The 115,343-nt window shown below is 70.7% G+C and carries 100 protein-coding genes, 5 tRNA genes and 2 pseudogenes (2 of these 107 only partly in view); 31 read left to right on the top strand and 76 right to left on the bottom strand.

Annotated features, from left to right (window positions below; all coding sequences use genetic code 11):
- The 5 genes from E4N62_RS34525 to rpsB all read right to left on the bottom strand — a co-directional run.
- Positions 1–981: the 5' portion of a phosphatidate cytidylyltransferase gene (locus tag E4N62_RS34525; protein ID WP_230220775.1), read on the bottom strand. Its footprint begins 138 nt before the window's first position; the window shows 981 of its 1,119 coding nt (coding positions 1–981); the start codon lies at positions 979–981; its stop codon lies beyond the left edge, outside the window.
- Positions 981–1,538, bottom strand: a complete 558-nt coding sequence (gene frr / locus E4N62_RS34520) for a ribosome recycling factor (protein WP_230220773.1) — start codon at positions 1,536–1,538, stop codon at positions 981–983. The genes E4N62_RS34525 and frr overlap by 1 nt, the downstream gene beginning before the upstream one ends.
- A 155-nt stretch (positions 1,539–1,693) precedes the next feature.
- Positions 1,694–2,452 carry a UMP kinase gene (gene pyrH, locus E4N62_RS34515; RefSeq protein WP_230220771.1) on the bottom strand — a complete coding sequence of 253 codons (759 nt, stop codon included), beginning with the start codon at positions 2,450–2,452 and terminating at the stop codon, positions 1,694–1,696.
- Between the two features lie 195 nt (positions 2,453–2,647).
- Positions 2,648–3,484: a translation elongation factor Ts gene (tsf, locus tag E4N62_RS34510; protein ID WP_184899862.1), complete on the bottom strand. Its 837-nt coding sequence runs from the start codon at positions 3,482–3,484 to the stop codon at positions 2,648–2,650.
- A 159-nt stretch (positions 3,485–3,643) separates the two neighbouring features.
- Entirely contained in the window at positions 3,644–4,579 is a 936-nt protein-coding gene (rpsB, locus tag E4N62_RS34505) for a 30S ribosomal protein S2 (protein ID WP_230220769.1), read from the bottom strand.
- Positions 4,580–5,220: 641 nt separating this feature from the next.
- Between rpsB and E4N62_RS49770 the strand changes: the two genes are divergently transcribed.
- On the top strand, positions 5,221–5,526 hold the full coding sequence (locus tag E4N62_RS49770) for a peptidoglycan DD-metalloendopeptidase family protein (protein ID WP_374117130.1): 306 nt from the start codon (positions 5,221–5,223) through the stop codon (positions 5,524–5,526).
- A gap of 49 nt (positions 5,527–5,575) precedes the next feature.
- Here the strand turns inward: E4N62_RS49770 and E4N62_RS34495 are convergent, their stop codons facing one another.
- From E4N62_RS34495 to proS, 18 genes are all read right to left on the bottom strand, one after another.
- Positions 5,576–6,133 (bottom strand): TetR/AcrR family transcriptional regulator, encoded by a 558-nt coding sequence (locus E4N62_RS34495; RefSeq protein ID WP_230220972.1) that lies wholly within the window; start codon positions 6,131–6,133, stop codon positions 5,576–5,578.
- Between the two features lie 268 nt (positions 6,134–6,401).
- Positions 6,402–7,238 (bottom strand): RNA polymerase sigma factor WhiG, encoded by an 837-nt coding sequence (gene whiG, locus E4N62_RS34490; protein WP_230220767.1) that lies wholly within the window; start codon positions 7,236–7,238, stop codon positions 6,402–6,404.
- A gap of 272 nt (positions 7,239–7,510) precedes the next feature.
- The gene (locus E4N62_RS34485; RefSeq protein WP_230220970.1) at positions 7,511–8,317 is read right to left on the bottom strand and encodes a DNA-processing protein DprA; all 807 of its coding nucleotides are present in this window, start codon (positions 8,315–8,317) and stop codon (positions 7,511–7,513) included.
- A 387-nt stretch (positions 8,318–8,704) separates the two neighbouring features.
- Complete coding sequence (locus E4N62_RS34480; RefSeq protein WP_230220765.1) at positions 8,705–10,327, bottom strand: YifB family Mg chelatase-like AAA ATPase; 1,623 nt, start codon at positions 10,325–10,327, stop codon at positions 8,705–8,707.
- The gene (locus E4N62_RS34475; protein ID WP_230220763.1) at positions 10,327–10,752 is read right to left on the bottom strand and encodes a YraN family protein; all 426 of its coding nucleotides are present in this window, start codon (positions 10,750–10,752) and stop codon (positions 10,327–10,329) included. Before E4N62_RS34475 ends, E4N62_RS34480 begins: the two co-directional genes overlap by 1 nt.
- A 128-nt stretch (positions 10,753–10,880) precedes the next feature.
- Complete coding sequence (locus tag E4N62_RS34470) at positions 10,881–11,189, bottom strand: DUF2469 domain-containing protein (protein ID WP_005311352.1); 309 nt, start codon at positions 11,187–11,189, stop codon at positions 10,881–10,883.
- 56 nt (positions 11,190–11,245) lie between these two features.
- Complete coding sequence (locus E4N62_RS34465; RefSeq protein ID WP_230220761.1) at positions 11,246–11,785, bottom strand: NUDIX hydrolase; 540 nt, start codon at positions 11,783–11,785, stop codon at positions 11,246–11,248.
- A complete protein-coding gene (lepB, locus tag E4N62_RS34460; protein WP_230220759.1) occupies positions 11,775–12,521 on the bottom strand; it encodes a signal peptidase I in 747 nt (248 codons plus the stop codon). Before lepB (E4N62_RS34460) ends, E4N62_RS34465 begins: the two co-directional genes overlap by 11 nt.
- A gap of 80 nt (positions 12,522–12,601) precedes the next feature.
- A complete protein-coding gene (lepB, locus tag E4N62_RS34455) occupies positions 12,602–13,510 on the bottom strand; it encodes a signal peptidase I (RefSeq protein ID WP_374117129.1) in 909 nt (302 codons plus the stop codon).
- On the bottom strand, positions 13,464–14,603 hold the full coding sequence (lepB, locus tag E4N62_RS34450) for a signal peptidase I (RefSeq protein ID WP_230220757.1): 1,140 nt from the start codon (positions 14,601–14,603) through the stop codon (positions 13,464–13,466). The genes lepB (E4N62_RS34455) and lepB (E4N62_RS34450) overlap by 47 nt, the downstream gene beginning before the upstream one ends.
- On the bottom strand, positions 14,596–15,324 hold the full coding sequence (gene lepB / locus E4N62_RS34445; RefSeq protein WP_230220755.1) for a signal peptidase I: 729 nt from the start codon (positions 15,322–15,324) through the stop codon (positions 14,596–14,598). The genes lepB (E4N62_RS34450) and lepB (E4N62_RS34445) overlap by 8 nt, the downstream gene beginning before the upstream one ends.
- Positions 15,325–15,381: 57 nt before the next feature.
- Positions 15,382–15,732: a 50S ribosomal protein L19 gene (rplS, locus tag E4N62_RS34440; RefSeq protein WP_033526928.1), complete on the bottom strand. Its 351-nt coding sequence runs from the start codon at positions 15,730–15,732 to the stop codon at positions 15,382–15,384.
- Between the two features lie 134 nt (positions 15,733–15,866).
- Complete coding sequence (gene trmD / locus E4N62_RS34435; protein ID WP_230220753.1) at positions 15,867–16,700, bottom strand: tRNA (guanosine(37)-N1)-methyltransferase TrmD; 834 nt, start codon at positions 16,698–16,700, stop codon at positions 15,867–15,869.
- The gene (gene rimM, locus E4N62_RS34430; protein WP_215449200.1) at positions 16,700–17,242 is read right to left on the bottom strand and encodes a ribosome maturation factor RimM; all 543 of its coding nucleotides are present in this window, start codon (positions 17,240–17,242) and stop codon (positions 16,700–16,702) included. The genes trmD and rimM overlap by 1 nt, the downstream gene beginning before the upstream one ends.
- Before the next feature lie 128 nt (positions 17,243–17,370).
- A complete protein-coding gene (locus E4N62_RS34425; protein WP_033526925.1) occupies positions 17,371–17,610 on the bottom strand; it encodes an RNA-binding protein in 240 nt (79 codons plus the stop codon).
- Between the two features lie 2 nt (positions 17,611–17,612).
- Positions 17,613–18,041, bottom strand: coding sequence for a 30S ribosomal protein S16 (rpsP, locus tag E4N62_RS34420; protein ID WP_230220751.1), 429 nt, complete (start codon positions 18,039–18,041; stop codon positions 17,613–17,615).
- A gap of 364 nt (positions 18,042–18,405) precedes the next feature.
- Positions 18,406–19,002, bottom strand: coding sequence for a hypothetical protein (locus tag E4N62_RS34415; protein WP_033526923.1), 597 nt, complete (start codon positions 19,000–19,002; stop codon positions 18,406–18,408).
- A 425-nt stretch (positions 19,003–19,427) separates the two neighbouring features.
- Complete coding sequence (gene proS / locus E4N62_RS34410; protein ID WP_230220749.1) at positions 19,428–20,843, bottom strand: proline--tRNA ligase; 1,416 nt, start codon at positions 20,841–20,843, stop codon at positions 19,428–19,430.
- A gap of 304 nt (positions 20,844–21,147) precedes the next feature.
- Here proS and E4N62_RS34405 point away from each other — a divergent pair, with 304 nt between their 5' ends.
- The gene (locus E4N62_RS34405) at positions 21,148–21,906 is read left to right on the top strand and encodes an SAM-dependent methyltransferase (RefSeq protein WP_230220747.1); all 759 of its coding nucleotides are present in this window, start codon (positions 21,148–21,150) and stop codon (positions 21,904–21,906) included.
- Positions 21,907–22,198: 292 nt separating this feature from the next.
- On the opposite strand, the gene ffh is transcribed toward E4N62_RS34405, so the two are convergent.
- From ffh to E4N62_RS34375, 6 genes are all read right to left on the bottom strand, one after another.
- On the bottom strand, positions 22,199–23,749 hold the full coding sequence (ffh, locus tag E4N62_RS34400) for a signal recognition particle protein (protein ID WP_230220745.1): 1,551 nt from the start codon (positions 23,747–23,749) through the stop codon (positions 22,199–22,201).
- A 148-nt stretch (positions 23,750–23,897) separates the two neighbouring features.
- Positions 23,898–26,348, bottom strand: coding sequence for a [protein-PII] uridylyltransferase (locus E4N62_RS34395; RefSeq protein WP_230220743.1), 2,451 nt, complete (start codon positions 26,346–26,348; stop codon positions 23,898–23,900).
- A gap of 26 nt (positions 26,349–26,374) precedes the next feature.
- Positions 26,375–26,713, bottom strand: a complete 339-nt coding sequence (locus E4N62_RS34390) for a P-II family nitrogen regulator (RefSeq protein ID WP_003997576.1) — start codon at positions 26,711–26,713, stop codon at positions 26,375–26,377.
- A complete protein-coding gene (locus E4N62_RS34385; protein ID WP_230220741.1) occupies positions 26,710–28,005 on the bottom strand; it encodes an ammonium transporter in 1,296 nt (431 codons plus the stop codon). Before E4N62_RS34385 ends, E4N62_RS34390 begins: the two co-directional genes overlap by 4 nt.
- Before the next feature lie 321 nt (positions 28,006–28,326).
- Positions 28,327–28,989: a hypothetical protein gene (locus tag E4N62_RS34380; protein ID WP_230220739.1), complete on the bottom strand. Its 663-nt coding sequence runs from the start codon at positions 28,987–28,989 to the stop codon at positions 28,327–28,329.
- 420 nt (positions 28,990–29,409) lie between these two features.
- Positions 29,410–30,885: a hypothetical protein gene (locus E4N62_RS34375; protein WP_230220737.1), complete on the bottom strand. Its 1,476-nt coding sequence runs from the start codon at positions 30,883–30,885 to the stop codon at positions 29,410–29,412.
- Between the two features lie 427 nt (positions 30,886–31,312).
- Here E4N62_RS34375 and E4N62_RS34370 point away from each other — a divergent pair, with 427 nt between their 5' ends.
- Positions 31,313–31,969, top strand: coding sequence for a bifunctional DNA primase/polymerase (locus E4N62_RS34370; protein WP_230220735.1), 657 nt, complete (start codon positions 31,313–31,315; stop codon positions 31,967–31,969).
- Positions 31,970–32,083: 114 nt separating this feature from the next.
- Here E4N62_RS34370 and ftsY read toward each other — a convergent pair whose 3' ends face one another.
- Positions 32,084–33,280 (bottom strand): signal recognition particle-docking protein FtsY, encoded by a 1,197-nt coding sequence (gene ftsY, locus E4N62_RS34365; RefSeq protein ID WP_230220733.1) that lies wholly within the window; start codon positions 33,278–33,280, stop codon positions 32,084–32,086.
- A gap of 282 nt (positions 33,281–33,562) precedes the next feature.
- On the opposite strand from ftsY, the gene E4N62_RS34360 reads away from it, so the two are divergent.
- Complete coding sequence (locus E4N62_RS34360) at positions 33,563–34,534, top strand: LLM class flavin-dependent oxidoreductase (RefSeq protein WP_230220731.1); 972 nt, start codon at positions 33,563–33,565, stop codon at positions 34,532–34,534.
- A gap of 81 nt (positions 34,535–34,615) precedes the next feature.
- Here the strand turns inward: E4N62_RS34360 and E4N62_RS34355 are convergent, their stop codons facing one another.
- From E4N62_RS34355 to E4N62_RS34340, 4 genes are all read right to left on the bottom strand, one after another.
- Positions 34,616–36,031 (bottom strand): sugar porter family MFS transporter, encoded by a 1,416-nt coding sequence (locus tag E4N62_RS34355; RefSeq protein ID WP_230220729.1) that lies wholly within the window; start codon positions 36,029–36,031, stop codon positions 34,616–34,618.
- A 92-nt stretch (positions 36,032–36,123) separates the two neighbouring features.
- Entirely contained in the window at positions 36,124–39,756 is a 3,633-nt protein-coding gene (gene smc / locus E4N62_RS34350; protein WP_230220727.1) for a chromosome segregation protein SMC, read from the bottom strand.
- Between the two features lie 258 nt (positions 39,757–40,014).
- Positions 40,015–40,215: a hypothetical protein gene (locus tag E4N62_RS34345; protein ID WP_005479841.1), complete on the bottom strand. Its 201-nt coding sequence runs from the start codon at positions 40,213–40,215 to the stop codon at positions 40,015–40,017.
- A 401-nt stretch (positions 40,216–40,616) separates the two neighbouring features.
- The gene (locus E4N62_RS34340; protein WP_184899816.1) at positions 40,617–40,898 is read right to left on the bottom strand and encodes an acylphosphatase; all 282 of its coding nucleotides are present in this window, start codon (positions 40,896–40,898) and stop codon (positions 40,617–40,619) included.
- A 190-nt stretch (positions 40,899–41,088) separates the two neighbouring features.
- Between E4N62_RS34340 and E4N62_RS34335 the strand changes: the two genes are divergently transcribed.
- Both E4N62_RS34335 and E4N62_RS34330 read left to right on the top strand, forming a co-directional pair.
- The gene (locus E4N62_RS34335; protein ID WP_230220725.1) at positions 41,089–42,075 is read left to right on the top strand and encodes a CAP domain-containing protein; all 987 of its coding nucleotides are present in this window, start codon (positions 41,089–41,091) and stop codon (positions 42,073–42,075) included.
- A gap of 153 nt (positions 42,076–42,228) precedes the next feature.
- On the top strand, positions 42,229–42,669 hold the full coding sequence (locus tag E4N62_RS34330; protein WP_230220723.1) for a helix-turn-helix domain-containing protein: 441 nt from the start codon (positions 42,229–42,231) through the stop codon (positions 42,667–42,669).
- Here the strand turns inward: E4N62_RS34330 and mutM are convergent.
- The 8 genes from mutM to recG form a co-directional block, all read right to left on the bottom strand.
- A complete protein-coding gene (mutM, locus tag E4N62_RS34325) occupies positions 42,642–43,502 on the bottom strand; it encodes a bifunctional DNA-formamidopyrimidine glycosylase/DNA-(apurinic or apyrimidinic site) lyase (protein WP_230220721.1) in 861 nt (286 codons plus the stop codon). The two genes, E4N62_RS34330 and mutM, sit on opposite strands and share 28 nt — an antisense overlap.
- 209 nt (positions 43,503–43,711) lie before the next feature.
- Positions 43,712–44,557, bottom strand: a complete 846-nt coding sequence (rnc, locus tag E4N62_RS34320; protein ID WP_230220719.1) for a ribonuclease III — start codon at positions 44,555–44,557, stop codon at positions 43,712–43,714.
- 7 nt (positions 44,558–44,564) lie between these two features.
- The gene (rpmF, locus tag E4N62_RS34315; protein WP_007493396.1) at positions 44,565–44,738 is read right to left on the bottom strand and encodes a 50S ribosomal protein L32; all 174 of its coding nucleotides are present in this window, start codon (positions 44,736–44,738) and stop codon (positions 44,565–44,567) included.
- Positions 44,739–44,740: 2 nt separating this feature from the next.
- Positions 44,741–45,385, bottom strand: coding sequence for a DUF177 domain-containing protein (locus E4N62_RS34310; RefSeq protein ID WP_184899806.1), 645 nt, complete (start codon positions 45,383–45,385; stop codon positions 44,741–44,743).
- 151 nt (positions 45,386–45,536) lie between these two features.
- On the bottom strand, positions 45,537–46,628 hold the full coding sequence (locus E4N62_RS34305) for a cell division initiation protein (protein ID WP_230220966.1): 1,092 nt from the start codon (positions 46,626–46,628) through the stop codon (positions 45,537–45,539).
- Positions 46,629–46,717: 89 nt separating this feature from the next.
- Positions 46,718–47,197, bottom strand: coding sequence for a pantetheine-phosphate adenylyltransferase (gene coaD / locus E4N62_RS34300; RefSeq protein ID WP_184903734.1), 480 nt, complete (start codon positions 47,195–47,197; stop codon positions 46,718–46,720).
- A 26-nt stretch (positions 47,198–47,223) separates the two neighbouring features.
- Positions 47,224–47,850: a 16S rRNA (guanine(966)-N(2))-methyltransferase RsmD gene (rsmD, locus tag E4N62_RS34295; protein ID WP_268270170.1), complete on the bottom strand. Its 627-nt coding sequence runs from the start codon at positions 47,848–47,850 to the stop codon at positions 47,224–47,226.
- Between the two features lie 154 nt (positions 47,851–48,004).
- The gene (gene recG / locus E4N62_RS34290; protein WP_230220715.1) at positions 48,005–50,218 is read right to left on the bottom strand and encodes an ATP-dependent DNA helicase RecG; all 2,214 of its coding nucleotides are present in this window, start codon (positions 50,216–50,218) and stop codon (positions 48,005–48,007) included.
- A gap of 192 nt (positions 50,219–50,410) precedes the next feature.
- On the opposite strand from recG, the gene E4N62_RS34285 reads away from it, so the two are divergent.
- Positions 50,411–52,306, top strand: a complete 1,896-nt coding sequence (locus E4N62_RS34285; RefSeq protein ID WP_230220713.1) for an HSP90 family protein — start codon at positions 50,411–50,413, stop codon at positions 52,304–52,306.
- A gap of 17 nt (positions 52,307–52,323) precedes the next feature.
- Positions 52,324–55,251: pseudogene (locus tag E4N62_RS34280) on the top strand (tetratricopeptide repeat protein); the annotation flags it as partial.
- Positions 55,252–55,357: 106 nt separating this feature from the next.
- Here E4N62_RS34280 and E4N62_RS34275 read toward each other — a convergent pair.
- Entirely contained in the window at positions 55,358–57,085 is a 1,728-nt protein-coding gene (locus tag E4N62_RS34275) for a DAK2 domain-containing protein (RefSeq protein ID WP_308186023.1), read from the bottom strand.
- 247 nt (positions 57,086–57,332) lie between these two features.
- Between E4N62_RS34275 and rpmB the strand changes: the two genes are divergently transcribed.
- Positions 57,333–57,518, top strand: coding sequence for a 50S ribosomal protein L28 (gene rpmB / locus E4N62_RS34270; RefSeq protein ID WP_003993230.1), 186 nt, complete (start codon positions 57,333–57,335; stop codon positions 57,516–57,518).
- Positions 57,519–57,612: 94 nt separating this feature from the next.
- Here rpmB and thiD read toward each other — a convergent pair whose 3' ends face one another.
- Positions 57,613–58,422 (bottom strand): bifunctional hydroxymethylpyrimidine kinase/phosphomethylpyrimidine kinase, encoded by an 810-nt coding sequence (gene thiD, locus E4N62_RS34265; RefSeq protein WP_230220711.1) that lies wholly within the window; start codon positions 58,420–58,422, stop codon positions 57,613–57,615.
- Positions 58,419–59,384, bottom strand: a complete 966-nt coding sequence (locus E4N62_RS34260) for a thiamine-phosphate kinase (protein WP_230220709.1) — start codon at positions 59,382–59,384, stop codon at positions 58,419–58,421. Before E4N62_RS34260 ends, thiD begins: the two co-directional genes overlap by 4 nt.
- A gap of 227 nt (positions 59,385–59,611) precedes the next feature.
- On the opposite strand from E4N62_RS34260, the gene E4N62_RS34255 reads away from it, so the two are divergent.
- The gene (locus E4N62_RS34255) at positions 59,612–59,845 is read left to right on the top strand and encodes an Lrp/AsnC family transcriptional regulator (protein ID WP_033526900.1); all 234 of its coding nucleotides are present in this window, start codon (positions 59,612–59,614) and stop codon (positions 59,843–59,845) included.
- Between the two features lie 20 nt (positions 59,846–59,865).
- Positions 59,866–60,387, top strand: a complete 522-nt coding sequence (locus tag E4N62_RS34250) for a DUF3515 domain-containing protein (protein ID WP_230220707.1) — start codon at positions 59,866–59,868, stop codon at positions 60,385–60,387.
- 84 nt (positions 60,388–60,471) lie between these two features.
- On the opposite strand, the gene E4N62_RS34245 is transcribed toward E4N62_RS34250, so the two are convergent.
- The 3 genes from E4N62_RS34245 to E4N62_RS34235 are packed head-to-tail and all read right to left on the bottom strand — an operon-like array spanning position 60,472 to position 63,511.
- A complete protein-coding gene (locus tag E4N62_RS34245; RefSeq protein WP_230220705.1) occupies positions 60,472–61,629 on the bottom strand; it encodes a D-alanine--D-alanine ligase family protein in 1,158 nt (385 codons plus the stop codon).
- 59 nt (positions 61,630–61,688) lie between these two features.
- Positions 61,689–62,699, bottom strand: a complete 1,011-nt coding sequence (locus E4N62_RS34240) for an NAD(P)H-dependent glycerol-3-phosphate dehydrogenase (RefSeq protein WP_184899790.1) — start codon at positions 62,697–62,699, stop codon at positions 61,689–61,691.
- Positions 62,696–63,511, bottom strand: a complete 816-nt coding sequence (locus E4N62_RS34235) for a 1-acyl-sn-glycerol-3-phosphate acyltransferase (RefSeq protein WP_230220703.1) — start codon at positions 63,509–63,511, stop codon at positions 62,696–62,698. Before E4N62_RS34235 ends, E4N62_RS34240 begins: the two co-directional genes overlap by 4 nt.
- A gap of 165 nt (positions 63,512–63,676) precedes the next feature.
- Between E4N62_RS34235 and cofC the strand changes: the two genes are divergently transcribed.
- Together cofC and E4N62_RS34225 are read left to right on the top strand one after the other, a co-directional pair.
- Positions 63,677–64,327, top strand: coding sequence for a 2-phospho-L-lactate guanylyltransferase (gene cofC, locus E4N62_RS34230; protein ID WP_230220701.1), 651 nt, complete (start codon positions 63,677–63,679; stop codon positions 64,325–64,327).
- A 9-nt stretch (positions 64,328–64,336) separates the two neighbouring features.
- The gene (locus E4N62_RS34225; protein ID WP_184899785.1) at positions 64,337–64,540 is read left to right on the top strand and encodes a hypothetical protein; all 204 of its coding nucleotides are present in this window, start codon (positions 64,337–64,339) and stop codon (positions 64,538–64,540) included.
- A 205-nt stretch (positions 64,541–64,745) separates the two neighbouring features.
- Here the strand turns inward: E4N62_RS34225 and E4N62_RS34220 are convergent, their stop codons facing one another.
- The 4 genes from E4N62_RS34220 to leuC form a co-directional block, all read right to left on the bottom strand.
- Entirely contained in the window at positions 64,746–65,396 is a 651-nt protein-coding gene (locus E4N62_RS34220; protein WP_215449172.1) for an HU family DNA-binding protein, read from the bottom strand.
- 139 nt (positions 65,397–65,535) lie between these two features.
- A complete protein-coding gene (locus tag E4N62_RS34215) occupies positions 65,536–65,766 on the bottom strand; it encodes a hypothetical protein (protein WP_184899781.1) in 231 nt (76 codons plus the stop codon).
- A 287-nt stretch (positions 65,767–66,053) separates the two neighbouring features.
- On the bottom strand, positions 66,054–66,647 hold the full coding sequence (gene leuD, locus E4N62_RS34210; protein WP_230220699.1) for a 3-isopropylmalate dehydratase small subunit: 594 nt from the start codon (positions 66,645–66,647) through the stop codon (positions 66,054–66,056).
- Positions 66,648–66,653: 6 nt separating this feature from the next.
- Positions 66,654–68,078 carry a 3-isopropylmalate dehydratase large subunit gene (leuC, locus tag E4N62_RS34205; RefSeq protein WP_230220697.1) on the bottom strand — a complete coding sequence of 475 codons (1,425 nt, stop codon included), beginning with the start codon at positions 68,076–68,078 and terminating at the stop codon, positions 66,654–66,656.
- A 198-nt stretch (positions 68,079–68,276) separates the two neighbouring features.
- Between leuC and ndgR the strand changes: the two genes are divergently transcribed.
- On the top strand, positions 68,277–68,993 hold the full coding sequence (gene ndgR, locus E4N62_RS34200) for an IclR family transcriptional regulator NdgR (RefSeq protein WP_020270051.1): 717 nt from the start codon (positions 68,277–68,279) through the stop codon (positions 68,991–68,993).
- Positions 68,994–69,160: 167 nt separating this feature from the next.
- Here ndgR and E4N62_RS34195 read toward each other — a convergent pair.
- The 9 genes from E4N62_RS34195 to E4N62_RS34155 all read right to left on the bottom strand — a co-directional run bounded on the left by E4N62_RS34195 (position 69,161) and on the right by E4N62_RS34155 (position 73,285).
- Positions 69,161–69,233: transfer RNA gene (locus E4N62_RS34195), tRNA-Glu, on the bottom strand.
- A gap of 44 nt (positions 69,234–69,277) precedes the next feature.
- A tRNA-Gln gene (locus E4N62_RS34190) sits at positions 69,278–69,349 on the bottom strand.
- Positions 69,350–69,369: 20 nt separating this feature from the next.
- A tRNA-Glu gene (locus E4N62_RS34185) sits at positions 69,370–69,442 on the bottom strand.
- Between the two features lie 62 nt (positions 69,443–69,504).
- Positions 69,505–69,577, bottom strand: a tRNA-Glu gene (locus E4N62_RS34180).
- 40 nt (positions 69,578–69,617) lie between these two features.
- A tRNA-Gln gene (locus E4N62_RS34175) sits at positions 69,618–69,689 on the bottom strand.
- A gap of 90 nt (positions 69,690–69,779) precedes the next feature.
- Positions 69,780–70,511, bottom strand: coding sequence for an HAD family hydrolase (locus E4N62_RS34170; protein WP_230220695.1), 732 nt, complete (start codon positions 70,509–70,511; stop codon positions 69,780–69,782).
- Between the two features lie 133 nt (positions 70,512–70,644).
- Entirely contained in the window at positions 70,645–72,120 is a 1,476-nt protein-coding gene (gltX, locus tag E4N62_RS34165; RefSeq protein WP_230220693.1) for a glutamate--tRNA ligase, read from the bottom strand.
- Complete coding sequence (locus E4N62_RS34160; RefSeq protein ID WP_230220691.1) at positions 72,113–72,889, bottom strand: fumarylacetoacetate hydrolase family protein; 777 nt, start codon at positions 72,887–72,889, stop codon at positions 72,113–72,115. Before E4N62_RS34160 ends, gltX begins: the two co-directional genes overlap by 8 nt.
- A gap of 216 nt (positions 72,890–73,105) precedes the next feature.
- Positions 73,106–73,285 (bottom strand): hypothetical protein, encoded by a 180-nt coding sequence (locus tag E4N62_RS34155; RefSeq protein WP_230220689.1) that lies wholly within the window; start codon positions 73,283–73,285, stop codon positions 73,106–73,108.
- 605 nt (positions 73,286–73,890) lie between these two features.
- On the opposite strand from E4N62_RS34155, the gene E4N62_RS34150 reads away from it, so the two are divergent.
- From E4N62_RS34150 to E4N62_RS34115, 8 genes are all read left to right on the top strand, one after another.
- Positions 73,891–77,766: a nitrate- and nitrite sensing domain-containing protein gene (locus tag E4N62_RS34150; protein ID WP_230220687.1), complete on the top strand. Its 3,876-nt coding sequence runs from the start codon at positions 73,891–73,893 to the stop codon at positions 77,764–77,766.
- 9 nt (positions 77,767–77,775) lie between these two features.
- Entirely contained in the window at positions 77,776–78,189 is a 414-nt protein-coding gene (locus E4N62_RS34145; protein ID WP_005479910.1) for a roadblock/LC7 domain-containing protein, read from the top strand.
- Between the two features lie 111 nt (positions 78,190–78,300).
- The gene (locus E4N62_RS34140) at positions 78,301–78,699 is read left to right on the top strand and encodes a DUF742 domain-containing protein (RefSeq protein WP_009314205.1); all 399 of its coding nucleotides are present in this window, start codon (positions 78,301–78,303) and stop codon (positions 78,697–78,699) included.
- Entirely contained in the window at positions 78,680–79,255 is a 576-nt protein-coding gene (locus E4N62_RS34135) for an ATP/GTP-binding protein (RefSeq protein ID WP_230220685.1), read from the top strand. Before E4N62_RS34140 ends, E4N62_RS34135 begins: the two co-directional genes overlap by 20 nt.
- 398 nt (positions 79,256–79,653) lie before the next feature.
- Positions 79,654–82,872 (top strand): nitrate- and nitrite sensing domain-containing protein, encoded by a 3,219-nt coding sequence (locus E4N62_RS34130; RefSeq protein ID WP_230220683.1) that lies wholly within the window; start codon positions 79,654–79,656, stop codon positions 82,870–82,872.
- A gap of 10 nt (positions 82,873–82,882) precedes the next feature.
- Positions 82,883–83,296 (top strand): roadblock/LC7 domain-containing protein, encoded by a 414-nt coding sequence (locus E4N62_RS34125; protein WP_004983065.1) that lies wholly within the window; start codon positions 82,883–82,885, stop codon positions 83,294–83,296.
- 98 nt (positions 83,297–83,394) lie between these two features.
- The gene (locus E4N62_RS34120) at positions 83,395–83,964 is read left to right on the top strand and encodes a DUF742 domain-containing protein (RefSeq protein WP_230220680.1); all 570 of its coding nucleotides are present in this window, start codon (positions 83,395–83,397) and stop codon (positions 83,962–83,964) included.
- A complete protein-coding gene (locus E4N62_RS34115; protein WP_009314218.1) occupies positions 83,945–84,526 on the top strand; it encodes an ATP/GTP-binding protein in 582 nt (193 codons plus the stop codon). The genes E4N62_RS34120 and E4N62_RS34115 overlap by 20 nt, the downstream gene beginning before the upstream one ends.
- Positions 84,527–84,745: 219 nt before the next feature.
- Here E4N62_RS34115 and E4N62_RS34110 read toward each other — a convergent pair whose 3' ends face one another.
- From E4N62_RS34110 to E4N62_RS34100, 3 genes are all read right to left on the bottom strand, one after another.
- Positions 84,746–84,940: an acyl-CoA carboxylase epsilon subunit gene (locus E4N62_RS34110; RefSeq protein WP_230220678.1), complete on the bottom strand. Its 195-nt coding sequence runs from the start codon at positions 84,938–84,940 to the stop codon at positions 84,746–84,748.
- 56 nt (positions 84,941–84,996) lie between these two features.
- The gene (locus E4N62_RS34105; RefSeq protein ID WP_230220676.1) at positions 84,997–86,580 is read right to left on the bottom strand and encodes an acyl-CoA carboxylase subunit beta; all 1,584 of its coding nucleotides are present in this window, start codon (positions 86,578–86,580) and stop codon (positions 84,997–84,999) included.
- A gap of 165 nt (positions 86,581–86,745) precedes the next feature.
- Positions 86,746–89,091 (bottom strand): polysaccharide lyase 8 family protein, encoded by a 2,346-nt coding sequence (locus E4N62_RS34100; protein WP_230220674.1) that lies wholly within the window; start codon positions 89,089–89,091, stop codon positions 86,746–86,748.
- A 148-nt stretch (positions 89,092–89,239) separates the two neighbouring features.
- On the opposite strand from E4N62_RS34100, the gene E4N62_RS34095 reads away from it, so the two are divergent.
- Entirely contained in the window at positions 89,240–89,857 is a 618-nt protein-coding gene (locus E4N62_RS34095) for a YceI family protein (protein WP_230220672.1), read from the top strand.
- A 294-nt stretch (positions 89,858–90,151) separates the two neighbouring features.
- Here E4N62_RS34095 and E4N62_RS34090 read toward each other — a convergent pair.
- Positions 90,152–90,766 (bottom strand): annotated as a pseudogene (locus E4N62_RS34090) (phosphotransferase); the annotation flags it as partial.
- A 145-nt stretch (positions 90,767–90,911) separates the two neighbouring features.
- On the opposite strand from E4N62_RS34090, the gene E4N62_RS34085 reads away from it, so the two are divergent.
- Positions 90,912–91,694 (top strand): serine protease, encoded by a 783-nt coding sequence (locus tag E4N62_RS34085; RefSeq protein WP_230220670.1) that lies wholly within the window; start codon positions 90,912–90,914, stop codon positions 91,692–91,694.
- Between the two features lie 170 nt (positions 91,695–91,864).
- Here the strand turns inward: E4N62_RS34085 and E4N62_RS34080 are convergent, their stop codons facing one another.
- From E4N62_RS34080 to E4N62_RS34065, 4 genes are all read right to left on the bottom strand, one after another.
- Positions 91,865–93,244 (bottom strand): hypothetical protein, encoded by a 1,380-nt coding sequence (locus tag E4N62_RS34080; RefSeq protein WP_230220668.1) that lies wholly within the window; start codon positions 93,242–93,244, stop codon positions 91,865–91,867.
- Between the two features lie 233 nt (positions 93,245–93,477).
- Positions 93,478–95,082 carry a citramalate synthase gene (gene cimA, locus E4N62_RS34075; protein ID WP_230220666.1) on the bottom strand — a complete coding sequence of 535 codons (1,605 nt, stop codon included), beginning with the start codon at positions 95,080–95,082 and terminating at the stop codon, positions 93,478–93,480.
- A gap of 443 nt (positions 95,083–95,525) precedes the next feature.
- Positions 95,526–96,611, bottom strand: coding sequence for a branched-chain amino acid aminotransferase (locus E4N62_RS34070; protein WP_230220663.1), 1,086 nt, complete (start codon positions 96,609–96,611; stop codon positions 95,526–95,528).
- Positions 96,612–96,862: 251 nt separating this feature from the next.
- On the bottom strand, positions 96,863–97,906 hold the full coding sequence (locus E4N62_RS34065) for a 3-isopropylmalate dehydrogenase (RefSeq protein WP_230220661.1): 1,044 nt from the start codon (positions 97,904–97,906) through the stop codon (positions 96,863–96,865).
- Between the two features lie 142 nt (positions 97,907–98,048).
- Here E4N62_RS34065 and E4N62_RS34060 point away from each other — a divergent pair, with 142 nt between their 5' ends.
- Entirely contained in the window at positions 98,049–99,656 is a 1,608-nt protein-coding gene (locus tag E4N62_RS34060) for a metallophosphoesterase family protein (RefSeq protein ID WP_230220659.1), read from the top strand.
- A gap of 90 nt (positions 99,657–99,746) precedes the next feature.
- Here the strand turns inward: E4N62_RS34060 and E4N62_RS48260 are convergent, their stop codons facing one another.
- From E4N62_RS48260 to E4N62_RS34050, 3 genes are all read right to left on the bottom strand, one after another.
- Positions 99,747–99,878: a hypothetical protein gene (locus tag E4N62_RS48260; protein ID WP_268270109.1), complete on the bottom strand. Its 132-nt coding sequence runs from the start codon at positions 99,876–99,878 to the stop codon at positions 99,747–99,749.
- 327 nt (positions 99,879–100,205) lie between these two features.
- Positions 100,206–101,837, bottom strand: a complete 1,632-nt coding sequence (pruA, locus tag E4N62_RS34055) for an L-glutamate gamma-semialdehyde dehydrogenase (protein ID WP_230220657.1) — start codon at positions 101,835–101,837, stop codon at positions 100,206–100,208.
- A gap of 50 nt (positions 101,838–101,887) precedes the next feature.
- Positions 101,888–102,814 (bottom strand): proline dehydrogenase family protein, encoded by a 927-nt coding sequence (locus E4N62_RS34050; RefSeq protein WP_230220655.1) that lies wholly within the window; start codon positions 102,812–102,814, stop codon positions 101,888–101,890.
- 128 nt (positions 102,815–102,942) lie between these two features.
- Between E4N62_RS34050 and E4N62_RS34045 the strand changes: the two genes are divergently transcribed.
- Entirely contained in the window at positions 102,943–104,145 is a 1,203-nt protein-coding gene (locus E4N62_RS34045; protein WP_230220653.1) for a CdaR family transcriptional regulator, read from the top strand.
- Positions 104,146–104,209: 64 nt separating this feature from the next.
- Here the strand turns inward: E4N62_RS34045 and E4N62_RS34040 are convergent, their stop codons facing one another.
- Positions 104,210–104,791: a DUF4240 domain-containing protein gene (locus tag E4N62_RS34040; RefSeq protein ID WP_230220651.1), complete on the bottom strand. Its 582-nt coding sequence runs from the start codon at positions 104,789–104,791 to the stop codon at positions 104,210–104,212.
- Between the two features lie 183 nt (positions 104,792–104,974).
- Here E4N62_RS34040 and E4N62_RS34035 point away from each other — a divergent pair, with 183 nt between their 5' ends.
- The 4 genes from E4N62_RS34035 to E4N62_RS34020 all read left to right on the top strand — a co-directional run bounded on the left by E4N62_RS34035 (position 104,975) and on the right by E4N62_RS34020 (position 110,388).
- Positions 104,975–106,465 (top strand): ABC transporter substrate-binding protein, encoded by a 1,491-nt coding sequence (locus tag E4N62_RS34035; RefSeq protein ID WP_230220649.1) that lies wholly within the window; start codon positions 104,975–104,977, stop codon positions 106,463–106,465.
- A gap of 401 nt (positions 106,466–106,866) precedes the next feature.
- A complete protein-coding gene (locus E4N62_RS34030; RefSeq protein ID WP_374117137.1) occupies positions 106,867–108,633 on the top strand; it encodes an ABC transporter permease subunit in 1,767 nt (588 codons plus the stop codon).
- Between the two features lie 19 nt (positions 108,634–108,652).
- Positions 108,653–109,708 (top strand): ABC transporter ATP-binding protein, encoded by a 1,056-nt coding sequence (locus E4N62_RS34025; protein ID WP_230220647.1) that lies wholly within the window; start codon positions 108,653–108,655, stop codon positions 109,706–109,708.
- On the top strand, positions 109,705–110,388 hold the full coding sequence (locus E4N62_RS34020) for a dipeptide/oligopeptide/nickel ABC transporter ATP-binding protein (protein ID WP_230220645.1): 684 nt from the start codon (positions 109,705–109,707) through the stop codon (positions 110,386–110,388). Before E4N62_RS34025 ends, E4N62_RS34020 begins: the two co-directional genes overlap by 4 nt.
- On the opposite strand, the gene E4N62_RS34015 is transcribed toward E4N62_RS34020, so the two are convergent.
- Positions 110,389–110,973, bottom strand: coding sequence for a TetR/AcrR family transcriptional regulator (locus E4N62_RS34015; protein WP_230220643.1), 585 nt, complete (start codon positions 110,971–110,973; stop codon positions 110,389–110,391).
- 111 nt (positions 110,974–111,084) lie between these two features.
- Here E4N62_RS34015 and E4N62_RS34010 point away from each other — a divergent pair, with 111 nt between their 5' ends.
- Positions 111,085–112,689 carry an MFS transporter gene (locus E4N62_RS34010; RefSeq protein ID WP_230220641.1) on the top strand — a complete coding sequence of 535 codons (1,605 nt, stop codon included), beginning with the start codon at positions 111,085–111,087 and terminating at the stop codon, positions 112,687–112,689.
- 91 nt (positions 112,690–112,780) lie between these two features.
- Here E4N62_RS34010 and serA read toward each other — a convergent pair whose 3' ends face one another.
- Positions 112,781–114,370 carry a phosphoglycerate dehydrogenase gene (serA, locus tag E4N62_RS34005; RefSeq protein WP_230220639.1) on the bottom strand — a complete coding sequence of 530 codons (1,590 nt, stop codon included), beginning with the start codon at positions 114,368–114,370 and terminating at the stop codon, positions 112,781–112,783.
- 229 nt (positions 114,371–114,599) lie between these two features.
- On the bottom strand, positions 114,600–115,343 hold the 3' portion of the coding sequence (ilvC, locus tag E4N62_RS34000) for a ketol-acid reductoisomerase (RefSeq protein WP_230220637.1). The gene runs 258 nt beyond the window's last position; only the last 744 of its 1,002 coding nucleotides appear in the window; its start codon lies beyond the right edge, outside the window; its stop codon occupies positions 114,600–114,602.

The following is a 115,343-nucleotide window of genomic DNA, read 5'->3' as shown; positions in this document are numbered from 1 at the left end:
CATGGACTCGCCGAGGTCGCCCAGCGTGGCGCTGGCCGCGACGACGAGACCGAGGAGCAGGCCCTGCCACCAGGCACCGCCGTCGATGACGAACTCCATGAGCAGCGCGCCCGCGACCATGGCGAAGGCGATCGCGCCGAGGAGCCCCTCGCGGGTCTTGCCGGGACTGATGCGCGGCGCCAGCTTGTGCGTGCCGAAGCGCCAACCGACGGCGTACGCACCCGTGTCGCTGACGACGGTGAGCAGCAGGAACACCAGGACCCGCTGCGGCCCGTCGTCGGCGGCGAGCATGAGCGCGACGAACGTGGCCAGGAACGGCACGTAGAAGGCGGCGAAGACCCCCGCCGTGACGTCCTTCAGATAGTTCTCCGGCGGTTCCGTCATCCGCCAGACGAGGACGGCCAGCGCGGTGAGCGCCATGGCCACCCAGGCCCCCTCGGGCCCGCGGACATAGCCGGCGACGACCATGGCCGCCCCGCCGACCGCGAGCGGCACGAGGGGCGCCCTGATGCCCTTGCGTTCCGCCAGGCGCGAGGTGAGCTCCCACAGCCCCACCACCACGGCGACCGCTATCACCCCGACGAAGGCCGCCTTGACGATGAACAGCGAGGCGACGATGACCACACCGAGTCCGACGCCGACCCCTATGGCGGCGCCCAGGTCACGACCCGCGCTCTTCTTCTGCGGGGCGGGCTGCGGGGCGTCGGGCATGGGCTCCGGCTTCTGCGACGCCGCCCCGTGGGGCTGCGTCGACGGCGTCTCGTCGCGGAACGGGGGACCGGCCTGCCGAGCGGCCCCCCGGTCGTCGTCCTGGTTCCCGCCATGCGCGGGTACATCGGGCACGATGGGCATGGGGCGAGTCTGCTGGGCCTCAGGCGCATCGTACGTGGGACCCGCCGGGGCATGCCCCTGGACAGGTCCCCGGTCGGTCGGCGCCCAGTACCCGGCTTGTGGCGGCGCCCCCCAGGAAGAGTCGTTCATCAGACCTCGAGGAGCTCCGCTTCCTTGTGCTTGAGCAGCTCGTCCACCTGAGCGACGTACTTCGCGGTGGTGTCGTCGAGCTCCTTCTCCGCACGGCGGCCCTCGTCCTCGCCGACCTCGCCGTCCTTGACGAGCTTGTCGATCGCGTCCTTGGCCTTGCGGCGGACCGAGCGGATGGACACCTTGGAGTCCTCCGCCTTGCCCTTGGCGACCTTGATGTACTCGCGGCGGCGCTCCTCGGTCAGCTCGGGGAACACCACCCGGATGATGTTGCCGTCGTTGCTCGGGTTGACGCCGAGGTCGGAGTCGCGGATCGCCTGCTCGATGTTGCGCAGGGCCGTCTTGTCGAACGGGGTCACCACGGCCATGCGCGGTTCCGGCACCGAGAACGAGGCGAGCTGGTTGATCGGCGTCAGCGCACCGTAGTAGTCAGCCACGATCTTGTTGAACATCGCCGGGTGCGCACGACCGGTCCGGATCGCGGCGAAGTCGTCCTTGGCGACCACGACGGCCTTCTCCATCTTCTCCTCGGCCTCGAGGAGGGTCTCTTCGATCACCACTTGCTCCTGCGTGTCTTGAGTAGGCCCGGCAGCTGTACTTGGTCTGGTCGGCGGCCGGCTGCGTCGCGTCTTGTTCCTGCACGGTTCCCGACCGGCAGGACATTGTCCATCCCCCGGTCAGGCTCCGTCCCCCGGGCAGGGGAAGGACCCGGTCAGGCCCGGCTTCCCTGATCACCCACGAGAGTGCCGATCTTCTCACCCTTGACGGCCCGCGCGATATTGCCCTCCTTGAGAAGCTCGAACACGAGGATCGGGAGCTTGTTGTCACGGCAGAGCGTGATCGCGGTGGCGTCGGCGACCTTCAACTCGCGGGTGATCACCTCGCCGTAGCCGAGGGAGTCGAACCTGACCGCGTCCGGGTTGGTCTTGGGGTCGGAGTCGTAGACCCCGTCCACGCCGTTCTTGCCCATCAGCAGCGCCTCGGCGTCGATCTCCAGGGCGCGCTGCGCGGCGGTCGTGTCGGTGGAGAAGTAGGGCATGCCCATACCGGCGCCGAAGATGACCACACGGCCCTTCTCCAGGTGGCGCACGGCGCGCAGCGGGATGTACGGCTCGGCGACCTGGCCCATGGTGATGGCGGTCTGGACGCGGCTGTCGATGCCCTCCTTCTCCAGGAAGTCCTGGAGGGCGAGGCAGTTCATGACCGTGCCGAGCATGCCCATGTAGTCGGAGCGGGCCCGGTCCATACCGCGCTGCTGGAGTTCGGCGCCCCGGAAGAAGTTGCCGCCGCCGATGACGACGGCGATCTCCGCGCCGTCGCGTACGACGGCCGCGATCTCCCGGGCGATCGCGTGCACCACGTCGGGGTCGACGCCGAGGCCACCGCCCCCGGAGAACGCCTCTCCGGACAGCTTCAGCAGAAACCGGCCGCTCAATTTGCCGTCGTCGCTCTTCTGGGGCTTGGTGGTCATGGAGATCTCGCCTCTTTACGTGTCGCACATACGAAGAAGGCCATTGCCGGTGGGGTGGTGTTCGCATCCCATGCGCGGCAATGGCCTCCTCGTCAGATCTGCTGTCGTCCGCATCGCGTCACGCGCGCACGGGGCGGCGTACGCGAACGACTGCACTCGACCCTATCGGGGCCGGGCGCTGGTCGCGTAACGGACTCAGATGCCGACCTTGATGCGCGTGAAGCGCTTCAGGGTGACACCGGCCTCGTCCAGAACCTTCTGGACGGACTTCTTGTTGTCCAGCGCGTAGGGCTGGCCGAGCAGCGTGGCGTCCTTGAAGAAGCCGTTGAGGCGACCCTCGACGATCTTCGGCAGGGCGGCCTCGGGCTTGCCCTCGGCGCGGGTGGTCTCCTCGGCGACGCGGCGCTCGGACTCGACGACCTCGGCCGGCACGTCCTCCTTGGAGAGGTACTTCGGCGCGAAGGCGGCGATGTGCTGGGCGACACCCTTGGCGAGGTCGGCGTCGGCCTTGTCCAGCTCGACCAGGACACCGATCTGCGGGGGCAGGTCGGGCATGGTGCGGTGCATGTAGGCGAAGACGAAGCCGTCGGCGAACTGCGCGAAGCGGTCGAGGACGATCTTCTCGCCGAGGTTGGCGTTGGCCTCGTCGACGTACGCCTGGACGGTCTTGCCGGCCTCGATCTCGGAGGCGAGCAGGGCGTCGAGGTCGGCCGGGGAGGTCGCGGCGACGTGCGCGGCGATGGCGTTCGCGGCGGCCTGGAACTTCTCGCCCTTGGCGACGAAGTCCGTCTCGCACTTCAGCTCGACGAGGACACCGGAGGTGTTGTCGTCGGCGATGAGGGAGACCACGGCGCCGTTCTCGGCGGAGCGGCCCTCGCGCTTGGCGACGCCCTTCTGGCCCTTGATGCGCAGGGCCTCGACGGCCTTGTCGACGTTGCCCTCGGCCTCGTCCAGCGCCTTCTTGCAGTCCATCATGCCGGCGCCGGTGAGCTCGCGGAGCTTCTTGACGTCGGCGGCGGTGTAGTTCGCCATGATCTGTGAATCTCTTCTCGGAGTTCGAAGTCTCGAAGTCGGCGTCCGCCGCCGCTCGTAGGGCGGGCGCCCGCCGAAGATCTACGGGCTGCGGGTGAACGGCGGGTGGCGCGCTCGGCGCCACCCGCCGTCATGTCGACAGCCCTACGACCGTGAAGGTCAGGCCTGCTCGGCGTCCGCGGCCGGAGCCTCGGCAGCCGGAGCCTCGGCAGCGGGGGCCTCGGCAGCGGGGGCCTCGGCAGCGGGGGCCTCGGCAGCGGCCTCGGCCGGAGCCTCGGCGGCAGCCGGGGCCTCAGCGGCGGCCGGAGCCTCGTCGGCCTTCTTCTCGCCCTCGAGCAGGTCGCGCTCCCAGGCGGCCAGCGGCTCGCCAGCGGCCTTGTCGCCCTTGCCCTCGGTGGCGACACGGGAGCGGGAGATGAGACCCTCGGCGACCGCGTCGGCGATCACACGGGTGAGCAGCGTGACGGAGCGGATCGCGTCGTCGTTGCCGGGGATCTTGTAGTCGACCTCGTCGGGGTCGCAGTTGGTGTCGAGGATGGCGACGACCGGGATGTTGAGCTTCCGGGCCTCGCCGACCGCGATGTGCTCCTTCTTGGTGTCCACGATCCAGACGGCGCTGGGCACCTTCTGCATCTCGCGGATACCACCGAGGGTCTTCTCCAGCTTGGCCTTCTCACGCGAGAGGACCAGGAGCTCCTTCTTGGTCAGACCCGACGACGCGACGTCCTCGAAGTCGATCTGCTCGAGCTCCTTGAGGCGCTGCAGACGCTTGTAGACGGTCGAGAAGTTGGTGAGCATGCCGCCCAGCCAACGCTGGTTGACGTAGGGCATGCCGACGCGGGTGGCCTGCTCGGCGATGGCCTCCTGCGCCTGCTTCTTCGTGCCGACGAACATGACCGTGCCGCCGTGGGCGACGGTCTCCTTGACGAACTCGTAGGCGCGGTCGATGTACGACAGCGACTGGAGCAGGTCGATGATGTAGATGCCGTTGCGCTCGGTGAAGATGAAGCGCTTCATCTTCGGGTTCCAGCGACGGGTCTGGTGACCGAAGTGGACGCCGCTCTCCAGCAGCTCCCGCATCGTGACGACGGCCATGGCCGTTCTCCTTGAATTTCTCGGTTGTGCCGCGAGAACCGGACGGCTCCCGCGCCTGACGCCCGCGATGCGCCGTTGCCGCTGAGGACCGAGGGGCGCTGATACGGACCGTCCGACGGATCTGACGGACCTCGTACCGGGGCGTGCGAAGTCGACCCGGTGACCCGGATCGCCACCAGAAGTGTACGGGACCCGCGAGGCCCCGGGTGACGCCGATATCCACAACCGACGAGTAGTCCACAGATCCCGGCCATGATCGCGCCACTCGCGGGACGCTTCCCCCATGTCCGACGAGATGCCTGACGAGATGAGTCGCGAGATGCCTCACCAGATGCCTCACGGGGGCACATCCCCGCGACGTGTCCGCCCGTGGCGGGCCCTGCTGCTGTGCCTGCTGCCGGCGCTCCTGCTCACGGCCTGGACGACCGCGCCCCGCGCCGCCCCGGGACAGGACGCCGCCCCGGCGGCACCGGGGCCCGTAGAGCCCGCCCCGCCGTGGAGCCCGTCCCCGCCGTGGCGCGCGCCTGGCCCGTCGGCCTGCGCCCCTGGTGGCCCGGGTCTGGGAGCCTCCGCCCACCCCCTACGCACGAGGCCACCGGGGCGTCGACCTCTCCGCACCGGCCGGTTCCCCGGTTCGCGCGGTGGCCCCGGGACGCGTCGCGTTCGCCGGCCGGGTGGCGGGCCGGGGAGTCGTCTCGATCGAACTGACCGGCACCGGCGACCCGCCCCTGCGCACGACCTACGAACCGGTGCGGACCTCGGTGAAGAAGGGCGACGCGGTGACGGCGGGCACCCCCTTGGGCACCCTGGAGGCCACCCCTTCCCACTGCCCGACCGCATGCCTCCACTGGGGCCTGCGCAGAGGCGACAGCTACCTGGACCCGCTCTCACTGCTCCCGCCGTGGCTGCTCCGTCGGGGCCCTTCACGCCTGCTGCCCCTGGCGTAGCCGCAGGCGCCCGACGGCCCGACGGCCCGAACGGTCCGACCGAGAGGGCTCAGCCCCGCACACCCCGCAGAGCCATCCCCACGGCAGCCTCGGTGATCGCCGCCGGATCCTCCGCGGCCCCCAGCTCGATCCGCCGCACGGCCGCGTCCACGACTCCCTGGAGCAACATCGCGCCCAACCGGGGCTCAGCCTGCCCGAGCTCCGCCAGCGCCTCCACGATCATCGCGACGAGCCCTCCGTGCGCGGCCCGGATCTTCTCCCGCGCGCCGGCGTCCAGCTCACTCGCCGAGATCGCCACCACGGCCCGGTGCCGCCGGTCCCCGACCAGCTCCAGCTGCTTGCGGACGTACGCCTCGACCTTGCCCTCGGGCCGCTCGACCGCTGCCATCGCGGCCTCGACCTCCGCCGCCCAGACGGGAAAGTCGACCTGGCACAGCTCCTCGACGACGGCCGCGCGCGAGCGGAAGTACTCGTACACGGACGACCGCGCCAGCCCCGTACGTTCGGCGAGCGCGGGGAACGTCAACGCCTCCGTCCCGCCCTCGGACAACAACGATCGAGCCGCGTCCAGCAGGGCGGCTCGCTGCATCGACCGGTGCTCGGCCACGGAGGCCGCTCGAATCCTTGGCACGACATCCACTTTACGGACGGACCGCCACCCACGGGAGTGCCTCTCCCGACGCGCCCTGGCCGACATCCGTCCGACGGCCCTCGGACGGATGTCCGAGCTCTTCGGATGGTCGTCCGACGCCCTTCCGAGGACCATGGACGGCCTACGCCACCCACGGGGGCACGCAGCCACCGCCCTACACCCGCGCCACCAGCCCACCCCTCTACCCCGGACAGCACCCCGACATTCGGCCGGATCGAGAGGGTCAACGGCCGAAACTTGCCAGCTTCGCCCGCAGCTGCAGCACGGACTTCGTGTGGATCTGGCTCACCCGACTCTCGGTGACCCCCAGCACGTTCCCGATCTCCGCGAGGGTGAGCCCCTCGTAGTAGTAGAGCGTGACGACGGTCTTCTCGCGCTCGGGCAACGTGTTGATGGCGCGTGCCAGGAAACGGCGCAGCTCCCGGTCCTCCGCGACCTCGACGGGGTTGTCCGCGGCGGTGTCCTCCAGGGTGTCCATGAGACTCAGCCGGTCGCCGCCCTCGCCCCCGACGTGCAGCAGCTCCTCCAGAGCCACCACGTTGGCCAGCGACAACTGGCTGAAGACCGAGTGGAGTTCGTCGACCGCGATTCCCATTTCGGCGGCGACCTCGCCCTCGCTCGGGGTGCGTCTGAGTCGCGACTCCAGCGTGGCGTAGGCCCGCTCGACGTTGCGGGCCTTCTGCCGCACCGACCGGGGGATCCAGTCCAGCGCGCGCAGTTCGTCGATCATGGCGCCCCGGATCCGGGTGATCGCGTAGGTCTCGAACTTGATCTCCCGGTCGATGTCGAACTTCTCGATCGCGTCGATGAGCCCGAAGACCCCGGAGGAGACGAAGTCCGCCTGCTCGACGTTGGTCGGCAGGCCGACGCTCACCCGGCCCGCCACGTACTTCACCAGCGGTGAGTAGTGCAGGATCAGCTGCTCTCGCAGCCGGTCGTCGCCCGTCGTCTTGTACGTCCGCCACAGCTCGTCGAGTGTCGAGGGGGCGGGTGGGCGCACGGCGCCGCGAGCGGTGGAGGGTACCGCCGCCCGGTCAGACCCGGAGGTGTGCTGGGGCATTCGTCGCCTTGTGCCGTTCTGCCGTGAACTGGGGATGCCTGGGTGAGCTGTCGGTCTGATGTCGAGTTGCCTGTCCTGAGTCGGAATCCTCGTGAGCGTAGCGTGACTGAGGAGTCGCAGTGCGCGAAGGCCGAGGGATCGCCGGTGCGCAGATACGTTCCGCTGGACCGCCCACCAGGGCACGACGCTCGCGGGGTGCGACCGCTTCGGCGCGTCAACTGCCGGAAACGGCAAGGCCGTCGGTGTTCCCCCGGACGGCCGAACCCGCTCCGTCAACCCGACCTCCGATCGGGCGAGACGGAGATCATCGCCTGGCGTGTCAACTTCCAGCCGTCGCCGTGTCGTTCGACGTAACCGAGTGCGCGCAGTTCGTACAGTCTCCCGACCGCGTCGTCCACGGTCGTGCCCGCGCCGCGCGCGATCTCCTCGGGGGCCGCGCTCCCCCGCCCCGGCAGCGCTGACAGCACCTGGCGCGCGCCGGGTTCCAGCAGGTCACGGGGGAGGACGGGACCTCTGCGGTCAGGCGCCAGCTCTCCCATGTCACCCACCAGCTCGACAACTTCGGCGGCGTCAGAGACGAGGACGGCGTCACCCCGCAGCAGGTCGTGCACGCCGGCCGAGAGCGCCGAGGTGGCGGGGCCCGGCACCCCCATGGCGAACCGGCCCAGCCGCTGTGCCGCCCGTGCCGTGACCAGCGCGCCACTGCGGTAGGCCGCCTCCACGACCACGGTGCCCCTGGTGAGCGCGGCGATGACCCGGTTCCGCTGGATGAACCGGCTCGGCGTCGGGTGCTCCCCGGGCGGCAACTCCCCGACCACGAGCCCCTGTTCCGCGATCCTGCCGATCAGCTGGACGTGCCCCCGGGGATACGGCCGGTCCACCCCGCAGGCCAGCACCGCGACGGTCGCGCCGCCGACCCCGAGCACGCCCCGGTGCGCGGCGCCGTCCACGCCGTACGCGCCCCGGACACCACCACCCACCCCGCTCGGCGAGATCCGCGGCCAGGGACGCCGCCATGTGTGCGCCGTATTCCGTACAGGCCCGCGCCCCACGACCGCGACCGACCGCAATGCCCACATCCGCACGTTGGCCTTCCCCGCACCCACAACCCCAAGGGCCGCCCGTCCCCGAGATCATCAAGCTGCCCGGGCCACTCCCCGTCCCCGGGGATGAGGAAACGGACTCCGACGTCCTGCGCCCGCGCGAGGTCGCCCGCCGGATCCGCGCGTGCGGCCCGGGCACACAGGCCCGCCCACCGCTTCTCGGAAGCCTCGGGCAGCGATGACCCACCCCGGGAGACTCTCCGCACCACCTCCCGGGCCCCGAACTCCCGCAGCCATCGCCCGCCGACTTCGTCGCCGGGTTCGAGGACACGGGCCAAAAAGGCCCGGTCGAGCCGCTCGCCCTCGGGCACCTCTACGCCGCCCGTCATGGCACGCTCACCGATCCACCACACGCCTCGGGCCTCACGTCAGCGCGCCGATCGCCATCGGCACCCCACGCGGGACCCCGGTGCGCAGTTGCAGACCCAGGTTGACGTCCGCCGCGTCAGGGCGGTCATGGCCGACGAGGTCGGCGATGGTCCAGGCGACCCGGAGTACCCGGTCCAGTCCGCGCGCGGTCAGCACACCCCGCTCCAGGCAGCGCTCTGCCTCGTCCATCGCACCCGGGGCCGCGTGCCACCGGTTGCGGAGTTCGCGCCCCGGTACTTCGCTGTTGGTCCGCCAGGGTGTGCCCCGCAGACGTTGGGCCGCACGCTGCCTGGCCGAGCGCACGCGGTCGGCCACCGTCGCCGTGGATTCGCCCCGAGCCCCACGCCTTGTGAGCTCGGTCCGGGTGACCCGGTCGACCTCGACCCGCAGGTCGACCCTGTCCAGCAGCGGCCCGGAGAGCCGGGCCTGGTATCGGCGGATCGACGCGGGCGGGCACTCGCAGAGATCGTCCGTCCGCGAGAACCTGCCACAGGGGCAGGGATTCGCGGCAAGGACCATCAAGAACTTCGCCGGGAACCGGACCACGCCCGCACTGCGCGCGATGACCACATGCCCCGACTCCAGCGGCTGCCGCAGGGCATCGAGCACCTGGCTGCTGAACTCGGGGGTCTCGTCGAGGAAGAGCACCCCGCGGTGGGCGAGAGAGACCGCTCCCGGGCGGGCGACCCCCTGACCGCCGCCGACCAGGGACTGCATCGTGGCCGAGTGGTGAGGTGCGCAGTAGGGCGCGTCGTCGACCAGCGGCTTCCCCGCGGGGAGCAGGCCGGCGATCGAGTGGATCGCCGTGACCTCCAGCGACTCCTCCCTGGCCAGCTTCGGCAGGATGGTCGGCAACCGCTCGGCGAGCATCGTCTTGCCCGCGCCCGGCGGGCCTTCGAGGAAGAGGTGGTGCCCACCTGCCGCGGCGACCTCCACGGCGGTCCGGGCCGCGAGTTGACCGACGACATCGGCGAGGTCATGGCCCTGGTCCTGTTGCGCGGCCCCCGCAGTGCGCATTCCGGTGGCAGCCCGCGCACCCGGCAGACGGAGCCCCGCCATGAGCGGGTCCGGGCGTCCCTCGTCGGGCTCCTCGTCCGGCACGGGTTCGTCCGCGAGCACGGCGATCAGTTGCCGCAGGGTGCGCACGCCCAGGACCGAGACACCAGGCACCAGCGAAGCCTCCGCCGCCGCGCATTCCGGCACCACCACCTGCTCGTATCCGGCCTCGGCAGCGGCCAGGACCGCGGGCAGGATGCCCCGGACCGGCCGGACCCGTCCGTCGAGGCCGAGTTCTCCGATCATCACGATGTCGGAGAGCACCCTCGGATCGATCCGCTCGGAGGCTCCCAGCACCGCGCAGGCCACCGCCAGGTCGAAGCCACTGCCTGCCTTGGGCACCGACGCCGGGCTGAGGCCCACGGTCAACTTCTTCTGCGGCCATTCGGCACCCGAATTCACCACCGCCGCCCTGACCCGATCCTTGCTCTCCGTCAGGCTCTTGTCCGGCAGTCCCACCAGTGTGAAGGCCGCCACGCCAGGTTCCAGGTCGGCCTGGACCTCGACCACGACCCCCTCGACGCCTACGAGGGCCACGGAGCACGTGCGGGCGAATCCCATCAGGCCACCCCCCGCACGTGTTCCACGACGGGGGCGCCGCGGTCGGGGAGGACGACGCCGACCACGTCGATGCGGACGCCGCCCGGCGGGCTCCCCCCGTGTTCCTGGAGCCAGCGTTCGGCGAGGCGGCGCAGCCGTTCCGCCTTGGTCGGCGTGACCGCGGCCATCGGGTGCTCGAAGGGGCCGGCCCTACGGGTCTTCACCTCGCAGACGACCAGCGCGTCCCCGTCACGCGCCACGATGTCGACCTCGCCGGACCGCCCGCCGCGCCAGTTGCGCTCCAGGACCGTCATCCCGGCCTCGACCAGACGCCGCGCGGCCAGGTCCTCGCCGTATCTACCCAGCGCGCCCCGGGCATTGTTGCCTCGGGCCCCGTCACCTCGTACGCCGCTCCGGCGCGCGTTGCCACCTCGTGCCTCGCTCATGTCGGCACCACCTCCGGCGCCAACACTGAGGGCAGCTCAGCCCGCTAGTGGATCTTGGTGGACAAACTGCCGATTGTGGATATCTTCATCACCCACACGAATGACGGCACCTCACCCCCGAGCCACTCTCAGCTGCCCGGCAGCTCCAGATCGCTCTTGTTCAGCTCCTCGATGTTCACGTCCTTGAACGTGAGCACTCGCACCTGCTTCACGAAGCGAGCCGGTCGATACATGTCCCACACCCAGGCGTCCGCCATCGACACCTCGAAGAACACCTCACCCTGGACCGAGTGCACCTGCATCTCGTAGTCATTGGTGAGATAGAAACGCCGCTCGGTCTCGATCACGTATTTGAACAGACCGACGACATCGCGGTACTCCCGGTAGAGCTTCAGCTCCATCTCGGTCTCGTACTTCTCGAGGTCCTCGGCGCTCATGGCATGTTCCCCTTCAGCCGTGCGATCCCACCATTGTGCGCCAGTCCCGCGAGCCCCTAGACAATTTCGGTGTCGAGGACCACAGGTCTGGCGGGGGGACCCTCGTCGAGCAGTGTGCGAAGCAGTTCGGCGAGTCTGGTCGGGTACACCGTCTCATGCGTCCGGGTCAGTTCCCCGCACGTCCACCAGCGCGCTCCGGCCACACTGCGCCGTTCCAGCTCGGTGAGGCCCGCGGCGACGGGCACGACCTCCTCGTGCACCTCGGGGGTCCGGGCGAGGTAGTACCACTCGTCCTGGTCCCAGCGGCGGCCGGCGAAGGGGAAGGAGCACATCCGCCGCCAGAGCACGGGGCCGAGCTCCACGTCAGTGATCCCGGTCTCCTCCACAAGCTCCCGCAGAGCGGCCTCCTCCCGGGTCTCCGTGCCCTCCACACCGCCGCCCGGCGTGAACCACCAGTCGTCGGCCGGATCGTCCGGCTCGTGCCCGTGCAGCAGCAGGACGCGCTCCCGCGGATCCAGCAGGATCACCCGGGCCACCCTGCGCAGCCCGCCCTCGTACGTGTCCCCTGCGCCCCCGACCGTGCCCTCAGCCGACACCGGCCGGCTCCGGCTGCGTCGTACGGCCGCGTCCGCCGAACCGCTTGGCGACGGGCCCGTAGGCCGCGCCGCCCAGCACGAGCACCATGCCCACGACCAGCGCGGTGGTGATCAGGCGCAGCGGGCCCGGAGAGGACAGCGCGCCCAGCTTCTCGAAGCCCGTGGGGCGGGCCAGCATGCCGTCCATGGGCCAGACGACGGCGTCCACGCGCGCGTCCACATGGCTGCGCGGCACCGTGCCGTTGCCCGCCTCCGTGAGGTGGGCGGTGGAGTCCAGGGAGCCGCTGCGCTCGTCGCCGAGGAGGAACAGCCGGCCCTTGGGGACGGTGATCTCGGGGATCCCGGACAGCTCGGCCTGCTCGCCCTCGGGGAGGTAACCCTCGTCGATCTGCTTGCCGTTGACGGTCAGCTTGCCGTCGGTGCAGCAGGCGACCGTGTCCCCGCCGACCGCGACGACGCGCTTGACCATGGGGGCGTTGCCCCAAGTCTCCTGCCGGAAGACCACGACGTCACCGCGCCTGATCTCGGACCCGTCCACCCGCTCGGCGAGTATGCGGTCCCCGGAGGTGATGGTGGGCGACATCGAGTCGGTGGGCACGGAGTAGGGCGCGTAGGCGACCGCGCCCCACAGGAAGCCGCCCAGGAAGAGGACACAGCCGAGGGCCACGGCCAGCCCCGACAGCTTGCTGCCGAGCCGTCCGTGGCCCTCGTCCGTTCGACTTGTCGTCCCGCTCATCCCAGTGCTCCCCAGGTCGGAGAATCGACCCTCCGGGGCGCCGGGCGGGCCACGGAAGATCGGCGATCTGGGACGGCACCCTACCCGGCGGTACGCGTGCCAGAAACCCTCGGGCTCTCGGTGGCCAGAAGGCGGCGTCGGCGCCACAGCACCAGCGGCACCGCGCCCGCGAGGCCGAGCGCGCCGGGGGCGGCGGCGCTCAGGTTCTGGTCGAAGGTGTCGGGAACCGGCAGCGTGGACCAGCGGGTGGGAGGCCAGGCGACCACGATGGCGCGGCCCACGGCCTGGCTCACGGGGACCATGCCCTTGTTGCTGTCGTTCTGGTGGTAGCGGGAGTCCAGCGAGTTCTGCCGGTGGTCACCCATGACCCAGATTTTGCCCTCGGGCACCTTCACCTTGAACTGGCCGCCGGTGTCGTCGACGGTGCAGGGGGTGTTGCCCGGGTACACGTACGGCTCGTTCAGCGCCTTGCCGTTGACCTTGAGCGGGCCGGTGCCCTTGCACTCCACGGTGTCGCCGGCCACGCCGACGACCCGCTTGATGAGGTCCTTCTCCTCGGCGGACGGCATCAGGCCGATCCAGCCGAGCACCCGCTGCACGGCGTTGGGCTCCAGCGTCGGCTCGCCGTCCAGCCAGCCGTCCGGGTCGTGGAAGACGACGACCTCGCCGCGCTCGGGTTCCGAGCCGAACCACGGGGTGAGCTTGTCGACCAGGACCCGGTCGCCCTCCTGCAGGGTGTTCTGCATCGAGTCGGAGGGGATGGAGAACGCCTGCACCAGGAACGTCTTGATCAGCAGCGCGAGCACCAGCGCGATGCCGATCAGGATCGGCAGTTCCTTCCAGAAGGAGCGCTGCTTCTTCTTGGGTCGCTCGTCCTGGTCGCCGTCACCGGCCGAGGTCCGTGCGCCGTCCTCGCCGTCCGTCGCGTCGCCGTCCGGGGAGTCACTCCCGGAGCCGGCGGGCCCCTCGGAATTCACCGCGTTCTCCACGTCCTCCACGTTCTCCGCGGCCGGGGAAGCCGCCTCGTCGGATCGCTCCGGCCGTTCTTCGGAACCACCGTGTCCGGACCGTGCGCCGACCGCCAAATCCCCCACATCCACTCCTCACTCCGTACCGCCGCCCGCGCCACAGCCGGTGCAGGCCCACCACTCCCATAACGAGCGGGAGTTCCGCAGGGGTCGGGAGGGGGATCAATCCGTTTCGATCCGCGGGGGCCACCCTATGCGAAGCGCCGAGGGCCGTGGTCGACCCGCTCGGCACCGCGGAGAACGTGTCAGGCTCCTCCAACTGCCCCCAGTGACCGACCGGCCAGGCGATGACGACCGCCCGGCCGACGACGGAGTCCTCCGGCACCGTACCGCCGAACTGAGCCGTCTTCGAATCGTCGGACTGGTGGGCGCGTGAGTCGGCGGAGTTCTCCCGGTGGTCGCCCATCACCCACAGGCGGCCCTGCGGCACGGTCACCTCGAACCGCTGGGTCGAGGGCTGGTTGCCGGGGTGGATGTACGCCGTCTCGTCCAGGGGCATGCCGTTGACCGTGACGCGACCCTGGATGTCACAGCACTTGACGGTGTCTCCGCCGACCGCGACGACGCGTTTGATCAGGTCCTTCTCGTCGTCGGAGGGGAGCAGGCCGATGAACTGCAGGCCTTCCTTTATCTGCTTGATGACGATCGGGTCCTCGGTGGTGATCGTCGTCTGCTCGTCCTCCAGCCAGCCGCCCGGGTCCTTGAAGACGACGACGTCCCCACGGGTCGGTTTGGAGCCGAACCAGGGCGTGAGCTTGTCGACCAGGACGCGGTCGCCGATCTGGATCGTCTGCTCCATGGAGCCCGACGGGATCACGAACGCCTGGACGAGGAAGGTCTTGAGGACGAGCGCTATCAGGACGGCGACACCGACGAGGAGCGGGATCTCCTTGACCGCCGAACGCCGTCTGCGCCGCTTGATCTTGCGCGCGAGCTTGCGTCGCTCGACGCGGCTCGGCCGGGCGGCGCCGCCGGAGCGGCGCGTACCGGTGGGCAGCAGATTGTCGGCCGGGGTGCTGGGAGCGGCACCGCGGGGTTTGCCGCGGTTACCCATGCGCACCGCCGGCGGCGGGCACGCGTGCGTACGCGTCGGGGCGGTCCAGACGCGTCCAGTGGTCGGCGGGCCAGACGATCCACTCGGCCCGGCCGATCACGGAGTCCAGGGGGACCATGCCGCCGCCGGGGGACCCGAGATGGTCACGGGAGTCACTGGAGTCACTGCGGTGGTCGCCGAGGAGGAACAGTCCGCCCTCGGGGACGACCACGTCGAAGGGTACGTTCGACGGGCTGTCGCCCGGGTACAGAAACGACGACTCGTCGACCCACCGGCCGTTCACCTCAAGCCTCCCCTCCTGGTCGCAGCAGACCACCCGGTCTCCCCCCACGCCGACAACGCGCTTGACGTAGTCGGCGTTCCCGAAATAGCCGGTGCCGTCGAACACGACGACGTCACCGCGCCGCGGCTCAGATCCGAAACGGTACGCCAACTTATTTACGAGAACGCGGTCCCCGATCCTCAATGAGTGGGCCATGGAGCTGCTGGGAATCTGGAAGGGCTGCATCACGAAGTTGCTGAAGAGCGCCAGAAAAAGCAGGCAGATCAGCACCGTCAGGGTGTATCCCCCGCCCGGCACCCGCGCGGTGGTCCGGTCCACCCACGCGAAACGCGACCGCTCCTCCGACCCTCCTGTGTCGGAGATCTCCTCGGAGACCTCCGCGCCGGAAGGGCGGGGGGAACGGTCGCGCTCCATGTACTGCTGTGCTTCGGTGTCCATCGGGGCCAGATCGTATCCGGCCCCGGTGTGACGACTTTTTGTGACTCGAACGCGCGATCAGTTGTCGCGCTTCTCCTTGATCTTCGCCGCCTTGCCGCGCAGCTCGCGCAGGTAGTACAGCTTGGCGCGACGGACGTCACCGCGGGTGACGAGCTCGATCTTCTCGACGATCGGGGTGTGCACCGGGAAGGTGCGCTCGACGCCGACGGAGAACGAGACCTTGCGGACCGTGAAGGTCTCGCGGACACCGGCGCCCTGGCGACGGATGACGACGCCCTTGAACTGCTGCACACGGGAGCGGTTGCCCTCGATGACGCGCACGTGGACGTTGACGGTGTCACCCGGGCGGAACGCCGGGATGTCGCTCCGCAGCGACGCGGAGTCGAGGGAGTCGAGCAGGTGAGACATTGCGTCTGCTTTCTTCGCCCATGCCACAGGTCATAGGCGGGAGCTAGGTGGTACGAGAGGATGCTGTCCGGGTCGGGGCGGGCGTCGTGTCCCCCTGTGGCAGGGGCGCGCGCCGGACGACGCACAACAGCGGCCTATTCTTCCACGCCTTCGGGCCGCCGCCAAAATCGGCCGTGGGGCGCCCCCTCCGGATCCGGCGCCCAGCCCAGGATGGAGAGCATCTCGCGGTCCTTCTTGTCGAAGGCCTTGGGGTCGCAGCGCTCGATGAGGTCGGGCCGGTTGGCGGCCGTGCGCTTGAGCGCCTCGTCCCGCCGCCAGCGCGCGATCCTGCCGTGGTGGCCGCTGAGCAGCACCTCGGGGATGTCCCGGCCGCGCCACTCGGGGGGCTTGGTGTACACCGGCCCCTCCAGGAGGTTGGCCATGACGCCCGGCGCGAAGGAGTCGTCGCGGTGGGACTCGGCGTTGCCGAGGACGCCGGGCAGCAGTCGTGCCACGGCCTCGGTGACGACGAGGACGGCCGCCTCGCCGCCGGCGAGGACGTAGTCACCGATGGACACCTCGTACACCGGCATGCGGGTGGCGTACTCGTCGATCACACGCCGGTCGATGCCCTCGTAGCGCGCCGGTGTGAAGACCAGCCAGGGACGCTCGGACAGTTCGACGGCGAGCGCCTGGGTGAAGGGGCGGCCGCTGGGGGTGGGGACGATGAGCGCGGGCCGGGCGGATCCCGTCTCGTATCCCTGAGCCAGCACGTCGTCGAGTGCGTCGCCCCAGGGGTCGGTCTTCATGACCATGCCGGGGCCGCCGCCGTACGGGGTGTCGTCGACCGTGTTGTGCCGGTCGTACGTCCATTCCCGCAGGTCGTGGACGTGCACCTGGAGCTGTCCACGGGCGCGGGCCTTGCCGACGAGGGAGACGTTCAGGGGTTCGAGGTACTCGGGGAAGATCGTGACGACGTCGAGCCGCATCAGGACTCGTCCCGGGAGGACGCGATCTCCGCCTGGTCGTCGATCAGACCGGGCGGCGGGTCGATGACCGCCTTCTGCTCCTCCAGGTCGATCTCGGTGACGATCTCCCCGACGAACGGGATCATCACCTCGCTCCCGTCGGGCCGTTCGACGATGAACAGGTCCTGGGAGGGCAGATGCGAGATCTCGGTGATCCGGCCGACCTCGACGCCGTCCTTGGTGACCACGTCCAGGTCCATCAGTTGGTGGTCGTAGTACTCGTCCTCCTCCTCCGGCAGTTCCTCCGGGTCCACCTCCGCGATCAGCAGGGTGTTGCGGAGGGCCTCGGCGGCGTTGCGGTCCCGGACGCCCTCGAAGCGCAGGAGCAGCCGGCCGCTGTGGACACGGCCGGTCTCGATGGTGAGGGGGCCCGTCGAAGCGGGGTCCGTGAGCAGGACGGCGCCGGGGCCGAGCCGGAGTTCCGGTTCGTCGGTGCGGACCTCGACGGTGACCTCGCCCTTGATGCCGTGGGCGCGGCCGATCCGTGCGACTACGAGCTGCACTGTGCTCGATCTCCTGTCATACGACTCATACAACTCATACAACGCATGGGACTCATGCCACGCATACGACTACGGGCCGGGGACGGCCCAGTGGCCCTCCCCGGCCCGAGCCGGTGCTGCGATGTTCGTCAGCGGACGTGGTCCACGTCGACGAGGTCGACACGGACACCGCGGCCGCCGATGGCGCCCACGACGGTACGCAGGGCACGGGCGGTACGGCCGTTACGGCCGATCACCTTGCCGAGGTCGTCGGGGTGGACCCGGACCTCGAGTACGCGCCCACGGCGCAGGTTGCGGGAAGCGACCTGCACATCGTCGGGGTAGTCGACGATGCCCTTGACGAGGTGCTCGAGAGCCTCCTCGAGCATGCTCAGGCCTCGGTCGGCTCAGACGCGGAAGACTCAGCCGCGGCCTCGTCCTTCTTGTCGGCCTTCTTCTTCTGGGTGATCGCCTCACCCTTGCCCTCGTCGTCTCCGCCCAGGGCCTCGAACGACGGGCGCGAGGACTTCGGCTGAGCCACGAGCAGCGGCGCCGGGGCGGGCTCGCCCTTGAACTTCTGCCAGTCGCCGGTCTTCTTCAGGATGGCGAGCACGGGCTCGGTCGGCTGCGCGCCGACACTCAGCCAGTACGCGACACGGTCCTCGTCGACCTCGATGACCGACGGGTTGTACGTCGGGTGGTACTTGCCGATCTCCTCGATCGCACGGCCGTCACGACGGGTGCGGGAGTCGGCGACGACGATGCGGTAGTGAGGCGAACGGATCTTGCCCAGACGCTTCAGCTTGATCTTGACTGCCACGGGAGTGGGTTCTCCTGGATTTGACGTGGTTGGGCACGGCGAGAGAGCCGCGTGGGGTTGCGGTACCCGAGTGCCCGATGGACGCGTCAGCCGGAGGAGAGAGGGGTCCTGTGCGACTGTCGAGTACAGCTAGCCATTGTGCCACACGCTGGGGTTCGCCTCTCACCGGGCGTGCACGCGGTCATGCCGAAGCGGCACCCGGCGCCAGGAACTCCTTCACCGGGTGCCGCCCGCATCCACCCGTGCCACGTCCAGCGGCACGACTGCCCGCGGCGAGGGCGGACCACAGACCGACCGCGAACCGGATACGGCTGCCACGAGCAGCCGTCTGTTCAGCTCGCCGTCTCCTCGGCTCGCCCTCGTCTCACGCCGCGCCCACGACCTCCGGGATCCGGAAGGGCTTGCCGCAGCCGCCGCAGACGATGGGGGCCTGGGCGAGTACGGACGGGACCACGCGGACGTTGCGGCCGCAGTCGCACACGGCCTTGACGCGGACGCCGCCTCCGGAGGAGCCGTGCCGGGCGGCCGGCCCCCGGAAGCTGCGGGCCGTGTCCGCGGAGGTCGCGGCGGTATGCGCCTTGAGGGCGCGCTGCAGTCTGTCGATGGTCGGGCGATAGCGACGCTTGGCCTCGGGATTGAGCGTGACCAGCGAGAAACCGCTGCTGGGATGCGGCTCCTCGGGGTGGTCGAGGCCGAGCTCCTCGGCGATCGCGAGGAATCTGCGGTTGTGGTACCGGCCGGCGCGTGAGGTGTCGCGGACCCCACGCGCGGCGGCGATGCCATGGACTGCCTCATGGAGCAGTCGCTCGAAGGAGAGCTCGTGCCCGCAAGCGGACGACGACTCTCCGATCAGGGACTCGGGAGCGGCAAGATCCGGCAGCTCGGGGTGGTGCCGTTGAATGTCGGCCCACGCCTGTGCCAGTTCTGCGGCGAGAACAGGTGGTGTCTGTGTCGTGCTCACGTAATGACAACGAGCCTGAGTGCCCCTGTGTTCCGATTCCGGGCCATCCCAAATAATTTGCACGTACCCGTCAGTTGCCACTAGTGCGTCCTGACGAGGGCGGGTGCGCTGATCTGCGGAGAAGCCTCGCAGCTCGCCACAAGGCGGTACGTAGGCACACGTACGCCCCGGCGCTTGGACGAGGTCCGCGCGCCGGGGCACCTGAGTTCGGCAGATGCGCAAGGGACGTTTCGGTCGCTCTCCCGGCGGAACGGGGTGCTCTAGGGGGTGTTTCGAAAGTCCCGCACAGCACCCACGGCGCCCGGCACGCACTCTCGCCGCACCGGCCGAAACCCCAAGTACACCCAGTACGAGGGCTTTCGTCCGGCACGCCGAGAGCACGCACCGGACACCGCGGGCACCGCACAGGACTTTCGAAACACCCCCTAGTAAGCGCGCGCCACGACGGCGACGTTACCGGGTGCGTCGTAGGAGTCGGGCACCGACCCGTCCTCGGCGACCAGACACCGTACGGTCACCGCGTGCTCCCCGAGCCGGTTCTCGCCGTCCTCGCCCAGCGTCGACCAGGGGATCCGCGCCCAGCCGCCGGCCGTGGCCGCCTCGATGGCCTCGTCGAGCGTGGACACCTCGGTCGTCCGGGACTCGCGCCGCTCGCGCGACTGCCGCAGCAGGAGCGCCTGGTCCTCCTCCAGGACGGTGGGGAGCAGGTGCACGAGCGAGTCGAGCGCGACCGGCTCCTTGCCGCCCGGGATGCGGCGGGCGAGCATCGCGGTGCCGTTCTCCAGGTCACGGGGGCCGACCTCGATGCGTACGGGCACGCCCTTCAGCTCCCAGTCGACGGCTCGGCGGCCGAACGGGACGTCCGTGCGGTCGTCCACCTGGACGCGGACGCCCGCCGCCTTCAGCCTCGCACCCAGGTCGCGGACCTTGGCCAGAACCGCGTCGTCGCCCTTGATCGCGACGACGACGGCCTGGACCTGGGCCAGCCTGGGCGGGACGCGGAGGCCGGCGTCGTCGCCGTGCATCATCACCAGGGCGCCGATCATGCGGGTGGTGGATCCCCAGGAGGTCTGCCAGACGAGTTCCTGCGTGCCGTCCTTCGACAGGTAGCGGGTGTTGAAGGCCTTGGCGAAGTTCTGGCCCAGTTCGTGGCTGGTGGCCATCTGCAGCGCCTTGCCGTCGCCCATCATGCCTTCGAGCGTGAGGGTGTTGATCGCACCGGCGAAGCGCTCCTTGACCGTCTTGCGGCCCGGGACGACGTCCATCGCGAGGACGTTCACCATGAAGTCCTCGTAGACCTCCCGGTGGATGTGCGCGGCGAAGTCGCGCGCCTCCTCGTACGTCGCGTGCGCCGTGTGGCCCTCCTGCCAGAGGAATTCGCTCGTGCGGAGGAAGAGGCGGGGGCGCAGCTCCCAACGGACCACGTTGGCCCACTGGTTGATCAGCAGGGGGAGGTCACGGTAGCTCTGCACCCACTTCGAGAAGGAGGCATTGATGATCATCTCGGAGGTGGGGCGGACCACCGCGGGCTCTTCGAGGTCCTTGCCGCCGCCGTGCGTCACGACCGCCAGCTCGGGCGCGAAGCCCTCGACGTGTTCAGCCTCACGGGTGAGGTACGACTGCGGGATCAGCAGCGGGAAGTACGCGTTCTGCGTGCCCGTCTCCTTGATCCGGGTGTCCATCTCCTGCTGCATCCGCTCCCAGAGGCCGTACCCGTACGGTCGGATGACCATGGTGCCGCGCACCGGACCGTTGTCGGCCAGTTCGGCCTTGGTGATCAGATCCTGGTACCAGCGCGGGAAGTCGTGCGCGCGCGGCGTGAGAACGGGTGCCTTTGCCATGGCCGAATGGTACGGGGGCATATTGCGGCGATGTGAATTCTTTTTTCCATCCCTGGACAGTTCGCAGAACGGTGTCCGAGACCCCTGGACGAGTCGCCGGGTGCGGAGTTACCTGGCATACGGGGGGAGTGCGAGCGCGCACTGCCACGGGGGCCAGGAAATCCGGCAACGGCAACTCACGGCGGATTGGGGCGCTTTCGATATGACACCTACGCTCGTGCGGCAGCAACTTCCTCGCGCGGGAAGGGCAACCCGCGTGGACCGGTGTGCACGCGCGCGTGACTGGGCGGAGATCCAGGAACGGATGCTGGTACCGCTGTACGAGGCCGTGTACCGGCGGCTCGACGTCGGTACCGGGACGCGGCTGCTCGGCCTCGGCTGCGGGTCGGGGCTCGCGCTGCTGATGGCGGCGGGGCGGGGAGCCGCGGTCACCGGCGTCGACTCGGCGGCCCCGGAGAGAACGGCACTGGCACGGGAACGGCTGCGGCCGGAGTCCTGGGGCACGCGCGCGGGCGCCGCCACCCGGGTCGTCGAAGGTGCCCCCGAGGACGTGTCCCGTGCGCCCGGTGAACCGCTCTACAACCTGGTGACCGCCTTCGAGCCGATCGGCTGTCTGGCCGGCGACTCCGAGGGGCTCGGCGAACTGCTCGCCGCCGCGACCCCGCTCGCGGAACGCGGCACCCCCGTGGTCCTCGCCGGCTGGGGCCCACCGGAGCGCTGCACCACGTCCGCGGTGCTCCGCGTGGCCACGAAGCTCGCCGATCCCCTGCGCAGCGCCGGCAGTTGGCGTCCGGCGCTGCGGGACGACCTGGAGGTGGTCGCCCAGCGGGCCGGTCTGAAGCCGGACGGCTCCGGACGGGTGGCCTGCCCCTTCGGGTACGCCAACGTGGACAACGCCGTGCGGGGGCTGCTGTCGACCGGGCTGTTCGACGCGGCGATCGGGGCCACGGACCAGGACCAGGTGGACAAGGAACTGACCGAGGCGCTGCATCCGCACCGCCGTCGGGACGGGACGGTCTGGATGCCGAACGTCTTCCGCTACCTCATCGCACGGACGCCCTGAAAGGTCGGCGCCCTGAAAAGGTCTTCGAGACTTCTTCCGGTGCGGGTGTGAATGGTGTGAAGAAAGCGGGCCGGTGGCGCTTTCGCTTGGTCAAGCGCCGCACGGCCCCCATAGCCTGGCGCATCGTCCAGGGGAACTACACATCCGCGTACGGGAGTTGTCACCGAGGAGCACGACGAGCGACACCACACCCAGCCGTCCACGCACGGCATCCGGCGCCGCGCGCCCGGCCACACCCCCCGGCCGGTCACGCGGCGTCCGCCGTTCGCCCTCACGGAACGCGGGGTCGCGGTCAGCCCATGAACTTCTTGAACTCGTCCGGCAGCTCGAAGTCCTGACCGGCCTGCTGGCCCGGCAGTCCGAAGGCGCCGCCCTGGGCCGCGGCGGCCCGGCGCGCGGCCTCCTCCTGCTCCTGCTGCTTGCGCTTCATCGGGTTGCCCGAACGCTGCTTGCCCTTGGCCTGCTTGGGCTGCTTCTTGGCCCGGCCGGGACCGCCACCCATGCCGGGCATCCCCGGCATCCCGGGCATGCCGCCGCCCTGGGCCATGCGGGACATCATCTTGCGGGCCTCGAAGAACCGCTCGACGAGGTTCTTCACCGCGCTGACCTCGACACCGGAGCCCTTGGCGATACGGGCGCGGCGCGAGCCGTTGATGATCGTCGGCTCCTGACGCTCGGCCGGGGTCATCGACTTGATGATCGCGGCCGTGCGGTCGACGTCACGCTCGTCGATGTTGTTGATCTGGTCCTTGATCTGCCCCATGCCGGGCAGCATGCCGAGCAGCTTGCTGATGCTGCCCATCTTCCTGACCTGCTCCATCTGGGCCAGGAAGTCGTCGAGCGTGAAGTCCTGCCCCTTCTTGGACGCCAGCTTGGAGGCCATCTTGGCGGCCTCTTCCTGGCTGAAGGTCTTCTCCGCCTGCTCGATCAGGGTGAGCAGGTCACCCATGTCGAGGATGCGGGAGGCCATCCGGTCCGGGTGGAACGCGTCGAACTCGTCGAGCTTCTCGCCGTTCGACGCGAACATGATCGGCTTGCCGGTGACCGAGGCGATCGACAGGGCGGCACCACCGCGGGCGTCACCGTCGAGCTTGGAGAGGACCACGCCGTCGAAGCCGACGCCGTCCCGGAAGGCCTCCGCCGTGTTGACGGCGTCCTGACCGATCATCGCGTCGACGACGAAGAGGATCTCGTCCGGGGAGACCGCGTCCCGGATGTCGGCGGCCTGCTGCATCATCTCCTGGTCGATGCCCAGGCGGCCCGCGGTGTCGACGACCACGATGTCGTGGACCTTCGACTTCGCGAACTCGATGGAGTCCTTGGCCACCTTGACCGGGTCGCCCACGCCGTTGCCCGGCTCGGGGGCGTAGACCGCGACACCGGCGCGCTCGGCGACCACGCTGAGCTGGTTGACGGCGTTCGGGCGCTGGAGGTCGCAGGCGACGAGGAGCGGCGAGTGGCCCTGCTCCCTCAGCCAGCGGCCCAGCTTGCCCGCGAGGGTCGTCTTACCGGCACCCTGGAGACCCGCGAGCATGATCACGGTCGGCGGCTGCTTGGCGAAGCGCAGACGGCGGGTCTCGCCGCCGAGGATTCCGACCAGCTCCTCGTTGACGATCTTGAGGACCTGCTGGGCCGGGTTGAGCGCCTTGGAGACCTCGGCGCCGAGCGCGCGCTCCTTGACGTTCTTGATGAAGCCCCGGACGACCGGCAGGGCGACGTCCGCCTCCAGGAGCGCGATGCGGATCTCGCGCGCCGTGGCGTCGATGTCGGCCTCGGAAAGGCGCCCCTTGCCGCGCAGGTTCTTGAAAGTCGCTGAGAGGCGATCGGAGAGCGTATCGAACACGGCGGTGTCGGTCCTCGGAGTCGGGGGCAGGGTGGGCTGCCCTCCAGGGTATCTGTCTGGGTGTGGTCAGGTCTCCACCCCTGTGGACAACGGTGACGGAACCCGGACGCGTCAGGTACGGAACCGGGCGGTCCCGTACCCGACGTGGTCAGCCGCGCAGAGTCTCCTCCAGCTTGCGCGCCACGGACGCGGCCTCGTCGCCCGGCAGCGGCGCCCCCTTCGGTCCGGTGACGTAGAACGCGTCCACGGCGTTGGCGCCCAGCGTGCTGACGTGCGCGCTGCGCACGCGAACGTGCGCGTCCTCCAGGGCCCGTCCGATGCGGTGCAGGAGCCCGGGCGCGTCCTGGGCGCGGACCTCGATGACCGTGGCGTGCCGGGAGGCCGCCGGGGCCACCGTGACGCGCGGCGGAGGCGCGACCACGCCCCGTCGCCGGGGGTGGGCCGCGTCCCGCTCGGCGAGCCGCCCGGTGATGTCCAGGGAGCCGTCGAGCGCCCGGACGAGGTCGGCGCGGAGCCGGGCCGCCTGGGGCAGCGAGCCGTACTCGGCGGCGACCCGCCAGTTCAGCAGCAGGACCGAGCCCTCGACGCCGTCCGGGAGGTCGAAGCTGCGCAGTTCGGCCGTGCGCACGGTGAGCCGGTGCATGGCGAGCACGCCGGCGACCGCGGGCAGCACGCCCGCCTGGTCGGGCACGGCGATGAGCAGTTCGACCCCGAGCGGCTCGGGGTCCGCCTTGTCGTCCGTCTCCTCGGCCGGGGCCTCCGTCTGCGCGCGCAGCGACAGCACCGGCCCGCCCGTGCGGAACGCCTCGATGGCGAGCCGCTCCTGCTCGGCGCTGGTCTCACCGGGCTCCGGCTCCTCCGGCTCGTCCCCGGCGAACAGCGCGTCGACCCGCTGGACGAGTTCGGAGACGAGGGAGGCGCGCCACGACGACCAGGCGGCGGGGCCGGTGGCCAGCGCGTCCGCCTCGGTCAGCGCGTGCAGCAGTTCGAGCGTGCCCGGCGATCCGACGGCGTCGGCCACCGAGCGGACGGTGGCCGGGTCCTCCAGATCACGCCGGGTGGCGGTGTCGACGAGCAGCAGATGATGCCGTACGAGGGTGGAGAGCACCGCCACGTCGTCGCGGTCGAAGCCGATCCTGGCGGCCACGTCCTTGACGATGATCTCGCCGGCCACGGAGTGGTCGCCGGGCCAGCCCTTGCCGATGTCGTGCAGCAGCGCGGCGACGAGCAGCAAATCGGGCCGGTGCACCCGGCGGGTCATCTCCGAGGCCTGGACCGCGGTCTCGATGAGGTGCCGGTCGACGGTCCAGATGTGCACGGCGTTGCGCTGCGGCCGGCAGCGCACCCGCTCCCAGTCGGGCAGCAGATGGGTGATGAGGCCTTCGGCCTCCAGCGCCTCCCAGACGTCGACGGTCGGACGCCCGGAGCCCAACAGAGTGACGAGCTGCTCGCGCGCCTCCGCCGGCCAGGGCGTCGAGAGCGGCCGGGCGGTGGCCGCGAGGCGGCGTACGGCGTGCAGGGACAGCGGCAGTCCCGCCTGGGCGGCAGCGGCAGCGGCGCGCAGGGGCAGCACGGGGTCCCGCTCGGGCCGGGCGGCGCGTGCGAGCACGACCTCGCCGTCCTGCTCGACCACGCCCTCGGCCAGCGGCGACCGCTCGGGAGCCGGCTTGCCCCCGCCGAGCATGGCGCGCAGCCGGGGCCGCACGGCGCGCGAACGCAGCACGCGCCCCACTTCACGCCAGGTGACATCACTGGCATACGAGATGACCCGCGCCGCCTCGTACACCTGGCGCAGCAGGGTGTCGGCGTCCAGCAGCCCCAGCTCGGCGGCGACCTGGTCCTGTTCCTGGAGCGCGAGCCGGTCGGTCGCGCGCCCGGTGGAGAGGTGCAGCGCGTCCCGGACGTCGAGCAGGCGGCGCCGGGCGTCGGCGAGCCCCTCGCGCGGGGCGTCCGCGAGCCAGGAGGCGGCGACGGCGCGCAGGGCGGTGGCGTCACGCAACCCGCCGCGCGCCTCCTTGAGGTCGGGTTCCAGCAGGTACTGCAGCTCCCCCTGCCGTTCGGCCCGCTCGGCGCACAGTTCCTGGAGCTCCGGGAGGCGTTTGGGCGCCTGGTTGCGCCAGTCGGCGAGGACGGAGGTCCGCAGCCCGGCGGTCAGGCCCAGATCACCGGCGATATGGCGGGCGTCCAGTAGCCCCAGTTGCACCTTGAGGTCCTCGCCGGCCGTCTTGCGGGCCTCGGCGGGGGTGCGCACGGAGTGGTCGAGGGCCAGCCCCAGATCCCAGACGGGGTACCAGATGCGGTCGGCCAGCGCGGCCACCGCCTGCTCGTCGGACCCGTCGTGCAGGAGCAGCAGATCCAGGTCGCTGCGGGGCGAGAGTTCGCCCCGCCCGTATCCCCCGACGGCCACGAGGGAGACCCCGCGCGGCTCGGTGGCTCCCGCCCCGAAGAGGCCGGCCAGCCAGTCGTCGGTCAGTTCGGCCAGGGCCGAACGGCGCGGCGGCCCGGACCGCGCCCCCTCCTGGAGGAGGCGCAGCCGGGCCGCCGCATAGCCGCTGGGTCCCGAGTCCTCTGCATCCGTACGTACGTCCGTACTCGTCACCCAGCGACTCCTGTTCTTCTCTTCGGTCAGAGCGCGTCCGGGCCGCGCTCGCCGGTCCGGACCCGTACGGCCGTCTCGACCGGGAGGGACCAGACCTTGCCGTCACCGATCTTGCCGGTGCGGGCGGCCTTGACGATGACGTCGATCAGCTGCTCGGCGTCGTCGTCCTCGGCCAGAACCTCGATCCGGATCTTGGGAACCAGGTCGACCGTGTACTCGGCGCCGCGGTACACCTCGGTGTGGCCCCGCTGCCGACCGTACCCACTGGCCTCGGTCACCGTAAGTCCGTGCACCCCGAAGGCCTGCAGGGCTTCCTTGATCTCGTCGAGCCGGTGGGGCTTGACGACGGCGGTGATCAGCTTCATGCCTCGACCTTCTTGCTCTCGGTGGCGGCAGCGACGCTGCTCGTGGTGCTGGCGGAGATGTGCGAGCTCGCGGCCGAGCTGAAGTCGTACGCGGTCTCGGCGTGCAGGGCCTGGTCGACACCGGTGATCTCGTCCTCCTCGGACGCCCGGAAGCCGATCGTCTTCTGGATGGCGAAGGCGATGATCCACGTCACCACGAAGGTGTAGCCCATGACGGAGAAGGCACCGGTGGCCTGCTTGCCGAACTGGTCGATGCCGCCGATCCCGTCGGTGGCGAGGAAACCGACCATCAGGGTGCCGATGACACCGCCGACCAGGTGGACGCCGACGACGTCGAGGGAGTCGTCGTAGCCGAGCTTGTACTTGAGGCTGACGGCCCAGGAGCAGAGGGCACCGGCGACGACACCGATCAGGATGGCGCCGAAGGCGTTGACGTGACCACCGGACGGGGTGATCGCGACGAGGCCCGCGACGGCGCCGGAGCAGGCACCCAGGGTGGTGAACGCGCCGTGACGGATGCGCTCGTAGATCAGCCAGCCGATGATGGCCGCGGCGGTCGCGATCTGCGTGTTGATGGCCATGCGGGCGGTCGTGCCGTCGACACCGAGCCAGGAGCCTGCGTTGAAGCCGAACCAGCCGAACCACAGCAGGGCGGTGCCGATCAGGACCAGCGGCAGGCTGTGCGGCCGCATCGGGTCCTTCTTGAATCCGATCCGCTTGCCCACGACAAGGACCGCGGCGAGCGCGCCGATACCGGCGTTGATGTGGACCGCCGTACCACCGGCGAAGTCGATGACGCCCAGCTCGAAGAGCCAGCCGCCCGGCGCCCAGACCCAGTGCGCGACCGGGAAGTACACCAGGGTGACCCAGAGCGTGACGAAGATCATCCAGGCGCCGAACTTGACGCGATCGGCGAGCGCGCCGCTCATCAGGGCCGGGGTGATGACCGCGAACAGCATCTGGAAGAGGATGAAGGCGAACGCCGCGATCTGGTGCGGCTTGTCACCGGCGCCGGTGACGAAGCTGTCGACCGTGCTGGTGACGTCGATGCCCTTGAGGCCGATCGCGTCCAGGTTGCCGACGAAGCCGCCCTGGTCACCGCTGAAGGCGAGCGAGTAGCCGTACAGCACCCACAGGATGCTGACGATGCCCAGCGAGATGAAGGACATCATCAGCATGTTCAGCACGCTCTTGGCACGCACCATGCCGCCGTAGAAGAGCGCCAGGCCCGGCGTCATCACCATGACGAGCGCCGCACTGATCAATACGAATCCGGTATCTGTGCCGTTCAATGCCGGTATCTCCTCGTAGTGGAAACGGCCCGTGCGGGTGTCTGGGCCAAGATGCGCTACAGATTCACCAAACCCGGTTTCCATCGACGCTACGAAATATTTCAGCAACGTAACCAACGAGCCGACCGTGTTACAGGTATGTAAAATCCCAGCCCTACGGGAACTTCTCCGTTATCTCTATGAGACCTTCCGTGCGCCACCCACCCCGGAGAGCCCCCACCGAGATCTACTGCCGCGCCACAAGACGAAAGGTGGGTTCTCGATGCCGGAATCCGGCATCGAGAACCCACCCTACTTCACTTGCTACGGCTTCTCGATTTCCTATGGCCTGAAGCAGAACTTCATCGTCTGCGCCCAGGCATCGGAGTTATTCTTGACATAAGCCTGCACCGTCGGACGACCAGACATGCAGAACCTTGTGTCCGGGCTTTGGTTGACGGGTTTGTTGATCTGCAACTGCCCCTTGAAGTACAGCGGCCGACCGGTGTTGGACTGGGTGTAATTCTTGTTCTTGTTGTTGTAGACGGACTTGCGAGTGCCGGCCTTGCGTGAACCGCACTCCACTGTCGGCGTGACTGCGATGGTCCACGGAGCACCTGCCGTGATCGCGATGTCCAGCGAGCACTTCCGGCTCTCGTACCAGCGCTGCGTCATCTCGATCTTCGTGGTCGTGGCGGCCTTGCCCCCAGAGCACTTGGTGAGCACCTTCGTCGTCATTTTCGGCTGGACGACCTTGATGTCCTTGTAGGTGTGCCGGACCCCGCTCTTGCCTCCGGAGATCTTGGCGAACTTGAAGGTGACCTTTCCGGAGAGGGTAGTGCGAACGCAGCGCTTGAGCGGCTTGGAGTAGAAGCTCTTCGTCTGCGAGTACTTCTTGGTGTGCGTCGTCCACGTGGCGGCATTCACCTCGGTAGCCGGAAGCATCACGAAAAGACTCGCCGTGAGGCCTGCCAGGGCAGCCGATACCGACGCTTTCTGGAACATGTTGAGAGTATCCCCGTTCTCCCCGTGAAAGATGGCATTCGGTCGAGCACCATCAAGACCGAGCCGATCAATTCCGGCTCACTGGGGAAGATTGCCAGTGCGACGCACCCATGTCAATCGAGAACACCGCTCCCGCACAATATGGAACGGCTCTCCCCAAGCGGCTGGATTCCGAATGCGAGACATTCCGGATTCATCTTCTTACTGCACGCACGAACGCTGACACGATCCACCACGGCGGTTATCGCACCGCAACCTTTGCAGACAACCCGGCTCGCGCGTACGACGAAGCCTGGCGAACAAGAAAGACCGACCGCGGCAGACCATCCGATGACCTGGCATGGGGGAGCCGAGTCGGGCAGTTCGGGATGGCCGGCCGCGGCCGGCGTGGAAGGGGCCCTGGCGTGGTGCCGGGCCGGGTCAGACCGCTTCGGCGGTCTCGGGGAGGTGGACGGCGAGCTGGTCCGTGAGGTCGACGACCTCGGCGAGACCGCCGAAATCACGTACGGCCGTGTCGACGGTCTTGCGGATGCGGGTGTTGACGCGCTCGGAGCGGACCTTGCGCGCGACGTCCATGGCCTCCTTGGCCATGGCGGCGCCCTGCTCGGGTTCACGCTGGAGCAGGTGCACGGTGGCCATGCCGATGAGGTTCAGCGCGTACGACCGCTGGTGTTCGGTGTCCGTGGCGAAGAGGTCGACGGCCCGGCGCATCACGGGCTCGGCGAGGGAGGCGTAGGTGGGGCTGCGGCCGGCGACATAGGCGAGGTCGCGGTAGGAGTGGCTGTTCTCGCCGTGCAGCTCGGCCTCGTTGAAGAAGCGGATCCAGTCGGGGTCCGGGTCGTCCCACTCCTCGGCGTCCGCGAAGACGTCCTCGGCCATCCGCACCGCCCGTTTGCACTTCCCGGGCTGGCCCATGTTGGCGTAGGCGCGGGCCTCCATCGCATACAGCATCGACTGGGTGCGCGGGCTCGCGCAGTCGCGGCTGCCGTACTGGGCGAGATGGATCAGTTCCAGCGCGTCGTCGGGCCGGCCGAGGTGGATCATCTGCCGGCTCATGCTGGACAGGACGTACGAACCGAGGGGCTTGTCGCCTGCCTCCTTCGCCGCGTGCAGGGCGAGGACGAAGTACTTCTGGGCGGTGGGCTGGAGGCCGATGTCGTAGCTCATCCAGCCGGCCAGCTCGGCCAGTTCGGCGGCGACCTTGAACAGTCGCCGGGCGGTGGCCTCGGGCTGCGGCTCCTGGAGGAGGTCGGTCACCTCGTGCAGCTGGCCGACGACCGCCTTGCGGCGCAGACCGCCGCCGCACTGGGCGTCCCACTGCCGGAACATCACCGTCGTGGACTCGAGGAGGTCCAGCTCCGGCTGGGAGAGCCGGCCGGCGCGGCGGGCGGCGGCCGACGGCTCGGGCTCCGCGCGCGGGGCGGGCGGCGAGGGGACGAGCCAGCGCTGCATCGGCTCGATGAGGGCCGGGCCCGCGGAGAGGGCGAGCGAGCTCCCGAGGAAGCCGCGCCGCGCCAGCATCAGGTCGCTGCGCGAGAACTCGCTGATCAGCGCCACGGTCTGCGGGCCCGTCCAGGGCAGGTCGACGCCGGAGACGGACGGGGACTGGTGCGCCGCGCGCAGCCCCAGGTCCTCCACGGCGACGACACAGCCGAACCGCTCGGAGAACAGCTCGGACAGGATCCGCGGGATCGGCTCGCGCGGGTTCTCCCCGTCGAGCCATCGGCGTACGCGCGAGGTGTCGGTGGAGATGTGGTTGGCACCGAGCTGCCGGGCCCGGCGGTTCACCTGCCGGGCGACCTCGCCCTTGGACCATCCGCTGCGGACGAACCACGAACCGAGCAGTTCGTTCGGGCGCTTCTCAGCGTTCGTGCCGCTTCCGCCGTTGCCGCCCACTGGAACGCCCCCATCCCTGAACCCACTTGTGCGCTGTGTGCGCCAAGCCCTAACCAGAATGCCGGTTACCACGCCGTACGTCCGACCCCCGTCACCCATCGAACGGAAAGACGACTTGCCTCCGGCATACCCACGAGCGTGTACGTCCCCAGACCCCGTGCACTCAAAGTAATCCTACGATCACGCGTCCGGCCACGGCGATTCCAGAAACGCCACCATTCGCCACCCCTTCGAATGAACTAACGGTGGCCCGTCCGCGATTCACTTGACACAGGACGGCCGGGAGTGGGCGTAGCGATGCATTGAGGGGCGCGCGTCGACCACCGCGCCACCCAGGGTGCCGTAGTGCGCCGCCCCTGCGGAAGCAGAGCGTCGCATTCCGACTCCGTCGCGTAACCACCCGCGCGCTGGACCCGTTGGAGGGGGCATGGGCTTCACGATCGGCGGCATCCGGGAGATGCGATCCGGCACGCGTCGACGCGGCCGTTCCTCGGAGTGCACGGCGGTGGCCGAGTTCACCGGCCTCTGGGGATGGGACGTCGTCCCCGGCGCGCGGACGGCTGCGGGCGCGTGCTCGTGCGGCAGGACGAGCTGCTCCGCGCCCGGCGCACACCCCCTCGACTTCGCGCCTCCCCTCCGCGCCGGAGCGACGCTCGACGAGGTGACCGAGGCCTGGGCCGAGTTCCCCGGCGCCTCCGTGATGCTGCCGGTGGGCCGCTCGTTCGACGTGATCGAGGTCGCCGAGTCGGCCGGGCGGCACGCGCTCGTCCGCCTGGAACGCATGGGCCTCCCCCTCGGCCCCGTGATCGCCACCCCCGGGGGCCGCGCCCACTTCTTCGTCGCCCCCGGCGCCGCCGCCGAGCTGCCCTCCCTGCTCTACCGCATGGGCTGGGACGACCCCTCCGCCCTGGACCTGCGCGGTCTCGGCCCCGGTACCCATGTCACCGCCCCGCCGTCCGACCGCGGGGGCCTCGGCCCGGTCCGCTGGCTCCGCTCCCCCGCGCTCGACTCGGCGACCAGGCCACCGGCCGCGCGGCTGCTGCTGGGCACCCTGGCCTACGTGGCCCACCGCTCCCGGGCCTGACCCCGGCCGGCCGCCCCCTGTCCGTACACAGCGAAGCGCCCGTCCCCAACTGCACCTTGGGGGCGGGCGCTTCTTCCCTGCCACCTACGGGTTCCCGGAGGTGGCCACCGCCTATCACTCGCCGATAAGGGCATCCACGAACGCCTCCGGCTCGAACGGCGCCAGGTCGTCCGCTCCCTCTCCCAGGCCGACGAGCTTGACGGGCACACCCAGCTCACGCTGGACGGCGATGACGATGCCGCCCTTGGCGGTGCCGTCGAGCTTGGTGAGGACGATGCCGGTGATGTCGACGACCTCGGCGAAGACGCGCGCCTGGACGAGACCGTTCTGGCCGGTGGTGGCGTCGAGGACGAGCAGGATCTCGTCCAGCGGCGCGTGCTTCTCGACGACACGCTTGACCTTGCCGAGCTCGTCCATCAGGCCGGTCTTGGTGTGCAGTCGGCCGGCGGTGTCGATGAGGACGACGTCGGCGCCCTCCTCGATGCCCTCCTTCACGGCGTCGAAGGCGATGGACGCCGGGTCGCCGCCCTCGGGGCCGCGCACGGTACGGGCACCGACGCGCTCGCCCCAGGTCTGCAGCTGGTCGGCGGCCGCGGCGCGGAAGGTGTCGGCGGCGCCCAGGACCACGTTCTTTCCGTCGGCGACGAGCACACGGGCGAGCTTGCCGGTGGTCGTGGTCTTGCCGGTGCCGTTGACGCCGACGACCATCACGATGCCCGGGGTGTCGAGAGGCGAGTCGGTGTTGACCGCGCGGTCGAACTCGGGGACGAGGATCTTCAGCAGTTCCTCGCGCAGCAGGGTGCGCAGCTCCGCCGGGGTGCGGGTGCCGAGGACCTTCACTCGCTCACGCAGCCGCTCGACCAGTTCCTGGGTGGGCTGGACGCCGACGTCGGCGGTGAGGAGGGTGTCCTCGATCTCCTCCCAGGTGTCGTCGTCGAGGTGCTCGCGCGAGAGGAGCGTCAGCAGCCCCTTGCCGAGCGCGTTCTGTGAGCGGGAGAGCCGGGCGCGCAGCCGTACCAGACGGCCGGCGGTCGGCTCGGGGATCTCGATCTCGGGGGCGGGTGGTTCCTCGACGGCCACGGGCGCCGACGCCGAACCGTCCGGGAGATCCACCTCCTCGATCGTCCGGCGCGGTTCGTCGCGCGGCGTCTCGGCCTCGTCGCCGACATGCGGCTCGGCCGGAGGGGCGGTGATGTCGGGTGTCGTGGGGGGAGCCGGGGGCAGCGGCTTCTTCCTGCGGCTGCCTACGACGAGCCCGCCCAGCACGCCGAGCACGACCACGGCGATGACTACAGCAAGGATGAGTTCCATAACTAGGCCAGTATGGCGTGACCTCCCGTCCGACGGTTCGTTGGGCACGTCGGGGTTACCCCCACGGGCCGGGCTGGCCCGCCGCCCGGCATCTCGTCGGACGGAAGCCCCTGAGGGGCGGAGTCACAACGGGACCAGTATGCGGAGGGGCCCGTCGGGTGCGCAGAGAAGCGTCCCCAGGGTGTGTGACGACCCATGCAGTGGGCCGTCACACACCCTCCCCTAGAAACCTGACACCTCGTCAGCTAACGTCCCTCTTCACAGCCGCCCGAAGGGGGTCCCATGCCCGTCACGGTCGTCCGTTTCAACCTGGTCGAGCCCGGCGCCACGCCCGCCTCGCTCCGGGCCCGCTACCGGGCCGCCGTCGAGATGGCCGCGTACGCCGACGAGCAGGGCGTCAGCACCGTGCAGACGGAGGAGCACCACGGGGTCGAGAACAACTGGCTGCCGTCGCCGTTCGTCTTCGCGGGGGCGGTGTTCGGGGCTACACGGCGGATCGCGGTCACGGTGTCGGCGGCGATCGGGCCGTTGCACGATCCGCTGCGGCTGGCGGAGGACATCGCCGTACTGGATCTGGTGAGCGGTGGGCGACTGGTGACCGTCGCCGGGATCGGGTACCGGCCGGAGGAGTACGCGCAGTTCGACGTGGACTGGAAGGAGCGGGGCAAACTCCAGGACGAGGTGCTGGAGACGCTGCTCCGGGCGTGGACGGGTGAGCCGTTCACCTTTCGGGGGCGCACGGTCCGCGTCACCCCGCGCCCGGGTACCGAGCCGCATCCGCTGCTGCTGGTCGGCGGTTCCTCGAAGGCGGCGGCCCGCCGGGCGGCACGCCTGGGGCTCCCCTTCTTCCCGAGCGCGCACCTGCCGGAGCTGGAGGCGTACTACAAGGAGCGGCTCGTCGAGTACGGCACCGAGGGCTGGACGATGATGCCGGCCGCCGAGACACCCCTGCTGCACGTGGCGGAGGACCCGGACCGGGCGTGGGCCGAGTACGGCCGGCACTTCCTGCACGAGGCGCGGACGTACGCCTCCTGGCAGTCGGTCGGCATCCGGTCCGCCGTGCGGTCGGGCGCGGCGACGGTGGCGGAGCTGCGCGCCGAGGGCGTGTACCGGATCGTCACGCCGGACGAGTGCGTGGCGCTGGGCCTGGACAACTACGTCCTGCATCCGCTGGTCGGCGGGATGCCGGTCGAGGAGGGGTGGCGGGGACTGCGCCTGTTCGCCGAGCGGGTGCTGCCGCGTCTCGCCGGCTGACCGTCGCCCGGCCCCGGAGAGCCGCCGTCCCGGCCCGCTCGGTGGTCGGGCCGGGACGGCGGAGGGGTACGGGAGGTGGGGCTAGCCCATCTCCTCCAGCGCCTTGCCCTTGGTCTCCTTGACGAACTTCAGGACGAAGGGGATGGAGAGCGCGGCGAAGACCGTGTAGATCACGTACGTCACGGAGAGGTTCCAGTCGGCCAGGGACGGGAAGCTCGCGGTGATGGCCCAGTTGGCGATCCACTGGGCGGACGCGGCCACACCCAGGGCGGCGGCGCGGATCCTGTTCGGGAACATCTCGCCGAGCATGACCCAGACGACGACCCCCCAGGAGAGGGCGAAGAAGAGGACGAAGACGTGGGCGGCGATCAGGGCGACCCAGCCCTGGGTGGCGGGGAGCTTGCCGTCGACGAGGTCGTAGGAGAAGGCCCATGCCTCCAGGGCGAGGCCGAGGACCATGCCGACTGAGCCGATGAGGGCGAGGGGCTTGCGGCCGATCCGGTCGACGAAGATCATCGCGATGACGGTGCCGACGATGTTGATGATCGAGGTCGTGAAGGAGTAGAAGAACGACTCGCTGGGGTCGACGCCCACGGACTGCCACAGCGTCGCGGAGTAGTAGAAGGCGACGTTGATGCCGACGAACTGCTGGAAGACCGACAGGCCGATGCCGATCCAGACGATGGGCTTGAAGAGGAAGCTGCCGCCGAGCAGGTCCTTGAAGGTCGACCTGTGCTCGCTGTTCATGGCCGACTCGATCTCGGCGACCCGGGCGTCCAGGTCGGCGTCCTTGCCCTCGACCTCGGCGAGCACCTCACGGGCGCGCTGGTGCCTGCCGACGGAGATCAGGAAGCGCGGCGACTCGGGGATCGCGAAGGAGAGCAGGCCGTAGAGCACGGCCGGGACGACCATGACGCCGAGCATGATCTGCCAGGCCTCCAGGCCGAGCAGTTCACCGCGCTGGTCGCCGTCGGCGGCGTTCAGGATGCCCCAGTTGACCAGCTGGGAGACGGCGATGCCGACGACGATCGCGGCCTGCTGGAACGAGCCGAGCCGGCCCCGGTAGGCGGGCGGGGCGACCTCGGCGATGTAGGCGGGGCCGATGACGGACGCCATGCCGATGGCGAAGCCGCCGACGGTCCGCCAGAAGGCGAGGTCGTACAGGGCGAAGGGGAGCGCGGAGCCGACGGCGCTGACCGTGAACAGGGCGGCCGCGATCTGCATGCACCGGATACGGCCGATGCGGTCGGCTATCCGGCCCGCCGTGGCCGCGCCTACGGCACAGCCGATCAGGGCGACGGCGATGACCTGCGCCAGGGCCGTGGAGCCGATGTCGTAGCGGTGGCGGATGGCTTCGACGGCGCCGTTGATCACGGCACTGTCGTAGCCGAAGAGGAAGCCGCCCATCGCGGCCGCCGCCGCGATGAAGATCACGTGCGAGAGATGGTCGGGCTGAGCGCCGCGAGCTCCTGCCTTGGCCTGCGCTGTGCTGGTCACGTCGGTACTCCTCGGCGGGCACGTCGCCGATGTCGGGGGAACGGGCCTGATGATCTGCTGGACCAGCCGCGCCTACCCCCGCTCGGACCCGCCTAACGCAGCCGCTGGCTGATCACCTTCGAGACACCGTCGCCTTGCATGGACACGCCGTACAGCGCGTCGGCGACCTCCATGGTCCGCTTCTGGTGGGTGATCACGATCAGCTGCGAGGCCTCCTGCAGCTCCTGCATGATCCGGATCAGCCGCTGGAGGTTGGTGTCGTCGAGCGCCGCCTCGACCTCGTCCATCACATAGAACGGGCTGGGCCGCGCCTTGAAGATCGACACCAGCATGGCGACGGCGGTCAGCGACCGCTCCCCGCCCGAGAGCAGCGACAGCCGCTTCACCTTCTTGCCCGGCGGCCGGGCCTCCACGTCGACACCGGTGGTGAGCATGTTGTCCGGGTCGGTGAGGATCAGCCGTCCCTCGCCGCCGGGGAAGAGCCGGCCGAACACGCCCTCGAACTCCCGCGCGGTGTCCCAGTAGGCCTCGGTGAAGACCTGCTCGACCCGCTCGTCGACCTCCTTCACCACCTGCAGCAGATCGGCACGGGTCTTCTTCAGGTCCTCCAACTGCTCGCTGAGGAACTTATGTCGTTCCTCCAGCGCCGCGAACTCCTCCAGCGCCAGCGGATTGACCTTGCCGAGCTGCTGGTACGCCCGCTCGGCCGCCTTCAGCCGCTTCTCCTGCTCGGCGCGGTGGAACGTCTTCGGCTGGTTGCGGGGGTGCTCCGGGTCCTCCGGCAGCTCCTCCCCCTCCGCAGGCGGCGACGGCGGTACGAGCTGGTCGGGCCCGTACTCCGCGATCAGCCCCTCCGGTTCGACGCCCAGCTCCTCCAGCGCCTTGGTCTCCAGCTGCTCGATCCGCATCCGCTTCTCGGCGCCGAGCACCTCGCCCCGGTGGACGGAGTCGGTCAGCTTGTCCAGCTCCGCCTTGAGGTCCCTCCCCTCGTTGCGGGCCTGCGCCAGCTCCTGCTCACGGCGTGCCTTGGCCGCGTCGGCGGCGGTGCGTTCCCGCTCCGCGCGGGTGAGGGAGACCTCGACGTGGCGGAGCAGCTGCCGGGCGCCGGAGGCGACGGCCTCGGCCACGGCCGCCTCGTGCCGCAGCCGCGCTGTGCGCTGTTCGGCGCGCGCCTGCGCCTCGCGCTCGGCGCGCGCGGCCCGGTCGAGGGAGTCCGCACGCCCCGCGAGCCCCTTGACCCGCTCCTCGTGCGTCCGCACCTGGAGCCGTGCCTCCATCTCGGTCTGCCGCGCGTTGGCCCCGTCCGCCGCGAGCCGGTCCCGTACGAAGGTGTCCGGCTCCTCCTCCACGGGCATCTCCTCGGCCACCGCGAGCCGTTCGGCCAGCTCCTCGGCGTCCTCCACGGCCTTGTCGAGCGACTCCTGGGCGCGTGCGGCGGCGGCCGTGGACCGCTCCGCCTCCCCGGCGGCGCCCCGCGCCTGGCCGGCCAGCCGCCCGAGCTGCTGCGCCACGCCCGACCTCTCCCGCTCGCCCGCCCGGCGCCGCTCCCCCAGTTCCTCCACGATCCCGGCCCGCTCCCGGCGCAGCTCGACCGCGTGCCGCTGTGCCTCGGCCAGCTCCTCGCACCGTACGGCGAGCTCCTCCAGCTCGGCCGCCGCCTCGTCGACGGCGGCCTGCACCTCCAGCAGGCTCGGTGCCCCGGCCGAGCCGCCGTGCGCGAAGTGGGCCCCGAGCAGGTCGCCTTCGGCGGTCACGGCGGTGAGGTCGGGGCGGGCGTAGACCAGGGCCTCGGCGTCCTCGAGGGTGTCCACGACGACGATGCGGTGCAGGAGGCGGCGTACGGCGGGTGTGAGGTCGGAGGGGGTCCGGGTCAGGTCTGCGGCGAAGCGCGCGGGAGGGGATGCCGGGAGAGGTCCTCTTTCGTCCGCGGGCCCGTCGTGGCTGGTCGCGCAGTTCCCCGCGGCCCTGTGAGGCGCTGTCCCCGAGGACGGCGCCACGTCGTCCGGTGCTCCTGCCAGCAGCAGGGCCGCGCGGCCCGCGTCCTGCTTGCGCAGCAGGCGGATCGCCTCCGCCGCCGCGGAGGGTGAGGTCACCGCGATCGCGTCGGCCGCCGCGCCGAAGGCCGCCGCGAGGGCGATCTCGTAGCCCGGGGTGACCGTCAGCAGCTCGGCGGCCGGGCCCAGTACTCCGCCCAGCCGGTCCTTCGCGGCGAGCAGCGCGCCCGTGCCGTCCTTGCGGCGCAGGCCGAGAGCGAGGGCCTCTTGGCGGGCCTGGGTGGCGGCCCGGCGGCGTTCGGCCGTGGTCGTGGCCTCGCGGGCGGCGGCGAGAGCGGTCTCGGCCTCGGCCAGGGCGCGCTTCGCGGCGTCGTGCTGTTCGGCCAGGTCGGAGTCGCCGGCGTCGAGGGTGTCGACCTCGGCCTTGAGCGCCTCGTACTCCTCCTGGGCGGCGGCGGCGCGTTCGCGCGCCTCGTCGCGGGCGGCGGCGAGGCGGTCGATCTCGGACTGTGCGGAGGCCGCGCGGGAGCGGGCGGCGTTGACCTGGCCGTTCAGCCGGGCGAGGCTCTCGCGGCGGTCGGCGATGGTGCGGGCGACGTCCTTCAGCCGGCGTTCCTCGACCACGAGTTGCCGCTCCAGGTCGGCGCGGTGCTCGACGGTGTCCTCCAGGGCGCGCTCGGCGGCCCCCAGGGCCGCCTCGAGTTCGGCCTCCTGTTCACGGATGCGGGCGGCCTCGCGCTCCATGTCCTCCGGGTCGCGGCCGCGCCGCTCCTCGGCGGGCGCGGAGGTGGCGCTCTTGACCCGGGCGTCGGCCAGGGAGATCGTGCCGCGCACCCGCTCGGCGAGCTGCGACAGCTCGTACCAGGTCTCCTGGGCGCGCTGGAGGCGGGGGGCCAGCCGGCGCACCTCGCCCTCCAGATGGGCCTCCCGCTGGAGCGCCTTCTTCAGCTCGGTCTCGGCGGCCTCCTTGCGCTGCTTCAGCGCGGCCTCGTCGGCGACCTCCGTACGGAGCGCGGCGTGGAGGCGTACGAGATCGTCGGCGAGCAGGCGCAGGCGGGCGTCGCGCAGGTCGGCCTGGATGACGGCGGCCCGGCGTGCGACGGCGGCCTGGCGGCCGAGCGGCTTGAGCTGACGGCGGAGTTCGTCGGTGAGGTCCTGGACGCGCGCCAGGTTGGCCTGCATGGCGTCCAGTTTCCGGAGCGCCTTCTCCTTGCGCTTGCGGTGCTTGAGGACGCCGGCGGCCTCCTCGATGAAGGCGCGGCGGCCCATGGGGTCGGCGTGCAGGACGGAGTCCAGCTGTCCCTGGCCGACGATGACGTGCATCTCACGGCCGATGCCGGAGTCGGAGAGCAGGTCCTGGATGTCGAGGAGCCGGCAGGTGTCGCCGTTGATCTGGTACTCGCTGCCGCCGTTGCGGAACATGATCCGCGTGATCGTGACCTCGGAGTACTCGATGGGGAGGGCCCCGTCGGAGTTGTCGATGGTCAGCGACACCTCGGCGCGGCCGAGCGGGGGGCGCCCGGTGGTGCCGGCGAAGATGACGTCCTCCATCTTGCCGCCGCGCAGCGACTTGGCGCCCTGTTCGCCCATGACCCAGCTGAGCGCGTCCACGACGTTGGACTTGCCCGAACCGTTGGGCCCGACGACGCACGTGATGCCCGGTTCGAACCGGAGCGTGGTCGCCGAGGCGAACGATTTGAACCCACGGAGGGTCAGGGCCTTGAGGTGCACGGCGCTGGACTCTACCTTCCGGCCTTGTCTCACTCCATGAACGCGCGGTTTCGCCCATGAACGTGCAGGGCACATCAGACGTTAATGAGGGTGAGGTGGGGCGGGGTCCGAGGCGGGGAGTCAGGAGCCGAGCCGGGGCTCGGGGACAGAAAGAAGGGACGCCTCGAGAGAAGGCGTCCCTTGCAGATCTGACAACTTAGCGGTTGATACGGGCAGCCCAACCACTGCTGTCTGTCGTGTCGTGGTGCGATGCAGTGATCAGGTGAGCGCAGGCTCCGCCTGGCGTGCGTCGAGCTCCATGAGCGAGTCGTGAGAAGCGGCAGCCGTCAGCGCGTCGTTCTCCGCCTGGATACGTCCGAGCTCGGATTCCAGGTCCTGGACACGCTGCTGGAGCCGTCGCATCTCGGCGAGGAGTCGCGGGTCGGAGCCGCCGACGTAACCGAGAAGCGCCTTTGCCATGATGGATGGTCCTCCACACTGAGTGACCGACCGAAGCGGTGTGGGTCGTGAGGGAATCGCACCCGCATTGCTTGGCACTGTTGAGTTTTTGCTGCCGTCTTCATGCCAAACAGCTAAGGTGCGCGGGGTTGCTTTTAGCGTCTCACCAAAAAGTTTGACGGTCAACACGATCACGCCCCGCAATGGCGGGCATCCCTCTGCCGCGCGGCCCCGAACGGGCGACGCTGCGGCGATTCCGGGACCTCTCCTGGCCGACGGAGCGAGGGGATCATCCTCTCTTCGGAGCCTGCCACGACAAACCCGCCTTGGCAATCACCTGCACATTTCTGGTTTGTGCATGCTCCTGGCATATGCCGGTGGCGCCCCCCTCCGCTCTCGCACGACTCGCCCCCTCGGGGGGATCAGCGGATGGCGAAGCCCTCGTACCCCCCGCGCGGTGTGTCCCAGATCTCGGTCACACCCACCACGCGCCCGGGCGTGTCGTCACCCTGGAGCCACTCCAGGAGTCCCTCGCACGCCTCGCGCGGCCCCTCGGCGACCACCTGGACCCGCCCGTCGGCCAAATTGAGAGCAAAACCACTCAGGCCCCCGATCTCCAGCGCCCTGGCCCGGGTGAACCAGCGGAAACCCACACCTTGCACCCGTCCACGCACCCAGGCGACCAGTCGTACATCCTCGCTCATGACTGCACGCTAACGGGCCAATGTCTCCCGGGCCTCTCCCTCCCCAGGCGCCATGCTGTACCGTCCCCACCCAATGAATCTCATATGAAACTCACTCCTTCGTGTGAGATTCGTGAAGACGACGATCACAACGTTGACGAACTCCCCAACGTTGACCGCAGGACACCGCAAGGACGAGGAAGGCCAAGACATGGGACGCCACCGACGCTCCGCCGCCGGCCGCGCCGCCAGGGGGGGCCGCGCCGCCGGGGTCACTGACAGGGGCTTCGTTCCCGAGGAGCCGCACTACGGTCCGGAGAACCTGTACGGGTTCGCCGCGTTCCTGGAGGCCGACGCCCAGGCGGCTTCGCGGAACGGTGGCTCGCGCCGCCGCAAGAAGAAGACCGTGACGCCTGTGAAGACCGGTCTCCTCGGTGTCTCCGCCGCCGTCGCCCTCGGCACCGTCGCGGTGGCCACCGGGGTGCTGCCGGGCGGCGACCAGTACACGATCAGCGGTGGCAACGCCAACGAGACGGTGGTGCCCGCCGGCTCGCCGACGGGTGCGGCCACTCAGCAGGGCGGTACGGACGGCGCCGCGCAGCAACAGCGCGAGGACGAGTCCACCAGCCGGGACGCCGAGCGCGCGGCCTCTCCGTCGAACACCCCGGCCCCCTCGACGCCCCCGTCCGACAAGAAGCCCGCCGAGGATGCGGACAAGGGCTCCGGCTCCCAGAAGACCAAGAAGCCCTCCGACAAGCCCATCAAGGAGAAGGAGAAGGGCAAGGAGAAGGACACCACTTCTCCGGCGGAGCTCTCCTCCGAGACCCAGGCCGAGGCCGCGGTCCTTCTGCTGGTCAACGAGGAGCGGGCCAAGGCCGGCTGCCAGCCGGTGGCGGCCAACAGCGACCTGGCGAAACTGGCCGAGGCGTTCAGCGAGGACATGGCCCTGCGCGGGTTCTTCGACCACACCGACCCCGACGGTTCCGACCCGTGGGACCGCGCGGCCACCCTCGGGATCACCGGCCTCGGCGGCGAGAACATCGCCCGCGGCCAGGCCACCGCCGAAGCGGTCATGGAGGCCTGGATGAACAGCCCCGGCCACCGGGCGAACATCCTGAACTGCGACTTCAAGACCCTCGGGGTCGGCGTCCACCTGGGCGACGGCGGACCGTGGTGGACGCAGGACTTCGGCTACTAGGGGGTGTTTCGAAAGTCCCGCACAGCACCCACCCGCCCTGTCCGGTAGGCCCGCCTTCCCTGGGCCGGTCCGCCGCCCCCTCCCCCTACTGGCCACTAACCACCAGTTAGTGCGGTCTTCTGGCCAGCGCTGTGCCGGAGTATCCTCGGTGGTATGGAATCAGCCGCGCAGACCGGCGTGACGTCCACGCGGGCCGCCGTGGGTACGGGCGCTGTGGATTTCGACGACCTCGCCTTCGACGTGTTCGCCAGGAACTGTCCCTCGCGGGGCACCCTGGAGCACGTGACGGGCCGCTGGGGCGCGCTCACGATGGGCGCGCTGCACGAGAGTTCACTCCGCTTCAACGAGCTGCGCCGCCGCGTCGACGGCGTCAGCGAGAAGATGCTCTCCCAGACCCTGCACGCCCTGGAGCGCGACGGCCTCGTCCACCGCGACGCGCAGCCCACCAACCCGCCACGCGTCGACTACACCCTCACACCGCTCGGCCGCGAGATCTCCGAGCGCCTGCTGTCCCTCATCACCTTCGTGGAGGGCCGCATGGAGGAGGTGCTCCGGTCCCGCGAGCGCTACGACGCGACGCGTGGCGCCCGCTGACACGTCGGGCAGAAGTAGCTGGACCGGTTCATCCACGGCCGCCGCCGCATCGGCGTGGCACAGCGGCGGCAGGGCAGTCCCTCACGGCCGTACGCGTCCAGCGAGCGGTCGAAGTACCCCGACTCACCGTTGACGTTGACGTAGAGGCTGTCGAAGCTGGTGCCGCCCACCGCGAGGGCGGCGTTCATCACGTCCCGTACATGGCCGAGGAGTTCGGTGGTGCGGGGGCGGGTGAAACCGGCCGTGGGGCGCTCGTAGTGGATCCGCGCGCGCCAGAGCGCCTCGTCCGCGTAGATGTTGCCGACCCCGCTGATCAACGACTGGTCGAGCAGGGCCCGTTTGATCGTCGTACGCTTCCGCCGCAGCGCCTGGTGGAAGGCCTCCGCGTCGAACCGCGGGTCGAGGGGGTCGCGGGCGATGTGCGCGATGACGTCCGGCAGACCGTCCGGGGTGGTGTCGTGCAACGACAGTCCGCCGAAGGTGCGTTGATCGACGAAGCGCAGTTCGGTGGCGAGGTCGTCCGCGAAGCGGACGCGGATCCTGAGGTGCTTCTCGTCGGCCGCGTCGTGCGGCTGCACGAGCAGTTGGCCGCTCATGCCGAGGTGGGCCAGGACGGCGATACCGGTGTCCTCCACGGGCAGCCACAGGTACTTCCCGCGGCGGCTGGGCTCGCCGATGCGATGGCCTTTGAGCCGGTGCGCGAAGTCCTCCGGGCCGGCCAGGTGCCGACGGATCGCCCGGGGGTGGAGGACCTCGACGTCGGCGACGGTCCGATGGGCCACCCATCGCTCCAGACCGCGCCGCACGACCTCGACCTCGGGGAGTTCTGGCACGGGGTCCTCCGGAGAGCGGGGGTGGGGGTGCATGAGGTCGTGGGTCGGGTGCGGGTGGGTGGGCTGGTCGCGCAGTTCCCCGCGCCCCTGAAAAGCAGGCTGCGCCCCGTGCCTTCCCAGGGCCACAGGGCCTGGGCTTTCTAGCCCCACCCACCCGCACCCGACAACACACCACACCACACGGCACCCCACCGCACCCGGCGGAGCCGTTACGCCGGGGCCGTGTCCGAAGGACTTTCCGCGGGCTCGTCGGGCAGAGCCACGGCCTCGGCCGCCGCCTTCGCCCGCTCGTCCGCCGCGGCGCGGATCGCACGCCAGGCGGACTCGGCCGCCTGCTGCTCCGCTTCCTTCTTGCTGCGGCCGGTGCCGGTGCCGTACGAGACGCCTCCGACGCGGGCGGCAGCGGTGAAGGTCTTCTCGTGGTCGGGGCCGGTCTCCGTGACCAGGTACTCGGGCACGCCGAGCCCCTCGGTCGCGGTGAGCTCCTGGAGACTGGTCTTCCAGTCCAGGCCGGCTCCGAGGTTCGAGGACTTCTCGATCAGCGGGTCGAACAGGCGGTGCACCAGCTCCGCCGCCGAGTCCAGCCCCTGGTCGAGATAGACCGCGCCGATCACCGCTTCGAGGGTGTCGGCGAGGATGGACGCCTTGTCCCGGCCGCCCGTGCCCTCTTCACCGCGGCCGAGCCGGATGAAGGAGCCGAGGTCGAGCCCGCGGCCCACCTCCGCCAGCGCACGAGAGTTGACCACCGCGGCCCGCAGCTTGGCCAGTTGGCCTTCGGGCAGGTCGGGGTGGGTGCGGTACAGCGTGTCCGTCACCACGAGGCCGAGTACGGAGTCCCCGAGGAACTCCAGGCGCTCGTTGGTGGGCAGACCGCCGTTCTCGTACGCGTACGAACGGTGTGTCAGCGCACGCACCAGAAGGGCGGACTCGAGCTGATAGCCGAGCCGCCCTTCCAGAAGCGTGTGGGACGAGGCTGTGTTCTCCGCCTTTTTCTTGGCGTTGGTCTCCGCCTTGGCGTCATCCGCCTTCTTGGGGCTGGACACAGTGCCTCTCACCAGCCGCTCAGACCTCGAGGACCTGGCGCTTGTTGTAGGTGCCGCAAGACGGGCACGCGATGTGCTGCAGCTTGGGCTCGTGGCAGCGCTCGCACGCAACCAGGGTGGGGACCGCAGCCTTCCACTGCGACCGGCGGTGGCGCGTGTTGCTGCGCGACATCTTCCGCTTCGGAACAGCCACGGCTACTTCTCCTGCTTCTCGTCGACACCGGATTCGGCGCCGCTCATCTCGTCCTTCTCGCCGTCTTCGAGTGAACCGGCGAGTCCCTGCAGTGCCGCCCAACGGATGTCGACGGCGTCGTGGTGGTGGTCCGGGTCGTCCGCGAGCCGGGCTCCGCATTCGGAGCACAGGCCGGGGCAGTCGTCCTGGCACACCGGCTGCATCGGCAGTGCGAGCACCACCGCATCGCGCAGCACGGGTTCGAGGTCGAACAGGCCGTCCTCGAGGAAGAGCCTGTCCTCGTCGTCCTCGGCGTCGCTGTCGGGTTCCGCGATCACGCGGCCCCGCTCATCGGCGTCGGGGTACGAGAACATCTCCTGGAAATCCGCTTCGAGCTCCAGCTCGAGCGGCTCCAGACACCTTACGCACTCCCCCTTGGCGTCGGCACGGGCGGTGCCTGTGACGAGCACCCCTTCCATGACCGACTCCAGACGGAGTTCGAGCTCCACCGGGGCGCCTTCCGGCACTCCGACGACCCCCTTGATCCCGAGGTCCTTGGGAGCGTCGACCGAACGCGTCAGGCGCTGCTGCGCACCGGGCCGCCGCCCCAGCTCGTGCGTGTCGAACACGAGGGGGTTGCGGTGGTCGAGGCGGGCGTTCAGAGCCATTTCTGCTTTCGGTCTTCGGAACTCGGAGGAGGGCGCCACCCCTGGTGTTCCGGGCAGCGCTCGATCGCGGGCGTCTGCTGCGGACAGCATCAACGCACGCGCGACCGAAGAGCCAGGATACTGGACCTTTCGCCATCGGCCCAATCCGCTGTCAGCGGCCCTGCTCGTAGCGGCGCAACTGCTCCGCCGTGATCATGGTGGTGTCGAAGAGGCTGGTCTCGTCGAGCTGGTTCCCCTGCGGCTGCGCGTACCCCTGGTGCCCCTGCGGGTCCTGGTGCCCGTGCTGGTCCATGTGCCCCTGGTTCGGGTCGTACGCGGGCTGCTGCGGGTACCCGGCCGCGTACGGGTCGGCCTGCTGGTAGCCGTAGGGGTCGACGGACTGCTGGGGCTGCGCGTACTGCTGCTGGTAGCCGTACGGGTCCTGCTGGTACGCCGTCGCCGCGTAGGAGTCCTGCTGCTGCCCGTACGACGGCTGCTCCGGCACGGACGGGGACTGCTGGGCGGGGGTGTCCGAGAAGGCGGCGAGCTCGGCCAGGTAGTCGGCGTCGCTGGTGGGGCGGGGGGATGTGCCGTCGTCGTTCAGGGCGAGGGCGCCGAGGTCGTCGGTGGCGATCCGGCCGTGCAGCTTCTGCCGGCCGCGGCCGACGGCCTCCAGGGTCTTGGCGAGGACGGCCTCGAAGGCGCCGAGCTTGGCGTCCACATAGGCGTCCGCGTCGCGGCGCAGGGTCTCGGGGTCGTGGCTGCGCTCGGGGGCGTCGTCGTCCTCGGGGTTCTCGTATCCCCGCTCGTCGACGCCCGGGCCGGTACCGAGGAGCTTTTCGCGGCCCCGGCCGACGGAGCCGAGGGTCTTGGTGAGGACGACCTCGAAGTTGGCGAGCTTGGAGTCGACGTAGTCGTCGGCCTCGGCGCGGACCTCCTCGGCCTCCCGGCGGGCCTCGCCGAGGATGCGGTCGGCCTCGTTCTGGGAGCGGCGGGCGACCTCGGTGTCGGAGATCAGGGAGCCGCGCTCGGCGTGCGCGTTCTCGATGATCCGCTCGGCCTCCAGCCGGGCCCGCTCGACCATGTGCTCGCGGTCGCCGATCAGCTCCTGTGCCTGGGCGAGGGAGTCGGGCAGGGCCGCGCGCAGTTCGTCGAGCAGGGAGAGCAGTTCGGCACGGTTGACCACGCACGAGGCCGACATGGGCATGGCCCGGGCGCCGGAGACCACCGAGACGATCTCGTCGAGCTTCTTCTGCACGTCCACCGTGTGGTCCACCGTGTGCTCGCCACTCTCTACAGCTGTGTTGGAGACGGTCGGGTCGACTGTACGGCCAGCGGGGGACGTTCGTCCGCTCAGTCCCGCTTCAGTCGCTCGGCCAGTGCTTCGAGGACCAGCGGGGGCACCAGGTGGGAGACGTCGCCACCCCAGGTCGCGACCTCCTTGACCAGGGAGGACGACAGGAAGCTGTAGGTGGGGTTGGTGGGGACGAAGAGGGTCTCCACGCCCGACAGGCCGATGTTCATCTGGGCCATCTGCAGCTCGTAGTCGAAGTCGCTGACCGCGCGCAGCCCCTTGACGATGGCCGGGATGTCGCGCTGCTTGCAGAAGTCGACGAGCAGTCCGTGGAAGGCCTCCACCCGTACGTTCGCGTACTCGGCGGTGACCTGGCGGATCAGCTCGATCCGCTCCTCGACCTCGAAGAGGCCCTTCTTGGACTTGTTGATCATCACCGCGACGTAGATCTCGTCGTACAGCTTGGAGGCGCGGCCAATGATGTCGAGGTGTCCGTTGGTGATGGGGTCGAACGACCCGGGACAGACGGCACGGCGCACTTGAGGTCCCTCGCTCTCCGGTCCGGTCATCGTGCGTCTTCGCACGTAGAGGCGGCGCGACCGTACCAAAACGTTCCCTCGCCGTAGCGACGGGCCCTGATGGCTTCGAAGCCGGTCGGCCAGGCGAATTCACCGCCTCTGGTGCTGCGCTCCACGGTGACGAGGGCTTCGTCGCCGAGCCAGCCCCCGGTACGGAGTGTGAGCAGGATCTCCCGAAGATCGTCGTCCGAGACGGCGTACGGAGGGTCCAGGAAGACGAGGTCGTACGGCTCGTCCGGCGCCGGGCCCTGGATGATCTGCTCGGCTTTGCCCGATCTCACCTCGGCGCCGGGGAGGCCGAGCGATCTGACGTTGTCGCGGACGGTTTTCGCGGCGCGGGCGTCGGCCTCCACGAGCAGGGTGTGGGCCGCGCCTCTGGAGAGTGCCTCCAGGCCCACGGCACCGGAGCCGGCGTACAGGTCCAGGACCCGTTCGCCGTCCAGGGGGCCGCCGAGGAGGGACTGCCAGGTGGAGAAGAGGCCCTCGCGGGCGCGGTCGGAGGTGGGGCGGGTGCCGTTGCCCGGCGGGACGGCGAGGCGGCGTCCGCCGGCGGCGCCGGCGATCACGCGGGTCATCTTGGGTCCTTGGTGAGGAGGAGGCGACTGTGGGTCCAGTCTGGCAGTCGGAGGGGAGGGGCGCGTTCTGCCGTGGGCGGCTGCGGGACGGCTGCGGGTTCGCCTGGCGGGGTGCCTGGCGATCGACGTAAGCGACCGCGGGTCCCTCGTGGTTGCTCGCGCAGTTCCCGCGCCCCTTCGGGAGCGCTGAAGCTCAGCCCTTGTCCAAGTACTGCTCCCGCTCCTCGTCCAGGAGGGCGTCCAGGGCTGTGCGCAGCGCCGGGAGGTGCTCCAGGTCCGGGTCGGCCGCGACCACCGCTGCCGCTTCCTCCCTCGCCTCCGCGATGATCTCCTCGTCGTCGATGACGGTCAGCATGCGGAGGCTGGTGCGGGCGCCGGACTGGGCCTGGCCGAGGACATCGCCCTCGCGGCGTTGTTCGAGGTCGATGCGGGAGAGTTCGAAGCCGTCGAGGGTGGAGGCGACGGCGCCCAGGCGCTGGCGGGCGGCGCTGGCCTCGGGCATCTCGGTGACCAGGAGGCAGAGGCCGGCGGCGGAGCCCCGGCCCACCCGGCCGCGCAGCTGGTGGAGCTGGGAGACGCCGAAGCGGTCGGCGTCCATGATCACCATGGCGGTGGCGTTCGGGACGTTCACACCGACCTCGATGACCGTGGTGGCGACCAGGACCTGGGTCTCGCCGGCGGCGAAGCGGCGCATGACCGCGTCCTTGTCGTCGGGGTGCATCCGGCCGTGCAGCACCTCGACCTTCAGGCCCTGGAGGGGGCCCTTGGCGAGTTGGTCGACCACGTCGAGGACGGCGAGGGGCGGGCGTTTCTCGGCCTCGTCCTCCGGGGACTTCCCGGCCTTCTTCGGGTCGCCGGGTTCGTCGACGTCGTCGCCGATGCGCGGGCAGACGACGTACGCCTGGTGGCCGTTCGCCACCTCCTCGCGGACGCGTTCCCAGGCGCGGGCGAGGAAGTGGGGCTTGTCGGCGGCCGGGACGACATGGCTGGCGATGGGTGAGCGGCCGGCGGGCAGCTGGTCCAGGACCGAGGTCTCCAGGTCGCCGAAGACGGTCATGGCGACCGTGCGCGGGATGGGGGTGGCCGTCATGACGAGGAGGTGGGGCGGCTGTTTGCCCTTGCCGCGCAGGGCGTCGCGCTGTTCGACGCCGAAGCGGTGCTGCTCGTCCACCACGACCAGGCCCAGGTCGTGGAACTGGACCTTGTCCTCGATCAGCGCGTGCGTGCCGATGACGATCCCGGCCTCGCCGGTGACCAGGTCCAGCAGCGCCTGCCGACGACCGGCGGCCCCCATCGAGCCGGTGAGCAGGACCACCTTGGTGGCGTGCTCGGCGCCGCCCAGCATCCCGCCCTCGGCCAACTCCCCCATCATCTCGGTCACCGACCGGTGGTGCTGCTGGGCGAGCACCTCGGTGGGCGCGAGCATGGCCGCCTGCCCGCCCGCGTCGACGACGGCGAGCATGGCGCGGAGGGCCACCATGGTCTTTCCGCTGCCCACCTCGCCCTGGAGCAGCCGGTGCATCGGGTGTTCGGTGGCCAGGTCGTCGAAGATCTCCCTGGAGACCTTCTGCTGGCCCTCGGTGAGGGTGAAGGGGAGGCGGGCGTCGAACGCGGTGAGCAGCCCTTCGGGGGCGGGGCGGCGGGCGACGGCGGGCAGCTGGGCGTCGGTGTGGCGGCGGCGGGCCAGGGCGACCTGGAGGACGAAGGCCTCGTCCCATTTGAGGCGGTCCCGGGCGGACTCGATGTCGGCCTTGGTGTGCGGGCGGTGGATCTTCAGGAGCGCTTCGGGGAGGGTGGCCAGGCCCCGGCCCTCGCGCAGGGAGTCGGGGAGGGGATCCACGGCCTCCTGGGCGCTCGGCAGCACGGTCTGGACGGCCTTGGCGATCTTCCAGGACTCCAGCTTGGCGGTGGCCGGGTAGATCGGGATGAGGGCGCCGGCCCAGGTGTCGACGGTCTCCGTGACGTCGTCGCCGCGCAGCAGTTCGTAGGCCGGGTGGGCCAGTTGGAGGCGGCGGTTGAAGACGGAGACCTTGCCGGCGAAGAGGGCGCGGGTGCCGGGGAGGAGGTCCTTGTGGGGTTTGTGCACGCCGTTGCCGAAGAAGACGAGCTGGAGGCGGCCGCTGCCGTCGGTGATGGTGACCTCGAGGCGCTGGCCCTTGCCCCGGGGGGCCTTGGCGGAGGCGAAGCTGTGCAGGCGGGCGTCGGCGACCTGGGCGACCACCGTGACGTGCTCGTCCATCGGCAGGTCGGCGAGGTGGGTGAGCTGGCCGCGCTCCTCGTATCTGCGGGGATAGTGGTGCAGCAGATCGCCGACGGTGTGCAGGCCGAGGTGCTCGGCCATCACCTTCGCGGTGGCGGCGCCGAGCGTGTTCTTGAGCGGTTCTTCGAGCGCGGGCACGAGATCCATTGCACACCACGCCACTGACAATCCCGTATACGTCCTTGAAATCCGCTGGTCAGGCGGGTCGTTCGCGCCTAGGATGACGCACTCCCGGGGCCCAGCAGTCGGGCCCTGCCGCCGCCGTCCGCGGTCACCGTCCGACGGGACCGCCCGACCCCGCCGCCGTCGCCAGAATCCCTTCCCACCGGCGCTGCGACGATGGATTCAATGACCTCACAGTCATCCCAGGCACCCCAGACTCCTCAGGCACCCCAGTCGCCTCACACGTTCCAGGTCGATCTGCGTGGCCTGGTGGATCTGCTCTCGCACCACCTGTACTCCAGTCCGAAGGTCTATCTGCGCGAACTGCTGCAGAACGCGGTGGACGCGATCACCGCGCGCCGCGCCGAGCAGCCCGACGCGCCCGCCCGGGTACGGCTGTTCGCCGAGGCCGACACGCTGCGGGTGGAGGACTCGGGCATCGGGCTCACCGAGACCGATGTGCACAACCTGCTCGCCACGATCGGCCGCAGCTCCAAGCGGGACGACGGAGGCATCCAGGAGGTCCGCTCGGACTTCCTGGGACAGTTCGGCATCGGACTGCTCGCCTGCTTCGTGGTAGCCGAGCGCATCCGGGTGGTCAGCCGCAGCGCCCGTACGCCGGACGCGCCACCCGTCGAGTGGACGGCCGCCGACGACGGCTCGTACACCGTGCGGACACTGCCCGACGAGGCGCGCCCCGAACCGGGTACGACCGTGCATCTGGTCGCGCGGCCCGGGGCCGCCGAATGGCTCTCCCCCGCGCGCGTGCTGACACTGGCGCGGGACTTCGGGTCGCTGCTGCCGTACGACGTACGGGTGGGCGAGGAGGCGGTCACCGATCTGCCGGCTCCCTGGGACCGGGCGTACGCCTCCCCGGCCGGCCGGCGGGTGGCCCTGGCCAGGCACTGTCACGACCTGTTCGGGTTCACGCCGCTGGACTCGATCGAGCTGGACGTGCCGCTGGCCGGGATCCGGGGCGTCGCGTACGTCCTGCCGACCGCCGTCAGCCCGGCCCAGCGGGCGAGCCATCGGGTGCATCTCAAGGGCATGCTGCTCACCGAGCGGGCCGAACAGCTGCTGCCGGACTGGGCGTTCTTCGTGCGCTGCGTCCTCGACACGGACAGCCTGCGGCCCACGGCGTCGCGGGAGTCGCTGTACGAGGACGAGACGCTGGCCGCCGTGCGGGAGGCGCTCGGCGAGCGGATCCGAGGCTGGCTCACGGGGCTCGCCGCGGGCGATCCGGAGCGGCTGGCGGCCTTCCTGTCGGTGCACTACCTGGGCGTGAAGTCGCTGGCGCGGCACGACAGGGAGATGCTGCGCACGATGCTGCCGTGGCTGCCCTTCGAGACCACCGACGGGCGGCTGTCGCTGGAGGAGTTCGCGCAGCGGCACCCCGTGGTGCACTTCACGCGGACGGTCGAGGAGTACCGGCAGGTCGCGCCGATCGCGTCCGCCCAGGGCGTCGGCGTCGTCAACGGCGGCTACACGTACGACAGCGAGCTGGTCGAGGCGCTTCCGTCGGTGCGCCCGGGGACGGTGGTCGCCGAACTGGACGCCGACACGGTCACGGCGCACCTGGACGTGCCGGACCCGGACGAGGAGCTGGCGCTGGCGGGCTTCCTGTCGGCCGCGCGGGCGAAGCTCGACCCCCTGGGCTGCGACGTGGTGCTGCGGGCCTTCCATCCGCTGTCGGTGCCCGCGCTGCACCTGGACGACCGGTCCTCCCGGCACGAGCAGGCCCGGGCGGAGGCGGAGGAGCAGGCCGACGATCTGTGGGCGGGCATCCTGGGTTCGCTGCGGGGCAGCGCGCCGCGTGCGCGGCTGGTGCTCAACCATCTCAACCCGCTGGTCCGGCGGATCAGTTCGCTGACCGACCGGGAGCTGATCGGTACGGCCACGGAGTCCCTGTACGGGCAGGCCCTGCTGATGGCCCAGCGGCCGCTCAGGCCCGCCGACTCGGCGCTCCTGAACCGCGCCTTCATCGGCCTCCTGGAGTGGGCCACGCACACCGATCCGGGGGCCGGTCCGGGCAACGGGTCCGGTCCGGGCTTCGGGGAGGGTGGTCGCCGGTGACCGACCTCGTGGATGCCATGGACTTCGACGAACTGCGCCGGGCCATGGCGGAGAACTGCGAGCAGCCGGAGGGGCCGGCGCGCAACGCGCGCGCGGAGCGGCTGCTCGCCGAGGCCGAGAAGCTGAACGAGCCGCTCGCCGTGATCGAGGCGCTCGGGCACCAGCTGAAGGTCTACAACTACAGCTCCGAGAAAGCCAAGATGTTCGTCCCCTTCGCGCGCCTGCTGCGCATGTGGGACGAACGGCCGGAGGACTTCGACGAGTACGAGATCCACTCCCTGCACTGGGTGTTCAAGTGGATGTCGGCCGGCATGCTGAACCAGCCGCACATTCCGCTGGCCTCCATCGAGAAGTGGCTCGGCGAGATGGAGCACCGCTACCGGCTCGCCGGGCACTCGGAACGGGCCGTGCGCAGCGCCGAGTTCAGTGTGGCCGCGCACATCGGTGACCTGGAGCGGGCCGAGCGGGCGTACGGGGCGTGGCTGGCCGCCGACCGGGACACGATGGCCGACTGCCACGCGTGCGAGCTGCACGGGCAGGGCTGGTGGCGGGCGCGGCGCCGGGAGGACGCCGAGGCGCTGGAGCTGTGGGCGCCGGTCCTGGAGGGCGAGTACACCTGCGCCCACGAGCCGCACACCGTCCTCGCGTCCTCGCTGGTGCCGCTGCTGCGCCTGGGGCGCCCGGACGAGGCGCGGGCCCACCATCTGCGGGGTTTCCGGATGGTGCGGGCCATGGAGAGCATGCGGGGCGCGTACGCGGACCATGTGGAGTTCTGCGCCCTGACCGGCAACGAGGCGCGCGGCCTGGAGCTGCTGGCCGAGCGTCCGGCGTACTTCACCGATTCCGGCGACCCGCGCAGCAAGCTGGACTACCTGAGCGTGGTGGCCCTGCTGATGGACCGCCTCACCGCGCGTGGGCTGGGCGAGCAGACCGTCCCCGGTCCCCCCGGCCGGGAGTGGACCGCCGGCGAACTGGCCTCCCACGCGCGCGAGGAGGCCCACGCGCTGGCCGCGCTCTTCGACGCGCGCAACGGCACGGCGTACGTCAGCACGCACGTTCGGGAGAGGATGGACCGGCGCCCCCTGCTGGACCGGCTGCCGCTGGGCGTGCGCGCGAAGCGGGCCGCCGTGACCGTGCCCGCGCCCCGGCAGCCCGCCTCGGGGGAGAACGCGGGGACCGCCGCCGCGCCCCAGGGCCTGCCCGCGCTCCTCGCCGAGGCGCGGCGGCTCTCGGCGTCCCTGCACCCCGGTTCCGTCGAGGCCTGGGCCGCCGTGGCGCGGGCCGCCGACACCGAGGGCGCGGAGCTGGACGCCTGGGACCGCGCGGAGATCGTGGACCACGAGGCGATCGGCCTCGGGCCGGAGGGCCGCCCGCTCTTCGAACGCGCGGCCGACATGTACGAGGCGGCGGGCGACCCCGGCGAGGCACTGGCGGCACGCGCGCGTGCCGCGAACGTCCACGCCCTCACGGGCCAGGTGGACGCCGCCGTGGAGCTGATATCCGAGCCGTACGAGCGGATCCTCGCCCTCTGGTCGGCCGGCGGGACGGGCGCGCGGCAGACGGCCTCCGTGCTGGTCGGGCGGGCACGGATACTCGTGCAGCGGACGCACGAGTCCGAGGAGGCCGACGCGGTGGCCCTGGCCGAGGAGGCCGTGCGGGAGCTGGCGGACTTCGTCGAGCCGCGCCGCGCGGAGGACGTACGGCTGGCCTCGCGGGCCGCGGAGGCGCGGGGCATGCTCGGGGAACTGGCCGCGCGCGGCGGTGCCGCCGAGGCGGCCGCCGAACTGTTCGCGGAGGCCGCGGAACGGTACGTGGCGGCGGGGCTGCCGTGGTTCGCGGTGCAGTACGAGGCGCGGCTCGCCGGGGTGGCGCAGCACCTGGGGAACCTGGCGACCGCGGAGCGGGCGGCCCGGGCGGCGTTGGAGCACGGCGGGTCCGAGCTGGAGCCGGTGGGCCACGCCCAGCTGCGCCTCCAGCTGGCCGAGTTGCTGGGCGCCGGTGAACGGATCGAGGAGGCCGCCGAGCAGGCCCTGGAGGCGGCGCACTGGGCCGACGAGGCGGGCGAGGGTCCGACGCTCGGCTCCTGGGCCCGGCATCTGCTCGGCGGGTTCCTGCTGCGGCTCGGGCGGTGGGCGGAGGCGGCCGAGGTACTGGAGTCGGCGCTCCCCGACCTCACGGCCGAGACCCACGGGGACGGGGCGGTCGCGCAGACCTTGTGGTGGCTCGGGGACTGCCACACCGAGCTGGGCGAGCACCGCGAGGCGGCGGAACGCTGGCTGCGGGCCGCCGACATCGCCCGGCACTGGCCCGAGCAGCGCGACCACGCCATGCTCGCCCATCTCGCCGCCGAGGCGCTGGCGCGCGCGGGGCTGCCCGCCGACGCCGACCGGGCGTACGCGCGCGCGGTCGACCTCTGGGGCGAGCTGGGCAACGTCCACGGGTATGTGCGGGCGCTGCGGGCGCGGGCGTGGTACGCGGCGCGGGAGAGCCGTGAAGCTCCCGGGCCCGCGGGCCTGGACGAGGCCCGGGAGCTGATGGGGGACGCGGTGGCGGGCTGCGAGGCGGCCCTGTCCGACGTGACCGGGGAGGAGAACCGGCGGCGGATCTTCGCGGAGCTCGGCGAGACCTACCGGCAGTTCGGCGACCTGCTCGCCCGGTCCGTGGCCGAGGACGCGGAACTCGCCTCGTTCGGGCCGGTCTTCGAGGAGGCGTTGGGGTTCGTCGAGCGGGCGGTGTCGGTGTACGGGTCGTTGGGGCCGGACTTCGTCGACGCGCGTACCGCCGCGGAGCTGGCGGCGGGGTGGTTGGAGGTGGACCTTCGGCGAGGCGCTGCCGCGGCCGAGCGGGCCCGGGGGGTGTTGTCCGTGTTCGCGGACGGGAGCGACGGCGAGGAGACGGTGGTGGCTCGGCGGGAGGAGGCGGGGCGGCTGCTGGAGGCGACGGGCGGGGCTGAGCGGCCGGGGGCGCGCTTGTCGGTCGTCTGCGGGCCCGGTGGGGCTTCTCGCGCAGTTCCCCGCGCCCCTATTGGGGGCGGCGGGGGCGAGGGAAGCGCTACTCCACTCCGATCAGCAGCAACGCCCCCTGCCGCCCACCCCGGTACACCACCGTGTCCACCGCCAGATACCCCTCACGCACCCTGGCCTCCACGTGCTCCACGACCTCCGCGGGCGCCTCGTCCCCCAGGACCAGCGTGACCATCTCACCACCCGCCGCCAGCATCCGGTCGACCACCGCCGCCGCGGTCACCGTCACGTCGGAGCCGATGACGGCGACATCCCCGTCGACGAGACCGAGGACATCACCGGCCTGACAGATGCCCGCCATGGTCCAGGACTCACGCTCGGCGATGACGACCTCGGCGTACCGGGTGGCACCGGCGGCGGAGGTCATGGAGACGACGTCCTCGTCGAAGCGCCGGTCGGGCTCGTGGACGGCGAGGGCGGCGATGCCCTGGACGGCCGAGCGGGTGGGGATGAGGGCGACCCGGACACCCTCGGCGCGGGCCTGCTCGGCGGCGGCCGCCGCCGTGTGCCGCAGATCCGCGTCGTTGGGCAGCAGCACCACCTCACGCGCGTGGGCACGTCGTACGGCCTCCACCAACTCGCCGCTGGCGGGCGGCTCCCCGGGCCGGGCCAGCACCGTGGTCGCGCCGGCCTCGGCGTAGAGCCCGGCCAGCCCCTCCCCCGGCACGACGGCCACCACGGCCCGCTGGGCGCGCTCGCGCGGCTGCCGCCCGGCCTCGCCGGTCATGTGGGCGTCCTCGGCCCCGAAGTGGGTGATCCGGATCCGGTACGGCCGCCCGGCCTCGACCCCGGCCTCCACGGCCGCCCCCGCGTCGTCGACGTGCACATGGACGTTCCACAGCCCGTCGCCGCCGACCACGACGAGGGAGTCCCCGAGCTCGTCCAGGCACCGCCGCAGTCGTGCCACCGCCGCGTCCTCCGCCTCCAGGAGGTAGATCACCTCGAAGGCCGGGCCGCCCGACTCGGGCCGGTCGTCCCCGTCGCAGACCTCCGCCACGGCTTCGGCGACGGCCACCCGCGCGTGCACGGCGGGCACGGCCACCGCCCTCGGCGCCTCCCCCGTGAACGTCTCCACCAGCGCCGCCAGTACCGCCACCAGGCCCCGTCCGCCCGCGTCCACGACGCCGGCGCGGGCCAGGGCGGCCAGCTGGGCGGGGGTCGCCGCCAGGGCCCGGCCGGCGCCCTCGTAGGCGGCACGGGCGACGGTCCCGCAGTCGTCCTCGGCGTCGCCGGCCGCGTCGGCGGCGGCGGAGGCGACCGTGAGGACGGTGCCCTCGACGGGGTGCGCGACGGCGTCCCGGGCGGAGTCGGCGGCGTGCCGCAGGGCGAGCCGCAGCCCCCGGCCGTCGGTGCGGGGCGCCTCGCCGTCGTCGGCGAGGACCTGGGCCATACCCCGCAGGAGCTGGGCGAGGATCGTCCCGGAGTTCCCCCGGGCGCCGATCAGCGCGCCGTGCGCCATGGCCCGCGCGGCCTCGGCGAGCGTGGGCTGCCCCGCTCCGGCGGACGGGCCCCCTCCGGCGTAGCGCCCTTCCCCGACGGGCGGACCCGCCGTCTCGTGGCCCGCGAACACCGCCTCGACGGCCCCGGCGGCCGACTCCATCGTCAGGTACAGGTTGGTGCCGGTGTCGCCGTCGGCCACCGGGTACACGTTGATCGCGTCGATCTCCTCGCGCGCGCGTCCCAGCGCCGCCAGCGCGAGTCCGCACCAGGTGCGCACCGCGAGAGCATCGAAGAATGTCTGCGGCACCTGCGGCACCTGCGCCTCCTTGAGCTGCTGGGACTGGACGCAGAGTAGACCTTGGAGGGGTGTCCACCGGAAGGGGGCGGGGCAGGGCTCCTGAGCAGCCATGGTAGTTTCGTTGTACTGGCGCGGTCGTTGTATGCTGCTCCGGTTGCCCGATCCACATCGGGCCATTCCCCTGGCAACGCCACTCAGATCTCTGATCTCGATCCCGGCCTGCCGGGATCATCCGTAAGTGCATCTGAAGTCTTTGGAGTGACCCGTGGCTGCCAACTGCGACGTCTGCGGCAAGGGGCCGGGCTTCGGCAACAACATCTCGCACTCGCACCGCCGTACGTCCCGTCGCTGGAACCCGAACATCCAGCGCGTCCGTACCGTGGTCGGCGGGACGCCGAAGCGCGTGAACGCCTGCACCTCGTGCATCAAGGCCGGCAAGGTCTCGCGCTGACGCACAGCTAAGCGCGCGGCCACTGCTGGTTCGCTGCATCGAGCCGGTCCACCTGGAGTGGACCGGCTTTTTGCTGTCTCCGACGCACCGCGGATCAAGCCGGCCGAGTCGCCCGCCTGAGCGCCCACCCGTGGTCCACCGGCCCGATCCCCCCGCCGAGCGCGAACCCGGCGGCGATCGCCCCCGTGACGTACTCCTTGGCGGCCAGGGCGGCCTCCGGCACGGTCCGTCCCAGGGCGAGGTGGGAGGCGATCGCGGACGCGAGGGTGCAGCCCGTGCCGTGGGTGTGCCGGTTGTCGTACCTGGGGGCCCGCAGCCAGTGCTCCTCGGAGCCGTCGGTGAGCAGATCGACGGCTTCCCCGGGGAGGTGACCGCCCTTGATCAGGGCCCAGCGCGGCCCGTACGCCAGCACGGCCTCGGCCGCCTCGCGCATACCGGCCTCGGACTCGACCGTGACCCCGGTGAGTTGGGTCACCTCGTCGAGGTTCGGCGTCGCCACGGTGGCCACCGGCAGCAGCCGGGTCCGTACGGAGTCCAGCGCGGAGGCGGCCAGCAGCGGGTCGCCGTGCTTGGAGACGCCCACCGGGTCGACGACGACCGGCGCGTCCGTGGCGGCCAGCAAATCGGCGACGGTCTCGACGAGTTCTGCGGAGGCGAGCATGCCGGTCTTGACGGCCTGGACGCCGATGTCGTCGACGACGCTGCGGTACTGGGCGCGCACCGCCTCCACCGGCAGTTCCCAAGCGCCCCGCACACCGAGGGAGTTCTGCGCGGTGACCGCCGTGACGACGCTCATGCCGTGCACCCCGAGCGCGAGCATCGTCTTCAGATCGGCCTGGATCCCCGCCCCGCCCCCGGAGTCGGACCCGGCCACGGTCAGGACCCGTGCGGGAGCCGGGCTCATGACTCGATGTCCCCGAAGTGGTCCCAGCCGCCCTTGCTGGTCCAGGGCGCCCCGTCCACGGTGACCTGCGGCAACGCGGAGGGGTTGAGCACCTCGCCGATCACCTTCCACCGCGCGGGCAGCTTCACGTCCTGCGGGAAGGTGGCCACGATCGCGTGGTCCTCGCCGCCGCTGAGCACCCACTGGAGGGGGTCGACGCCGACGGCCTGACCGATGTCGTGCATCTGGGTGGGGATGTCGATCGCGCCGGAGTGGATGTCGATCCGGCACTTGCTCGCCTCGGCGATGTGTCCCAGGTCCGCGATCAGCCCGTCGCTGACATCGCACATCGCGGTCGCGCCGAGGGAGGCCGCCGCGGGGCCCGCGTGGTACGGCGGCTCGGGGCGCCGGTGGGCCTCCACGAAGGCGCGCGGCGAGCGGAAGCCCCGGGAGAGCACCGCGTGCCCGGCGGCGGACCAGCCGAGCCACCCGGTGACGGCCACGACGTCGCCGGGCTGGGCTCCCGCCCTGGTCACCGGCTCGTGGTTGCGCAGATCACCGAGCGCGGTGATCGAGATCATGATGGTGTCGCCGCGGACGACGTCACCGCCGACCACGGCGGCGCCGGCCACCTGGCACTCGTCACGCAGGCCGTCCATCAGCTCGGTGGCCCAGGTCACCGGCAGGTCGGCGGGCGCGACCAGGCCGAGCAGCAGCGCGGTGGGCACGGCACCCATGGCGGCGATGTCCGCGAGGTTCTGCGCGGCGGCCTTGCGCCCCACGTCGTAGGCCGTGGACCAGTCGCGCCGGAAGTGCCGCCCCTCCAGGAGGATGTCGGTGCTCGCCACGACCCTGCGGTCCGGCGCCGCCACCACGGCGGCGTCGTCGCCGGGGCCGACCCGGACCGCCGGGGTGGTGGTGAGCCGGGAGGTGAGCTCCCTGATGAGCCCGAACTCCCCCAGCTCTCCCACGGTGCCCTTCATCGTCGTATCGCCCCTTCTCGTGCCGCTTCCAGTGTCACTCGCGCCCGGTCGCGGGCCGTTGTCGTCCTCGGTACGGTCGAGTGGACCGTCAACTTCCGTCGCCCCCGCACCCCGGTGCGTGCGGCGCGGCCCCCCGGGGTCTCCCCCTGGCGCTCGGCGACGCGATACCGTGGCGTTCCTTTTCCCGACATGATCCACATGATCCTCGTGGCCGCCCTGGAGGTTCCGTGGTACAGGCGTACATCCTGATCCAGACGGAGGTCGGCAAAGCGTCGACCGTCGCCGACACGATCAGCAAGCTCCCTGGGGTCATCCAGGCCGAGGACGTGACGGGCCCGTACGACGTCATCGTGCGCGCCCAGGCCGATACCGTCGACGACCTCGGCCGGCTGGTGGTCGCGAAGGTCCAGCAAGTGGACGGGATCACCCGTACCCTGACCTGCCCGGTCGTTCACCTGTAGCCCCCGTCTACCCTTGCCCGGTGAACTCGTTGCGTCACCGGGGCCCCGCTCGTCGCGGGCTGCCCGTCCTGGCTGTTTCGTTGATCGCCGTCGCGGGCTGCTCCTCAGCAGACGACAGCGGCTCGGCGGCGGTTCCCAGCCCGGGGGCCGCCGCCACGAAACTGTGCCGGAACCTGGACGAGGTGTTGCCGCGGACGGTGGACGGTCTCGGCCGCCGGGATCCTCAGCCCGCCTCCTCGCTGACGGCGGGCTGGGGCGACGCGGTGATCATACTGCGCTGCGGGGTGCCCCAGCCGCCCAAGATGGTCGACCCCGGGGTGGCGGAGGGACGGGACGCCGACGCGGTGGCCGGGGCCGTCGACGGGGTGGACTGGCTGATGGAGAAGCGGGACGGAGGCGCTTACCGCTTCACCACGGCCAATCGCTCCGTGTATGTGGAGGTGTCGGTGACCGCGGATCGGGCCAGGGAGGACACCTCGCCGATCCTGGTGGGGCTGGCGCCTGCCATCAAGAAGGCGGTTCCTGAGGGGGTTGCCTCCTAAGGGGGTGCCTCAGGAGGCCTCTGGAGGCTGCGCGTCGAATCGTGGCTGGTCGCGCAGTTCCCCGCGCCCCTTACGGGGCTCGTGTCAGCGCAAGCCCGTCGACCTGTGCAGCGCCGCCTGGATCAGGCGGTCCACCAGTTCGCCGTACTCCACCCCGCTCGCCTTCCACATCGCCGGGTACATCGAGATCGGTGTGAAGCCGGGGAGCGTGTTGATCTCGTTGATGACGAAGTCGCCCTCCTCCGTGAGGAAGAAGTCGGCGCGCACCAGACCCTCGCAGGAGGCGGCCTCGAAGGCGTCGACCGCGAGCCGCTGGACCTCGGCGGTCTCCTCCGGGGTCAGCGGGGCCGGGACGATGCCGGGGGTCGAGTCGATGTACTTCGCCTCGAAGTCGTAGTACGCGTGGGCCTCGGGCGGCGGGATCTCGGCGGGGACGGAGGCGCGCGGGCCGTCCTCGAACTCCAGGACGCCGCACTCGATCTCCCGGCCGCGCAGGGCCGCCTCGACCAGGATCTTCGGGTCGTGACGCTGGGCCTCGGCGATGGCCTCGTCGAGGCCGACGATGTCGTCGACCTTGGTGATGCCGATGGAGGAGCCCGCGCGGGCGGGCTTCACGAAGAGGGGCCAGCCGTGCTCACCGGCGAGATCGATGATCTTCTTGCGGGCGGCCGACTCGTCGAGCTGCCACTCGCGCGGCCTGATCACCACGTACGGGCCGACCTTGAGCCCGAAGGAGGTGAACACCCTCTTCATGTACTCCTTGTCCTGGCCGACGGCCGAGGCGAGGACGCCCGAGCCGACGTACGGGACGCCGGAGAGTTCCAAAAGGCCCTGGAGGGTGCCGTCCTCGCCGTACGGGCCGTGCAGGACGGGGAAGACGACGTCGACCTCGCCGAGGGCCTTGGGTACCGAACCGGGCTCGCTGTAGACGACTTCGCGGTTGGCGGGGTCGACGGGCAGGATCACGCCGCCCTCCCGGGACTCGGCGAGCTCCTCGACGCTCGGCGTACGGCGGTCGGTGATCGCCATCCGCTCCGGTTCGTCGGCGGTGAGCGCCCAACGGCCGTCCCGCGTGATACCGATCGGCAGGACGTCGTACTTCGTCCGGTCGATGGCTCGCAGTACGGCGCCGGCCGTGACCACGGAGATCCCGTGTTCCGAGCTGCGGCCGCCGAAGACGACGGCCACGCGCGGCTTGCGGGACGGCTGCTCAGGGCTCTGGGGGAGGTTCTCGCTGCTCATATCGCGACGAGAGTACCCGGTGGTACGGCGCGAGTCAGTGCCCGAACGGTCGCTTTCGCTCAGCGTCGCTCCGGCTTGGCGCTGCGCGACATCATCTCCTTGAGGGCGACGACCGGCGGCTTGCCGTCGTGGACGATGTCGACAACCGTCTCGGTGATGGGCATGTCGACGCCGTGCCGACGGGCCAAGTCCAGCACGGACTCACAGGACTTGACGCCCTCGGCGGTCTGCTTGGTGACCGCGATGGTCTCCTGGAGGGTCATGCCCTTGCCGAGGTTGGTGCCGAAGGTGTGGTTGCGGGAGAGCGGCGAGGAACAGGTCGCCACCAGATCGCCGAGGCCCGCGAGTCCGGAGAAGGTGAGCGGGTCGGCGCCCATCGCGAGACCGAGCCGGGTCGTCTCCGCGAGACCGCGGGTGATGAGCGATCCCTTGGCGTTGTCGCCGAGGCCCATGCCGTCCGCGATGCCGACGGCGAGACCGATGACGTTCTTCACCGCGCCGCCCAGCTCGCAGCCGACGACGTCGGTGTTGGTGTACGGGCGGAAGTACGGCGTGTGGCAGGCGGTCTGGAGCCTCTGGGCGACCGCCTCGTCGGTGCAGGCGACCACGGAGGCGGCCGGCATGCGGGAGGCGATCTCCCGTGCCAGGTTGGGCCCGGAGACGACGGCGACGCGGTCCTGACCCACCTTGGCGACATCCTCGATCACCTCGCTCATCCGCATGGCGGAACCGAGTTCGACGCCTTTCATCAGCGAGACGAGGACCGTGCCGGGGGCCAGCAGGGGCACCCATTCGGCGAGGTTGGCGCGCAGGGTCTGGGAGGGGATGGACAGGATCGTGAAATCGGCGTCGGCGGCGGCCTCGGCCGGGTCCGTGGTGGCCCGCACGTTCTGCGGGAGTTCCAGGCCCGGCAGGTAGTCGGTGTTGGTCCGAGTGGAGTTGATCGCGTCCGCGACCTCCGGACGGCGCGCCCACAGGGTGACCTCGCACCCGGCGTCGGCGAGCACCGTACCGAAGGCCGTACCCCATGAACCGGCGCTGAACACGGCCGCCTTGACCGGCTTGCTCACTTGCCCTGCCCCTCTTCCTGATGTTCCTGGGCCCGCTGGACCGGGCTGTGCTGTTGCCGCTTCCCATTGTCGAGCACCGCCCGGGCGCTCCTGCGCCGCTGCTCGATCCGCTCCCGCTTGGGGTCGTACGGCGTCGCGGGGGCCTTCTCGCCGCGGATCTCCTCCAGCTGGTGGGTGATGGCGGCCATGATGACCTCCGTCGCGTCCCTCAGCAGGTCGGGGCTCATCTCCCGGCCGTAGAAGCGCGAGAGGTCGACGGGCGGGCCCGCGAGGACGTGGTGGGTCTTGCGCGGCAGGAGGTTCGGCTTCTTCGCGTACGGCGGCAGCAGTTCGTTGGCACCCCACTGGGCGACGGGGATCACCGGGCACCTGGTCTGCAGGGCGACCCGCGCCGCACCGGTCTTGCCGGTCATCGGCCAGCCGTCCGGGTCGCGGGTGAGGGTGCCCTCGGGGTAGAAGGCGACGCACTCGCCGCGCTCCACGGCGTCGATCGCGGCCCGGAACGCGCTCAGCGCGTCGGTGCTCTCGCGATAGACGGGGATCTGACCGGTGCCGCGCATGACGGCGCCGATGAATCCCTTGCCGAAGAGACCGCTCTTCGCGAGAAATCGCGGAACCCGGCCGCTGTTGTACTGATAATGGGCGTACGCAAAGGGATCGACATGCGAATTGTGGTTCACGGCAGTGATAAATCCACCCTCGGCCGGAATGTTCTCCATTCCACGCCAGTCCCGCTTGATCAGCACCACCAGGGGTGGTTTGGCGATCACCGCGGCGAGGCGGTACCAGAAGCCGATTCTCCGGCGGGGCACGCGGACACCTTCCTCTAGGACTTCCCAGGGCCTGCTCCGGGGGCCCGGAGCCGCACAAGTCTCGCCCCGGGCTGCCGGTCTGTCGAGAACACCGTACGCCCCGCCCTGCGGCCGTCCCTTGCGCCCAGGTGACAATGGCCGCGACAAGAGAGGGACGGAACGCCCGTGCAGTGGACCCTGGTCGTACCCCTGAAGCCCCTGGCGCGGGCCAAGAGCAGGCTCTCGGACACCGCCGACGACGGGGTGCGCCCCGGTCTGGCCCTCGCCTTCGCGCAGGACACGGTGGCCGCGGCCCTGGCCGCCGCGGCGGTCCGGAGTGTGGTGGTGGTCACGGAGGACCCGCTGGCCGCACGCGAGCTGGCGGCCCTGGGCGCCCGCACCGTCCCCGAGGATCCGCACGAGAGCTCCGGGGACGGCCTGAACGCCGCTCTGCGGCACGCGGCGGCCGTCGTGCGCGGTGTACGCCCGCAAAGCCCCGTGGCGGCGCTGAACGCGGATCTGCCCGCTCTGCACCCCGGGGAATTGACCCGCGTACTGAACGCGGCCGCCGAATTCCCCCGCGCTTTTCTCCCCGATGCCGCCGGCACCGGTACGACCCTGCTCGCCGCGACCCCCGGCCATGACCTCTCCCCCGCCTTCGGCCCCGACTCCCGTCGACGCCACCGCCGCTCCGGTGCCGTGGAACTCGCTCTCGACGACGTCGACTCCGTACGCCAGGACGTCGACACCGGGGACGACCTGCGCGCCGCCCTCGGCCTCGGTGTGGGCCCCCGTACGGCCGCGGCGGCCGCGCGCCTGCTGATCCCCGGCCAGTAGGCTGCGGCCATGCAGGCCACCGCGTACACCTACGACCCCGCCACTCGCAGCGGCCAGGTCCTTCTCGACGACGGCACCCCGCTCCCCTTCGACACCCCGGCCTTCGACGCGGGCGCCCTGCGCCTGCTGCGCCCGGGCCAACGCGTCAGGATCGAGACGGAGGGCGAGGCGGAGAGCCTGCGCATCACCTTGATCACCTTGCAGACCTTCTGAACGGACTCGCACCAAGGCCGCGCCCCCAAAGCGGCGCGGGGAACTGCGCGAGCAACCACACACAAGCCGCACCCGCCCGCGAACAAGTCCCCCACGGCGAACAGGCGCCTCTGCCCTGCCTCCCTGCCCTGCCCCAGAACACGCCGCGGGCCGGGCTCCCCATTCAGGAACCCGGCCCGGCGCGTGTGTGTGAGTACCCGGCGCCCTAGGCCTGACGCGCGGCCGTCTTCTTCGCGGTCGTCTTGCGAGCCGTCGACTTCTTGGCCGGCGCCTTCTTCGCGGTGGCCTTCTTGGCCGGGGCCTTCTTCGCCGCGGTCTTCTTCGCCGCCGCCGTCGTCTTGGCGGTCGTCTTCTTCGCCGCCGCCGTCTTCGTGGTGGCCTTCTTGGCGGTCGTCTTCTTCGCCGTGGTCTTCTTCGCGGCGGCCGTCGTCTTCTTGGCGGCGGCAGTGGTCTTGCGGGCGGTGGTCTTCTTCGCGGTGGTCTTCTTCGCCGCCGCCTTCTTGACCGTCGCCGAAGCCCCACCGCTCAGGCTGCCCTTGGGCGCCTTCTTGACCGCGACCTCGCCACCACGGGGAAGCTTCTTCGACCCGCTCACCAGGTCCTTGAAGCCCTGACCCGCGCGGAAACGCGGCACGGAGGTCTTCTTGACCCGAACCCGCTCACCCGTCTGCGGGTTGCGGGCGTAACGGGCAGGCCGGTCGACCTTCTCGAACGAACCGAAGCCGGTGACCGACACCCGGTCCCCGCCGACGACCGCGCGGACGATGGCGTCCAGAACGGCGTCGACCGCGTCGGCGGCCTGCTGACGCCCGCCGACCTTGTCCGCAATCGCTTCTACGAGCTGCGCCTTGTTCACGTCTTCCCCTTCGGAGACATCGCCCGAACGATAGTGTTCAAGCTTTTTCGCACGTTAGGCAGATATATACCGCAAATCAAACACGAAACGGGCTTATCACCCTTGTGCCGCAACGAACTCGGACGGTCATGGAGTTCCTTCAGCGTTCCTCCGCGGGCATTCGCCCCGCGTCGAGGTCCGTCGTGAAGCTCTCCAGACGCCTTGCCGCGTCGGCGAGATCGTGCTTGGCCACGGCCGTAATGACCAGCAGCTTCCGGGTCAGCGCCATGCGTACGCCCTCCGGGACTTGCAGTGCGCGCACTCTTGCGTGCGCTTCCTTGAGTTGGCTCGCGACCGCCGCATAGAGCTCGAGTTGGCCGTCGTGTTCCATGCACAGATTGTGCCATCTGGGGCGAGTTGTCGCCTGCGCAGGGGGCAACTGCCGTCTCTCCGGGGCCCCTGGAGCACCCCGGGCAGATGCCACACCATGATGCGCGTACCCCGGCAATCACCTTTGTAACTAGGGGAGTTGAAACCTTTCTGCACATGACTTCGAAGGTGCCCGGACCCGGACATGGAGGTACCCCCAACCGTGCCCGATTGGGGGTACCTGGGGGTGTCGCGGTGGCTGGAATCCGCCTTGCGCGGCCCGCCCGAGGGGTGGGTCCGCGCGGTGGATCAGACCTTCAGCGTCCTCGGCTTGTAGGAGGGGCGCTTGGCCTCGTACGCGGCGATGTCGGCCTCGTTCTGGAGGGTGATGGAGATGTCGTCGAGCCCGTTCAGCAGCCGCCAGCGGGAGTTCTCGTCCAGCTCGAAGGAGGCGGTGATGCCCTCGGCGCGCACCTCGCGGGCCTCGAGATCGACGGTGATCTCGACCTCGGGATCGTTCTCCGTGAGCTGCTGCAGCGCGTCCACGATCTTCTGCTCCAGGACGACCGTGAGCAGGCCGTTCTTGAGCGAGTTGCCGCGGAAGATGTCGGCGAAGCGGGAGGAGATGACGGCCTTGAAGCCGTAGTTCTGCAGCGCCCACACCGCGTGCTCACGGGAGGAGCCGGTGCCGAAGTCGGGGCCGGCGACCAGGACGGTGGCGCCGCGTCGCTCGGGCTGGTTGAGGATGAACGTCTCGTCCTTGCGCCAGGCCTCGAACAGCCCGTCCTCGAAGCCGTCCCTGGTCACCTTCTTGAGCCAGTGGGCGGGGATGATCTGGTCGGTGTCGACGTTGCTGCGGCGCAGCGGGACGGCCCGGCCGGTGTGCGTGGTGAATGCTTCCATGGCTGTTCAGACTCCAGCGGGCGCGGGGGCGTCGGTCAGGTCGGCGGGCGAGGCCAGGTGGCCCAGTACGGCGGTGGCGGCCGCGACCTGCGGCGACACCAGGTGCGTACGGCCGCCCTTGCCCTGCCTGCCCTCGAAGTTGCGGTTGGAGGTGGACGCGGAGCGCTCACCGGGGGCCAGCTGGTCGGGGTTCATGCCCAGACACATCGAGCAGCCCGCGTGCCGCCACTCGGCGCCGGCCTCCTTGAAGACCACGTCCAGGCCCTCGGAGACGGCCTGCAGACCGACCCGTGCGGAGCCGGGGACGACCAGCATCCGTACGCCGTCGGCGACTTTGCGGCCCTTGACCAGCTCGGCAGCGGCACGCAGGTCCTCGATGCGGCCGTTGGTGCACGAACCTACGAAGACGGTGTCCACCTTGATCGAGCGCAGCGGCTGGCCGGCCTCCAACCCCATGTACTCCAGGGCCTTTTCGGCGGCGAGGCGCTCCGAAGCGTCCTCGTACGAAGCCGGGTCGGGGACGGACGCCGAAAGCGGCGCGCCCTGGCCGGGGTTGGTGCCCCAGGTGACAAACGGCGACAGAGAGGCGCCGTCGATGATCACCTCGGCGTCGAACTCGGCGTCCTCGTCCGTCTTCAGCGTCTTCCAGTACGCGACGGCCGCGTCCCAGTCCTCGCCCTCGGGGGCGTGCGGACGGCCCTTGAGGTAGTCGAAGGTCGTCTGGTCGGGGGCGATCATGCCCGCACGGGCACCGGCCTCGATCGACATGTTGCAGATGGTCATGCGGGCCTCCATCGAGAGTTTCTCGATGGCGGGGCCCCGGTACTCCAGGACATAGCCCTGGCCGCCGCCCGTACCGATCTTGGCGATGATCGCCAGGATCAGGTCCTTGGCGGTGACGCCCTCGGCCAGCTCGCCCTCGACCGTGATCGCCATGGTCTTGGGACGGACCAGCGGCAGCGTCTGCGTGGCCAGCACATGCTCCACCTGGGAGGTGCCGATACCGAACGCCAGACCGCCGAAGGCGCCGTGCGTCGAGGTGTGGGAGTCGCCGCAGACGACCGTCATACCGGGCTGGGTCAGACCCAGCTGCGGGCCGACGACGTGCACGACGCCCTGCTCGACGTCGCCCAGCGGGTGCAGACGCACACCGAACTCGGCGGCGTTCGCGCGCAGCGTCTCCAGCTGGACACGGGAGACCGGGTCCGCGATGGGCTTGTCGATGTCGAGGGTGGGAGTGTTGTGGTCCTCGGTCGCGATGGTCAGGTCGAGCCGGCGAACCTTCCGCCCGCTCTTGCGGAGACCGTCGAAGGCCTGGGGGCTGGTCACCTCGTGCAGCAGGTGCAAGTCGATGAAGAGGAGGTCGGGCTCGCCCTCGGCGCGCCGGACGACATGGTCGTCCCAGACCTTCTCCGCGAGTGTCCTACCCATCGCTTTCCCTCCGGCCGACGCGCCTGCGCGTCGGCCCAACTAGAGATATCGGAGGTGGCGAGCGCGCGTATCCCCTCGTGGCGCGCGCCGGCCGCCGGGCTCGTCGGTCCGCGAGCCGTTGTTGTTCTGCTTCCAGAGTGGCAAGGTCCACGCGAAATTGAACTTGCGTTTCACAGAGTGAGACGCGAGTATCGTTGCATGGACAACAGTAGCGGCGTCGGCGTTCTGGACAAGGCGGCCCTGGTCCTGAGCGCTCTGGAGTCCGGTCCGGCCACCCTCGCGGGTCTGGTCGGCGCCACCGGACTCGCACGACCCACGGCCCACCGCCTGGCCGTGGCTCTGGAACACCACCGCATGGTGGCACGCGACATGCAGGGCCGTTTCATCCTCGGCCCCAGGCTGGCCGAGCTGGCCGCGGCCGCCGGCGAGGACCGCCTCCTCGCGACGGCGGGCCCGGTGCTCACCCATCTACGGGACGTGACGGGCGAGAGCGCGCAGCTCTACCGCCGCCAGGGCGACATGCGCATCTGCGTCGCCGCGGCGGAGCGCCTGTCCGGCCTGCGGGACACGGTCCCGGTCGGTTCGACCCTGACGATGAAGGCCGGCTCCTCGGCGCAGATCCTGATGGCCTGGGAGGAGCCCGAGCGCCTGCACCGCGGCCTCCAGGGCGCCCGCTTCACCGCCACCGCCCTCTCGGGCGTACGGCGCCGGGGCTGGGCCCAGTCCATCGGCGAGCGCGAGCCGGGCGTGGCCTCGGTCTCCGCCCCCGTACGCGGGCCGTCGAACCGTGTGGTCGCCGCGGTCTCCGTCTCCGGTCCCATCGAGCGCCTCACCCGCCATCCCGGCCGTATGCACGCCCAGGCGGTGATCGACGCCGCAGGTCGCCTCTCGGAGGCCCTGCGCCGCACAGGCTGATCCCTCGAAGCTCCCGTCCGACCACGAAGAAGGCCTGCCTCAACGCCGCGGCAGGCCTTTTCTCGTACGCTCGACCTCTGGGCCGTCGACGCCGAACTCCTGGCCCCGTACGGCGAGTTGACGCACGAAGAAGGCCCCCCACCGAAGTGGAGGGCCTTCCTGAAACGTACCCCCGACCGGATTCGAACCGGCGCTACCGCCTTGAGAGGGCGGCGTGCTAGGCCGCTACACAACGGGGGCGTGGATCCTGCAAGCGTTGAGTACTGGACCGCCGCAGGTCCGAGCTGGTCTACCTGGACTCGAACCAAGACTAACTGAACCAGAATCAGTCGTGCTGCCAATTACACCATAGACCAATATGGTTTAGACCAGTCAGTACCCCCGACCGGATTCGAACCGGCGCTACCGCCTTGAGAGGGCGGCGTGCTAGGCCGCTACACAACGGGGGCCCTAGCGATCCTGCATCGAGGTGAGCGGGTGCGACCCGAACTCTCCCCGCGGGAAGGATCTGTACCCCCGACCGGATTCGAACCGGCGCTACTGCCTTGAGAGGGCAGCGTGCTAGGCCGCTACACAACGGGGGCTTCGCGGAGTTGATCTCCGCCTGCAGATGAGCTCTGCGAGCTGGCCTACCTGGACTCGAACCAAGACTAACTGAACCAGAATCAGTCGTGCTGCCAATTACACCATAGGCCACTGGAACGCAAGCCCCTGAGGGGATCTTGTTCTAGTTCGCTCCGTCGGTTCCGGCCTTTCGGCCCGCTCTCCGGCGGCGCAGAAAGAACATTACCCGAAGGTGGACGGCGCTCCAAAACGGGTATCCGAGCCGAGGATCGCGGGGAGTTCGGTGAGGGTGGCGATCCGGTGCGGCCCGACGGGCGGGTCGACGGTCGCGTAGAGACCGCCGCGGTCGATCCAGATGGACAGCAGACCGGCGTCGGCGGCGCCCCGGCCGTCGATCTCCGGGTGGTCGCCGACGTACACGACCTCGTGCGGAGGCAGTTCCAGGGCCTCGCAGGCGACGTGGAAGGCCTCGGCGGCCGGCTTGTGGACACCCAGTTGTTCGGCGCACAGCACCGTCTCGAAGCGGTCCCACACCCCGAGGGTGCGCAGCTTGCGTTCCTGGACGGGGAGGCTGGAGTTGGAGAGCACCGCGTGCCGGTGGCTGGCGGCGAGGGCGTCGAGCACGGGCAGGACGTCCGGGAAGAGCGACCAGGCCCGCTCGTAGTGCGCGACGTAGCGCTCGAACCAGGCGTCGGCCTCCGCGTCGGTCAGGGGCCGGCCCTGGAAATCGCGCACCCGGTCGCGGCGGGTGGACTCCCAGTCGCCGTCGCCCGCCGCGTACCGCCGCCAGTGCAGGCTGGTGAGGTCGCGCCAGCGGGTCAGGGCCTCCTCGACCGACTCGTGCTCGGGCAGCAGGCCCTCGGCGGTGAGATGGTCCCGCATTCCGGCCTGGTCGGCCGCCGTGTAGTCGAAGAGGGTGTCGTCGACGTCCCAGAGCACCGCCTTGATGTCCATGATCCGACGGTAGCCGCAGGGCGGCCGTCCTGTCCGGAGGACGGGAGACGGGACGACGAAGGGCGGCACCCGGTCCTCCGGGTGCCGCCCCTCACCTGCGCCGTTCGTCACACAAGAGCGCCGCGGGCGCGCGTCACGCGGCCAGCCTGGCCAGCGCCGCGTCGATCCTCGCCAGGGTCTTCTCCTTGCCCAGGATCTCCAGGGACTCGAAGAGGGGGAGGCCGACCGTGCGGCCGGTGACGGCGACGCGGACGGGGGCCTGGGCCTTGCCGAGCTTGAGGCCGTGCGCCTCGCCGGCGGCCAGGACGGCCTCCTTCAGTGACTCGGCCGAGGTCCAGTCGGCCGACTCCAGCTTCTCGCGGGCCGTGCGGAGCAGGGCGTCGGAGCCCTCCTTCATGGCCTTGGTCCAGCTGGCCTCGTCCTCGGCCGGCTCCGGCAGGAACAGGAAATCCACGTTCTCCGTGATCTCCGAGAGGACCTTGAGGCGGGTCTGCGCGTGCGGGGCGATCGCCTCCCACTTGGCCTCGTCGAAGTCCTCCGGCGCCCAGGGGGCGAAGGGGGCCTTCAGCCAGGGGGCGCAGCGCTCGGTGAACTCCTTCACATCCAGCAGACGGATGTGGTCGGCGTTGATCGCCTCGGCCTTCTTCAGGTCGAAGCGGGCCGGGTTGGGGTTCACGTCGGCGATGTCGAAGGCGGCGACCATCTCCTCGATCGTGAAGATGTCCTGGTCGGCGGAGAGCGACCAGCCGAGCAGGGAGAGGTAGTTGAGCAGGCCCTCGGGGAGGAAGCCGCGCTCGCGGTAGAGGTTGAGCGAGGACTGCGGGTCGCGCTTCGACAGCTTCTTGTTGCCCTCACCCATCACGTACGGCAGGTGGCCGAAGGAGGGGACCTCCTTGGCGATGCCCAGCTCGATCAGCGCCTTGTAGAGGGCGATCTGGCGGGGGGTGGAGGAGAGCAGGTCCTCGCCGCGCAGGACGTGGGTGATCTCCATCAGGGCGTCGTCGACCGGGTTGACCAGCGTGTAGAGCGGGGCCCCGTTGGCGCGGACGATGCCGTAGTCCGGCACGTTCTCCGGGGTGAAGGTCAGCTCGCCGCGGACCAGGTCGGTGAAGGTGATCGTCTCGTCGGGCATCCGGAAGCGGACGATCGGCTCACGGCCCTCGGCCTCGTACTGGGCCTTCTGCTCCGGGGTGACCTCGCGGCACTTGCCGTCGTAGCCGGAGGGCTTCCCGGCGGCGCGTGCGGCGTCGCGGCGCTCCTCCAGCTCGGAGGCGGTGCAGTAGCAGTAGTAGGCGTGGCCGGCGTCCTTGAGCTTCTCGGCCACCTCCCGGTACGTCTCCATGCGCTGCGACTGGCGGTACGGCGCGTGCGGGCCGCCGACCTCGGGCCCCTCGTCCCAGGTGAAGCCCAGCCAGCGCAGGGAGTCCAGGAGCTGCTCGTAGGACTCCTCGGAGTCGCGGGCCGCGTCGGTGTCCTCGATGCGGAAGACGAACGTGCCGCCGGTGTGGCGGGCGAACGCCCAGTTGAACAGGGCCGTGCGGACCAGGCCCACATGGGGGTTGCCGGTCGGGGACGGACAGAAACGTACGCGGACGGAGCCGTTAGCCACGCTTGATCACCTTGTTGGTGAGAGTGCCGATGCCTTCGATGGTGACGGCGACCTCGTCGCCGACGTTGAGGGGGCCGACCCCTGCCGGGGTGCCCGTGAGGATCACGTCGCCGGGGAGCAGCGTCATGGCCTCGGTGATGTTGACGATCAGGTCCTCGATGGAGTTGATCATCTCGCTCGTCCGGCCGAGCTGGCGCTGCCCGCCGTTGACGGTGAGCTGGATGGTCAGGTCGCTCGGGTCGAGGTCGGTCTCCACCCAGGGGCCCAGCGGGCAGGAGGTGTCGAAGCCCTTGGCCCGGGCCCACTGCCTCTCGCGCTTCTGGACGTCACGGGCGGTGATGTCGTTGGCGCAGGTGTAGCCGAAGATCACGTCCTTGACGCGTTCGTGCGGGACCTCGCGGCACATCCGGCCGATGACCACGGCGAGCTCGGCCTCGTGGTGGAGATCCTCGGAGAAGGAGGGGTACTGGATCTCGTCACCGGGGCCGATCACCGAGGTGGCGGGCTTGAAGAAGGCGAACGGGGCGTCGGGGACCTCGTTGCCCAGCTCGCGGGCGTGTTCGGCGTAGTTGCGGCCGAAGGCCACGACCTTGTTGGGGAGCACCGGCGGCAGCAGCCTGACCTTGTTGACCGGGACCTTCGTCCCGGAGAGCTCGTAGTCCGCGAACGGGATGCCCTTGATGATGTCGAGGACGAGCTCGTCCGGCTTGTCGCCCTCGACCGCGCCGAAGGCTACGTTCCCGTCGATGGAGAACCTGGCGATGCGCACGGGATGCTTGCGCCCCTTAACTGAGCTGGCTGGAGTCTGACGGTCCAGGCTAACGCGGGGCGAGGTGGCCGCCTCGCGTATTAACCCGGTGCACGCGCGGAAGGGCGCCCGGCACGTGCCGGGCGCCCTTCCGCGGAGCCCTCACAGGAATCCGCCGATTCTTCACCGGAACCGACTTGAGTGATCGGCGGATTCCGCGCGTACTTGAGCCTGCAACTACTCCGCCGCCTGGACCGGGATCGTCATCAGGACCGTCCGGCGGGGGTTGGCGGTCACGGAGGGGAGGTCGACGGAGTGCTCCTGCTCCAGCGCACGCAGGTCCTCGGCGTCTTCGAGGTGGGCCAGGGTCGTGCGCCGGGGGTTGGCTATCGTGCGGAACATCGTCGTCGTCTTCACTGTTGTCCTGGACCTCGTCGTGTACGGGCGCCGGGCGGGCCGGAAGGGCCGTCCCACAAGCGCGGGTTGTCGGATTCGCCATCCCTGTAAAGCGTCAGGCTAAACATCCGATTCCCAGGTCAAGTCGTGAAGAAGGCATGATCGGCATGTGAGTTTGCTCACTCAGCCATGGGTAAAACGGGCAATCCCGGCCATCAACTCGCCCCCTCAAAATGGACATAAGCGACCTGAAGCACGCATTCCGCTCCTGATCATGGCGACTGGGACACCCCACTCACACCCCTGGATCGCACGGATATGTCGGTAATGAACGGAAACACCTTCCACGCCTGGTGACGTAGCCCTCACATGCTGTCACAGTGAACAGACCGTTACCCATTGGCCTTGTTGGAGATCCGGCACTGTGCTGGAATTCCACGGACCGCCGCCGGATCGTGCCGGCGCGCAGAGGCGCAAGAACAGCGCCTGGTGGCGGTGGAAGAGGGGGAGCCAGCGCCGGTCACTCACGACCACCAATTGGGGACGTATTCAGGGCGCCCCCGAAGACGCCGACACCGTCCCGCCGTTCACGCGGTGGGGCGCCTGGTCCAGAGGTTGCGACGCTAGTGCAGGGACGTTTCAAGAGGGATGGCAGCGCTTCGGCGGAGCCGGAGCCACACAACGGAACCGGTAACGGTTCCTCCCCCCAGCACGCCCAGAACCCGGGTCCGGCGGAGATCGGCGACGGCGGGGAGCGCTCCGGGCGCCCCGGCTCGTCAGTTGCTCCCGTGCCGCCCGGGAAGCCCAAGGGCGGCACCAAGACCGGAGTCGGCAACGGCTCCCGAATAGCCCTGCGCAACTGGCGCATCTCGACCCGTCTCGTGTCGCTGCTCGCGCTCCCCGTGGTGGCGGCGACCTCGCTCGGTGCCCTGCGCATCGGCGACAACGTGGACGACATCCAGCAGCTCGACAACATGCGGCTGCTGACCGACATGACCAAGCAGGCGACCGAACTCGCCGCCGCGCTCCAGCAGGAGCGCGACCTGTCGGCCGGTCCGCTCGCGCACGGTCTGGACGCCACCGACTTCACCGTCAAGGGCACCCGCGAGAAGACGGACCAGGCCCGCGTCCAGTTCACTGACGCGACCCAGGCCGCCGACGCCGCGAGCACCACCGCGAAGATGCCCGGCGTCCGCGACAGCCTCGTCCGGGTGGTGCGCGAGCTCTACAACCTCAGCACCATCCGCAAGAACGCCTACGTGGACCCCAAGAACTCCACGCAGACGGTCGAGGCCTACCACCGACTGATCTCCCAGCTGCTGGACCTGTCCACGGACATGGCCGAGGCCACCAGCAACCCGAACATGATCAAGCGGACCCGTGCCCTGGCGGCCTTCTCCTCCGCGAAGGAGTACGCCTCCATCCAGCGCGCGGTCATCGCGGCGGCGCTCCCCGCCACCAACGACAAGGCCGGCAAGCTCTCCGAGAACGACCGGCTCTACGCGAACTCGGCGCTGTCGAACGAGGAGTCGGACCGCAGCACCTTCTCCGACATCTACGGATCCGGTGCCGAGGAGCTGACCAGGCCGATCGACGACGCGAGCCCCACCATCGAGGCCGCCGACCTCTACGCGGACCGGGTGCTCGCCAGCGCCGGCGGTCTGGGCGGCCAGGACAACCGCTCGTACCGGGACTGGACCGACGACTCGTCGGCCAAGATCGAGCAGATGAAGAAGATCGAGGGCTCGCTCCTCGAGCAGATGGAGCAGACCGCTCGCAACCTGCGCGCCGACGCCGAGCAAGAGGCGATCATCTCCGGTGCGCTCATCCTGCTCGTCCTCGGTGTCTCCCTGGTCGGCGCCTTCGTCGTGGCCCGGTCCATGATCCGCTCGCTGCGGCGGCTGCAGGACACCGCGACCAAGGTCGCCCAGGACCGGCTGCCCGAGCTGGTCAAGCAGCTCTCGGAGTCGGACCCGCAGGACGTCGACACCTCCGTCGAGTCGGTCGGTGTGCACTCCCGGGACGAGATCGGCCAGGTGGCCGCGGCCTTCGACGACGTGCACCGCGAGGCCGTCCGCCTCGCCGCCGAGCAGGCCCTCCTGCGGGGCAACGTCAACGCGATGTTCACCAACCTCTCGCGCCGCTCCCAGGGCCTCATCCAGCGTCAGCTGTCGCTCATCTCCGAACTGGAGTCGCGCGAGGCCGACCCGGACCAGCTGTCCTCCCTGTTCAAGCTCGACCACCTCGCCACCCGCATGCGCCGTAACGGTGAGAACCTCCTCGTCCTCGCCGGTGAGGAGCCCGGCCGCCGCTGGACCCGTCCGGTCCCGCTGGTCGACGTGCTCCGCGCCGCCGCGTCCGAGGTGGAGCAGTACGAGCGCATCGAACTGGCCTCCGTGCCGACGACCGAGGTCGCCGGCCGTGTGGTCAACGACCTCGTGCACCTGCTCGCCGAGCTGCTCGAGAACGCGACCTCCTTCTCCTCGCCGCAGACCAAGGTCAAGGTCACCGGTCACGCGCTGCCCGACGGCCGTGTGCTGATCGAGATCCACGACACCGGCATCGGCCTCTCCCCCGAGGACCTCGCGGCCATCAACGAGCGGCTCGCCTCGCCGCCCACCGTGGACGTCTCGGTCTCCCGCCGCATGGGTCTGTTCGTGGTCGGTCGTCTGTCGCAGCGCCACGGCATCCGCATCCAGCTGCGTCCGTCCGACTCGGGCGGTACGACCGCGCTCGTCATGCTTCCCGTCGACGTGGCCCAGGGCAACAAGAAGCCCACCCCGGGCAAGCCCGGTCAGGGTGCCCCCTCCACCGGTGGCCCCGCCGCCGCGCAGGCCGCGGCCGGTGCCGCCGCCGCGCGTCGCCAGGCGGGCAACCAGTCGGGTCCGCCGCTCGGCGGCCCCTCCGCCGGTGGTGGCCTCCTGGGCGGAGCGCCGCAGCGTGGGCAGGTCGGCGCGGGCCAGGGTCCGCGGGCCGCGCTGCCCGGCAACCCCGGTGGCCCTGGCGGCTTCGGCAACCCCGGCGCCCCGCGTGGGCCGCAGGGTGGTCCGCCGGCGCCCCCGCAGGGCGGCCGGCCGGCTCCGGCGGGTGCCGGAGCCGGTGCTGGTGGGTTCGGCGGCGGTGGGTTCGGCGGCGGTCAGGCTCCGGGTGCCCCGCAGGGACTGCAGGCTGCCGGGACCGGTGGTCCGGGCGGCTTCGAGAGCTTCGACGACTCCGGACGCCAGAGCGGCTTCCCGACCGGCGCGGGCCTGCGCCCGGCCGGGCCCGGTGACACCGGTGCGGGACGGCCGGCCGGGGCCGACAACGGCCCCGGCGCCGTGCCGCCCAAGCAGGGCAAGGAACGTTCCGGCAGGCGTCGCCCGCAGCTGCCCGGCCGCGGTGGCGCACGCGCCGAGTTGCCCGGTGGCAACTCCCCGGCGCGGCCGAGCTGGAGCGACGAGAACGCGCAGCCGCCGGTGCCGCGCGCCTCGCTGGACGCCCCGCGCGGCCACGAGGAGCAGCCGGACGTCACCGCGCCGATGCCGCGCGTCGACCCCCACCAGGGTCCTGGCCCGTCCAACGACTTCCCGCATACGCCGCAGGGCGACTTCGACAGCCGACGCCCCGGTGCGGGCACCCCGCAGAACGGCACCGGCTCCTACGTCCGCTCCGACGTGTTCGGCGGGGCCGGTGCTCCGCCGGCGCCCACCGGTCCGTCCCGCGGCGCCCCGCAGGACCCGTCCTCCACCGGCCAGTTCGCCACGCCGGGCTACGACGGCTCCGGCACGGGCCAGTTCCCGGCTCCGGGTCGGCAGAACCCGCAGGGCAGCGGGCAGTTCGGTGCGCCGGGGCGGCAGAACCCGCAGGACACCGGCCAGTTCGAGCGGCCGCAGGTCAACGGCGAGAACTACGGCGCGCCCCGACCGCCGGTTCCGCCGCAGCGTCCCCCGGTGCCCCCGCAGCGTCCCGCGCGTCCGCAGGAGCCGGAGGCACTGCCCCCGGCGACGGGCCCGATGGACGGCCGTACACCGCTGTACGACACGCTGGAGACCAACTGGTTCCACGGTCAGGGCGGCCAGAACGGCCAGAACGGCCAGAACGGTCAGAACAGCGAGGGCGGTCATCAGCAGCAGGGCAACGGTTCCGCGCCTCAGCAGCACACCGCTCCGGCGCCCCAGCGTCCGGCGGCCGCTCCCCAGCGTCCTGCCGCTCCCGCCGCGTCGGCCTCCTCCAACTGGCGCAGCACTCCCAACGACGACCTGGTCCGCCAGGCCGAACGAGCCCGTCAACCCTCGGCGGGCGGGGTCACCACCTCCGGCCTGCCGCGCCGGGTCCCGCGCGCCAACCTCGTGCCGGGCACGGCTCAGCAGCAACAGCACCAAACCGGTCCGCAGGTCTCGCGTTCGCCTGACGACGTTCGCGGCCGGCTGACCAATCTCCGTCGGGGCATCGCGCAGGGTCGACAGGCCGGCAACGGCCAGACCGGCAGCTTCCCGAGCCCCACTCACCAGCAGGAGCGTTAGTTGAGCCAGATGAGCCAGGCGGCACAGAACCTCAACTGGTTGATCACCAACTTCGTGGACAACACCCCCGGGGTGTCCCACACCGTCGTCGTATCCGCCGACGGTCTTCTTCTGGCGATGTCGGAAGGTTTTCCGCGCGACCGTGCCGATCAGCTCGCGGCCGTCGCCTCCGGACTCACCTCGCTCACGGCCGGGGCCTCCCGGATCTTCGAGGGCGGGGACGTGGCCCAGACGGTGGTCGAGATGGAGCGCGGATTCCTCTTCCTCATGTCCGTCTCCGACGGATCGTCCCTGGCCGTCCTCGCGCACCCCGAGTGCGACATCGGCCTGGTCGGTTACGAGATGGCGCTGCTCGTCGACCGCGCGGGCGCCGTGCTCACGCCCGACCTGCGCGCCGAACTCCAAGGCAGTCTGCTCCACTGACGCCTGCGGATCCACAGAACTCACCACATCACCGTCCGGCCGACACAGTCCCCCCACCGGCCCCCGTCAGACGGCACGACTGACCGACTTGCTGTCCCGCTCGGAGGATCAATGACCCCGCCCACCGCTCCTCACGATCCGTACGCAGAGCCGTACGGAGACGAGGGCGACCAGCCGCTGGTACGGCCGTACGCCATGACCGGTGGCCGGACGCGGCCGCGTTACCAGCTCGCCCTCGAGGCGCTGATCAGCACGACGGCAGACCCCGCGCACCTGATGGGGCTGCTCCCCGAGCACCAGCGGATCTGCCACCTCTGCCACGAGGTGAAGTCGGTGGCCGAGGTGTCGGCCCTGCTGTCCATGCCGCTCGGTGTGGCACGGATCCTGGTCGCGGACCTCGCCGAGGCCGGACTCGTCGCGATCCATCAGCCCGGTGGCGACGAGAACGCCGGTGGCGCTCCGGACGTGACTCTGCTGGAAAGGGTGCTCAGTGGACTTCGGAAGCTCTGAAGCGGGACGGGCCACCACCTCCGCGAAGATCGTGGTGGCGGGCGGTTTCGGCGTGGGCAAGACCACGTTCGTCGGGGCCGTCTCGGAGATCAACCCGCTGCGTACCGAGGCCGTGATGACGTCCGCGTCCGCGGGCATCGACGACCTCACCCACACCGGGGACAAGACGACCACCACGGTCGCCATGGACTTCGGCCGTATCACCCTCGACCAGGACCTGATCCTGTACCTCTTCGGCACGCCGGGGCAGGACCGCTTCTGGTTCATGTGGGACGACCTGGTCCGCGGCGCCATCGGTGCCGTGGTGCTGGTCGACACCCGTCGTCTCGCCGACTGCTTCCCGGCCGTCGACTACTTCGAGAACAGCGGCCTGCCCTTCGTCATCGCCCTCAACGGCTTCGACGGACACCAGCCGTACACGCCCGACGAGGTGCGTGAGGCTCTGCAGATCGGGCCCGACACCCCGATCCTCACGACGGACGCCCGCCACCGCTCGGACGCCAAGTCGGCCCTGATCACCCTGGTCGAGCACGCGCTCATGGCGCGGCTGCGCTAGGAAACAGGCGCCGAAGCGCCACGACTGGGCCCAAAACAGGACCCAAGTCCACAACGTCATACGGCAGTTGTCGTAGTTACACCGGAGCCGGCTGTGTCCTTTGACACGGTCGGCCCCGGTGTTCATAACGTTTCGACAGAGAAATAGGGTGGTACGACCACGCGTCGCGGTCGATCAGTGCCGCTGCGCTCACAATGCCCCCGCTTTTTGCCGGGGCTCGCTCTTTATGACCGTTTTATCTGGGACTTACATCACGCGGAATCGTTGCCTCCCAGTGTTTGGAAGTCCTCAGCGTGACGTGCTGGAATGCCTGAACTGCCCATTAGTCAAAGACGTACTAGGGCGTGGAGTCACCCGCGGCACGACGTAGGTGCCGGCGCCGAGAGGTTGTTGGTCGAGTGAGGCGAAGCAAGAAAGGTCCCGAGCCGTCGGCGCGGGGCAACTTCACCCCGCCGCCGCGCGGAGCGGCACCCGCACAAGTGACCGGACCGGAGCCGACGGCAGCTCCCGCGCCCAGCGGCAGTCGTCTCTCCCCCCGCAACTGGCGTGTACCCACTCGCCTGAACGCGATCCTCCTCATACCCGTGCTGGTCGGCCTGGTCATGGGCGGCTTCCAGGTGAAGGGCTCGATCGACACCTGGCAGGAGGCCAAGGACGCCGAGAAGGTCGCCAAGATCGTGGCCGCCGCCGGCATCTACGCCGAGGCGCTGCTCAACGAGCGTGACCTCTCCGCCCAGCCACTGCTGGACGGCGACCGGGACAGCGAGGTCGTCAAGGACGCCCGCGCCTTCACCGACGAGAAGGCGGATGCCTTCCACGCCGAGGTCGTCGGGATGCCCGCCGGGCAGGGCCTGGAGCGCCGTCTGCGCCTGGTCGAGGAGGCCGAGCCGTCGCTGGAGAAACTCCGGCAGACGGCCTTCACCCGGGCCGCCGACCCGGTACAGACCGAAGAGGGCTACGTCACCGTCGAGCACCTCCTGGCGGAGTTCTCCAACGAGCTCGGCCTCGGTACCGGCAACATCACCGCGTACGGTCGTACGGTCTACGCGGTCACGCTCGCCAAGGGCGCCGCCTCTCTGCAGCGCTCCATCGGCACCCACCTGCTGGTCCGGCCCAGCGAGGACGAGCGGGTCTTCCGTCAGCAGGTCACCGCGTTCACCTCGTACGCGTACCTGGAGAACATCGCCGTGCAGGAGTACATCTCCGGCGGCACCGAGGCCGACGCCGCGCGGCTCGAGTCCGTCATGGCGCAGAAGACCGAAGAGGGCAAGAAGCAGGCGGCCGAGGCCGCCGCGAAGGACCCGGACTACGTCGCGCCGCCGGACACCATGCTGAAGATGGTCCAGGCCATCGGCAGCGGTGCCTCCCCCGCGGACCTCGCCAAGCAGGGCGTCACCTACCAGAACTGGATGGCGGCCTCCACGCTGAAGTTCGAGGGCTACAGCGAGGTCGAGACCGAGCTGATCAACAGGGCGGTGTCCGAGGCCGGCCAGATCGCCTCCGACGCCCAGCGCGACGCCTACATCAACGGCGCCATCGTCATCGTCGCCCTGCTCGCCGCGTTCATCATCGCCGGGATCATGGCCCGCCAGATGAGCCGCTCGATGCGCCAGCTGCGCAACGCCGCCTTCGGCATCGCCGAGCAGCGTCTGCCGATGCTGGTCGACCAGCTCTCGCGCACCGACCCCGGCCGCGTCGACACCCGGGTCGCGCCGATCCCCATCAACACCACGGACGAGATCGGCGAAGTCGCCCGCGCCTTCGACCAGGTCCACCGCGAGGCCGTCCGGCTCGCCGCCGAGCAGGCCCTGCTGCGGGGCAACATCAACGCCATCTTCACCAACCTCTCGCGCCGCAACCAGTCGCTGATCGAGGGCCAGCTGACCCTGATCACCGACCTGGAGAACAACGAGGCCGACCCGGACCAGCTGGAGAACCTCTTCAAGCTGGACCACCTGGCGACCCGTATGCGCCGCAACGGCGAGAACCTCCTCGTTCTCGCCGGCGAGGAGCCAGGCCGTCGCTGGGACCAGCCGGTCCCGCTGATCGACGTGCTGCGCGCCGCCTCCTCCGAGGTGGAGCAGTACGAGCGCATCGAGCTCTCCGGCGTCCCGGAGGCCGAGATCCACGGCCGCGCCGTGACCGACCTCGTGCACCTGCTGGCCGAGCTCCTGGAGAACGCCACCACGTTCTCCTCCCCGCAGACCAAGGTCCGCGTCACCGCGACCCGTCTCCCCGACGGCCGCGTGATGATCGAGATCCACGACAAGGGCATCGGCCTCACCGCCGAGGACTTCGCGGACATCAACCACAAGCTGGCCAACCCGCCGACCGTGGACGCCGCGATCTCGCAGCGCATGGGTCTGTTCGTGGTCGGCCGTCTGTCCGACCGGCACGGCATCCGGGTCCAGCTCCGCCCCTCGGGCGAGCAGGCCGGTACGACCTCGCTGGTCATGCTGCCCGACGTCATCACCCACGGTGGCGGTGGCGAGCAGCACCAGCCGCAGGGCGACGAGTTCACGGTCTCGCAGATCATCCCGGAGCAGCACTCGTTCCAGCAGCCGGGCATCGCCCCGATGCGGACCGCCGCCGAGCTGGGCTTCGACGACAGCCGGTACGAGGTTCCGGACGACATCCGCGACCTGGACCCCGTGGGCCGTTCCCTGATGCGTGAGGAGCGTCGGGCGGCCCTGGAGTCCCAGGCGCACCCGAACCCGCAGCTGCCCGGGGCCGAGGCACCGCGCTACGGCGACGACTTCCAGTCGCCCGAGCCGTCCTACGACAACGGCGCGAGCGCGTACGTGGACCCGCAGCGGTCCTACGACCAGCAGACGGCGTACGAGGAGCCGCAGCAGCCGTCGTACGACGAGGCGTACTTCGGCCAGAACAACGGTGTGGCGAACGGCGACGGCCACCTGCCGGGCGGCAACGACACGTTCACCGCTACCGGCGGTTACCCCGAGCCCGCCTATGCGGAGTCCGTCCAGGAGGAGCACGCGGCAACCGCCGCGAACGCCCCGGAGACGTACGCGGGCTTCGAAGAGCAGTCCTATCAGGACGACTGGCCGCAGCAGCAGGACTACCAGAGCTCGTACCGCTCCGAGTACGCTCCGGAACCGGAATCTGCGCAGGCCGCTGACGTGAAGGAGCCGGACCGCGTAGGCTTCGACCGTCCGGGATCCACCCCTTCCGCCGGCCACACGCTGACCGACGCCGGCCTTCCCCGCCGCGGCTCCACCGCGGGCGCGGGCGGCACGAGCGCGGGCGCCGCGACCGGACGGCAGGAAGTGGCCCAGGACCAGCCGACGGCCGGGGGACCGAACGGCGACTGGCGCTCGGCCAACGACGAGCGCTGGCAGCAGGCCTCCCAGCTGAAGAAGCCCAAGGCAGGCGGGGTCACCTCCTCCGGTCTGCCGCGGCGGGTGCCCAAGGCCAACCTGGTCGAGGGAGCCGCCCAGACGACCCCGCAGGGAGGTCCACAGATCTCCCGCGCTCCCGAGGACGTCCGGGGCAGGCTGAGCAACCTGCGCCGAGGTGTCCAGCGTGGGCGCAACGCAGGCAGTGAAACGAACGGCCAGGGCTTCGGTCCTGACAGCACCTACAACCAGGAGCGTTAGTGTGAGCCCGATGAGCCAGGCGGCACAGAACCTGAACTGGTTGATCACCAATTTCGTGGACAACACCCCCGGGGTGTCGCACACGGTGGTGGTCTCCGCCGACGGACTCCTTCTGGCGATGTCCGAAGGGTTTCCCCGCGACCGTGCCGACCAGCTGGCGGCCGTCGCGTCGGGTCTGACCTCTCTGACCGCGGGTGCCTCCCGCATTTTCGAAGGTGGCAGCGTCAATCAGACGGTTGTGGAGATGGAGCGGGGATTCCTGTTCATCATGTCCATTTCCGACGGTTCCTCGCTCGCCGTACTCGCACATCCGGAAGCCGACATCGGTCTCATCGGGTACGAGATGGCCCTTCTGGTGGATCGTGCCGGCACGGTCCTGACGCCCGATCTTCGTGCGGAGCTCCAGGGCAGCCTGCTCAACTAACAGTCAGACGGTGCGTTTTGGCGTCCTGGGGCCGTAAGGTTTCGGGACGCGGCTTCCAATGAGCCATGGATGCCAGCACAGTCGGAGGAGGAGAGAACGTGGCAACACCCCCAGGCGGTTCATCGTCGGGCAACTGGTCCTACCCTGGTCAGGGGCCGGGCCAGGGTGACCAGAACCGGTACAACTTCCCCTCCGCACCGAGCCGTCAGCAGCCGTACGCACCGCAGGGCCCCGGTCCTTCGCCGTACGACCAGCCGCCGGCGCCGCGCATCCAGCCCGTGCAGCCGCAACGCCGCAGCCCCGAGCCGTCGCCCGCGGGGGCGGCGCACAACCCCCTGGTGCGCCCGTACGCCATGACGGGCGGCCGCACCAGGCCGCGCTACCAGCTCGCCATCGAGGCGCTGGTGCACACCACCGCGCAGCCGCACCAGATGCAGGGCCAGTTGCCCGAGCATCAGCGGATCTGCAACCTCTGCCGAGAGATCAAGTCGGTCGCCGAGATCTCGGCGCTGCTGACCATCCCCCTCGGCGTGGCCAGGATCCTCGTCGCCGACTTGGCGGAGGCGGGCCTGGTCGCCATCCATCAGCCCGGCGGCGACGAGAACGCCGGCGGCCAGCCAGACGTGACACTGCTCGAAAGGGTGCTCAGTGGACTTCGCAAGCTCTAGCGGCGGTCCTTCCCGCTCCACCACCTCGGCGAAGATCGTGGTGGCGGGTGGCTTCGGCGTGGGCAAGACCACGTTCGTCGGGGCCGTCTCGGAGATCAACCCGCTGCGTACCGAGGCCGTGATGACGTCCGCGTCCGCGGGCATCGACGACCTCACCCACACCGGGGACAAGACGACCACCACGGTCGCCATGGACTTCGGCCGTATCACCCTCGACCAGGACCTGATCCTGTACCTGTTCGGCACCCCCGGTCAGGACCGCTTCTGGTTCATGTGGGACGACCTCGTGCGGGGCGCGATCGGTGCGATCGTCCTGGTGGACACGCGTCGTCTTGCCGACTGCTTCCCGGCCGTCGACTACTTCGAGAACAGCGGGCTCCCCTTCGTCATCGCCCTGAACGGCTTCGACGGGCAGCAGCCGTACAACCCGGACGAGGTCCGGGAGGCGCTGCAGATCGGCCCGGACACCCCGATCATCACGACGGACGCGCGGCATCGGGCCGACGCGAAGTCGGCGCTGATCACGCTGGTCGAGCATGCGCTGATGGCTCGCCTGCGGTAGGCCTGCGGCGCTCAGCCGACGATGACAGGGGACCCCTTCCCGTTGTTGCGGGAAGGGGTCCCCTTCGTTGTGGGTCGGGTGCGGGTGGGTGGGGCTTCTCGCGCAGGGCCTGTGTCTTTAGGGGCGCGGGGAACTGCGCGGGCAACCCCCACCCACCCGCACCCGACCCACACGCCAAGGGACCCTCCTTTCGGAGAGGGTCCCTTCGACAAACAGGGCTCAGCGCCAGCTGTGCGGCGCCCTGAAACCCGGCTCGCGTTCCAGGCGCCGCCAGCCCGCGCGGAGGCGGCCGCGGTGGACCGGGGTGGCCTCGGTCGGCCGCGCGGCCGCTCGGGCCAGCAGCAGCGCGGTGATCGCGGCCACTTCCTCCGGCTCGGCGTGGCCCTTCTCGACGCGAATATCAGGCAGCTTCATGGAATCAGTCTCCGTGGATGAGGTTTCCGCAGGGGTACCGCGAAGGAACCGGCGGGTTACTGCGGCGGGTTGCCGTGCTTGCGGGAGGGCAGGTCCGCGTGCTTGGTGTGGAGCATCGCCAGGGAGCGGATGAGGACCGCGCGGGTGTCCGCAGGGTCGATCACGTCGTCCACGAGGCCGCGCTCGGCCGCGTAGTACGGGTGCATCAGCTCGGCCTTGTACTCCTTGACCATCCGGACCCGCATCGCCTCGGAGTCCTCGGCCTCGGCGATCTGGCGCCGGAAGATGACGTTCGCGGCGCCTTCGGCACCCATGACGGCGATCTCGTTGGTGGGCCACGCGTAGGTGAGGTCGGCCCCGATGGACTGGCTGTCCATGACGATGTAGGCACCTCCGTACGCCTTGCGCAGGATCAGCGAGATCCGGGGCACGGTCGCGTTGCAGTAGGCGTACAGCAGCTTCGCGCCGTGACGGATGATTCCACCGTGCTCCTGGTCGACGCCGGGCAGGAAGCCGGGCACGTCCAGAAGAGTGATGATCGGGATGTTGAAGGCGTCGCACATCTGCACGAACCGGGCGGCCTTCTCGCTGGCCTCGATGTCGAGGACGCCCGCGAGGGACTGCGGCTGGTTGGCGACGATGCCGACGACCTGGCCGTCGAGCCGGCCGAGGGCGCAGATGATGTTGCGGGCCCAGCGCTCGTGGATCTCCAGGTAGTCGCCGTCGTCGACGATCTCCTCGATGACCTTGGTCATGTCGTAGGGCCGGTTGCCGTCGGCCGGTACCAGGTCGAGGAGGACGTCGCTGCGGCGGTCCACCGGGTCGGAGGGCTCCACACGCGGCGGGTTCTCGCGGTTGTTCTGCGGGAGCATCGACAGGAGGTAGCGCACCTCGGCGATGCAGGTCTCCTCGTCGTCGTAGGCGAAGTGCGCCACGCCGGAGGTCTCGGCGTGCACGTCCGCGCCGCCCAGGCCGTTCTGGGTGATCTCCTCGCCGGTGACCGCCTTGACCACGTCCGGACCGGTGATGAACATCTGCGAGGTCTCACGGACCATGAAGACGAAGTCCGTCAGGGCGGGGCTGTAGGCCGCGCCGCCCGCGCACGGGCCGAGCATCACACTGATCTGCGGGATGACGCCCGAGGCCCGGGTGTTGCGCTGGAAGATGCCGCCGTAGCCGGCCAGCGCCGAGACGCCCTCCTGGATCCGGGCGCCCGCGCCGTCGTTGAGCGAGACCAGCGGGGCACCGGCCGCGATGGCCATGTCCATGATCTTGTGGATCTTCGTGGCGTGGGCCTCGCCCAGCGCCCCGCCGAAGATCCGGAAGTCATGGGCGTAGACGAAGACCGTACGGCCCTCCACCGTGCCCCAACCGGTGATCACACCGTCGGTGTACGGCTTCTTGGCCTCCAGACCGAACCCGGTGGCCCGGTGCCGGCGCAACTGCTCGACCTCGTTGAACGAGCCCGCATCCAGCAGCAGTTCGATGCGCTCCCGGGAGGTCAGCTTGCCCTTGGCGTGCTGCGCCTCGGTCGCCTTCTCGCTGGGGCCGGCCAACGCCTGGGCACGGATCTCGTGCAGTTCGGCCACTCGCCCGCGCGCGTCCGTCGGCTCACCCGGTGCCTCATCCAAAACGGTCATGTAGTGACCTTACGAAGCCGAGCGAGGAAAGCGGTCCGTCGACTCCGTACAGTCTCCGGCGTGTTTTCCTGGTACCCCTGAACAGAACCTCGTCCCCATGCAGTCGAACCGACTGCTCAGGGGGTGTGGGGCTTGTAGGAGTCACACAAAGGCGGCTCGGACCTGTCAGGGGAGAATCAGGTCACAGGTGTGAGTGGCGCAGGCCGTGCCGGGGGTGATGCGGAGCCGTAGCCGGCCGGGGGCCGACTCCAGCACCTCGACCGGGCCGTCCGCCCGGGTCACCGTACGGAACGGGCCACTCCAGATGATCTCCACCGGCTCGCCGGTGCGCGCCGGTTCGCTCACGCAGAGGGTAGCGCCCCTCCCCCGGTGGCGGACCAGCACGCTCGCCCCGGCGGACGCCGTGAGCGGGCCCGCCGCACCGGACCCCCAGAAGTTGGCGGCGATCAGCCCGAGCGAGGGGACGTGGACGGCCTGGCTCGTGCTGTCGTTGGTGAAGATCGACAACCAGCGCCGGTCGGCGGCACGGGCCTCGACGGCGTGGCGGGACGCTCCGGGCATGAGCAGATAGGCGTAGTCGGCGTTCACCGGATCGGTGCCGTGGTCCAGCCAGAGGGTCTGCCAGCGCCGGGTGCGGCGCTCGGTCGTACCGCCGGTGTTGATGTCGGACCAGGCTCCGGTGCGGTCCTCGCGGAGGGTGCGCAGGGCGCCGTCCGACCGCGCGTCGGGGAGGACCCAGCCGCCGTGGCCGTCCAGATGTGCCCAGCGGCGGCCTCGGACCAGCGGCTGGGGAGCCGCCGTGGCGCCGTTCTCCCCCGGCTCCCCCAGGTTCCGGTTGTCGACCACCGTCTCCACCGGCGCCCCGTCCGCGCACGTGATCCCCGCCCCGAGGCAGATGACGGCGTCCGCGACGCAGAACCACGACTTGTGGGCCCGGAGCGTGGAGCCGAGGCCGGCGAGGTGCTGGCCGATGGCCGCGTACTCGCCGTCGGTCGTACCGCCGACCCAGCGGACGGCGGGCTTCGGCGCGCCCCATTCACCGCCCTCGCGGTCGGCGAGCCGTTTGGTGGAGACGGTGGTGCCGGGGAGGCGGTACCAGTCGACGGTGGGCCAGAACCAGTTCGTGTACTGGTCGCCGTGCCCCTCGGCCCACCACAGGGTGGTCCCCGAACCCGTGTGCCAGCCGCGCGGGTTCTCGCCGTTGCCGCACTCGTAGTGGGCGATGCGGTCGGAGGCCATGGCGATGTTCACGGTGAAGACGGGGCGGCGGTGGACGGCTCTGTCCATGGCCGGAAAGAGGCGGTGGTCGACGGGTTCGGGCGCGGCGGCGACCGGGGAGGCGGCGACGGCGTGCAGCCGGGCCAGGTCCGCGACACCGAACTGTCGCGCCGTGAGGATCGGTGTCACCGTGTCGCGTTCGATCCACCCCTTGATCCGCCCGTGCCACCGCTCGCGCTCGGCGGGGCCGGCGCCGAGCGCGAGCAGCGCGATCGCCGCGATGATCCCCTGACCATGGAAGTGGTCGCTGCGCATGATGTGCCGGTCGTCGCCCTTGAGGTAACCCCGGCTGATGGCACGGCCGTTGACGCTGTCCATCACCAGTCCGTCGAGGACGAGCGGGGCGAAGGCCCGCTCCACGCCGTCGAGCACGGCCTGCCGGTTCGGATCCGTGACCGCCCAGCTCGACCCGGCCAGCAGCGCGAGGAGCCGGCCGAGTCCGTCGAGCATGACCTGCCCGTACGTGCCCGAGTAGGCGACCCAGGTGTGCTGCACGAACGAGCCGTCGGCGTAGAGGCCGTCCCCCCGGGTGACGTACGGGAAGACGGGTGAGAGGGCGTCGCGGGCGAGGGCGATCTTCTCGGGGGCGCGGCCGAGGATGCCGCGCAGGGCCACGGAGCGGCAGAGGTCGACGCGGTTGGCGCCGGTGGAGGTGCCGCTGTAGTCGCGGAGCATCGCGTCGGGGATGAAGTGGTCGATCGCCGCGCAGGCGTCGGCGATGCGGGCGGGGGTCAGTTCGTCGTACAGGGCGGCGACGATGTCCAGCAGGAGGCGCGGGCTGCCGATCTGCCACTCCCACCAGTTGCCGTAGTGGGTGGTGCCGGGGTGGTAGACGGTCGCGGTGAGGTGGTCGAGACCGCGCAGGACGTCCGCGAGGAGGGCGGTGTCGCCGGTACGGCCGGTGCCGGGCTGGAGGTAGGCCTGGGTCATCGTCCACAGGCGGCTGTAGCTCTGGGTGATTCCCGCGGGCGGGTCGAAGGGGTGGCCCGGCCAGAGGGAGTTCGCGGTGGGCGCCATGGCCGCGCGGAAGGCGTGGGCGAGGTCGCCGGTCTCGCGCAGGCGGGTGGCGTAGGGCTCGGCGATGGGGTCGTAGCCCTCGCCGAGCGCGATGGCGAGCCAGCGGCGGCGGAGGGTGTCGTACTCGTCGGCCGCGTGGGCGGGGCCGGGAGCGGTCGTGGCCGCCAGGGTCGCGGCGAGGAGCAGGACGGTCCGGCGTGTGGGGGTCATGGCCATGCCGTGTACCACTCGGGAGCCATCGGATCAACAACGCGTGACACACCGATCACCGAATCGATACAGTTGAAAATTGAACGGAATAGGTCTACGGTGGGCCGTGTTCAGTTCGTTGAACATTGAACGACATCACTCAAGGAGTCACGTCATGGGTATCTTCGGCCGCAGCAACTCGACCACCGACACCGACACCACCTCGGCGACCGTCTCCGCGGTGAACCCCGACCTCGCCGCGCTGACCGGCGACTACTCGATCGACGCGTCCCACACCACGATCGGTTTCACGGCCCGCCACGCCATGGTCACCAACGTCAAGGGCGCCTTCCTGGACTTCTCCGGCAGCCTGCACCTGGACGGTACGGACCCGTCCCAGTCCACCGCCTCCATCGACGTCAAGATGGAGAGCATCGACACCGGCAACGCCGACCGGGACGGTCACCTGAAGAGCGCGGACTTCTTCCGGACGGAGGAGTTCCCGACCATGACCTTCCGCTCCACCAAGGCGGAGGCCCTCGGCGGCGACGACTACCGCATCACCGGCGATCTCTCCATCCTGGGCACGACCAAGCCGCTCACCATCGACCTGGAGTTCAACGGCGCCGCCAAGGACCCCTTCGGCAACGAGCGCGTCGGCTTCGAGGGCAAGGCGGAGATCCTGCGCTCCGAGTGGGGTCTGACCTGGAACGCGGCGCTGGAGACGGGCGGCGTCCTGGTGTCGGACAAGATCAAGCTCACCTTCGACATCTCGGCGATCCGGAACGCGTGACCTCTTCGGCGGTCCCGCCGCGCGGTTCCGACACGCTCTGACACGCGGCTGCGACGCCCCACCGAGCCCTCGCCCTCCGACTGCCCACGGGGCAGTCGGAGGGCGAGGGCTCGGCCTTGTCCGTACGCCCTGGACGACCGCGCCCTCCAGCACCTGGTCGAGCACGCGGCGCTGTCGGCCCTCGGGGTCGGGGCTGGACAGTCCCGCCGTACTCACCAGGGCCTTCCACAGTGCCCAGCCCCGGGCCCGTCGCCAGGCGTCGTCGGGGAGGCCGACGGTATCGCGCAAGTCCTTCCCTTCCTCGCCGGTGAAGTGGTTCCAGGCGACCACGAGGTCGCAGGCGGGGTCGCCGACGCCGGAGGAACCGAAGTCGATGAGGGCGGAGAGAGCCCCCTCCGCGGTCAGCAGGTTCCCGACGCAGACGTCACCGTGGAACCAGGTCGGCGCGGAGAGCCAGGCGGAGGTCGGCGCTTCGGCCCACACGGTCCGGCAGGCCGCGACGTCGACGGAGTCCGCCAGCCGCTCCGGGGCCGCCTCGGCCTCGTCGCCGTAGACGCTGGGATGGCAGCCCCGGAAGTACGAGTGCCGTCCGGCGGCCGGGCCACGCCCGACCGGTGCCTCGCGCAGTCGGGCGAGGAAGTCGCCGAGGTCGCGGGCGAGACGCGTCCGGTCGACGCCCGTCGCGACCTCGACCGTCTCCCCCGGGAGCCAGCGCCGCACCGACCACGGGAACGGGTATCCCGCGCCCGGCGCACCGACCGCGACCGGCTCCGCCACGGGCAACGGCACGTGCCGGGCGTCCGGGGCCGTCGCACTCCGATTTTCGCGGGAGGGTTCGCTGATCGGCCGTGGGCGGGAAGTGGGCTGGCTGGTTCGTACCTCTTGTGTGCGCGGTGCCGACGTTCTCATAATCCTGCAACAGAAATTGACCTGGGCATGCCAGCAGAGGCGATTTCCTGTCGTCTCATTGGCATGCCTATGCCATATCTGCGGTTCGGCAGTACGCGTCATCGAACGACTCATCGCATGTCAACCCCCCACGGAAGGCATCACGTTGAAGCGACTCATCACCGCCCTGAAGAGATGTGCGGTTGTCGGTGCCGCCGCGCTCGCGATCGCCAGCCTGCAGCCCGTGTCGGCGGCGACGGCCGCGCCGGCGCCGGTGGTCGGCGGAACGCGGGCCGCGCAGGGCGAGTTCCCGTTCATGGTCCGGTTGTCGATGGGCTGTGGCGGCTCCCTGTACACCCAGCAGATCGTGCTCACGGCCGCGCACTGCGTGGGCGCGACGGGCAACAACACCAGCATCACGGCCACGGCCGGTGTCGTGGACCTCCAGAGCACCAGCGGCCGGGTCCAGGTCCGCTCGACCAAGGTCTACCGGGCCCCCGGCTACAACGGCGACGGCAAGGACTGGGCACTCATCAAGCTCGCCTCGCCCATCAACCTCCCGACCCTGAAGATCGCCACGACCACCGCGTACAACTCCGGCACCTTCACGGTCGCCGGCTGGGGCGCGGCCACCCAGGGCGGCGCGCAGCAGCGATACATGCTCAAGGCGACCGTGCCGTTCGTGAGCGACGCGACGTGTCGTTCCTACAGCGGCTACGGCGGGCTCATCGCCGCCGAGGAGATCTGCGCCGGGTACGCGGCGGGTGGCGTCGACACCTGCCAGGGCGACTCCGGCGGTCCGATGTTCCGCCGGGACAACGCCAACCAGTGGATCCAGGTCGGCATCGTCAGCTGGGGCATAGGCTGCGCCCGGCCCAACGCCCCCGGTGTCTACAGCGAGGTGTCGACCTTCGCGTCCCAGATCGCGGCGGCCGCGTCGACTCTCTGACGAGGCTCCGCGACAGCGCCCGTCGTCTCTCGCACGACCCCGCACCACCTCGCATGACCTCGTACGACGTCCACGGGCCCGGCGGCTCCCAGCGCCGGGCCCGTGTTCGTGTCTGTGTGTCCGGGGCCGGGCCGGTCCGGCGTTCGTGGCGGCCCGGCCCGGGGCGGTTCTCAGAAGCCTCCGCCGAAGTCGCCGCCGCCTCCGAAGTCGCCCCCTCCGCCGAAGTCACCACCGCCGAAGCCGCCGGTGAAGTCGCCCGTGTCGAAGTCGCCGCCCGAGACGTCGCCGCCGCCGTAGCCGGAGCCCGCGCCGAAGTCGCCGTAACCGGAGCCGTACATGGCGGCGTACGAGGGGGTGGCCATCATGCTGCCGAGCATGGTGCCGACGAGCAGGCCGGGGAGGATGCCGCCGCCGAAGTAGCCGCCCGCCCAGGGGCCGTAGGCCGGGCCGGCGTCCCAGTACGGGCGGCGGGCGCCGGAGACCGTCTCCACCTCGCGGATCACGGGGTCCTGGCCGTCGGCGAGGCGGGCTCGGTCGGCGGCGCAGACCGGCACCTCGCGTGCGGTGCCGACGCCCGGGTCCCACAGGACGTCCGCGACCGACGGACCGTGGCGGGGGTCGAAGAAGCAGGGGGCGCGGCGCTCCGGCAGGGGGCGGCCCGCTCTGCGGGCGGCGAGCTGGGCCAGGGAGAAGCGGCCGTCCTCCAGGGTCTGGGTCACCGCGCGGACCTCCTCGGGGCGGGTGGCGGCCGCCATGAGGGACTTGGCCTTCTCGTAGGCGTCCAGGGCCCGTTCGTAGTCGGCGCGCATCGCGTCGTCGGCGCCGGCCTCGGCGGGGTGGAAGTCCAGGCGTTCCAGTTCCTCGCCGAAGGCCGTGATGTCCTCGTCGACCACCACGGCGAGCTTGGCCAGCGCCTCGCGGCGTTCCTCCTCCTTGCGGCGGCGGCCTCGGCGGACCAGCGCGTACGCGCCGACGCCGCCCGCGACCACGACCGCGCCCGCCGCCGCCAGGGCGCCGGCGTCCACGCCCGCGTCGGCACCGTCGCTCCAGCTCGACGGGGCGGTGCCGCCGGGGTTGCTGCGCAGGGCGTCGTCCACGAAGTCGTTGAGCTGGGCCTTCGGGTCGCCGGCGCCCTGGACCGCGGTGACCAGGTTGGCGACGGCGTCCTGGCTCAGGACGCTGCTGTCGGCGCGGGCGTCGAAGCGGTCGCCGAGGCGGACGGCGTAGAGACCGGTGATGCCCGTCTCGGTGCGGAGGTTCTGGAAGAGGTTCTCGGTGGGGTGTCCGGCCGGGAGGACCGCCACGAAGATCGGCTCGTCCGCGTCCTCGATCTTGTCCGCGAGGGCCTCGGCGTCCGTCGAGGAGAGCAGGTCGGTGGCGGCCGGGTCGACGTAGACGGGGCCCTCGCGCAGGGCCGCGGCCACCGTGGACAGGTCGGTGGCCGCGTGTGCGCCGGGCGCACCGACCGACAGCACCGCCAGGGTCGCCGCGGCGAGCGGCGCGATCACTAGGCGGAGGAGGAGACGACGTCGACTCGGTACGCCTTTCATATCTTCGAAGCTACCTCGATCGTCAGGAAAACGGACGATTCGATCAACGGGGATCGTGAGCTCTGCGGCTGTCGGGGGCGGCGCTGGGGTGCGTTGTCGGGTGCCGGCCCGGTGGGGCTTCTCGCGCAGTTCCCCGCGCCCCTGAAAAGCAGGGGCTGCGCCCCATGCTTTTCATCCCCGCAGCCCGGCCTCTTTCAGACCCACACCCGACAACCACCCCCACCCACCCGGACCTACTCCGCCGGCTCCACGCCCGCGCGCAGCAACCCGTAGGTGTACGCATCCTCCAGCGCCTGCCACGACGCGGCGATCACGTTGTCGGCGACGCCCACCGTGGACCACTCACCCGTGCCGTCCGTCGTGGAGATCAGCACCCGTGTCGTGGAGTTGGTGCCGTGCTTGCCCTCCAGGATGCGGACCTTGTAGTCCACCAGCTCCAGCTTGGCGAGCTGGGGGTAGATCTTCTCCAGGGCGACGCGCAGGGCGCGGTCGAGCGCGTTGACGGGGCCGTTGCCCTCCGCCGTGGCGACGATGCGCTCGCTCTTGGACCACAGCTTGACCGTGGCCTCGTTGGCGTGGCTGCCGTCGGGGCGGTCCTCGACGATGGCCCGCCAGGACTCCGTACGGAAGTACCGCTGCGGCTTGCCCGCGACCTCGTCGCGCAGCAGGATCTCGAAGCTGGCGTCGGCGGCCTCGTAGGTGTAACCGCGCAGCTCGCGCTCCTTGACCCGCTCGACGACCCGGCCGACCATCTCGCGGTCGTCGCCGAGGTCGACGCCCAGTTCCTTGCCCTTCAGCTCGATGGAGGCGCGGCCCGCCATGTCGGAGACCAGCATCCGCATGGTGTTGCCGACCTGCTCGGGGTCGATGTGCTGGTACAGGTCCGGGTCGACCTTGATCGCGGAGGCGTGCAGGCCGGCCTTGTGCGCGAAGGCCGATACACCGACGTACGGCTGGTGGGTGGAGGGAGTGAGGTTGACGACCTCGGCGATCGCGTGCGAGATCCGCGTCATCTCGCGCAGAGCGCCCTCGGGGAGGACCTTCTTGCCGTACTTCAGCTCCAGCGCGGCGACGACCGGGAAGAGGTTGGAGTTGCCGACGCGCTCGCCGTAGCCGTTGGCGGTGCACTGGACGTGGGTGGCGCCCGCGTCGACGGCGGCCAGGGTGTTGGCGACCGCGCAGCCGGTGTCGTCCTGGGCGTGGATGCCGAGGCGGGCGCCGGTGTCGGCGAGGACGGTGGCGACGACGGCCTGGACCTGGGCGGGGAGCATGCCACCGTTGGTGTCGCAGAGGATCACCACGTCGGCGCCGGCCTCGGAGGCGGTACGGACGACGGCCTTGGCGTACTCGGGGTTGGCCCGGTAGCCGTCGAAGAAGTGCTCGCAGTCGACGAAGACCCGGCGGCCCTGGGCACGGAGGTGGGCGACGGTGTCGCGGACCATCTCCAGGTTCTCGTCGAGGGTGGTGCGCAGGGCCAGTTCCACATGACGGTCATGGGACTTCGCGACCAGGGTGATCACCGGAGCGCCGGAGTCGAGCAGGGCCTTGACCTGGGGGTCCTCGCTCGCCTTGCCGCCCGCGCGGCGGGTGGCGCCGAACGCGACCAGCTGGGCGTGCTTGAAGTCGATCTCCTTCTGCGCGCGGGCGAAGAACTCGGTGTCGCGCGGGTTGGCGCCGGGCCAGCCGCCCTCGATGAAGCCCACGCCGAAATCGTCCAGGTGCCGTGCGATGGCCAGCTTGTCCGCGACGGTGAGGTTGATGCCCTCGCGCTGGGCGCCGTCGCGCAGGGTGGTGTCGAAGACGTGGAAGGAGTCGTCGAGTTCGCTGGTTTCCGTCATGGTGTCAAGGCTCCTGCTGTTGGATCCCGCTGGATCTCGGTCTGTACCGGAATGACCGGCTCCACCGTCCCCAATGGTCCCTCGCGCTGCGCTCCCGGCTGAAGGTGGGCCAGAAAAGCGAAAAACCCCTCGCGGGTGCGAGAGGTCTGCGCGCGGGTCGAGGACGACGGTGTCCACCCGTACCTGGTCGTACGTGGCGGTCACTGCGGACCGGCGCGCCTGCTGCCAATAATCATGGCGAACGAGAGCACGGGGGCAGTCTGGCACAGACCGCCCCCGCCCTCACCGTCCGTCTCAGGATGCGAACAGCGTGCTGATCACCTCACGGTCACCGCCCTCACCGCATACCGCAATCACCGCTGTCACCGGAGTGGACCGGAACACGGCAGGGCCGCCGCGGACGAGGTGTCCGCGGCGGCCCTGAGGGAGTTCTCCGTTCGGCGTCAGCCCAGCTCGTGCATCCAGCCGTGCTTGTCCTCGACCGTGCCGCGCTGGATGTTCAGCAGCGCCTCGCGGAGCTTGAGGGTGACGGGGCCGGGCTCGCCGCCGGACTGCTGCCAGGCGGCGCCGGTGCGCTTGACCGTGCCCACGGGCGTGATGACGGCGGCCGTACCGCAGGCGAAGACCTCGGTGAGGGCGCCGCTCTCGGAGTCGGCCTGCCACTGGTCGATGGAGATGCGGCCCTCCTCGGCGGCGTAGCCGAGGTCCGCGGCGACCGTCAGCAGGGAGTCACGGGTGACGCCCTCCAGGATGGAGCCGGTGAGCGAAGGGGTGACGATGCGGTCGCCGTACACGAAGTACAGGTTCATGCCGCCGAGTTCCTCGACCCACTTGCGCTCGACCGCGTCGAGGTAGCAGACCTGGGCGCAGCCCTCGGCCGCCGCCTCGGCCTGGGCGAGGAGGGAGGCCGCGTAGTTGCCGCCGGTCTTGGCGTCGCCCATGCCGCCGGGCACCGCGCGGACATGGTCCTCGGAGACCCAGATGGAGACGGGCTGCACCCCGCCGGGGAAGTAGGCGCCGGCCGGGGAGGCGATCACGAGGAAGAGATACTCGCCCGCCGGCTTGACGCCCAGGCCGACCTCGGTGGCGATCATGAAGGGGCGGAGGTAGAGGGACTCCTCGCCGCCGTGGGCCGGGACCCAGGCCTGGTCCTGCCGCACCAGCACGTCACACGCCTCGATGAACGTCTCGACCGGCAGTTCGGGCATGCCGAGCCGGCGGGCGGAGGCCTGGAAGCGGCGGGCGTTCTTCTCCGGGCGGAAGGTGGCGACGGAGCCGTCCGGCTGCCGGTAGGCCTTCAGGCCCTCGAAGATCTCCTGCGCGTAGTGCAGGACCATGGTGGCCGGGTCCAGGGAGAGCGGCGCGTACGGAACGAGCTGGCCGTCGTGCCAGCCACGACCCTCGGTCCACTTGATGACGACCATGTGGTCGGTGAAGTGGCGGCCGAAACCGGGGTTGGCCAGGACCGCGTCGCGCTCGGCGTCGGAGAGCGGACTGGCGGAGGGCTTGAGCTCGATCGTGGGCGTCATGAGTGGGTGTCCTTCACCGGTTGTTGTGACGGGCCGCGCTCACATCCGTACTGCCAGTGGCGAGTGCTAGGACGTCCGAGCATTCCCTCATTCGGCGGCCCCGCGTTCGATTATCGCAAGCGGAGTCGGCGGAAGAAAACGGCGTGAATGCGACCCAGGGGATGATGGTGGCACCCGGCGGGAACATGCGGAAGCCGCCGGGTGCGGTAGCGACCCGGCGGCTTCGAAAGATTTCGAGTGGGCGCGGCGGGTCAGCCGGCTACTCGTACGGCGAGCGCGTCGCCGATCTCGGCCGTCGAACGGGCGGGCTTCCCGACGCGCTCCGCGAGGTCGGCGGAGACGGCCTCCTCGATACGAGCGGCCTCGGACTCGTGGCCGAGGTGGCGCAGGAGGAGGGCGACGGAGAGGACCGTGGCGGACGGGTCGGCCTTGCCCTGGCCGGCGATGTCCGGGGCCGAGCCGTGCACCGGCTCGAACATGGACGGGAACGCGCCGGAGGGGTTGATGTTGCCGGAGGCCGCGACGCCGATGCCGCCTGAGACAGCCGCGGCGAGGTCGGTGATGATGTCGCCGAAGAGGTTGTCGGTGACGATCACGTCGAACCGGGCCGGGTCGGTGACCAGGTAGATCGTGGCCGCGTCGACGTGGATGTAGTCGGTGGTGACCTCGGGGAACTCCTCGGCCACCTTGTTGAAGATGTTCGTCCACAGGTGACCGGCGAAGGTCAGCACGTTGTTCTTGTGGACGAGGGTGAGCTTCTTGCGCGGGCGGGCCTGGGCGCGGGCGAACGCGTCACGCACGACCCGCTCGACGCCGAAGGCCGTGTTGACGGAGACCTCGGTGGCGACCTCGTGCTCGGTGCCCTTGCGGATGGTGCCGCCGTTGCCGGTGTAGGGGCCCTCGGTGCCCTCGCGGACCACGACGAAGTCGATCTCGGGCTGGCCGGCGAGCGGGGTGGCGACACCGGGGAGCAGCTTCGAGGGACGCAGGTTCACGTGGTGGTCGAAGGCGAAGCGGAGCTTGAGCAGGAAGCCGCGCTCCAGGACCCCGGAGGGGACGCTCGGGTCGCCGATCGCGCCGAGGAGGATCGCGTCGTGCTGCTTCAGCGCGTCGAGGTCGGCGTCGGTGAGGGTCTCCCCGGTGGCGTGGTAACGCTTGGCGCCGAAGTCGTACTCCTTGGTCTCCAGCTTCACATCCTGCGGAAGGACGGCGGAGAGGACCTTGAGCCCCTGGGCCACGACTTCCTGACCGATGCCGTCACCGGGGATCACTGCGAGATTGAGGCTGCGAGACATGACGGCACCGTACTCCTTGTCCCATGGAATGACACGAGGCGTCCGCGATACGGACGAACGATCGGGTGACGCTGCCCACACGTCACCACGCGTTCACCCGTACGGGGGGCGGGTGTTGGGATTCGCTGGGAACTTCGAGAGCATGACCCACCCTTCCAGGGACACACCCCCCGGACCTCCCGTACTCGACTTCGGCATCCCCCCGCGGCTCGCACGCCGGATGAGCATGGCCGAGCAGTACGAGTACCTGCGGACGAAGTTCTCCCGGCGCCGCACCCTGGTGACGGCGGGCTCGCTGGCGGCCGGCGGGCTGCTGACCGGCTGCGGCGGGTCCGGCTCGCCGGCCTCGCCGAACGCGACGACCTCGGCCCCGTCGCCCGCCACCTCCAAGGCGCCCGGTTCCGCCGTCACCCCCTTCGGCCGCCATCTGGCGTTCGGCGCGGACCCGAAGACCCGGATGCGGATCTCCTGGCAGGTGCCGTTCGCGGTGAGGAAGCCGTACGTGCGGGTGGGCCTGAAGCCCGAGGAGCTGACCCGGAAGGTCGAGGCGGAGGTACGCGACCTGCACACGCCGGGCATCGAGGGCGTGCGCCTGGAGCTGGACCAGTACTACCTGCACGCGGCCCTGGACGGCCTGCGCCCCGGCACGACGTACTACTACGGCGTCGGCCACGAGGGCTTCGACCCGGCCGACCCGGCCCATCGCTCCACGATCGGCACCTTCCGTACGGCACCCGCCGCGCCGGAGACGTTCGTGTTCACCGCGTTCGGCGACCAGGGCGTCGGAAAGGCGGCGGCGGCGAACGACAACCTGATCGTCCGTCAGAAGCCCGCCTTCCACCTCCACGCCGGCGACATCTGCTACGCCAACGGCAACGGCAAGGGGGTCGAGTCGGACGGCTACGACCCCGGGTTCTGGGACCTGTTCCTCAAGCAGAACGAACCGGTGGCCAGGTCCGTGCCGTGGATGGTGACGACCGGCAACCACGACATGGAGGCCTGGTACTCGCCGGACGGCTACGGCGGTCAGCTCGCCCGCTGGTCCCTCCCCGACAACGGCTTCGACCCCCGCGCGGCGCCGGGCGTGTACGCGTTCACCTACGGCAACGTCGGCTTCGTGGCGCTGGACGCGAACGACGTGTCGTACGAGATCCCCGCCAACCTCGGCTACTCGGGCGGCAAGCAGACCGAGTGGCTGGACAGGAAGCTGGGGGAGCTGCGGGCCGCGAAGGGCATCGACTTCATCGTCGTCTTCTTCCACCACTGCGCCTACTCGACGTCCTCGCACGCCTCCGACGGCGGTGTCCGCGACGCCTGGCCGCCGCTGTTCGCGAAGCACCAGGTGGACCTGGTGATCAACGGCCACAACCACGTCTACGAGCGCACCGACGCCGTCAAGGGCGGCGAGGTCGGCAGGCCGGTGCCCATCGGGGCGTCGACGGACCCGACCCGGGACGGCGTCGTGTACGTCACGGCGGGCGGCGGTGGACGCGATCTGTACGGCTTCCCGTCCGGTGTGAAGGAGAGCTACGAGGGACACATCACCCGCCATGAGGCCGTCGAGACCTTCGAGTGGACCAGGTCGCGCGCGTCGAAGCCGGAGACGGTGGAGTGGTCGCGGGTGCGCTACCGGGGCTTCTCGCTGCTCTCGGTGGAGGCGGTCAGCGGAGCGCGACCGGCCCTGAAGGTGTCGGCACTGGCCCAGAACGGCGACCGCGTCGACCACTTCGAGGTGCGGCGCGGCACGTGAGCCTGTTCCGGGGTGCGGCGCGGCGCGCGGGTCGTCGTCCCGCGGCCGCACCGCACCCCGACACGGGCGGCTCCCGGCGGGTGGGTGGGCTCAGTGCCCGGTCGAGCCGCCGTTGTCCCGGCGGTCGAGGGCGCGCTGGAGGGCGGCCGCGGCATTCTCGCGGTCGGACTCGGTGGTCCGGGAAACGTGACGGACTCGGCGGCGGACGGTCGTCTCGGCCATGGGGAATCGACTCCTTCGAGGCAATCCGGAGTACGGAAACGGGAGGTTTACGAGACGCCGGATGGGGCGGGGAGCGGGGCCGCAGGGGTTGCCTGCCTCGGGCTCCGGCTCACGACCGCCATTCGCTGGATCGAGCGAGACGTTCGGCTCCTACAAAGCTAGGTGAGTGCGGCGCGCCTGTCTCCACAATTAGTCGGACTTCCTACTATCTGAGACGGTGGATTGGGTCACACCGCCCTGACCTGCACTTTCTCGACTCCTTCGCATACGACAGCGCGCCCGGCCCCTCCGTCGCGGAAGGACCGGGCGCGCTGTGGGGGGCCGGTGTCAGCCCATGTGCGGGTACGAGTAGTCGGTCGGCGGGACCAGGGTCTCCTTGATGGCGCGGGTCAGGGTCCAGCGCATCAGGTTCTGGGGGGCGCCGGCCTTGTCGTTGGTGCCGGAGGCCCGGCCGCCGCCGAAGGGCTGCTGGCCGACGACGGCGCCGGTGGACTTGTCGTTGATGTAGAAGTTGCCGGCCGCGTAGCGGAGCTTGTCCATCGTGTACGCGGTGGCCGCGCGGTCGCCCGAGATGACGGAACCCGTCAGGGCGTACGCCGACACCGACTCCATCTGGGTCAGCATCTCCTCGTACCGGTCGTCCTCGTAGACGTGCACGGCGAGGAACGGGCCGAAGTACTCGGTGGTGAAGACCTCGTTCGTCGGGTCGGTGCACTCGACGACGGTCGGGCGGACGAAGTAGCCGACCGAGTCGTCGTAGGAGCCGCCGGCCACGATCGTGCAGGTCGGGTCGGACTTGGCGCGGTCGATGGCGGCCTTGTTCTTGGCGAAGGAGCGTTCGTCGATGACGGCGCCGATGAAGTTGGACAGGTCGGTGACGTCGCCCATGGTCAGGTACTCGACCTCGGCGGCGAACTCCTCCTTGAAGCCGGAGTTCCAGATCGACGCCGGGATGTACGCCCGGGAGGTCGCGCTGCACTTCTGGCCCTGGTACTCGAAGGCGCCGCGGGTGAGGGCGGTCTTGAGCACGGCGCGGTCGGCGCTCGGGTGCGCGACCACGAAGTCCTTGCCGCCGGTCTCGCCGACGAGCCGCGGGTACGAGCGGTACTTCTCGATGTTGGCGCCGACCGTCTTCCACAGGTACTGGAAGGTCTTCGTCGAGCCGGTGAAGTGGATGCCGGCGAGGTCGGGGTGTTCGAGGGCGACCTCGGAGACCGCGATGCCGTCGCCGGTGACGAGGTTGATGACGCCCTTGGGCAGGCCCGCCTCCTCCAGCAGCCGCATGAGCAGGACGGCGGCGTGCGTCTGCGTCGGGGACGGCTTCCAGACCACCACGTTGCCCATCAACGCCGGGGCGGTCGGCAGGTTGCCCGCGATGGCCGTGAAGTTGAACGGGGTGATCGCGTAGACGAAGCCCTCCAGCGGGCGGTGGTCGAGGCGGTTCCACACGCCCGGGGAGTTGGCCGGGGGCTGCTCCGCGAGCAGGTCGCGGGCGTACTTGACGTTGAAGCGCCAGAAGTCGACCAGTTCGCAGGGACAGTCGATCTCGGCCTGCTGGGCGGTCTTCGACTGGCCGAGCATGGTGGAGGCGGCGAGCGTCTCGCGCCACGGGCCCGCGAGGAGGTCGGCGGCGCGCAGGATGATCGCGGCGCGGTCGTCGAAGGACATCGCACGCCAGGCAGGCGCGGCCGCGAGGGCCGCGTCGACGGCGTCCTGGGCGTCCTGGGCGGTGGCGTTGGCGTAGGTACCGAGACGGGCCTTGTGGTTGTGCGGCTGCACCACGTCGAAGCGGTCGCCGCCGCCCATCCGCCGCTCGCCGCCGATGGTCATCGGCAGGTCGATCGGGTTCTCGGCCAGTTCCTTCAGCTTGACCTCCAGCCGGGCGCGCTCGGGCGAGCCGGGGGCGTAGCCGTGCACCGGCTCGTTGACGGGGGTGGGGACCTGGGTCACAGCGTCCATGGGTTCCGTAGCTCCTTACTGAGCGGTGTGTGTGAGCCGTTGTGTGGGGCTCAGCCCTTGCTGACCATGGCGCGGAGGAAGAACCGCAGGTTGGCGGGCTTCTCCGCGAGGCGGCGCATGAAGTAGCCGTACCAGTCCGTGCCGTACGCGGTGTAGACCCGCATCCGGTGTCCCTCGGCGGCGAGCCGCAGGTGCTCGTCGCCGCGGATGCCGTACAGCATCTGGAACTCGTACTCGTCGAGCTTGCGTCCGGCGCGGTGGGCGAGTTCCTGCGCGATGGAGATCAGGCGCGGGTCGTGGGACCCGATCATCGGGTACCCCTCCCCGGCCATGAGGATCTTCAGGACGCGGACGTACGCCTTGTCGATCTCGGCCTTCTGCTGGAAGGCCACGTCGGCGGGCTCCTTGTAGGCGCCCTTCACCAGCCGCACCCGGCTGCCGTTCTCCGCCAGGCGGCGGGCGTCGGCCTCGGTGCGGAAGAGGTACGCCTGGATGACGCAGCCGGTCCCCGGGAAGTCCCGCCGCAGCTCGTCGTGGATGGCGAACATCGAGTCGAGGGTGGTGTGGTCCTCCGCGTCGAGCGTGACCGTCGTGCCGATCGCGGCGGCGGCCTCGACGACCGGGCGGACGTTGGCGAGGGCCAGCTCGTGGCCGCCTTCGAGGGCCTGACCGAAGAGGGAGAGCTTCACGGACATCTCTGCGCGCTCGCCGAGCTCCAGCCCCTTCAGCCGGTCGATCAGCTCCAGATAGGCGTCGCGCGCGGCGGCCGCCTGCTCCGGACGGGTGATGTCCTCGCCGACGACGTCCATCGTCACGTCGAGACCCCGGCCGGTGAGCTCCCGGACGACGGGGACGATGTCGTCGACGCGTTCACCCGGGATGAAGCGGTCGACGACCTGCTTGGTCACGGGCGCAGCCGAGATCAGGCGTCGCATCCGGTCGCTGCGCGACGCGGCGAGAATCACGGGACCCAGCACGGGGCACCTCCACAAACCAGCAGATAGAACCACCGTGAAACCTAAGGATCCCCCCGTTCGCCGACCATCGACAGCTGTCACGTATCCGTGCCGCAGATCTCAGACAGATGTATGAAGGGCCCTCCGGGATGCGCGACAATGCCCGGGTGACGCCGGAAAGCTCAAGCCCCCATCCCGTGGGGGACTACCAGGACCTCGTCGACGAGATCTCCGCGCTGCTCGGCGCCCCGGCGACGCTGGAGAACCGCGACTTCGAGCTGATCGCCTTCGGCGCGTACGACAGCGAGGGCGAACTCGATCCGTCGGCCCTGGACCCGGTCCGCACCCGCTCGATCCTGACCCGCCGCTCGACGACGGCGGTACGGGAGTGGTTCGAGGGCTTCGGCATCACCCGGGCGACGGGCCCGGTCCGGATCCCTCCGACACCGGAGGCGGGGGTGCTCCGGGGGCGGGTCTGCCTCCCCGTACGCCATCGAGGAGTCGTCCTCGGTTACGTCTGGCTGCTGGACGGCGACCCGGGGCCGACCGCCGCCCAGCTGTCCGCCGCCATGGCGGTGACCTCGCGCATCGGCGCCCTCCTCGCGGACGAGGCGCAGGCCGGCGCCGATCTCACCCGGGAGCTGCGCGCGGTCCTGACCGCCGAGCGCGACTGGGAGCGCGACATGGCCGTGGCGGAGCTGCGCGCGGCCCTCGGCCCCCGCGGCGACGGCGTCCACACGCTGGTGTGCGTGGCCCCCTGGCCGTACACCGACCCGGACGACGCGCCGTCCTTCCGTACGGTGCCGGGGGCGACCGCGCTGTGCACGGTGCCGTGGGGCGCGGCGGGCCAGGGCCTGGCCCTGCTGGTACGGCTCCGCTCGGCGGACACTCCGGCCCCGGCGCTCACCGCCGCCGCCCGGCTGCTGGAACGCGCGGGCGCGCACGCGGCGGCGGGCGTCTCGGGGGCCCGCGCGGGCCTCGCCGAACTGGGCACCGACTGGCGGGAGGCCTCAGCGGCCGCCCGGGCGGCGCTGGCCGAGCCACGGCTGGGCCCGATCGCCGAGTGGCGTTCCATCGGCCCGTACCGGATGCTGACCGCGCTGCCTCCCGGCCTCCCCCAGGATCCGTCCGTCCGCGCCCTCCTCGGCCCCGCCCACCGTGAGCTGGCCCGCACCGCCGAGGTCTTCCTCGACCACGCGGGTCAAGCCGGGCGCACGGCGGCCGAGTTGGGCATCCACCGGCAGACCCTCTACTACCGGCTCTCCCGCGTCGAGCAGCTCACGGGCCTGCGGCTGGCCGACGGCGAGGACCGGCTGCTGCTGCACATGGCGCTGAAGGGGGCGCGGTTGTAAGGGGCACACGGCCGTGAAGGGGCGCCGCGGTGAGGGGGCGCGGCGGTGAGGTCTTCCGGGAACGTCAACTCACCTGTATGAGCGGGAACAGCACGCTGAGACGCGGCAGACGGCGGTGCGACTGCTCGTCGTCGCGGGCGTCCCAGCGTTCGCCGGCCGGGTCCGTGAGGTCGGCGTCGCCGCCGACGAGGTTCTCCAGCGCGTCGTAGAAGTCATCCTCCGTGCGACCCGTGACGTGTTCCCAGGCCCGCACGGCGACATAGTCCAACTCCTCCCACTCCAGCACCTCCTCGTCCTCCCAGTCCTGCGGCGGCCGGCCCGCGAGCCGCCGCACCCCGGGCACGTCGGCCAGGGAGTCGGGGTCACGGACGGCCCGGTCGAACGCGTCCCTGCCCAGGCCGACCAGCCAGAGCCGGAAGTAGAAGAAGGTGTCGTCGGAGCACCAGCCCATGATCCGGTCGGCCGCGCCCCACAGGTCCCAGGTGAGCGTGGGGGCCAACACGCGGTCCAAGCCCTCCTGGAACCGCAGGAGTTCGTTCCCCGACCGGGCCCTCAACCGCTCGCACAGCCACTCCAACCGCTCGTCGGGGTCCGGTGTCGCCCGTCGGCAGTCCTCGATCACGTCCCAGAAGGTCTCGTCGTCCACGTCCCCACCATGACAGGGGGCACTGACAACGCGGCCGACCTGCGGTTCCGGGCAAGGACCGGGCCGGAAGGCGGGGCACGTGGCGGCTTACCGGTGGCGCAAACCACTCTTCTGAAAATGATTGTCATCGTGTTACGGTCAGGCCCGTTGAATCTTTGACCACGCCCTTACTCGGAGTGTCCCGTGCGCGTCCCGGCCCGTTTCGTCCCGCTCACCGCGGTCACCACCGCGACCTCGGCCCTGCTCACGGGCTGTTTCTCGGCAACGGGCCCAGAGGACGCCGGGAGCGAGGGCAAGCGGATACGTATCGCGATGATGCTGCCGCCCCGCTCGGGCCTGTCGCCGCTCTCCGACGACGCGTTCAAGCTGTCGCGCTGGTCGACCGCCGAGACCCTGGTGAAGCTGAACGCCGAAGGGGACGCGCAGCCCGCGCTCGCCACCGACTGGAAGCGCTCGGGCAAGAAGTGGACGTTCACGATCCGGCAGGGTGTGACGTTCCACGACGGTACGAAGCTCACCGGTGCGGCCGTCGTCAACTCCCTCACCGAGGCGGCCACCGCCTCCCCCAAGCCCCGCATCCTCGACGGCGTGGACCTGACGGCGAAGGCCGACGGCGACACCGTCACCGTCACCACGGCGGTGGAGGACCCCTTGGTCCCGCAGCGCCTCAGCTCGCCGCAGCTGTCGATCCTCGCGGCGAAGGCGTACAAGGGGAAGACGGTGAACCCGCTCGGCGCCGGCACCGGCCCCTTCGAGCTGACCGAGGTCAACGGCACCGCCTCCGCCGCCCTCGACCGCTACGACGACTACTGGGGCGACAAGGCCAAGGCCCCCGGCATCGACGTGAAGTTCGTGCCGGACGGCACCGCCCGCGCCGCCTCCCTGCGCACCGGCGAGGCCGACATCGTCGAGGCGGTCCCGGTGTCGCAGGCCGCCGTGCTCGACCAGGACCTGATCACCGAGGTCCCGATGCCCCGCACCAACACCCTCTACCTGAACACCGAGAAGGGCGTGTTCAAGGACGCCTCGCTGCGCGCCGCCGCCCGCGAGGCCGTCGACGCCGAGTCGATCGTGAAGGGCGTGTACGAGGGGCGGGCCGACGTGGCGAAGGGGCTGCTGGGGCCCGCGCTGCCCTGGGCCGCCGACCTGCGCTCGACGGTCGAGCGCGCCAAGGCCGGTGCCCCGTCCGGAAAGTCGATCACCATCGGCACCTTCACCGACCGCGCCGAGCTGCCCGAGGTCGCCGCCACGCTGCAACAGCAGCTGCAGAAGGCCGGGTTCAAGGTGAAGCTCGACGTGCGCGAGTACGCCAACATCGAGTCCGACGCACTCGCGGGCGAGTTCGACGCCTTCATCCTCTCCCGGGCCACCGTCCTCGACTCCGGCGACCCGGCCGCGTACCTCTACAGCGACTTCGCCTCCGACGGCTCCTTCAACATCTCCCAGCTTGCGGACAAGACCGTCGACGCGGCCCTCGACCGGGCCTCCGACACGGCCGCCGGTGACGCCCGCCGCAAGGCGGTCATCGAGGCCGAGGCCGCCGTCCTCGGCACCGACGCGGCCGTGCCGATGCTCCACGAGCGCGTCATCCAGGGCGACGCGGCCGGAGTCGTGGACGCGGCCCACGACCCGCGCGAGCGGGAGCTGGTCACGGCGGACACCTACGTCAAGTGAGCACGTCCGCAGGGGAACCGACGGAGGCGACGCGCGGCGCTCGCGTCGCGGGGAACGCGGGCGCGGGCGCGGGGAGCGTGGGCCCGGGGAGCGTGGGCGTCGAGAAGGTGACGGTCGGGAGGCAGGAGAACCGCGCCGTGGCGGACCTGGGCGAGGCCGCCCGGGACGGCCGGACCGCGGGTGAGCCGGCCGGAACAGCGGGTGAGGACCGTTCGGCGGCGGGAGCTGTCGGCTCACCGGCGGCGTCCGACGGGACGGCGCACGCGGCCCCTTCTCCGGTGGAGTCCGCCGAAACGCCGCACGTGGACCTGCCTACGGCGAGGCCGGTCGAAACGGTGCGACGGGGCCGACGCAGCCGGGAGTCCGGGCCTGGGCGGCTGCAACGCCTCGTCGGACCCGTCATCGGTCCCGCCGGGCTCACCCGTCTCGGCTGTCTCGTCGGGGTGCTGGCCGTCGTCGGGCTGTTGCCGTGGCTGTCGGGGCGTGACCCCGCGCTGACCGTGCTGCGTGCACGGTCGGCCGAGCAGGAGGCGACGCCCGAGGCTCTGGCCGCGATCCGCGAGGACCTGGGCCTCGGTGCGGGCCCCCTCTCCCTGTTGGGGAACTGGGCCTCCGGGCTGCTGCGCGGCGACCTCGGCACGTCCTGGGTGTCCGGCACGGACGTGCTGCCCTCGGTCGTCTCCGGCCTCCAGGTCTCCCTCGCCCTGATGGGCACCGCCTTCGCCGTCGCACTCCTGCTGGCCTGCGCGCTGGTCGCCCCGGTGCTCGTACGGGGCCGGGGATCGGCCGGCGCGTTCGCCGCGATGCTCGCCGCCGTCCCCGAGTTCCTGCTGGCCACGGTGGCACTGCTGATCTGCGGGGTCTGGCTGGGCTGGCTGCCGACGTCCGGCTGGGCGGGCCCGCAGTACCTGGTGCTGCCCGCGATCGCCCTCGGTGTCCCGGCCGGCGGTCTGCTCGGCCGTCTGGTCGCGGACGCGCTGCCGGCCGTGCTCGACGAACGCTGGGTGGAGCTGTGGCGGGGCGCGGGCGTGAGCCGGGCCCGTGTCGCGGCGGCCGCGCTGCGCCGCGTACTGCCGCCCCTGGTACCGCAGTTCGGCATGGTCGCCGTCGGCCTCACCGGCGGCGCGGTCGCCGTGGAGATGGTGTTCGCGGTGCCCGGCATCGGCCGTACCGCCCTGGGCGCGGCCAAGTCCCAGGACCTCCCCCTCCTCCAGGGCGCGGTTCTCGCCCTCCTCGCCCTGGGCCTGGTCGCGGGCGCCCTGGCCGCCCTCGCCCGGCGCCGCCTGCTCGGCCCCGCCCTGCGCGACGCGGGCCTCACCCTGCCGCCGGCCCGGCCGGTCCGTGTCCACCCCGCGGTACCGCTGACCCTGGCGGCCGTCCTCCTGGTCACCATCGGCTGGGGTCTGCTGCGCGACCCGTACACCGTGGACACCACCGCCCGCCTCCTCCCCCCGTCGTGGGCGCACCCGCTCGGGACGGACGGGCTCGGCCGCGACGTCCTGGCCCGACTCGGCCACGGCGCGGCCGCCACCGTCGGCACGGCGACGGCGGTCTGCGCGCTGAGCCTCCTCGTCTCCCTGGCGCTCGGCTTCCTCCCCCGGGTGGCGGCGGGCGCGGCGGACATCGCCAACGCGCTGCCCCCGGTGATCGTCGGCATCCTGGTCGCCGCGGTGGCCGGTCCCGGCACGGGCGGCGCGGCCCTCGCCGTGGCCCTGATCTCCTGGCCCGCCCTGTCCGCCCACGCGGCGGCCCTGGTGCAGGAGGTCCGCGCGTCCGCGTTCCTGACCGCCCAACGGGCCATCGGCGCGAGCCCGTGGTGGATCCTCACCCGGCACGTCCTCCCGTCGGTCGCCGCGCCCGTGGCCCGGCACGCCGTCCTGCGCCTGCCGGGCATCGCCCTGGCCCTCGCGTCCCTGGGCTTCCTGGGTCTCGGAGCGCAACCGCCCACCCCGGAGTGGGGCCTGCTCCTGGACGAGTCCCGCGCGTACGTGGAACGCGCGCCGTGGGCAGCCCTGGCACCGGCGGTCGCCCTCGCCCTGCTCGCCGGTATCGCGGTGTCCGGGGCGGCGTACGCGCAGTCGCGGACGGGGCGCCGCCAAACGCGCAGACCCGCTCGTGCGCACAGGGGAAAGGTGAAGGGTTCCATTGAAGTCTCAGCCAAGGTCTGAAGTGACGCCGAACTCCTCCATGCCGACGGCATCCGACGTGCCGGCGGCGTCTCCCGTGCCGCCGGAGACCGACGCCCTGCTCTCGGTCCGTGATCTGCGGATCGCGTTCGGCGGAGTCGAGGTCGTACGCGGGCTGTCCTTCGACGTCCGGCCGCGCGAGGTGCTCGCCCTGGTCGGCGAGTCGGGCGCCGGCAAGTCCCTCACGGCCCGGGCGCTGCTCGGGATGCTGCCGGTGGGTGCGACGAGCAGCGGAACCGTGCGGCTGCGCGGGGACGCGGATCTCGCCGCCCAGCGGGGCCGGCGTATCGCCCTGATCCCCCAGGACGCGTTGTCGGCGCTCTCCCCCGTGCACCCCGTGGGCGACCAACTCGCCGTGGCCGTAAGGTCGGTGGCGCGCGTCTCCCGCAAAGAGGCCCGCGCCCGGGCGGTCGCCGCGCTCGACGGGGTGGGCATCCCCGACGCCGCGCGCAGGGCGCGGGCGTATCCGCACGAGTACTCCGGCGGTATGCGCCAGCGGGCCGTGATCGCCATGGCGACGATCAACGAACCGGACGTCGTCGTCGCGGACGAGCCCACGACCGCGCTCGACGCGGAACTCCAGGAACAGGTGCTGCGGGTCCTCGCCGCGCAGCGGGAGGCGGTCGGCGCCGCGCTCGTGCTGGTCACCCATGACCTCGGCGCGGTCCGGGAGCACGCCGACCGCATGCTGGTCATGTACGCCGGGCGTCAGGTCGAACAGGGCCCGGCGGCGGCCGTGTGGGACCGCCCCCTGGCGCCGTACACGGCGGGCCTGCTCGCCTCGCTGCCGCCGGACGAAGCCGACCGCGACGGTGAGGGCGAGGGCGCGCGCCCGCCGGTCGGCGTCACCGTCGGCTGCCCTCCGTCCCCGGCTCCCCGCCCGCCCCCGACGCTCTCCCCGGGCTGCGCCTTCGCGCCGCGCTGCCCCCTCGCCGAGGACCGCTGTCGGGGTGAGGAACCGCAGCCGTGGCCGGCCGCGGCCGGCCATGAGGTCTCCTGCCACCGTTGGGACGAAGTCCCGCACCCCGCGACCGAGTTGTTCCTGGAGCCCGCGTGAACCCGACCACCCCCCTGCTCGACGTGCGCGACCTGGTCGTCCGCTACGGACCGGTCACCGCCGTCGACCGGGTGTCCTTCGCGGTGAAGGCGGGCGAGACCCTGGCCCTGAACGGCCCCTCCGGCTGCGGAAAGTCCTCCACGGTCGGCGCCGTGCTCCTCCTGCGCCGCCCGGACGGAGGCGAAGTCCACTTCGAGGGGAGGGAGTTGACGTCGCTCACCGAGCGCGAGCTGCGGCCGCTCCGGCCCCGTATGCAGCCGGTCTTCCAGGACCCGTACGGCTCGCTCAGCCCGCGCCACCGCGTCCGGGAAGCGGTGGCGGAACCCCTGCGCGTCCAGGGCCGCTGGGACGCCACGGGCCCCGCCCGGGTCGCCGCGCTCCTGGACCGGGTGGGTCTGAACCCGGCCCTCGGCGACCGCTTCCCGCACGAGTTGTCCGGCGGTCAGTGCCAACGAGTGGGCATCGCACGGGCGTTGGCGTCCGAGCCGCGTCTGCTGGTCCTCGACGAGCCGGTGTCCGCACTGGACCCCTCCATCCGGGCCGGTGTCCTCAACCTGCTGGCCGACCTCCAGGACGAGCTGAACCTCGGGTACCTCTTCATCTGCCACGACCGCGCGGTCGTACGCCATTTCGCGGACCGTTCGGTGGAGATGCGCGCGGGCCGGCTGGTGCCGGCGTAGTCACTCCCCGCGCGTCGCCGCGATGACCCGGAGGAGGCCCTCGGCGAGTTCGTCGGCCTCGGGGGCACTCGGCGGGTCGAAGGTCCACTGGGCGATCAGACCCGTCATCAGGGTCACCAGGAACTTCCCGAGGGTGTCCACGTCCTTCTCCGGGACGTCCTCCTCCCGGCCGCCCATGAGCATCGGGATCAGACCGCGCCCGGCCTCCCGCTGCGCCAGCGCCAGGTGGTCGCGGACCTCGGGCAGCTGGTCGCCCATGGCGATGATCTCCATGCTGAGCCGCCACATCGAGCCCGGCTCCCGCATGGTGTCGATGACGTTCGCCCACACCTCCCGGAACCGCTCGATCGAGCCCGGTTCGGTGCCGCTCGGCGCGCGCTCCCCCTGGTCGAAGGCCACGGAGACATCGCCGACCAGGGACACGTACGCCTGCGCCAGCAACGCGTCCTTCGAGCCGTAGTGGTAGCCGATCGACGCCAGGTTCGTCCCCGACTCCTTGACGATGTCACGTGCCGTCGTCCGTACGAAACCCTTCGCCAGCAGGCAGCGCTTGGCGCCTTCCAGCAGATCCTCACGATGTCCCATGCGCCCCAGCCTAGCCGGGTATTCATACGACCGTCCCACACGAACGTCCCATACGAACGTTTTAAACAGGCGTACTAGACGAGCGTATAAAACACTCGTACAGTCCCCTCCATGACGACGAACCCCGTGATCCCGGCTCCCGCCCGGCGCGCAGGCCGCCGCGAATGGACCGCCCTCGGCGTCCTGATGCTGCCGCTGCTGCTGGTCTCGATGGACGTGTCGGTCCTGTACTTCGCGATCCCCGCGATCAGCACCGATCTGGAGCCGAGCGGCACCCAGCAGCTGTGGATCTTCGACATCTACGCGTTCGTGCTGGCCGGACTGCTGATGACGATGGGCTCGCTGGGCGACCGCATCGGGCGCCGCCGAATGCTGCTGATCGGCGCCGCCGCGTTCGGTGCGGCCTCACTGGTGGCCGCGTACGCGAACAGCGCCGAGACACTGATCGCGGCCCGTGCCGTCCTCGGCATCGGCGGCGCCACCCTGATGCCCTCGACGATGGCGCTGACCCGCACGATGTTCACCGACCCCGGCCAGCGGGCGACCGCGATCGCCATCTGGTCCGGGGTGATGACCGGGGGCGTCGCGCTCGGATCGGTGCTGAGCGGTGTCATGGTCGAGTTCTTCTGGTGGGGCTCGGTGTTCCTGGTGAATCTGCCCGCGATGGCACTGCTCCTGCTGCTCGGCCCGGTGCTCCTGCCCGAGTCGAAGGACCCCGCGCCCGGCCGATTCGACCTGCTCGGTGTCCCGCTGTCACTGGCGGCCGTCCTGCCGGTCGTCTACGGCCTCAAGGAGATCCCCTCGGAGGGCTGGAACGTCCGGAACGTGGTCGTCCTGACCGTCGGCCTGCTCTTCGCGGCCCTCTTCGTCCACCGCCAGCGCACGGTGCCGTCCCCGATGATCTCCCCTGCCCTGTTCCGTGGTCGCGGCTTCACCCCGGCGGTCGCCCTCAACCTGCTCGCGGCCTTCGGCATGATGGGCTCGGCGTACTTCACCACGCAGTACCTCCAGTCGGTGCTCGGCAAGAGCGCGCTGGAGGCGGCGTTGTGGGGGCTGCTGCCCTCGGTTCTCGTCGGTGTGGCCGCGCCCGTCGCCACGCGTCTCGTGCGGCGGGGCGTGGACCGGGCGTACGTGGTGGCCGCCGGCTTCACCACCGCCGCGAGCGGCTACGGCCTCCTGGCCGCCGCCGGACCGGACTCCCTGTGGCTGGTCCTGGCCGGGGCCGGGGTGCTGGCCGCCGGCATCGTGACGGTGATGTCGCAGATGACGGACCTGGCCCTCGGCACCGCCCCCGTCGAACGCGCGGGCTCCGCCTCGTCGCTCCTGGAGACCGGGCAGGAGTTCGGCGGCGCACTCGGCATGGCCGCTCTCGGCTCCATCGGCACGGCCGTCTACCACCACGAGATCCCGGCGTCGGCGCCCGCCCCGGCCCGCGAGACGCTCGGGGGCGCGCTCGCCGTAGCCGAGCAACTGCCCGGCGCCGCGGGCGAGTCGCTGGCGGCCGCGGCCCGCGCCGCGTTCACCGCCGGTATGCAGGGAGCGGCGGTCGCGGGGGCCGTCGTCCTGGTGACCGCCGCGGTCCTCGCGGCGGCGGCTCTGCGCGGCGTGCGGGCGAGAGACCACGAGGCACCCACCGGCCCGGGCGGGAAAGGCCCCGCTCCGGCCACGCGCGCCCGCACGACCGGCGTGGACGCGCCCTCGGCCGCCCGGAACTGAGAACGACCGGCCCCGCCCGTCCCGAGGTGAGAACGACCGGGGCCCGGCCACCCGAAGGTGGCCGGGCCCCGGCCTCACACCTTTGCGAGACTCAGACCAGGTTCACCGACCGCGCCGACGTCGCCCCGATCTCCTCGGCCACCTCGGCGAGCACCGCCGGCGGAACCGTGTCGTCCACGGTCAGCACCGCCAGCGCCTCCCCACCGGCCGTGGACCGCGCGACCTGCATCCCGGCGATGTTGATACCGGCCTCACCGAAGACGCGCCCCACGGTGCCGACGACACCGGGACGGTCCACGTAGCTGAGGACGACCATGTGGTCGGCGAGGGCGAGGTCCACGTCGTACTCACCGACCGCGACGATCTTCTGGTGGTGCTTCGGCCCGGCCAGCGTGCCCGAGACCGACACCTCCTCGCCGCTGCCGAGCGTGCCGCGCACGGTGACGACATTGCGGTGGTCGGGCGACTCGGAGCTGGTGGTCAGCCGCACCTCGACGCCACGCTCCTGCGCGAACAGCGGGGCGTTGACGTACGACACCGTCTCGTCGACGACGTCCTCGAAGACGCCCTTGAGCGCGGACAGCTCCAGCACCTTCACGTCGTGCTGGGTGATCTCGCCGTACACCTCGACGTCGAGGCGGACCGCGACCTCACCGGCGAGCGCGGTGAAGATCCGGCCGAGCCGCTCGGCGAGCGGCAGACCCGGCTTGACGTCCTCGGCGATGACACCGCCCTGGACGTTCACCGCGTCCGGGACCAGCTCACCGGCGAGGGCGAGGCGCACCGAGCGCGCCACGGCGATGCCCGCCTTCTCCTGGGCCTCGTCGGTGGAGGCGCCGAGGTGGGGGGTGCAGACGACCTCGTCCAGCTCGAACAGCGGCGAGTCGGTGCAGGGCTCCTTGGCGTACACGTCGAGGCCCGCGCCCGCGACCCGGCCCTCCTTGAGCGCCGAGTACAGCGCGGCCTCGTCGACGATCCCGCCGCGCGCGGCGTTGACGATGCGCACCGAGGGCTTCACCTTCTGCAGCGCCTCGGCACCGATCAGGCCGACCGTCTCGGGGGTCTTCGGCAGGTGGACGGTGATGAAGTCGGAGACCTCAAGGAGATCGTCCAGCGAAAGAACCTTCACGCCCATCTGCGCGGCCCGCGCGGGCTGCACGTAGGGGTCGTAGGCGACGACCTTCATGCCGAAGGCGGACATGCGCTGGGCCACCAGGGCACCGATGCGGCCGAGGCCGACGACGCCGAGGGTCTTCTCGGCCAGCTCCACGCCGGTGTACTTGCTGCGCTTCCACTCGCCGTTCTTCAGCGCCGTGTTCGCCTGCGGGATGTGGCGGGCGGTGGCGAGGAGCAGACCGCAGGCCAGCTCGGCGGCGGTCACGATGTTCGAGGTGGGGGCGTTGACGACCATCACGCCGGCCTTGGTGGCGGCGGAGACGTCCACGTTGTCCAGGCCGACGCCGGCGCGCGCGACGACCTTCAGCTTCTTCGCGGCGGCGATCGCCTCGGCGTCGACCTTGGTGGCCGAGCGGATCAGGATCGCGTCGACGTCGGCGATGGCCGGAAGCAGTTCGGCTCGGTCCGCTCCGTTGACGTTCCGGATCTCGAAGTCCGGGCCCAGCGCGTCGACGGTGGCGGGCGACAGCTCTTCAGCGATCAGTACGACTGGTTTCGAGCTCACGTGAGTCCTCACAAGTCCAATGCTGCGGACGGCCGTCCCGACGGCCGCAGGCGGTGGAGGGTGGTGTCCGCGTGGAAGACGCACGACGCTGTGGGCCCGACGCGTATGTAGTGCTGCAGTGTAGTGGCGTCGGGAGCATCGCCTCACGCCACCGCGGAAGGATCACCCGGACGTGAATCAAGGCCGGCCATGGCACCGGGTGAACCCCGCCACGGCCGGCCTCACAGGATCAGGCCTCTTCGTCGTTGACCCACGACATGAGCTTGCGCAGCTCCTTGCCGGTGGTCTCCAGCAGGTGCTCGGAGTCCTGGGTCTTGTACTCGTTGTACTTCTTCAGACCGCCGTGGTACTCGTCCATCCACTGCCGCGCGAAGGTGCCGTCCTGGATCTCGGCGAGGACCTTCTTCATCTCGGCCTTGGTGGCGTCCGTGATGATCCGCGGGCCGGTGACGTAGTCGCCCCACTCGGCGGTCTCGGAGATCGACCAGCGCATCTTCTCCAGGCCGCCCTCGTACATGAGGTCGACGATCAGCTTCAGCTCGTGCAGGCACTCGAAGTACGCGATCTCCGGCTGGTAGCCGGCCTCGGTCAGCGTCTCGAAGCCCGCCTTCACCAGCGCGGCCGTACCACCGCAGAGAACCGCCTGCTCACCGAAGAGGTCGGTCTCCGTCTCCTCGGTGAAGGTGGTCTTGATGACGCCGGCGCGGGTGCCGCCGATGCCCTTGGCGTACGAGAGCGCCAGCGCGAACGCGTTGCCCGTGGCGTCCTGCTCGACGGCGGCGATACACGGAACGCCGCGGCCCTCCTCGTACTGGCGGCGGACCAGGTGGCCCGGGCCCTTGGGGGCGACCATGCAGACGTCGACGCCGGCCGGGGGCTTGATGAAGCCGAAGCGGATGTTCAGGCCGTGGCCGAAGAACAGCGCGTCGCCGTCCTTGAGGTTGTCCTTGATGTGGTCCTCGTAGACCTGGGC

The sequence above is a fragment of the Streptomyces sp. MNU76 genome (assembly GCF_020982545.1).
Taxonomy (GTDB): Bacteria; Actinomycetota; Actinomycetes; order Streptomycetales; family Streptomycetaceae; genus Streptomyces.
Note: the sequence above shows the minus strand (reverse complement) of the source record. Positions and strands in the feature narration are given on the sequence as shown.

Excerpts from the sequence above, each read along its gene's own strand:
- E4N62_RS34105 (WP_230220676.1), bottom strand. The coding sequence starts at position 86,580 with ATGACCGTTTTGGATGAGGCACCGGGTGAGCCGACGGACGCGCGCGGG.
- proS (WP_230220749.1), bottom strand. The coding sequence starts at position 20,843 with ATGGCAAAGGCACCCGTTCTCACGCCGCGCGCGCACGACTTCCCGCGC.
- pruA (WP_230220657.1), bottom strand. The coding sequence starts at position 101,837 with ATGGACGCTGTGACCCAGGTCCCCACCCCCGTCAACGAGCCGGTGCAC.
- E4N62_RS34125 (WP_004983065.1), top strand. The coding sequence starts at position 82,883 with ATGAGCCAGGCGGCACAGAACCTGAACTGGTTGATCACCAATTTCGTG.
- E4N62_RS34485 (WP_230220970.1), bottom strand. The coding sequence starts at position 8,317 with ATGTGGGCATTGCGGTCGGTCGCGGTCGTGGGGCGCGGGCCTGTACGG.
- tsf (WP_184899862.1), bottom strand. The coding sequence starts at position 3,484 with ATGGCGAACTACACCGCCGCCGACGTCAAGAAGCTCCGCGAGCTCACC.
- E4N62_RS34065 (WP_230220661.1), bottom strand. The coding sequence starts at position 97,906 with ATGTCTCGCAGCCTCAATCTCGCAGTGATCCCCGGTGACGGCATCGGT.
- E4N62_RS34475 (WP_230220763.1), bottom strand. The coding sequence starts at position 10,752 with ATGAGCGAGGCACGAGGTGGCAACGCGCGCCGGAGCGGCGTACGAGGT.
- E4N62_RS34100 (WP_230220674.1), bottom strand. The coding sequence starts at position 89,091 with ATGGCCATGACCCCCACACGCCGGACCGTCCTGCTCCTCGCCGCGACC.
- E4N62_RS34370 (WP_230220735.1), top strand. The coding sequence starts at position 31,313 with ATGGGCTTCACGATCGGCGGCATCCGGGAGATGCGATCCGGCACGCGT.
- E4N62_RS34340 (WP_184899816.1), bottom strand. The coding sequence starts at position 40,898 with ATGAGCGAGGATGTACGACTGGTCGCCTGGGTGCGTGGACGGGTGCAA.
- E4N62_RS34285 (WP_230220713.1), top strand. The coding sequence starts at position 50,411 with ATGGATTCAATGACCTCACAGTCATCCCAGGCACCCCAGACTCCTCAG.
- E4N62_RS34145 (WP_005479910.1), top strand. The coding sequence starts at position 77,776 with ATGAGCCAGGCGGCACAGAACCTCAACTGGTTGATCACCAACTTCGTG.
- E4N62_RS34025 (WP_230220647.1), top strand. The coding sequence starts at position 108,653 with ATGCCGACGGCATCCGACGTGCCGGCGGCGTCTCCCGTGCCGCCGGAG.
- E4N62_RS34480 (WP_230220765.1), bottom strand. The coding sequence starts at position 10,327 with ATGGGATTCGCCCGCACGTGCTCCGTGGCCCTCGTAGGCGTCGAGGGG.
- lepB (WP_230220759.1), bottom strand. The coding sequence starts at position 12,521 with ATGAGCGGGACGACAAGTCGAACGGACGAGGGCCACGGACGGCTCGGC.
- E4N62_RS34140 (WP_009314205.1), top strand. The coding sequence starts at position 78,301 with ATGACCCCGCCCACCGCTCCTCACGATCCGTACGCAGAGCCGTACGGA.
- E4N62_RS48260 (WP_268270109.1), bottom strand. The coding sequence starts at position 99,878 with ATGGCCGAGACGACCGTCCGCCGCCGAGTCCGTCACGTTTCCCGGACC.
- E4N62_RS34110 (WP_230220678.1), bottom strand. The coding sequence starts at position 84,940 with ATGAAGCTGCCTGATATTCGCGTCGAGAAGGGCCACGCCGAGCCGGAG.
- cimA (WP_230220666.1), bottom strand. The coding sequence starts at position 95,082 with ATGACGGAAACCAGCGAACTCGACGACTCCTTCCACGTCTTCGACACC.
- rpsB (WP_230220769.1), bottom strand. The coding sequence starts at position 4,579 with ATGGCCGTCGTCACGATGCGGGAGCTGCTGGAGAGCGGCGTCCACTTC.
- E4N62_RS34170 (WP_230220695.1), bottom strand. The coding sequence starts at position 70,511 with ATGGACATCAAGGCGGTGCTCTGGGACGTCGACGACACCCTCTTCGAC.
- E4N62_RS34060 (WP_230220659.1), top strand. The coding sequence starts at position 98,049 with ATGACCCACCCTTCCAGGGACACACCCCCCGGACCTCCCGTACTCGAC.
- trmD (WP_230220753.1), bottom strand. The coding sequence starts at position 16,700 with ATGCGGCTCGACGTCGTCACGATCTTCCCCGAGTACCTCGAACCCCTG.
- ndgR (WP_020270051.1), top strand. The coding sequence starts at position 68,277 with ATGGACAACAGTAGCGGCGTCGGCGTTCTGGACAAGGCGGCCCTGGTC.
- E4N62_RS34330 (WP_230220723.1), top strand. The coding sequence starts at position 42,229 with ATGGAATCAGCCGCGCAGACCGGCGTGACGTCCACGCGGGCCGCCGTG.
- pyrH (WP_230220771.1), bottom strand. The coding sequence starts at position 2,452 with ATGACCACCAAGCCCCAGAAGAGCGACGACGGCAAATTGAGCGGCCGG.
- whiG (WP_230220767.1), bottom strand. The coding sequence starts at position 7,238 with ATGCCCCAGCACACCTCCGGGTCTGACCGGGCGGCGGTACCCTCCACC.
- E4N62_RS34045 (WP_230220653.1), top strand. The coding sequence starts at position 102,943 with ATGCGCGACAATGCCCGGGTGACGCCGGAAAGCTCAAGCCCCCATCCC.
- leuC (WP_230220697.1), bottom strand. The coding sequence starts at position 68,078 with ATGGGTAGGACACTCGCGGAGAAGGTCTGGGACGACCATGTCGTCCGG.
- E4N62_RS34070 (WP_230220663.1), bottom strand. The coding sequence starts at position 96,611 with ATGACGCCCACGATCGAGCTCAAGCCCTCCGCCAGTCCGCTCTCCGAC.
- E4N62_RS34360 (WP_230220731.1), top strand. The coding sequence starts at position 33,563 with ATGCCCGTCACGGTCGTCCGTTTCAACCTGGTCGAGCCCGGCGCCACG.
- thiD (WP_230220711.1), bottom strand. The coding sequence starts at position 58,422 with ATGAGCCCGGCTCCCGCACGGGTCCTGACCGTGGCCGGGTCCGACTCC.
- E4N62_RS34405 (WP_230220747.1), top strand. The coding sequence starts at position 21,148 with ATGCTGGTACCGCTGTACGAGGCCGTGTACCGGCGGCTCGACGTCGGT.
- leuD (WP_230220699.1), bottom strand. The coding sequence starts at position 66,647 with ATGGAAGCATTCACCACGCACACCGGCCGGGCCGTCCCGCTGCGCCGC.
- E4N62_RS34260 (WP_230220709.1), bottom strand. The coding sequence starts at position 59,384 with ATGAAGGGCACCGTGGGAGAGCTGGGGGAGTTCGGGCTCATCAGGGAG.
- E4N62_RS34245 (WP_230220705.1), bottom strand. The coding sequence starts at position 61,629 with ATGAGCAGCGAGAACCTCCCCCAGAGCCCTGAGCAGCCGTCCCGCAAG.
- E4N62_RS34095 (WP_230220672.1), top strand. The coding sequence starts at position 89,240 with ATGGGTATCTTCGGCCGCAGCAACTCGACCACCGACACCGACACCACC.
- E4N62_RS34380 (WP_230220739.1), bottom strand. The coding sequence starts at position 28,989 with ATGTTCCAGAAAGCGTCGGTATCGGCTGCCCTGGCAGGCCTCACGGCG.
- E4N62_RS34215 (WP_184899781.1), bottom strand. The coding sequence starts at position 65,766 with ATGGAACACGACGGCCAACTCGAGCTCTATGCGGCGGTCGCGAGCCAA.
- lepB (WP_230220755.1), bottom strand. The coding sequence starts at position 15,324 with ATGGACACCGAAGCACAGCAGTACATGGAGCGCGACCGTTCCCCCCGC.
- recG (WP_230220715.1), bottom strand. The coding sequence starts at position 50,218 with ATGGATCTCGTGCCCGCGCTCGAAGAACCGCTCAAGAACACGCTCGGC.
- E4N62_RS34470 (WP_005311352.1), bottom strand. The coding sequence starts at position 11,189 with ATGAGCGCCGAGGACCTCGAGAAGTACGAGACCGAGATGGAGCTGAAG.
- E4N62_RS34010 (WP_230220641.1), top strand. The coding sequence starts at position 111,085 with ATGACGACGAACCCCGTGATCCCGGCTCCCGCCCGGCGCGCAGGCCGC.
- E4N62_RS34335 (WP_230220725.1), top strand. The coding sequence starts at position 41,089 with ATGGGACGCCACCGACGCTCCGCCGCCGGCCGCGCCGCCAGGGGGGGC.
- ftsY (WP_230220733.1), bottom strand. The coding sequence starts at position 33,280 with ATGGAACTCATCCTTGCTGTAGTCATCGCCGTGGTCGTGCTCGGCGTG.
- E4N62_RS34310 (WP_184899806.1), bottom strand. The coding sequence starts at position 45,385 with ATGGCTCTGAACGCCCGCCTCGACCACCGCAACCCCCTCGTGTTCGAC.
- E4N62_RS34225 (WP_184899785.1), top strand. The coding sequence starts at position 64,337 with ATGCAGGCCACCGCGTACACCTACGACCCCGCCACTCGCAGCGGCCAG.
- rplS (WP_033526928.1), bottom strand. The coding sequence starts at position 15,732 with ATGTCTCACCTGCTCGACTCCCTCGACTCCGCGTCGCTGCGGAGCGAC.
- E4N62_RS34080 (WP_230220668.1), bottom strand. The coding sequence starts at position 93,244 with ATGAAAGGCGTACCGAGTCGACGTCGTCTCCTCCTCCGCCTAGTGATC.
- E4N62_RS34015 (WP_230220643.1), bottom strand. The coding sequence starts at position 110,973 with ATGGGACATCGTGAGGATCTGCTGGAAGGCGCCAAGCGCTGCCTGCTG.
- E4N62_RS34390 (WP_003997576.1), bottom strand. The coding sequence starts at position 26,713 with ATGAAGCTGATCACCGCCGTCGTCAAGCCCCACCGGCTCGACGAGATC.
- lepB (WP_230220757.1), bottom strand. The coding sequence starts at position 14,603 with ATGGGTAACCGCGGCAAACCCCGCGGTGCCGCTCCCAGCACCCCGGCC.
- E4N62_RS34345 (WP_005479841.1), bottom strand. The coding sequence starts at position 40,215 with ATGGCAAAGGCGCTTCTCGGTTACGTCGGCGGCTCCGACCCGCGACTC.
- E4N62_RS34425 (WP_033526925.1), bottom strand. The coding sequence starts at position 17,610 with ATGCTCGAGGAGGCTCTCGAGCACCTCGTCAAGGGCATCGTCGACTAC.